The sequence below is a fragment of the Pseudomonas arsenicoxydans genome (assembly GCF_006438915.1).
GTDB lineage: Bacteria > Pseudomonadota > Gammaproteobacteria > Pseudomonadales > Pseudomonadaceae > Aquipseudomonas > Aquipseudomonas arsenicoxydans_A.
In genome coordinates, this window is record NZ_RCZE01000007.1 from 230,687 (window position 1) to 343,627 (window position 112,941).

Below are 112,941 nucleotides of genomic sequence, written 5' to 3' on the forward strand. Positions count from 1 at the left end.
AGGCCGGTGTCCTGGCCGAGACCGACTTTTTGCGCCAGGCGGAAAATCGTTTCGCCGCCGATATCGAACGCGACCTTACTCATGCCGACGTTACTGGAATTGATCAGAATCCCGGTCAGGTCGAGCACCGGGCCTTCGGTCTTGGATACGTCCTTGATGGTGTACTTGCCGATCTGCAAGGAGCCTGGGTACACCTCGACGGTGTCGCTCGGTTTCCAGCGGCCGGTCTCGATGGCGGCGCTCATCGAAATCGCTTTCATGGTCGAACCCGGTTCGAACACGTCGATCATCGCGCGGTTACGCATCATCGCCGGTTGCAGGTTGCGACGGTTGTTCGGGTTGTAGGTCGGCTGGTTGACCATGGCGAGGATCTCGCCGGTCTTCACGTCCATGATCACCAGGCTGCCGGCCTTGGCGCCGTTCTCGATGATCGCGTTTCGCAGTTCGCGGTTGGCCAGGTATTGCAGGCGCAGGTCAATGGACAACGCCAAGGGCTTGCCGGCCTTGGCGTTTTTGGTGACCTGGACATCCTTGATCAACCTTCCGCGCCGGTCCTTGATGACCTGACGCTTGCCGGCGACCCCGGCGAGCCATTCGTCGTAGGCCAGTTCGACCCCTTCACGACCGTGGTCATCGATGTCGGTAAATCCAACCATGTGCGCGGTGACTTCACCGGCCGGGTAGAAACGCCGGAACTCTTCAATGCCGTAGACGCCCGGTACTTTCAGGTCGAGCACCGACTGGCCCTGCTCGGGGGTCAGCCCGCGCACCAGGTAAATGAATTCTTTGTTGGCCTGGGCTTCGAGACGTTCAGCCAGGGCTTTAGGGTCCTGGCCCAGCGCGGCGGCGAGGGCCGGCCATTTTTCCTTGGCCGTTTGCATTTCCTTGGCGTTGGCCCACAGCGTGGTGACCGGTGTACTCACGGCCAACGGCTCGCCGTTACGGTCGGTGATCAGACCACGGTGAGCGGGAATCGGAATATGACGAACACTGCGCGCATCGCCCTGACCTTTAAGGAAGGCACGGTCGATGACTTGCAGGTCGATGATGCGCCAGGAGATCGCCGCAACCATGATGCCGAGAAGCCCCAGCACCACGCGAAAACGCCATGGGAACATTGCCCCTTCGAGTTTCATCATGGCGTCACCATCTGCACTTCAGCGGCGCCGGGAATGCGCATCTTCAGTTGTTCGGTGGCCAGCACTTCGATTCGGCTGTGGGCGGTCCAGGTGCTCTGTTCGAGAATCAGCCGGCCCCACTCGGCTTGCGCCTTGTCGCGCACGCTCAACTCGTTGTACAGCGAGTTCAACAGCTGACGGTTCCAGTGGGCGCTATACGACACGCCGATTGCCGAAACGAGCACGGCCAGAAACAGCAGCAGCATGAAAAAGCTTCCGCCGGGCAGTGGCTTGGCGAACAGCTTGCTCACCGCAGCTTCTCCGCGACGCGCATGACGGCGCTACGGGAACGTGGGTTGGCTTTGAGTTCGGCCTCGGAGGCGGACTGGGCTTTGCCATGGATTTTGATGATCGGTTCGAAAGCGACGTGACGCACCGGCAGATTGCGCGGCAAGTTGTCGGCTTCACCCTTTACAAGTTTGCGCATGAACAATTTGACGATGCGGTCTTCCAGCGAGTGGAAGCTGATAACGACCAGGCGGCCGCCGACTTGCAGGCAATCCAGCGCAGCTTCGAGGCCGGCCTCCAGATCGCCCAACTCGTTGTTGACGTGAATACGCAGGCCCTGGAACGCACGGGTCGCCGGGTTCTTGCCCTTTTCCCACGCCGGGTTGGCGACTTTGAGGACTTCGGCCAGATCACCAGTGCGTTCGAACGGCTTGATGTCGCGGCGCTCGGCCACCGCACGGGCCATACGACCGGAGAAGCGTTCTTCGCCGTACTCTTTGAACACACGCGCGATTTCTTCCACCGGCGCGGTGTTGACGAACTCGGCAGCGCTGATCCCGCGAGACGGGTCCATACGCATGTCCAGCGGGCCGTCATTGAGGAAACTGAAACCGCGCTCAGGGTCGTCGAGCTGCGGCGAAGACACGCCGAGGTCGAGCAAAACGCCGCTGACCTTGCCGGCCAGACCGCGGTCTGCGACTTCCGAACCGAGCTCGGCAAAGCTGCGCTGCACAACGACAAAGCGGCCGTCTTCGGCCGCTAGCGTCTGCCCGGTGGCAATTGCCTGAGGATCCTTGTCAAATCCGAGCAACCGGCCATCAGGCCCCAGCTGGCTCAAGATCAGCCGGCTGTGACCGCCGCGCCCGAACGTACCGTCCAGATAGCAGCCATCAGGACGTACGGCGAGAGCCTCGACGGCTTCGTCAAGCAGTACGGTGATGTGGTTAAAGCCGCTATCAATAGTCACAGGATCAAATCACGCAGTTCATCAGGCATGGCGCCCGGTTGTTGAATAGCAGCCAGGTCAGCGGCAGAAACCGCATCCCAGGCATCCTCGTCCCATAATTGGAACTTGTTCAGTTGGCCTACCAACATCGCGCGCTTATCCAACTTGGCATATTCACGAAGACGCGGCGGAACCAGAAAACGACCACTGCCATCGAGCTCGAGGTCGACGGCATTACCAATCAGTAAACGTTGCAGGCGGCGGTTCTCTTCGCGAAGCGAAGGCAGTGCGCGCAGTTTGGTTTCAATAATTTCCCACTCATCGAGGGGGTAAACGCACAAACATGGATCAACGGCATCGATTGTCACGATTAACTGACCGGAACTACGCGAAACGAGCTCGTCACGGTACCGGCTCGGCATGGCGAGACGGCCCTTTGCATCGAGACTGATAGCGTTAGCTCCGCGAAACACGTCAGCGTTTCTCCAAATTTTAGCGTTTTACGTTCAAAAAACCCACTTCATGCCACTTTCCGCCACTTGCGCACACTATAGGAATGCGGCCACCGCACCGTCAAGGCGCGGATTAAAGGAAAACCCTTACAGAACTGAGATTTAGGAGCGCAGGAGGAGGTGTTACGGGAATCTGACGTGTCATTCGTCTCAATAACTTGAATCAGCACAGATGGCTGCGTTCGAAAGTTAAAGTAGTTTGTTAAGAGTAAGATTTTTTTGGTATTACGAAAGTGCTTCTGCTGATGATTCTGAACGGAGGGAAATTGCCATCACTGGCGCCCTGCTCAACGATTCAAACAGGGAGGGGAAAAAGGTGGAGAGTCGATCTGTAAGCCGGGTTCTGTCTTGAACAGTCATTCGTCTACGATGGCCATCACTGGACATCTTTAGCAACCTACCCGGTCCCAGCGCGGGCCACGCCTTGGGACCCTATTTGGTCTTGCTCCAAGTGGGGTTTACCTAGCCACGAACTGTTGCCAGACGTGCGGTGCGCTCTTACCGCACCTTTTCACCCTTACCGGCGCCGAAGCGCTTAGGCGGTTATTTTCTGTGGCACTTTCCGTAGGCTCACGCCTCCCAGGCATTACCTGGCACTTCGCCCTATGGAGCCCGGACTTTCCTCCCCCCCCTAATTTTCATAGAGGGCAGCGACTGTCCGATCGACTCTCCGCCGCGAAGGTTAACGGCAGAGCGTCCGAAGAACAAGCGCTAAACGCCTTTGGCCCCTCCAGCACGTCGGGTTTTACTCGCCCTTTTGCTTATCCAGAGCGACCTGATACAGCACATTCTTGCGTTCGCCGGTGATTTGCGCCGCCAATGCCGCTGCACGCTTGAGCGGCATCTCCTCCAGCAACAGGTTAAGGATGCGCATCGCTTCGCTGCTGACCGCGTCTTCGGTCTCGGGCGCCGCCCAGCCAGCCACCAACACCACACACTCCCCGCGCTGCTGATTACTGTCCGACTCGACGAACTCGCGCAACTCGGCCAGCGGCAGGCCTTTAAGGGTTTCAAAGGTTTTAGTGATTTCCCGAGCCAGCAACGCCTGGCGCTCGCCACCGAATACCAGCTCCATGTCTTGCAGGCATTCAAGGATGCGGTGCGGCGCTTCGTAGAAAATCAGCGTGCGCGGCTCTTCCTTTACCAGCTCGAGACGCGCGCGGCGACCGACAGCCTTGGCCGGCAGGAAGCCCTCAAAAATGAACCGGTCGGATGGTAAACCCGCCGCCGACAGCGCCGCGATCAATGCGCAGGCTCCCGGCACCGGCACCACATTAATCCCCGCAGCACGGGCCTGACGCACCAAGTGATAACCGGGATCGGAAATCAACGGCGTGCCGGCATCGGAGATCAGCGCCACATCGTCGCCGGCCAGCAGACGCGTGATAAAGCGGCTACCTTCATCCCGTTCGTTGTGTTCGTGACAGGCCGCCAGCGGCGTAGGAATACCAAAATGTTGCATCAACCGCTGGGAGTGACGAGTGTCTTCGGCAGCAATCAACGCGACGTCGCGCAGGATCTTCAGCGCACGCGCACTGATGTCGTCCAGGTTGCCGATGGGCGTCGCCACCACATAAAGCGAGCCAGCAGCGGAATTCAAAGCACCTGGAGCAGTCAAAGCGCACACCTCATGATCGGTAAAAGGCGACATTGTAGCGCGTAGCGGCGCTTGCGATACGCTTGGCCCTTGCCGGGTTTTTCCGCCATTTGTGCAGTGCTGCAACATTTACACGAGCTAAATTGATCGATTCACGCCACTAACATCGCGCCCCGGCCAGTGCTTGGGTACAATTCCACGCTAATTTGATCGAGTATCAGGAACACTACATGATCGCTTGCCTGCGGCTGTTCACTGCCCTCTGCCTCGCTGCCCTGTTGGCGGCTTGCGCCAGCTCGCCCTCCTCCAGCCTTGGCGAACTTCCACGGACCCCGGATGCCAGCATCGAGCAACTGCTCGAGCAGGCGAATCAAAGCAAGGATCCGGAAAAAGCCGCCCTGTTGCGCCTGAGCGCAGCAGATGTGGCCTACCGCCAAGGGAATGCCGGCCAGTCCGCGCAAATCCTGCAGTTGGTTCCGGTCGAGCAACTCAAACCAGGCCCACAAGTCTTCGCCAGCACGCTGGCGGCGGAACTGGCGATGGTGCGCAACCAGCCCAAAGCGGCGCTGACTGCCTTGAGCCATCCGAGCCTGCAACATCTGAGTGAATTGCCCGTCGAGCAACAGGTTCGCACCGGCACTGTTCACGCTCGCGCCCTTGAAGCCGATGGCCAGACACTGGCCGCCGCACGGGAACGTATTTTCATCGCACCGATGCTGAGCGGTGAAGCAGCCAGCAAAAACCACGAAGCGATCTGGACCCTGATCGCCTCGTTGCCAACCGATCAGCTGCAACCCACCATTTCCGACGACCTCGGTGGCTGGATGGGCCTGGCGCTGGCCGTCAAATCGGCCGGTACGCTGGAACAACAGCAAGCGGCGATTGATAACTGGCGCGCGCAAAACCCTAAACACCCTGCCGCCGTTCATCTGCCGCAGGCACTGACCAACCTCAAGGAACTGGCCAGCCAGCCCCTGAGCAAGATCGCCCTGCTGCTGCCACAGGACGGCCCGCTGGCCTCGGTCGGCAAAGCGCTGCGTGAAGGCTTCATGGCGGCTCACTACCAGGCTCAACAAGCCGGGCAGAAGCCACCGGCCATCGAGTTCTATGACAGCTCGAAGCTGACGTCGATGGACGAGTTCTACCGCAAGGCCCAGGCCGATGGCGTGCAACTGGTGGTTGGCCCGCTGGAAAAGCCGCTGGTCAAACAGCTCAGCTCGCGTCCGCAATTGCCAATCACCACTTTGGCGCTGAACTACAGCGAAGGCGAACAAGGCCCGCCCCAACTGTTCCAGTTTGGCCTGGCCGCTGAAGACGAAGCCCGTGAAGTGTCTCGCCGCGCTCGCGCCGATGGCCTGCATCGCGCTGCGATCATGGTGCCGAAAGGCGAATGGGGCGATCGTGTACTTCGGGCATTCAGCCAGGACTGGCAAGCCAACGGTGGCACCATCGTCGCCACCGAACGCGTAGACCAACCGGTTCAACTGGCCCAGCAGATCGCTGACATGTTCCAGCTGCGCCAGAGTGAAGGCCGCGCAAAAAGCCTGCAAAGCACCGTCGGCTCGCAGGTCGCTGCCCAGCCTTCGCGTCGTCAGGACATCGAGTTCATCTTCCTGGCCGCGACTCCGCAACAGGCCCAGCAGATCAAACCGACCCTGAACTTCCAGTACGCAGGCGATGTGCCGGTTTACGCCACCTCCCACGTGTTCAGTGCCAGCGGCGACGTGAACCAGTACAACGACATGAACGGTATTCGCTTCTGTGAAACTCCATGGTTGCTGGACGCCAATGATCCACTGCGTAAACAGGTGACGGCGCAATGGCCACAAGCCGGCGGCAGCCTCGGTCGTCTCTACGCCATGGGCGTCGATGCCTACCGCCTGGCGCCACGCCTGGGGCAACTCAAGGCTTTGCCGGACAGCCGCATCGCCGGCCAGTCGGGCAGCCTGGGCATGACTCAGAACCAACGCGTCGTGCGCCAGTTGCCTTGGGCCCAGTTCGTCAACGGTCAGGTTCAACGCCTGCCGGACACCCCGAACTGATGCCTGACAGATCACGCCAGCAAAGCGGTCAAGATGCCGAGCGCCATGCGCTCGAACATCTTCAACAACACGGTCTGCGCCTGTTGGCGCAGAACTGGTTGTGTAAACGCGGCGAGCTTGATCTGGTCATGCTTGATGGCGATACAGTAGTATTCGTTGAAGTCCGCTACAGAAAAAACACCCAATGGGGTGGCGCGCTCGATAGCATCGATGAGCGCAAACGGCAGAAACTGATTTTCGCCGCACAGTATTTTCTTCAGCGCGAGTCGCGTTGGGCCAATTCCCCTTGCCGCTTCGACGTGGTTGCCATCGACAGCAAACTTGATCAGTTGAACTGGATTCAGAATGCCTTCGACAGCTGATCGCTTGCGCCCCGAACCGGACACCTACACCCAACACTTTTGCTCTTTGCTTTGCGGGCTGCACATTCATGTGCCGAGTAGCCGCGCTAATTAAGGTCACACAGATGGACATGCAATCCCGAATTCGCCAGCTTTTTCAGGCCAGTATCGACACCAAGCAAATGGCGATGGACGTACTTGCACCGCACATCGAGCAAGCCAGCCAAGTGATGGTCAACGCCCTGCTCAATGAGGGCAAAATGCTTTCTTGCGGCAACGGCGGTTCCGCCGGCGACGCCCAGCACTTTTCGTCGGAGCTGCTCAACCGCTTCGAGCGTGAACGCCCGAGCCTTCCAGCCATCGCGCTGACCACCGACAGCTCGACCATCACCTCGATTGCCAACGACTACAGCTACAACGAGATCTTCTCCAAACAGATCCGCGCCCTTGGCCAGCCAGGCGACGTATTGCTGGCAATTTCCACCAGCGGCAATTCGGCAAACATAATTCAGGCGATCCAGGCCGCACATGATCGCGAAATGATTGTCGTAGCATTGACCGGTCGCGATGGCGGCGGCATGGCGTCACTGCTATTGCCAGAGGACGTCGAGATTCGCGTACCGGCCAATGTCACCGCACGTATTCAGGAAGTCCACCTGCTGGCGATCCATTGCCTTTGCGATCTGATCGACAGCCAACTGTTCGGGAGTGAAGAATGACCCCTAATCGCCTAGGCCTGATGGCCTTGACCCTGTGCCTGATCGGCATCAGCGGCTGCACCTCGGTGGTTAACGCCAGCCGTGAAGCGCCGATTGAAGATGACCGTGGCACGCGCACCTTCGGCAGCAAGATCGACGACTCCCTGATCGATACCAAAGTCGGCGTGAACGTGGCCAAGGCCGACCCGGCCCTGGACAACGATTCGCACATTGTCGTCACCAGCTTCAACGGTGTGGTGCTGCTCGCCGGGCAGACGCCTCGCGAAGACCTCAAGGCCAAGGCCGAGCAGGCCGCTGCCGCTGTGCAACGGGTCAAAACCGTTCACAACGAATTGCAGATCCTGCCGCCCTCCTCGCTGCTGGCACGCCAGAACGACACCTGGCTGACCACCAAGATCAAGACCCAGATGCTCGCGGACGCCAACATCCCCGGCTCGCGCATCAAGGTGGTGACCGAGAACGGCATCGTCTATTTGCTGGGCCTGCTGACCAAGCAGGAAGCCACTCAGGCGACCAACCTGGTACAAGGCGTTTCCGGTGTGCAGAAGATTGTGAAGCTGTTTGAGTACATCGACTGACGCCCGCCCCTGTAGGAGCACAGCTTGGCGGCGATGGCGTCTTTGACATCGCCATCTTGTAGGAGCACAGCTTGTTGGCGATAGCGTTTTGATGATCGCCATCGCCGGCAAGCCGTGCTCCTACAGTAATAAAAAAGGCGATCCTCTCGGATCGCCTTTTTTATTACTTCACCACTTTCAAACTGGGTCGACCGCTGGGACGCGGCGGCTCGCTGTCGGGTGGCGGAATATCATCATCCGGCTCGATCTCTTCCTCGTCTTCCATAGGCGATTCCAGATCGAACACCATGCCCTGACCGTTCTCCCGGGCGTAAATCCCCAGGATCGATGCGATAGGCACGTACAGCGTGTGTGGCACACCACCAAAGCGCCCTTCGAAGCTGACCGCCTCATTGTCCATGTGCAAATGGCGCACGGCTTGTGGCGACACGTTCAAGACGATTTGTCCGTCACTGGCAAAACCCTGAGGCACCTGCACCGACGGATATTCCGAATTGACCAGCATGTGCGGGGTGCAATCGTTGTCCACAATCCACTCGTAGAGCGCGCGGACCAGATAAGGTCGACTGGAGTTCATAGCGGCTCCTTAAGCCTTAGCGCATATCGCGTTCGACACCAGACAAACTTGCCTGGAAAGCCTCACGCGCAAACGAGCGCTCCATATAATCAAGCAGCGGCTTGGCAGGCCGCGGCAGTTCAATACCCAAAATCGGCAAGCGCCAGAGTATTGGTAATAGGCAGCAGTCCACCAGACTTTGTTCCTCACTGAGGAAAAACGGCTTGTCGGCGAACAACGGCGACACGCCCGTCAGGCTCTCGCGCAACTCTTTACGAGCGACGACGCGGGCTGCTTCCTTGGTCTTCGAATCCAGAATCAGATCCACCAGGCCACACCAGTCGCGCTGAATACGATGAATCAGCAGACGGCTGTTTGCACGCGCCACAGGATAAACCGGCAGCAAGGGCGGGTGCGGGTAACGCTCATCCAGATATTCCATCACCACGGTCGACTCCCACAACGCCAGGTCACGATCGACCAGGGTAGGCAGGCTTCCGTAAGGGTTCACCTCAATCAGTTTAGGCGGCTGGCGACCAGCTTCCACGTAAATGATCTCGGCGCTGACACCCTTCTCTGCAAGTACGATACGCACTCGGTGGGAATAGTGGTCGGCGGGGTCGGAGTAACAGGCCAACCGATTGGTCACGCCCATGGCGGTCCTCCTCGCTTGTTGAAATTATCGAAAGCGGAAAAACGAGCGCGCCCAGAGGGCGCCTCCCGTAACGCCTGGATCACCCAGACTCGTTACACCTTCAGAGGCGCCCTTGGGCGCGCGCGATTAACAGCAACTGCTTGAATCTTTATCAGTGCACATCTTTCCAGTATTCGCGCTTGAGCAGATAAGCGAACACGAAGAAGAACGCCAGGTACAGCAAGACGTAAGTACCGATGCGCTGATGTTGCAACTTAACCGGGTTAGCCGAGTAAGCCAGGAAGGTTACCAGATTCTTGACCTTCTCATCGAACTGCTCTTCGGTCATGGCACCGGTTTTCGGCACGATGGTCATTTGATCACAGGCTTCGTGAGTCAAAGGCGTACCGGTCAGCGGGTCATATTGCTTCTTGCCGTCTTCGACGATCTGAACCTGCTTGCAACCGATAATCTGACGACCTTGCAGGCCCGCCAGGACGTTAGGCATACCGACGTTCGGGAAGACCTTGTTGTTCACACCCCATGGACGCGACGGATCTTCGTAGAACGACTTCAGGTAGCCGTAGAGCCAGTCAGTACCGCGAACACGAGCCACCAGCGTCAGGTCGGGCGGCGCCGCGCCGAACCAGGCCTTGGCGTCTGCCGGCTGCATGCCGATGCTCATGTGGTCGCCGATCTTGGCGCCGGTGAACACCAGGTTCGACAGCATCAGATCATGGGGAATGCCCAGGTCATCGGCGACGCGCTCATAGCGCTGGAACTTGGCGCTGTGGCAGCCCATGCAATAGTTGGCAAAGGTACGCGCGCCATCTTGCAAGGCCGCTTTGTCAGAAACGTCGATGTCGACCTTTTCCAGCTCAGGACCACCGTGTTCAGCCGCGAAGGACAGGACAGGCAAAGCAGCAAGAATCAGTGCAAAAAATAACTTTTTCATCAGCCAGTCACCCTTTCCGGAACCGGTTTGGTCTTCTCGAGCCTGGTGTAGAACGGCATCAGAATGAAGTAGGCGAAGTACAGGAAGGTACAGACCTGCGACAGCAACGTCCGCTCAGGGGTCGGAGCCAATACGCCCAGCACGCCCAGGATCACGAACGAGATGCAGAACACCCACAGCCAGATTCTGCTCATCCAGCCTTTGTAGCGCATCGACTTGACGGGGCTACGGTCCAGCCACGGCAGGACGAACAGCATGGCGATCGACGCACCCATGGCGATAACACCCATGAGCTTGTCCGGGATCGCCCGCAAAATTGCGTAGAACGGGGTGAAGTACCAGACCGGAGCGATGTGCTCTGGGGTTTTGAAGGCGTTCGCCACTTCGAAGTTCGGCTTCTCGAGGAAGTACCCGCCCATTTCAGGGAAGAAGAACACGATCGAGCAGAAGATGAACAGGAACACCACCACGCCGACGATATCTTTCACGGTGTAGTACGGGTGGAAGGCAATGCCGTCCAGCGGTACGCCGTTTTCGTCCTTGTGTTTCTTGATGTCCACACCGTCCGGGTTGTTCGAACCGACTTCGTGCAGCGCCAGAACGTGCAGCACCACCAGACCCAGGATAACGATCGGCAACGCAACAACGTGCAGGGCAAAGAAGCGGTTCAGGGTAATACCGGAAATCAGGTAGTCACCACGGATCCACTGAGTCAGATCGTTACCGATGACCGGGATCGCACCGAACAGCGAGATGATCACCTGGGCACCCCAGTAGGACATCTGGCCCCACGGCAGCAGGTAACCCATGAAGGCTTCAGCCATCAGCGCCAGGTAGATCAGCATACCGAAGACCCACACCAGCTCACGCGGCTTCTGGTACGAACCGTAGAGCAAGCCACGGAACATGTGCAGATAAACCACGATGAAGAACGCCGAAGCGCCGGTGGAGTGCAGCAGACGCAGGATCGAGCCGTACTCGACGTCGCGCATGATGTATTCGACGGAAGCAAACGCCTCTTCTGCCGACGGGGTGTAGCTCATGGTCAGCCAGACACCGGTGACGATCTGGTTGACCAGAACGAGCAGCGCCAGGGAACCAAAGAAATAGAAGAAGTTGAAGTTCTTCGGGGCGTAGTACTTGCTGAGATGGTCTTCCCACATTTTGGTCGCGGGAAAGCGCGCATCAACCCAATCCATGAACTTGCTCATCACGCTTTCTCCGTATCGACGCCAATGACAATGATCTCATCGGTCTCATAGGAATGCGGGGGAACTGGCAGGTTCAAAGGCGCAGGTTGCGACTTGTAGACGCGGCCAGCCAGATCGTAATGGGAGCCGTGGCAAGGGCAGAAATAACCACCCACCCATTTCGGACCAAGATCCGCGGGTGCCACTTCCGGACGGAAAGTAGGCGAACAACCCAAGTGCGTGCAAATGCCGATCAGCAGCAGAATTTCTGGCTTGATCGAACGCGTTTCGGGGTTTACATAGGCCGGTTGCGTCGATTGCTTGGAATCAGGATCGGCGAGATCGCCTTCGATCTTTTTTAGATTCCCCAGGATTTCCGGAGTACGGCGGACAATGAATACCGGCTGACCGCGCCACTCAGCAATCATCTGCTGGCCTGGCTCGATTTTACTGACATTCACTTTCACCGGTGCACCTGCGGCTTTCGCCTTGGCACTGGGAAACCATGACCCCACGAACGGGACCGCAGCCCCCACCGCTCCTGCAGCACCCACCACGGATGTGGCTGCTACCAAGAAGCGACGCCGGCCTGTATTCACGCCGTCATTGCTCATTCAGTCCTCTCCCATCAGCTTTTGTGGCCTGTTAAATCAGGCATCTACTAAGTAAATCTATGTACTTATAAAAATTTTGCCGAATGGTAATGAAAAGCCCCAATTCTGACAAGGTAATTACCCAAGGGCTCCACTGCCAAGCCTTGCAGTATAGGGGCTCTACGGCTGTGGCAAGTTGTCACAGCGCAATTCTTTGAGAAATCGCACGCATAAAAAAACGCCCAGCTCCGTGAGGAGGCTGGGCGTTCTTTTTTGAACGTGAAAGCGAATTAACGCTTCGAGTACTGCGGACGCTTACGCGCTTTACGCAGACCGACTTTCTTACGTTCAACTTCACGAGCATCGCGAGTCACGAAGCCAGCTTTGCGCAGAGCGCCACGCAGGGTTTCGTCGTACTGCATCAGTGCGCGAGTGATACCGTGGCGGATTGCGCCAGCTTGACCACTTACACCGCCACCGATAACGGTGACGTAGATGTCGAACTTTTCAACTGTCTCGGTCAATTCCAGCGGCTGGCGAACTACCATGCGGGCAGTTTCGCGACCGAAGAAATTTTCCAGGGTGCGGTTGTTGATCGAGATGTTACCAGTACCCGGACGCAGGAAAACGCGTGCGGTTGCGGTCTTGCGACGGCCAGTGCCGTAATTTTGAGTCGCCGACATAATGAACTATTCCGTTAAAACTTCAGTTCTTGGGGCTGCTGAGCAGTATGAGGGTGTACAGCGCCCGCATAGACTTTCAGCTTACGATACATGTCGCGACCCAGCGGGTTCTTAGGCAGCATGCCCTTGACCGCAGTCTCGATCACGCGCTCAGGGGCTTTAGCGATCAGCTTTTCGAAGTTGATCGACTTGATGCCGCCCGGGAAACCGGAGTGGGAGTAGTAGATCTTGTCGGTGGTTTTAGCACCAGTTACACGAATCTGCTCGGCATTGATAACGACGATGTAGTCGCCGGTGTCAACGTGAGGAGTGTACTCAGCTTTATGCTTGCCACGCAGACGGCTCGCGATTTCGGTGGCCAGACGACCCAGGGTCTGACCTGCAGCGTCGACGACAAACCAGTCGCGCTGTACTGTTTCCGGTTTAGCAGTAAAAGTTTTCATTCTTTATAGCCTCAGGGGCCGCCCTGTAAATTAGACGGCGGATCTTACTGAATAGTGCGTACTTTGACAAGTCAAAGGCAGCCGGATACAGACGCTTTCGGGGGCTCGGGTCGGCGCGTCCGTTCAACGGCAAGATTCTTCGGCGGCGGCGCATCACTTCCACTGCAGAAAGAGGTGCGCAATTATGCAGATTGCGAAAAATAATTCAACCTGCTTTTATGATTGTTTTGCCCAAGGAGTACCTGATGGACTATCGCCAGCTAGGCAGAACCAATCTGAATGTGAGCGCCATCTGCCTCGGAACCATGACCTGGGGCGAGCAAAACAGCGAGGCTGAAGCCTTCGCGCAGATTGAACGGGCCAAAAGTGCCGGGATCAATTTCATCGACACTGCAGAGATGTACCCGGTGCCGCCCAAGGCCGAAACCTACGCCACCACCGAGCGCTACATCGGCAATTACTTCAAAAGTCGCGGCGATCGCGCCGACTGGATCCTCGCCAGCAAGATCGCCGGCCCCGGCAACACCATCGACTACATCCGCGATAAAAACCTGCGCCACAACCGCCAGCACATCACCGAAGCCGTGGACGCGAGCCTGAAACGCCTGCAAACCGACTACATCGACCTCTATCAACTGCATTGGCCGGAACGCAGCACCAATTTCTTCGGCCAACTGGGCTACAAGCACAAGAGCGAAGCCAACCTCACGCCGCTGGAAGACACCCTCGAAGCACTCGACGAGCAGGTCAAGGCCGGCAAGATCCGCCACATCGGCCTGTCCAATGAAACGCCGTGGGGCACCATGCGCTTCCTCGCCCTGGCCGAAGCCCGTGGCTGGCCGCGTGCCGTATCGATCCAGAACCCGTACAACCTGCTCAACCGCAGCTTCGAAGTCGGCCTGGCAGAAATTGCCATTCGCGAACAATGCGGCTTGCTCGCTTATTCGCCGCTGGCGTTCGGTTTCCTGTCGGGCAAGTACGAAGGTGGCGCCCGCCCTCCAAAAGGCCGCCTGAGCCTCTACAGCCGCTTCAGCCGCTATTTCAACCCACAGTCGGAAGCAGCGTGCAGCCGTTACGTGGCACTGGCCCGTGAACACGGCCTGGACCCGGCGCAGATGGCGCTGGCATTCGTCACTCAGCAACCGTTCGTCACCAGCAACATCATTGGTGCGACGACGATGGAGCAGCTTGAAAGCAATTTAGCGAGCTTCGAGCTGAAGCTGTCGGATGAAGTGTTGGAGGGGATTGAGGCGATTCACAAGGATCACCCGAACCCTGCGCCTTGATCGATAGGTAAAAAGCCTTCGCGAGCAAGCCCGCTCCCACATTTAACCGAGTTCTTTTAGAGGAATGCGGTCGAATGTGGGAGCGGGCTTGCTCGCGAAGGCGTCAGTCCAGTCACTGCAAATCAAAGAGACCGCGCAATAATCTCCTTCATGATTTCATTGGTCCCCGCATAAATCCGCTGCACTCGCGCATCCGCCCACGCCCGGGCAATCGGGTATTCCCACATAAAGCCGTAGCCGCCATGCAACTGCACGCACTCGTCGAGCACCTTGCATTGCAGGTCCGTGCCCCAATACTTGGCCATCGCCGCCGTCGGCACGTCCAGCTTGCCTTGCAGATGCAACTCCAGACAGCGATCGACGAAGACCCGGCCAATCTGAATCTCGGTGGCCATCTCCGCCAGTTTGAAGCGCGTGTTCTGGAAGTCGGCAATCGCCTTGCCGAACGCCTTGCGCTCGCGGGTGTAGTCCAGCGTCCATTGCAACGCCGCTTCAGCCGATGCAAGTCCGCCGATGGCCACGGTGAGGCGCTCTTGCGGCAATTCCTGCATCAGGTAAGCGAAGCCCATCCCGGCCTGCCCCAACAGGTTTTCCTTGGGCACCCGAACGTCCTGGAAGAATAATTCCGACGTGTCCTGCGCCTTCATCCCGACCTTTTCCAGACGCTTGCCCTTGTCGAAACCGGGGGTATCGGCCTCCACCAGAAACAGACTCGTGCCCTTGGCACCGGCCTTGGGATCGGTCTTGGCCACGACAATCACCAGGTCCGCCAGAAAGCCGTTGGTGATGAAGGTTTTCGAACCATTGATGACGTACTCGTCGCCATCCAGCACCGCCGTGGTCTTCACCCCTTGCAGGTCGGAACCGGCCCCCGGCTCGGTCATGGCGATCGCTGTAACCATTTCGCCGGACACCAGTTTCGGCAGGTACTTGTGCTTTAAAGCCTCACTGCCGTAATGCAGGATGTAAGGCGCCACAATGTCCGAATGCAGGGAGAAACCGATCCCGGTCAGCCCCAGGCGCCCGACCTCTTCGATCACCACCGCGCTGTACAGAAAGTCCGCTCCCAACCCGCCGTATTCCTCCGGCAGATGCGAACACAACATCCCCGCCTCCCCTGCCTTGTTCCAGAGTTTGCGGTCGATATAGCCTTGTTTTTCCCACTGTGCATGGAACGGAACGGCCTCTTTTTCGAGGAACGTACGCACGCTGTCGCGGAAAAGTTCGTGCTCGGAACTGAACAAGGTTCTGGGGATCATGCGGCACCTGTCGTTATTGTTAGAGGAATGGCCCCGCAGAGACTAAGCCTCACATCCGACACAGGACACTGGACACATCAGACAAAAAATAAGACGATCCAGCCGTTTGATGACCACTTTCCCTTATAAAAATAAAGTTGAATTATGTCTAAGCAAGTCTCCACGCCCCTGCGGCGCGTCAGCATCCTGGCGATAGACCGGGTTTTCGCTTCCACTCTCCTGCAAGCCAAAGATTTCTTCCATCTGGCCAGCCTGCGCTATGGAAAACAGCTGGGCCAGGGCCTGACACCGGCGTTTGAAACCCGGCTGGTCAGCCCCGACGGCAAGCCGGTGAACAGCTTCAGCGATGTGATCATCCCGGTAGACGGCGGCCTGGAAAACGCCGACATCATCATTCTTCCTGCTTTCTGGGACGACTTCGAGACCCTTTACAAACGTTATCCACAGGTGCTGCCGTGGCTGCGCGAGCAACATGCCCGCGGTGCGGTGCTGTGCGGCGAAGCGACCGGGGTGTTCTGGCTTGCCGAGGCCGGTTTGCTCAATGGCAAGGAAGCGACCACGTATTGGCGCTTCTTCAACGCGTTCGCCGAGCGCTACCCGCAGGTTCAGCTCAATCAGGACAAACACCTGACCGACGCCGACAACCTGTATTGCGCCGGCGGTACCACGTCGGCCTGCGACCTCTACATCTACCTGATCGAGCGCTTCTGCGGCGCCAACGTATCGCAGGCCGTGGCGCGCGATATCCTTTACGAAGTCCAGCGCAGCTATTCCCCGGGACGGATCGGTTTTGGCGGCCAGAAGCTGCACCAGGACGTGATCATCCTGCAGATCCAGCATTGGCTCGAAGAGCACTTCGCCGACAAATTCCGCTTCGAAGACGTCGCCCGCGAACACGGCATGAGCATCCGCAACTTCATGCGCCGCTTCCAGACCGCGACCGGCGACAAGCCGCTGCATTACCTGCAACGCCTGCGCATCGAAACCGCCAAGGGCCTGCTGTCCGCTAGCCGCAAGAGCATCAAGACCATCAGCTATGAGGTCGGTTACGACGACGCGAGCTTCTTTGCGCGGCTGTTCCGCCAGCACACCGAGTTGTCGCCGAATCAGTATCGGCAGCAATTCCAGCAAGCCGCTTAAGGAAACGCGCCTCCTGAAGGAGCACCGCTTGCAGGCGATCAACGATGACACGGATGCCTGATGCACCGTGTCGATGCAGTCGCTCGCAAGCCGCTCCTACAAGTATCAACGGCTTTCGAGTATCTTTTTCCCACACCAAATCGGGAATACAGAACAGCGCAGAACTCCATTCTGCTCACATACACTGCCTCCGAAAAACGCCAACATCTTTCCCTGCCAATCACATCAGGGAAGATCAACAGTGACCATCGGATCAAGCTACAACTACCCGTCATTCGCCGCCAAGGCCGTTCGGGCAAAGCGTTCGACTGAAAACAAATGGGCGACCCGCTTTCCAAACCCACCCGATTTGTGCTTCGACTATCGAGCATTGGTTGAACAGGAAAACGGCATCGCCAAGGCAACTGACCCGCACCATAAAATTTGCATTATTGGCGCCGGCGTAACCGGACTGACGGCCGCCAGAGAACTGTATCGCTGCGGTTTTACCCAAATCACCCTCATAGAACAATCCAAGCGCATTGGCGGCAGACACCTGACCATTCCTGGAAGCCCGAACTCGTCGATGAGTCATACACCGTTTGAAATGGGGGCCATGCGCATGCCCTTCTTTAATCGGGCGGACGAGCCACCGACAGAGGGCCGGTCACTGATGGCTTACTACGCCAAGGCGTTCGACCTGGCGATTTCAGATTTTGCCAATCCCGGCAGCCAGTGGGTCACTTCGACCGGAATCTATCTGCGAGAGGGCAGCATGGGCGGCGGACCGACTCCGCAGATGCTGATCTGGAAAAATGAAGATGGCCAGACACCACCGCCCGGTGAAGAACTGCAAAAGGTTTATGCAAAGTGGAAGGTCTTTGCCGATCGCATGACCCGGCACGTTGCAGAGGTTTACGCCAGTCAGGCATGGGAAGTCATGTGGGCTGCAATCGTCGAAAAATACGAGAGCGTTTCGTTTCGCGATCTGGTCAGCATGCCCACCCTCCAAGCTTGGAATGAACGTTCACCGGGGGACTTTGGCGGAATGGGAATGTCCGCGGAGGAGTCCGCGATCTTCTATGCCATTGGCATCGGCGACGGTAGTTGGGGGGCCTTTTACGACGTCTGCTCCCTTTATCCCCTGCGCACTGCCATTTTTGGATTCAGCAGCCAGCTACAATTGATCCATGGTCGGGTCGACTCACTTGGCGACCCCCTGGATTCACCCTGTCTGAACGACGAAGCCGTTTTTGACTCAATGGGGCTAAGTTTCGACAGGCCCCGCTATATTGGACTCGCAGCACTGGATGAATGCCTGCTGTTCATGAAAACCGACGAAAGCGCAAAGTCCTTCTACGAACACTGCCGGGAAAGAAACAACGGTTTGCTCATGGACTCATCCGTTACAAAACTTAAAAAACTGACCAATCAGAAAACACGCGTCTACTACAACTCGAAACATAGCCAACCCGAGCAAATCCGGGAGCACTACGATGACTTTGATTCGGTCATCATGACCCTTCCCTCCTGGCTGATAGAAACTCGCATCAAGCTTGAGTACTTCACACCCCAGATGCTGCCGTTCGAGACGATCAATGCCTATAAAACCGCGCACTGGGAAACCAGTTGCAAAGTCTTCGCACCGTTAAAAAATCCTTTCTTTCAAAAAACAGCAAAATCCCGCAAGCCATCGTCACTGACAGTTTCATTCACGACGTCTACACCTATCGCTACAACGATAACTATAGTTATGACTGCATCCTTTTAAGTTACACATGGGAAGATGACGCCACCAAACTGGCCTCATTCACCGACAAGGAATTGGTGTACAGGTGCGCCAAAGAGCTGGACCGGATCCTCATGAATTCCGCCAATATCCGGGAGAAAATCTCTCCCTACATTAGCCTTGATCAAGCCGTGGTCCAGCGCTGGATGACCGATAAAAACGCATTGGGCTGTGCAAAATTATATCGACCCGGCACCTACTACGACGCCGTCAGCCTGATGAAGTACAACCGGGACTTCGCGCATGTCTCAGGTCTGTATTTTTCCGGGGAGTCATTTTCAGTCGATGCTGGCTGGACCGAGCCGTGCTTTCGGGGCGCTGTCGATGCGGTCATCCATATCTGCAACAAAACCGCAGCGGCCTTCCATGGCGGTTTTTCCATGAGCGACTATCCGCACTATAACGTCGGAACCTGATCACTTCCCTCTCAGGAGCCATGCACGCCGTGCATTGGCTCTGCCCCCCAAAAAACCAAGTGCCCCGCGCAGTCATCTTGGGAAACGGACTACACCCCAAACGGAAGTAGCTGACTTACGCGTTCTCGCCGATTCGACTCTCATAAGCACGCAATTAAACAGCGTGAATAACAATAATAAGAGGTCATCGAAATGAGCGAGCCAACAAGCCCTGTTCGTGTAGCAGTCGTGCAATTCGACCCACAAGTGGGAATGCAAAATCGGGAAGCAAATCTGCGTAAAAGCCTGGAATTAGCGTTGGAAGCGGCAAATGACGGTGCGAATCTCATCGTCCTGCCCGAGCTTTCAAGCACAGGTTACTTCTTTAAAACACGGCAGGATGCGTTCGAGCATTCGGAAGCTGTTCCCAGCGGGTCAAGTGTGCAGAGCTGGATGGACTTTGCCCGCCAGCACGAGGTTTATCTGGTCGCCGGTTTGACGGAACGCGACGGCATGCAGCTGTTCAACACTGGCGTTCTTGTTGGGCCTGACGGCTTCATCGGCAAATACCGAAAAGCACATTTATGGAATCTGGAAAAATTGTGGTTCACGCCGGGCGATCTGGGCTTCCCGGTTTTCGACACCCCAATCGGTCGCATAGGTTTGTTGATCTGCTGGGATATCTGGTTCCCGGAAGTACCGCGCATCTTGAGCCAGCAAGGCGCCGACATTATTTGCAGCCTGAACAATTGGGTCTGGACCCCGCCGCCCCTGTTCGATGACGCCGGAAAGTGCATGGCGTCGTACCTGACAATGACGGCGGCTCACGTCAACAATGTGTTTATTGCAGCGGCGAGCCGGATCGGCGAAGAGCGAGGTGCACGTTACCTGGGCTGCTCGCTGATCGCGGGCACCAACGGCTGGCCGATTGGCCAGGTGGCCTCAGCGGACAAGCAGGAAATCCTGTTTGCTGACATCGACCTGACCAGCTCGCGCAGCGCGCCCATCTGGAACAACCTGAACGATTTGCATCGCGATCGTCGAACCGATCTCTACGATCAAATGCTCGGTTACACCCAGCACCCTTGTCTGCCGCGCTGATAAGGGGGAATGACTGATGGAATCCACAAACGAAAAACCGCAAAACCGGCTTGCCGCCAAGTCGCGGCTGGATATAGCGATCATCTGGCTGATGCTCAGCACGACTCTGTTGATCGTCTGGCTCTCATTCACCTACCGGACATCCTGGTCAGCCCATTGGCCAGACTACAGTCACATGGTGTCGAGTCTCCCGGAGCCCAGTGCCTGGCTGCGTTGGGTCTTGGGAGACATCAGCGAGGTGGCGTTCTACAAACATGAGTTCGCTTCGATCGGGTTGCTTGCAGGCGCCTACCTGGCCTACTGGGCAAATCGAACGGAAAAAGCCTGGCAAGGTTTTACCATTTGCTACGGCAGCGGATTATGGCCGTGGCTCGTCACCAGCTCGTTGCTGGGCCTGTTGTTGAGCAACCTTCTGTGGGGCTGGACGGTCACGGCCACCAGTTGGCAACCCACATTTGCCGCCTTTGTTTCGTTGCCGGCGGCGATGGTGCTGATGTTTGGCGGCGGCTGGAAGGTCACAATCAATGGCGCAATCATGGGCGCCGTGTTCGTCACTCCGATGTGCTTGTTGATCGTCAATTACGTCTGCCTCCCCCTCGGATTGCCGGCGGTGATCGGCAATGTCACCGGCATGGCGGTCGCCAGCGTCGGCGCTTTTCTGCTCTGTCATTACCTGCCGAGCCTGGTGAAGTCCGACCCACCCAAGAAACCGTGCCCCCCTGTGCCCGTACCCGCAATTACCAAAACGCCCGATTATGGTGTCGTATGGAGCCTGCGCCGGGTGTTGGCCGACTTTTCGGAAGCGCCGTTCTTTGGCAATGAATGGGCCAGTCTCGGTTTGATAGCAGGCGCTTTGATGGCTTACACCTTGAACCCCACCAGCCCGGTGTATGGCACCGGCTTGCTGCCCCAACTGATCGCCGCGCAAGCGTTGACCTCGGCGTTAGGAGTCGTGATCTGGCGTCAGCAATGGATATTGCGCGGCTGGTATCCCACCTACGTACCGTTGGTGTCAGTCGTACCAGCGGCCGTTCTGACGTACGGCGGCAGCTGGCAGGTCATCGCCTCAAGCGCACTGCTGGGGGCATTGATTGCGCCACCACTGGCATGCGCGATTGCCAAGCGGTTGCCGGCCTACATGCACAGTTTCATCGGCAATGTACTGGCCATGGCTATCAGCACGTTGCTGATCATTCCGTTTATCGGACTGCTGGTAGCCAGCTGACGAACGTTGCGACGGGCTGTATCACGGACTCAAGTCCGGGTACAGCCACCTCTCATCACACGCTAATGAGGTATCACATGGCCCTGCCCAAACTGGCCATTGCAGCGCTCGGCGGCACCGTGAGCATGCAAGCCAAGAACGCCGGCGAAGGGGTAATCCCGACCGTCAGCGGTGAAACCCTGCTGGCCTCGGTGCCAGAGTTGGCGACCTTGGCACGGGTCACCGTAGAAACGCTCGGACTGTTGCCCAGTGCCTCACTGGATTTCGACTTTTTGCTGAGTGCCCTTTCCTGGGCGAATGTTCAAATCAGTCAAGGTGCGGTGGGTATTGTCATTACTCAAGGCACAGACACCCTCGAAGAAACAGCCACATTTTTCGACTATTTGTGGGACCACGACGAGCCGTTGGTCCTGACCGGCGCCATGCGTTCGGCAGCCCAGGCAGGGGCCGATGGTCCGGCAAATCTGCTGGATGCTTGCCGGGTTGCACTGGCTGAAAGCAGCCGTCAACGAGGCGTTCACGTAGTGATGAACGGACAGATTCATTCAGCGAACGCCGTCCGCAAAACCGATTCATTGGCTTTGCAGGCGTTTTCTTCCCCCATCGTTGGTCCTGTCGGCATGGTAATGGAAAACGCCGTCAACTTTCTGCGCCTGCCAGTCCGGCGCAGGGTCTTGCCGTTGCCCCAGCTGACCACACAGAAGATTGCCCTGCTGGAAGCGTCGCTTTGCGCCGATACCCTGTTAATCGAGAACATCCTCGAACTGGGTTACGACGGGCTGGTGATTGCGGGTTTCGGTGCAGGACACGTTGGCGCGAGCTGGGCGGATGTAATTGAAACCATCGCCAGAAAAATTCCTGTCATCGTTGCCACCCGGACAGGTTCCGGCTCCACGGCTCAATCAACCTACGGATTTATTGGCAGCGAGATGGACCTGATCAGTAAAGGTGCATCGATGGCTGGATTTCTCTGTCCACGCAAAGCCAGAATCTTGCTGTGGCTGCTCGTCGGCTGCCAGCGACAAGATGAACTGGCGCGTTTTCTCGTTCAAAACTGACAAAAAAAAACGCTTAAAAAAAGGCCTGCATTTGCAGGCCTTTTTAATTTGTCTGTCGCGTCCTGAATAAGGTTTACACCTGCTCCAGGACTAGACATCCGAAACGTTCGACTTTTTTGGAACGCTTATGGCTTATGCGCCCGGGACAGGAATTCGTGCGACTGCATCTCCAGCAGACGGCTGAGCGTGCGCTGGAACTCGAAGTTCAGGCGACCGCCGGTGTAGAGGTCTTTGAGCTCGACTTCGGCTGAAATGATCAGCTTGACGTTACGGTCGTAGAATTCGTCGACCATGTTGATAAAGCGCCGGGCGATGTCGTCAGTGGTGACGCTCATCTGCTCGACACCGCTGAGCAACACGGCGTGGAAGATCTTGCCCAGTTCGATGTAATCGTTCTGGCTGCGTGGGCCGTCGCACAGTTCGCGGAAGTCGAACCAAGCCACGTCATCACACGTACGTACCGCGCGGATGGCGCGATTCTCGATCATCAGCACGTCGTTTTCGACCGCGGCCGTGCATTCCGGCGTCAGTGCACGGAAGCTCTTGCGCAGGCTTTCCTGAGCGGCTTCGTCCAGCGGGAAATGGAACAACTCCGCTTGCTCAAGATGACGCAGACGATAATCGACGCCGCTGTCGACGTTGACGATGTCGGTGTTCTGCTTGATCAGCGCGATGGCCGGCAGGAAGCGCGCGCGTTGCAGACCGTCCTTGTACAGACCGTCCGGCACGATGTTCGAGGTCGCGACCAGGGTCACGCCGTTCTTGAACAGCTCTTCCATCAGCGTGCCGAGAATCATCGCGTCGGTGATGTCGGAGACGAAAAATTCATCGAAGCAAATCACGCGCGATTCGTCGGAAAAACGCTTGGCGATGAGGGTCAGCGGGTTCTTTTCGCCGCCGAGGGTCTTCATCTCTTCGTGCACGCGCTTCATGAAGCGGTGGAAGTGAGTCCGGGTTTTTTCCTTGAACGGCAGCGCTTCGAAGAAGGTGTCGACCAGGTAAGTCTTGCCGCGACCCACGCCGCCCCAGAAGTAAAGGCCTTTGACCGGCGCCTGCTCTTTCTTGCCAAACAGTTTGCCGAACAGGCCTGGCTTGCTTTGCGAGGCCGCGACCAGATCGTCGTACAGGCGCTGCAAATGGCGCACAGCAGTTTCCTGCGCGGCGTCGTGGAAGAACTCCGGGCGCTTCAGATCAGCTTGATATCGTTCTAGGGGCGTCATAATTCGTTAGCAAGGCAACAAAAACGGGCCGTCACTGTAGCGACGGCCCGGAGGAATGGCAATCGGCCCTTGGTCGGGTCGAGCCGCTGATTTATTCCTGAACCGGCGTCAACGCAACGCGCAGGGCGTCGATGGCGACGTCGCGCGCGGCGCTGTCGGTGAATGTCGGGCTGTCTGCCACGCACTCGCCTTCCAGCCAGACGCTGAAGCTCAGGTCTTCGCTGCGCACGTCCAGAGGCTGGCCCGCTTGCAGCTGCTTGGTCACTTGCCCGGCGGTTTTGCCGTCGGCGAAGTTGCGCGATAGCAGCAGTTGCTCGCCATCGGCCGCCAGCAGACGGAAGCGGAAACTGCCGTCGTCTTCACGGAAGCTGACAAAACGTGCGGCTTTCGCGGTTTTTTTCTTGGTGGTGGCGGCGACTTGAGTCTGCGCCACGAAAGAACGCAGGCCGACCGCTTCACGCAGTTCGTTGAGGAACGGCGTCGCGACTGCACGGGCCTTTTTGGCGCCCACTTGCAGCATGTCTTCCAGGTCTGCCGGGCGTTCGATCAACTGGTGATAACGCTCGCGCGACTCGCCCAGTTCGCTGTCCAGCAACTGGAACAGACGATTCTTCGCCTCGCCCCAACCCAGGCCCTGCAACAGTTCACTGCGGAATTCGTCGGACTGCGCCGGGGTGGCAAACGCCTGGAACAAGGTGAACAGGTGCGAATTGTCCGGATCCTTGGCTTCACCCGGCGCGCGCGAATCGGTGACGATCCGCGAAATCGCATCCTTCATCTCTTTGGCACTGCTGAACAACGGGATGGTGTTGTCGTAGCTCTTCGACATCTTGCGACCGTCGAGGCCTGGCAGCGTGGCAACGCTTTCTTCGATCAGCGCTTCAGGCATGGTGAAGAATTCTTTGCCCTGACCGAACAGGTGGTTGAAACGCTGGCCGATGTCGCGGGCCATTTCCACGTGCTGGATCTGGTCACGACCGACCGGCACTTTGTGCGCGTTGAACATCAGAATGTCCGCGGCCATCAGCACCGGGTAGCTGTACAAGCCCATGGTAATGCCCGCGTCCGGGTCTTCGCCGGTCTCGACGTTCTTGTCCACCGAAGCCTTGTAGGCGTGGGCGCGGTTGAGCAGGCCCTTGGCGGCGACGCAGGTCAGCAGCCAGGTCAGCTCGGGAATTTCCGGGATGTCGGACTGGCGATAGAACGTCACGCGGTCCACATCCAGGCCACCGGCCAGCCAGGTCGCAGCGATTTCCAGACGCGAGCGCTGGATGCGCAGCGGGTCATCGCATTTGATCAGGGCGTGGTAGTCGGCCAGGAAGTAGAACGAATCGGCATTGCTGTCACGGCTGGCGACGATCGCCGGGCGGATGGCGCCGGCGTAGTTGCCCAGGTGCGGCGTGCCGGTGGTGGTGATGCCGGTGAGGATACGGGTACGAGTCGTCATGGGTAATCGCTTGTCAGACTGCAATCAATTCGAAAGACGCGGCAGGATCAGATCCTTGAGATCGGTCAGCTTGCCATGAAAAAAGTGTCCGCATTCTGCCACTTTCAGCAGCTCATGGGGACGCTCAAGTTTTTCGGACCAGTCGTAGACGGCTTGCGGGTCGATCACTTCGTCGGTTTCCGGCTGGATCAGGGTCAGCTCGCCGTGTTGCGGCAGTTGATCCTGATCGCCCAGGCGCATGACGGCCGGTGCGACCATGAACAGATGTTTCAGCTGCTCGCCCTTCGCTTCCAGGCGTCCGCCGAGACTGGCGGCAACAAAACCGCCGAAGGAGAAACCGAACAGGGTCAGCGGCAAGTCTGGATGTTTGGCCAGCAGCCATTCGGCGGCGGCTTGAGCATCATCGACTTCGCCAGTGCCCATGTCGTGCGTGCCTTCGCTGGCGCCGACGCCACGGTAGTTGAAACGCAAAGTGATCAAACCGGCGTCGCGCGCGGTGCGCTGCAGGGTCGACACCACTTTGTTGAGCATGGTGCCGCCCTGCACCGGGTTCGGATGGCAGATCAGCGCAATGCCGCGTGGCTGCTCATTATCGAGGTAAAGGGCTTCCAGTTGACCCACCGGGCCATCAATCACTACAGGGGTTTCGCGCATAAGCAAGGAAGGAACTCCGTGACCTCGAATCGGGTCGACTCGTCTAGCAAATTGTCTGTGCCAATCTATTGCGAGTGAATCGCGGTATACAGCGCAGGTTCGAGCCGTTAACGTAAAGCAAAGCCGTTTATAGAGGAAGGACTCGTGGAACACTCGCTCTTAGTTTGGTTGTTACCGACTCTTGCCCTGGTTGTGGGTGTCGCCATTGGATTCCTGATCGCTCGCCTGGTGCCAAATGCCGCGCCGAGCAGCACGCAACGTCAGCTGGACGACATTCAGGAACGTTTCGACAGTTATCAGAATGAGGTGGTGACCCACTTCAACAGCACTGCCACCCTGGTCAAGAAGCTGACTCAGAGCTATCAGGAAGTGCAGGATCACCTCGCCGAGGGCGCCAACCGCCTGGCCCTGGACGAGCAGACTCGCCAACGCCTGCTGGCCTCGCTGCATGCCGATGCGGCAGCGGCCCCACGTGAACGCCTGACACCGCCGCGCAATCAGGAGCCGCCTCGCGACTACGCACCCAAATCCCCAAATGCGCCGGGCATGCTCGATGAGCATTACGGCCTGAAGAAGTAATCAGGTTTCGCGCAGTGCAAAAAGCCCTCGGACGGTGATTGTCCGGGGGCTTTTTTGTTGCTGATGTTTGGGTTGCCAGCACTGGCCCCATCGTCGGAACCGGCGGCACAAAAAAGCCCGCCCGATCTGTTGAGGATCGGGCGGGCTTTTTTTTTACGCCTGGGGTTCAGTCAGGTTAGTAAAGGTAAAACGGTTATTACTGAGGATACTGCTGACCCGGAATCGCTTTCAAGTTGACTTCAACGCGCCGGTTCTGTGCCCGACCATTGGCATCAGCGTTGCTGGCAATCGGGCTATCCGGGCCGGCACCGCGAGCCGAGAGGTTGGCACCGCTCACACCTTGCGACGTCAGGTAAGTCGCCACGCTCTGCGCACGACGCTGGGACAGGTCCATGTTGTGCTGGCGGCTGCCGGTGCTGTCGGTGTAGCCGACGATCTCGATCTGGTTCTGGTTGAACTCCTTGAGCGAGCCCGCCAGATTGTTCAACGGCTGATAGAAGCTTGGGGCGATGTTCGCCGAATCGGTGGCGAACGTGATGTTGCCCGGCATGATCAGCTTGATCTGATCGCCCTGGCGCTGCACTTCAACCCCGGTGTTGGCCATGCTGGCGCGCAGCTTTTTCTCTTGCTGGTCGGCGTAGTAACCGTAACCGGCGGCGGAAGCACCCACCACCGCGGCGCCGATGAGCGCGCCCTTGCCACGGTTATCGTGGTTGATCGCGGCGCCGGCCAGCGCACCCGCCAAGGCACCGAGACCGCCGTATTTAGCGGTTTTGCTCATGCCTTGAGAGCCGGTATCAGCCTGCCCCTGAGGCTGGCCATTGTAAGGATTGGGCGAAGCACAGCCAGACAGCAAGGCCACTGCGGTAGCGACAATAATCAAAGGACGCATGGTGAACATTAAGAGCTCCTACTTTTTGCATTCTGTGGTGCAACGGACTTAAGCATTGGACCTTTGCGGGCGTTGGATCGTCGCGCCGGGCAAAAATTCCCAGAGTTACAAATCAGGCTCGCACGAACGGGTTCTCGCGCATTTCATCGCCCAGACGCGTGTCCGGACCATGCCCGGTGACCACGGTTGCTTCTTCGTCGAGGGTATACAGTCGCTGCTTGATCGAACGCACGATGGTTGCCTGATCGCCACCCCATAAATCCGTGCGCCCCACCCCGCGCCGAAACAGCGTGTCACCGGCAATCAGCAGCTTAGCCTCTGAAAACCAGAAACTCATGGAACCTGGCGTATGCCCCGGCGTGTGGATCGCCACACCGCAACCGCAGGCCAGTTCCTCGTCATCGGCCAGCCAGCGATCCGGCGATGGCACCGGCGTGTAAGGCACACCGAACATCTGGCACTGCATCTCCAGGTTGTCCCAGAGAAACTGATCCTCTTTGTGCAAGTGCAAGGTCGCGCCGGTTTTCTCCTTGAGCTGACCAGAGGCCAGGAAGTGATCCAGGTGCGCATGGGTGTGAATGATGCTGACAACCTTCAGGCCCAGAGCGTCGAGTCGGGCCAGGATCAGTTCGTGATTGCCACCCGGATCGACGACGATGGCCTTTTTAGTGATTGGGTCGCCGATGATGGTGCAGTTGCACTGCAACGGGCCAACGGGGAAGGTTTCGCGAATGAGGCTCGGTTGTGGGGGCATCGGGTCACGCTCGGAAATCAGGGATGGGCAATTCTGGCACAAAACAGCAGCGGTCTTTGTGAAGGTAGGGTCAATCCTGCTATCCCAGCAGCCCGAACTCTTTCGCCCGGGCCACCGCTTGCGTGCGCCGCTCAACCCCAAGCTTGCTGTTGATGTGGCTGGCGTGGGTCTTGACCGTGTGCAGAGAGATGAACAGTTGATCGCTGATTTGCTGGTTCGAACAACCTTGGGCAATCAGGCGCAGTACCGACAGTTCACGGGCGCTGAGCTGTTCTGCTCCTGCACATGACTCCACAGTCGGGCGAACGGCCACGATCGGTAACTGTTCCGCAAGATTCAGCGAAAAAGCAGTTGGGGGACAGAGTTGAAGTTGCCCGCGCAGCCACTCCGGATGTTCAGCGAGCAGCCCGTCGAAGGGTTGCAAGACGCCGCCCGCCGCAGCTTCCAGCGCCTGAGCCAGCGCCTTGCGGGCCTCGGGTTCCCGCCCGCTGGTCAGCAACAAGGTTACTTTTTGAGTCAGTGCCATTGCACAGAGCAATTGCCGTCCGGTTTGCTGTCCATGTTCAAGCAACGCATTCAACCGGCCCTCGGCGAGCATCGGTTGCCCTTGAATGACTTCCAGCAAAGCCTGCTGTAACTCGATATGCAGCGGCAGCTGTGGATGAAATTCCGGCGGCGCTGCCGCGTGTTCGCCGTTGTAGGTCTGGCCCAGGCGCGCCAGCCAGGCTTCGGCCAGGTCGGTGCGCCCCTGGGCCAGCCAGAGTTCGCATTTAACCAGGGTGATCATCGCCAGATAGTAAATGGGTGGCACGTCCCAGATGTGCATCAGCCGCTCGGCTTCGGCCAGTTCGGCGAAGGCTTTGGCGAACTCGCCGCTGTTGCCCTCAAGCCGGGCGATCACGCAATGGCCGAGCAATACGCTGATATCGCGACAGGCCCGTGCTTCACACAAACCGGCTTGCAAGCGGGCCCGCGCGACCTGCGGTTGCAGGTGCATGGCCAGTAAGAAACCCTCATACATGGTCAGGCGGGCGCGTACGGCGTATAGCCGTTGCGGCGACAGCCCTTGCAGGCGTTGCAGGCCCTGACGGACTTCTTGCAACGCGCGAAGGATTTCCCCACGCGCCTGCAGCACACGGGCGCGGTCGTAATGGGCCAATGCTTCAAACAACGGATTACCGACCCGCTGCGCCAATTCCAGCGACTCACGGTTCAAATTGCGCGCACGCCACAAATCGCCGTCGGCGATGGCCAGGTTGGACAAGGTCGAGAGGCACATCAGCCGTTGCCCGTAGCGTTTGGCCGGCAGGCTCTGCAGCGCTTCAGTGCAATACACAAGCGTCAGCTCGCGATTGCCACGCCCCCGGGCGATGATGCCGCTCAGGGCCAGCCACTGCGCCAGCATCGACTTCTGCGCGGTGGCCGAAGGGGCTGGCAGGAAGCGGCTCAAATGAGCGGCCAGTTCCTCGGCGGCGTCCAGCTGACAGGCCAGTCCCAACGCCCAGCTGTAGAGCACGATCAACCTGGGGGTGCTGATCAGCAAACTGTCAGGCAGGTCCATTTTCCAGCGCAGTAACATGCCGACGTTCTGCTCGGCGAGCAGTTGTTCTTCGGAGAGGTTTTGCACCAGGTTCGCTGCAACGTCCAGATGCCCGGCGCGCAACGCCTGCTCCACCGCTTCGTCGAGCAGCCCCTGTGCATTGAACCAGCGACACGCGCGCAAATGCAGGCTGGCCGCAGGCACTATCGTCTGCGCGGTGGGCCGGGTGCGCAGCAAGTCGGAAAACAGATGGTGATAGCGATACCAGTGGCCGTGCTCGTCCAGCGGCACCAGGAACACTTGATGTGCCTGGAGGAAACGCAGGATTTCGCCACTGTCATGCGCTTCGCGAACCGCGTCGCAGAGCTCGCTGCAAAAACGTTCCTGTGGCGCGGTGTCGTAAAGGAACTGCTGCACGTCGGCCGGCAGGCAATCGATGACTTCTTCGAGCAGGTAATCGCGAATCAGCCCTTCCCCACCGTGCAGCGACTGCGGCAACGCACCGTCAGTGCCCGCCTCGGAGGCTGCCAGCAACCAGAATCGCAACCCCGCGACCCACCCTTCACTGCGTTGAATCAGACTTTCCAGCGCCTCGCCACGCAATGAACTGCTGTGGCGATCCAGCAACGTGAGGGCTTCATCGTGGGTCAGTCGAAGGTCCTGCTCATGCAGTTCGAGCAGTTGGCGCGACAGGCGCAAACGGGCCAGGTGCCAGTCCGGGCGCTGTCGACTGGTGACCATGACCAGCAAGCCATCGGGCAAATGATTGAGGAAAAACTGCAGGCAACGATCGAGTACCGGGCCTTGCGCAAGGTGGTAATCATCGAGCACCAGCAGCAACGGCGTACTCGTCGACAGGTGAACGGCCAACTCGTCCAGCAACCCGTCCAGCCATTCTTCGAAAGCGAACGGCTGATGGCGCTGACGCATTTTCAGCAGTCCCAGCGCCTGGCTGCCCAGTGTCGGAAAGTAATCCTGGAGCCCTTCGAGCAACCGTTCAAGGAAACGCCCCGGGTCGCTGTCTCGAGGACTCAACCCCAGCCACAGGCTTTGCCAATGAGGCGGCAAGCCCTGACAAAACTCCACCGCCAATGAACTCTTGCCGAACCCGGCGGGTGCGCTGACCAGCAACAGCCTGCCCCCGAGCCCGGTACTCAGGCGCTCGCACAGACGAGGCCGCAGCACATGGCCGTCGGGCAACGGGGGCCGAAAAAAGCGTCCGCCCAATGCGGCGACGGAAACGCTTGCGGGGCCCGGGGGTGGGGACAGATCAGTCATGGCCGGCTCTTGTTTGAATTGCGGATGGCGGCGTTGCAGATGTCCGCAGACTAGCGGTAAACGGATAGGGAATGAAGGTTATTGCTACAAATGGCTACAAAAAGTCTACAAGCAGAATCCGCGGGGCCCGCGATGCAGTTTTGCCTGGAGACCGAGTTGCCCCCTTCGCGAGCAAGCCCGCTCCCACATTCGATCGTATTCCTTCTGGAAGAACTCGGTTAAATGTGGGAGCGGGCTTGCTCGCGAAGGGGGCATAAAAGGCACCGAATATTCATTACCCAAATGCCAGACAAAAAAACGCCCCGAACCAGTCGGGGCGTTTTTCGAGGATGCGGCCTCTGTTCAGTACAGGTTAACGAACCCCGTCCTGACGCAGTGCGGCCGGTGTGAAGTCACTGGTGGTGGCGGTGAAGCCGAAGTCATACGCCTGCTTCTCTTCGTTCTTCATACCCAGCGCCAGGTAGCGACCCGATTGCAGGTCGTACAGGGTTTCCAGGGTGTACCACGGCACTTGAACGTTGTAGTAGTCCTGAGCATGGGCTTCTGCCACACGCCACAGCTGATTACGACCGTCGTAGTGATCGATCACCGCAGCCTGCCAGGTGTCTTCGTCGATGTAGAAGTCACGTTTGGCGTAGATGTGACGCTGACCTTCCTTCAGGGTTGCAACGATATGCCAGACCCGGCGCAGCTCGTAACGGGTCAGGTCCTGGTTGATGTGACCGGCCTTGATGATGTCGTCGTACTTGAGGTTCGGCGAATCGAGCTTGTAGCTGTCGGAGGCGATGTACATCTCTTTCTTGCCTTCGAGCTTCCAGTCGTAGCGATCCGGTGCACCGTTGAACATGTCCAGGTTGTCGGAGGTACGCAGGCCATCCGCGGCGGTACCCGGCCCGTCATAGGACACTTGTGGTGCACGGCGTACGCGACGCTGACCGGCGTTGTAGACCCACGCCGAACGCGGCTCTTTAACCTGGTCGAGGGTTTCGTGTACCAGCAGCACGCCACCAGCCAGACGTGCCGGCGCGGTCACTTTCTGCTTGAAGTAGAACAGGATGTTGCCCGGGTTTTTCGGGTCGTAATCCTTCATCTTGTCGCGGAACACGAACTGGTCCTGGAAGTACACCAGGCTGTACGAGCCGTTTGGCTGTGGCGTGGCCTGGGTCACCAGACGGGTCACGCTGCCACCGCGATAGCGGGTGATGTGGTTCCAGATGACTTCAATACCACTTTTCGGAATAGGGAACGGTACGGCGGTTTCAAAGTTTTCCAGGCCGTTGCCGCCGGACACGAGAGTCGTCGAGGTGGCGTTTTTCTTGATGGCGGCGAACACGTCATCCGGCACGGTAGAGCCGCGATGGGACGGGTAAACCGGCATTTTGAAGGTTTCCGGGTAGCGCTTGAACATCGCGTACTGGCCCGGGGCGAGTTTTTCCTTGTACTGATCAACGTTCTGCGCAGTGATGGTGAACAGCGGTTTTTCACTGGCGAACGGGTCAGACAGGAAACCCTTGCTGTCGACCGTGCCGGCGTTTTTCGGCAGTGGCTTCCAGGCTGGAATCGAACCGTCGGCGTTGCCCGCCATCTCGGCACCCATCGGCGTCAGGCTCTTGCCCAGTTTGTCGGCTTCGGCCGCAGGGACCGCCGCCATCACACCGGTTGCCAGCAGCGAAAGCCCCAGAACACCGGCGTGGAACAGACTTTTTGTCATTTTCATAGGTGTGTTCGTCCTCAAAAAACAGTGCTTAGAAGTTCACGCCGACGCTGAGCGCAACAAAGTCGCGATCATCTACGGTGGTGTACTTGCCGTCGAAGAAGTTGGTGTAGGCCAGGCTCGCGGTGTAGGTGTTCTGGTATTCGGCATCGACGCCCAGGCTCACTGCTTTACGACCTTCCTCGAAGTTGCCGCCAGGGCCTGGCGAATAACCTTCCACATCGTGGGACCAGGCCACGTTCGGCTTGAGGTTCACACCGGCGAATACGTCGTTGTATTCCCAGATCGCACGACCACGGTAGCCCCACGAAGTCGCCGTGGTGAAGCCATCGTTGTCGCAGTTGCGGCTGCGGTTGTTGGTGGCTGCACCCGGGCCGGCACCGTTGATGGTGCTGGTGTTGAGGGCAACACAGGTATCCAGCGCGCCCGAGGCGGGCAGACTACCTGGACCGTAGACCGGATCGCGACCATAACGAACGTCAGAGGTGCTTTCTAGGCCACCGACATGGGTCACGCCCACTTCGCCGACCAGCGTAAGACGGCTGGCGCCCATGACTTGATCGAAGAAGTGCGTCAGGGTGGTCTGGAACTGGGTGACCTCTTTGCGACGATAACCGTTCAGGTCAGTGCCCGGCGCGGCGGAGAGCAACGAAGCGTTGGTCAACGGATTGTTCGGATTGTTGTTGCCCAAAGGACGAATGCCCGCGAACAGAATGTCCGTGGAGTTCAACTGCACCGGTGCGTTCGGACGGTAGCTGATCTCACCGCTCCACGCCGTACCGGTAGGCAGGGTGGTGGAGAAACTCAAGCCGTACAGGCGAATGTCTTCAGGGTATTCGATGAAGTATTTCGAGTTACCCGCGACCAGCAGCGGCCCCAGGGCCTGGAACGGGCCTGGCAATGCCGCCACGCCGTTGTAGACCGACTGTGGCGCACCCGTGGCGCTGAAGATCGGCGCACGGCTGTGGTAGTTCATGAAGTAGGCACCGAACTCGGTGTCCAGCGGGTCGAACATGTACTTGAAGGACGCGCCCCACTGGCCGCTGTCGCGGGCATCACGGTCGCCGCCACGTTGAACCAGCACACCTTCCTCGTTGACGTTAACGCCGTTGGCGGCCAATGGGCCCAACGCGATGGCAGGAATCGTCGAGCGCTTGTTCAGCACGCGCAGGTTGTTGTCGCAACCGTCGGCGACGATGTCTGGCTGAGAGAAGAACGTGCCGCAGTTATCGACAACGGTCTGGTCCCACTCCAGCTGGTAGAACGCTTCGGCCGAGAGGTTTTCGGTCAGGCTCTGGGACACGTAAAACATGTTGACCGGGATCAGGCCTTCCTTGATCTCGGCACCCGGACGACGAAACGCGGACACGTCAATCGGGTTGATCGAGTTGATGCCGCCGCCGATGAATGTACTTTCACCCCAGCTCACAACCTGCTTGCCCAGACGCACGGAGCCCGGCTCATCGGCAACGGTGTAGTTGTGGTAGATGAAGGCGTCGAGGATTTGCCCGCCGGAGGACTTGGCGCCTTCTTTGCGGCCGTCGTTGCTGACGTTCTTGAATTCAAGGTCTTCGTTTTGCAGTGCGAAGTCGTACCAGTATTTGCCCCGGACAAACACGCCGGTATCGCCGTATTTCAATTCAAGGTCATGGATGCCCTTGAAGATCTTCGAGAACGCTTGCCCGCTCTTGAAGTTCAAGTGACCGTCATCGGAGGTCTGGGACAGGCCATGCCCGCCGTTGTTGACGCCGATCAGGTTCTTGTTCGGCTGTTGGGTCGAGACACTCATACCCAGGGACAGCGACGAGTCGAACTGACCTTCGATTTCACCAACGTTGAAATTGACGCCGAATGCAGGCCCGGCGAGCGAAGAGGCGAGACTGACCGCCAGGGGCAATTTCGCCCGGCGCCAGAACGTGTTTACTGATGTCATCGACGCTACTCCATGTGCATTATTGTTATGGCAGTGAGCACTTCTAAAAACGTTGTGGGTGACGGGGAGCCAAGGCGTCCCGAAGTCACTCCAAAATTGCATCGCCCCGTTTTGTGCGTTTGCTCCGTTCTTAAAAATCCTTGAGCGGACTATAGCCAGCAGGTAGTAGAGCTTGATCCCTCTAAAGTGTGATTTGCAGCTGCCGGCCACTCTGGAACAGTCCTTTCGCCAGGCCGACACCTGTCGGCACGGCAAGGATGGCTGAAAATTCGGATTTCACAAGCCAAGCGCTTGCTTGGTGGGGCTGGCGTGCCCTTTCGGGCACACCGCAAGACGCTTAAAGCGTCGAGAGGAAGGTGCTGTTGTTGGCTTGCCATTCAGTGATGTCGAGGCGGATGCGCTTCTTGTCGAGCTTGCCGACACTGGTCTTGGGAATTTCAGTAACAAGGGCAATCTGACTAGGAATGGCCCACTTGCTCAGGTGCCCCAACTCCACGAATGGCTTGAGGTGTTCCTTGAGTTCCCGGGCCCCGATCTCATGCCCTTCGCGGATCACCAGGAGCGCGAACGGGCGTTCGCCCCACTGCGGATCGGCGATGCCCACCACTGCTACTTCGCGTACCGCCACGTGGCGACTGATCAGGTCTTCGAGGTCCAGGGACGAGATCCACTCACCACCGGTCTTGATCACGTCCTTGATGCGGTCTCGAATATCGATCACGCCCATGGCGTCCAGCGTTGCCACGTCGCCGGTATGCAGCCAGCCCCCGGCCCAGAGCTCGGCGCCCTTCTGCGGTTCGTTGAAGTAACCCTCGGTGAGCCATGGCGCACGCAGTACGAGCTCGCCCTGGGTTTCGCCATCGGCGGGCAGGAAATTGCCGTCGGTGTCGACGATCGCCGCCTCCACCAAGGGCCCCGGCACGCCGGCCTTGATGCGATACGTGGTGCGTTCATCTTCGCTGCCGGCCATCAACTCATCGTTGAGGTGAGCACACGACACCAACGGCCCGGTTTCCGACATGCCGTAAGCCGCCGTCAACTGGATGCCCTTGCCCTTGGCCGCGTCGTACAGCGTGCGGTTCAGCGCACTGCCGCCGATGACGATTTTCCAGCCGCCGAAATCCGTGCCTTGCGCCGCCTTGGCGTTGAGGATCATTTGCAAAATGGTCGGTACGCAGTGGGAAAAGGTGACCTTCTCCTTGCGCCACAGCTCCACCAGGTATTCCGGGTCGTAACGGCCGGGATACACCTGCTTGAGCCCGAGCATGGTCGCCACATACGGCAAACCCCAGGCGTGCACATGGAACATCGGGGTGATCGGCATATACACGTCGCTGGTGCCCAGCAGGCGCACGCTGTCGATGGAGCCCATGATCGTCGACACACCCATGGTGTGCAGGACCAATTGCCGGTGGGTGAAATACACGCCTTTGGGATTACCGGTGGTACCGGTGGTGTAGAACGTGGTCGCGACGGAGTTTTCGTCGAAGTCCTGGAAGTCGTATTGCGCACTGGCTGCCGCCAGCAACTGCTCGTACTCGCCGATCAGGTTCGGCAGGTCGGCGGTTTTCTCTGGCAGGTCGGTCAGCAGCAGGGTCTTCTCGACCGTGGTCAGGTGCCCGGCAACCGCCTGGTAAAGCCCCACGAACTCGCTGTTGACCAGCACAAAACGGTCCTCGGCGTGGTTCATGGTGTAGAGGATCTGTTCCGGCGACAGGCGCACGTTGATGGTGTGAATCACCGCGCCGATCATCGGGATGGCGAACATGCATTCCAGGTAGCGATGGCTGTCCCAGTCCATCACCGCCACGGTATCCCCGGCCTTGACCCCGGCGGCCGTCAGCACGTTGGCCAGCCGCGCGACCCGTTCGATCAGGGTCGGATAGCTGTAGCGCAACTGGTCGCGGTAAATGATCTCGCGGGTTTTCTCGTAACGAGCGCCGGACATCAGCAGCCGCTTGATCAGCAGCGGATACTGGTAAGCGCCTTCGGCTGGGGGGATAACGCGAGTCTGCAACATATGAATCCCTTTTCTGGCTGCACGGTGTTGGCTGAATGAAAGCACTTTAGTGCCCTTCGATGTCAGCCAAATCAGCCAAAGGAATGATTTGCAGAGCCGTACAAATGCTAGCTTTGCGCCAGCATTTGCAGGATATCGAGGATCAATCCGCTATCAATGCATCTCGGTGAACGCGAGTTTCACGCCGATGGCGATCAGCACCACACCCATGGTGCGGTCGAACCAGTGGCCCATGCGGGCGAAACCGGCGCGCACACGCTGTTGGCTGAACAGCCGCGCCACCAGGCAAAACCACAGCGCCGTCGCCGCCGCGAGGTAAACCCCGTAACCGGCTTGTACCGCCAGCGGCGTGTGCGGGTTGATGACCACGGTGAACAACGAGAGGAAGAACAGCGTGGCTTTCGGGTTCAGGCCGTTGGTCACGAAACCGGAAGTGAACGCGCCACGGGCGGTGCGCTCGCCGACTTCCTTGTGCAGGTTGTCATCGACAGCCTTGGCCGGTTGCGCGCGCAGGGCCTTGTAGCCGATGTACAGCAGGTACGCGGCGGCAGCCCATTTCAGCGCATTGAACAGCACGATCGACTGGGACACGATCAGGCCGATGCCGAGCAGCGAATAGCCGACGTGGAGGAAAATGGCGGTGCCGACGCCGAGCGCCGTCCAGGTGCCGGCGCGCCGACCGTGGGTCACGCTTTCACGCACCACCACGGCAAAGTCCGGGCCGGGACTGGCCACGGCGAGCAAGTGAATCAGGGCAACGGTCAAGAACTCTGTCCAGTACATGGGGGCTCCTTTTGGGTATATCGGCCAATTGGTATTTTCAGCATTAACTTCACACCTGTGGCGAGGGGGCTTGCCCCCGTTGGGTCGCGAAGCGGCCCCATTCGGGACAGATACAACTTGTCGGGTGTATCGAGTGGCTGAATTTACGACTGCTGCGCAGCCGAACGGGGGCAAGCCCCCTCGCCACAGTGTTCCCTCACCACAGGTTTTGTGCCAATCCTGCCAGTGGGTAACCATTTGTTTCATCTGGTAGGCTCGGCAGATTACGCCTTCAGTTCAATGCACAAAAGGTACAGTTGATGACGAACTCTCGCCGCGCCGTTTTCCTCGACCACCCGTCCCTGGACCTCGGCGACCTCGATCTCGGCCCGCTGCGTGATTGCTTCGACGACTTGCAGCTGTTCGCCCAGACCACGCCGGAGCAAGTGATCGAACGCCTTAAAGGCACCACGGTGGCCATCAGCAACAAGATCCTGATCAACGCCGACGCCATCGCCGCCAGCCCCGACCTGAAGCTGATCCTGATCACCGCCACCGGCACCAACAACGTCGATCTCGCCGCCGCCCGCGCCCATGGCGTTACCGTTTGCAACTGCCAGGGTTACGGCACTCCGTCGGTGGCGCAGCACACAATCATGTTGCTGCTCAACCTCGCCACGCGCCTGGCCGACTATCAAAAAGCCGTGGGTGAAGGTCGCTGGCAACAGGCGAAACAGTTCTGCCTGCTGGATTACCCGATTGTCGAACTGCAAGGCAAAACCCTCGGCCTGCTCGGTCATGGGGAACTGGGTGGCGCGGTCGCACGGCTGGCCGAAGCATTCGGCATGCGCGTGTTGCTGGGGCAGATCCCGGGTCGCCCGGCCCGGCCGGATCGTTTGCCGCTGGATCAACTGTTGCCGCAGGTCGACGCCCTCACCCTGCACTGCCCACTCAATGAACACACCCGTCACTTCATCGGCGCCCGTGAACTGGCCTCGATGAAACCCGGCGCCTTCGTGGTCAATACCGCTCGCGGTGGTTTGATCGATGAGCAAGCGCTGGCCGATGCCTTGCGCAACGGTCATCTGGGCGGCGCGGCCACCGATGTGCTGAGCGTCGAGCCACCGACCGCCGGCAATCCTTTACTGGCGGCTGACATCCCGCGCTTGATCGTCACCCCGCACAACGCCTGGGGCAGTCGCGAAGCACGGCAACGAATCGTGGGACAGTTGACCGAAAATGCGCAGGCTTACTTCAGCGGTACAGCGCTGCGGGTCGTCAGTTGATAAACTGCCGCACTTTTTTTCAAGGAGCAGAGTATGGATCCGCGCAGTGAAGTACTGCTTCGTCAGCCCGAGTTGTTCCAGGGTTCGGTGTTGTTGGCCGGTTTGCCCGCCGACGATCTGCTGGGCCGACTGCCCGCTGCCCACGGTTGGTGCTGGCACGCCGGCGATCAGGCCGCGCTGGACGCCCGTTTCCCCGAGCGCAGCCATTTTGGCGTGAACGCCCCCGAGCGTGAGTTCGAGACGGCGGTGGTGTTTCTGCCCAAGTCCAAGGACCTGACCGATTACATCCTCAACGCCCTCGCCTCGCGCCTGGCTGGCCGTGAGCTGTATCTGGTGGGTGAAAAACGCAGCGGTATTGAAGGCGCAGCCAAACAACTGAACCCGTTCGGCAAGCCGCGCAAGCTCGACAGCGCCCGTCATTGCCAGCTCTGGCTGGTCACCGTGGCCAACGCACCTGAAGCCAAATCGCTGGAAAGCCTGGCGCAGACATACGAATTGCCGTTGGCCGAAGGGCCATTGAAGGTCATCAGCCTGCCGGGCGTGTTCAGCCACGGTCGGCTGGATCGCGGCAGCGCGCTGCTGTTGGAGCACCTGGACAAATTGCCGAGCGGCCACTTGCTGGACTTCGGTTGCGGCGCCGGCGTGTTGGGCGCCGCGGTGAAGCGTCGTTATCCGCACAATCAGGTGACGTTGCTCGATGTCGATGCGTTTGCCGCGGCCAGCAGTCGCCTGACCCTGGCCGCCAATGGTCTGGAAGCCGACGTGATTACCGGCGACGGCATCGACGCCGCACCGATGGGTTTGAGTGCGATTTTGAGCAACCCGCCGTTCCATGTCGGCGTCCACACCGACTACTTCGCTACGGAGAACTTGCTGCGAAAAGCAGCCAAACATCTGAAAAACGGTGGCGAACTACGCTTGGTCGCCAACAGCTTCCTGAAGTATCAACCGCTGATTGAAGAGCACCTCGGCGTGTGTGCAATCAAGGCCGAGGGACAGGGTTTCAGAATCTACCGGGCCAAACGCCACTGAGAAATAAGTGCTTGCCTAACGGATTTCGCCTAGGCAGAATCCGCTCCGTCCTAGGGGAGTAGTCTCCCACGAGCGCCATGCTCGTCCGGCATACGTCAACATACTTGGTCCTCAGACCATGGCGTATGCGACCCAAGCGTCCGCATCAAACGGATCGCAGGGTTTGACAAGACCTATGACACGAACACCTTACCCGGGGCGGGAAGGCTGTACGTGTCATAGCCGTGTCGACCCGCCCCTTAGGAAAAACCCTGATGATGCTGGATTCACTTCTCGTTCCTACCGCAATCGTTGCCTTGGCCGAAATCGGCGACAAGACGCAACTGCTCGCGCTCATTCTCGCTGCCCGCTTTCGCAAACCATGGCCGATCATCGCCGGCATCGTCGCCGCGACCCTGGCCAACCACGCAGCCGCCGGTGCGGTCGGTGCCTGGTTCGGCAGCTTCTTCTCGAATGCGACGCTGCACTGGATCCTGGCCGCCAGCTTCACCGCGACTGCGTTGTGGACCCTGGTGCCGGACAAGATGGACGACGACGTCAGCACCGCGCGCAAGTTTGGCCCCTTCCTGACCACGCTTATTGCATTCTTCCTGGCAGAAATGGGCGACAAAACCCAGGTCGCTACGGTGATGCTGGCGGCGCAATACCCGGATCTGTGGCTGGTCATCATCGGCACCACCGCCGGCATGCTGATTGCCAACGTACCGGTGGTACTGGCCGGCAACTTTGCGGCGGACAAACTGCCATTGACCCTGATCCGTCGACTGGCGGCGTCGGCGTTCTTCATCCTGGCGATTGTTGCGGTATACAAGGCGATGCAGAGCAGCGGCTGGGTTTAACCCGGTAGACCGCGTCATCGTTCTTCGCGAGCAAGCCCGCTCCCACAATTGATCTTCAGTGAACACAGCATTTGTGTACAAAAAAGAACCAATGTGGGAGCGGGCTTGCTCGCGAAGGCGTCAGCAGCTTCACTAAAGCTTCAGGATTTACGCGCGTTCTCGTACAACGGCATCACCTTCGGAATCGCCGCCTGCAATGCCGCGGTCCGGCTGCTGGAAGACGGGTGAGTGCTGAGAAACTCCGGTGGCGCCCCCTCATCAGCCTTGCTCATTTTTTCCCACAGGGTGATCGCCGCATTCGGGTTGTAACCCGCACGCGCCGCCAGTTCCAGGCCGATCAGGTCAGCTTCGTTTTCGTTGGTGCGACTGTTGGGCAAGGTCATCAACAGGTTCACGCCGTTATTCCCCACCTCGACAATCGCTGCCGGCGCTCCCGCCGCTATCGCCAGTTGCTGCGCGATACTCAATCCGTAGGATTTGGAAAGCGCCTCACGGCCGTGCTCGCGCAAGGCGTGGGCGATTTCATGCCCCATCACCGCGGCCAGTTCGTCGTCCGTCAGTTGCAGCTTATCGATCAGCCCGGTGTACACAATGATCTTGCCGCCAGGGCCGCAGTTGGCGTTGAGCTCATCGCTCTTGATCAGATTGACCTCCCACTGCCATTGCGCCGCATCCGGGCGAAATGTGGGCGCCTGGGCAATCAGCCGATCAGCAATTGCCTGAACGCGCGCGGCCTCGGTACTGGTCTTGTCGAGGATGTTTTTGCTGCTCGCATCCCCCACGGTCTGCTTGTAGTCCTGTGCGTAGGCTTGATTGACCTGTGCGCTCGATAACAATGTGGTCATGTGTTGCTGGCGAACAACGCCGACTTCACCTGCGCTGGTCGTGTTGACGGTCTCGCAGCCGCCCAGCAGCAAGGCTGCCCCCAACACGCACGCCACCAGAGACTTGTTCATCACGGCACTCCTATAAAGCCGTCACCCGACTCGGGACGACGGCTGCAGCAAAAAATTCATACAGCACTGACTGCCCTGCCGCACAAAGGTTCGGCACCTTTCTGATTGCGACACGGGCACGTCCAAAACAGTCATTTCTCCAGCCCCTGCTCATGGCTGCTCGCCCCCTTGCCGATACACCAGCGCAGACGTCCTCTTGCGTGCGGAGCACCCATGAAATTCAAGTCGATCCAGTTTTCCGTGGCTGCCCTCGCTGGCGCCATCGTTCTCAGCGTAGTCGCAGCGTTAGTGGTGTACGCGCTATTTTCCGGCGCACGAACGCAAGACATGGTCCAGCAACGGACCCAGGCACAATTCGAGCAAGTCATCGAACAGCGCCTGACCTCCCTGGCGCAAACCCAGGTCAGCCAGATTCAGCGTGAACTCGAAGCGCCCCTGCTGATTGCCGGTGGACTGGTGCGGGTCAACGCCCTGATCGGCACGCCGGGGCCCGATGGCCAGCCGCAGCTGAATGTGAGCCGCGAGCAGTTGATCAGCCTGATCAAGGAAACCGTGGTCAAGAACCCGAAGATCCTCGGCACTTACATTGGCTGGGAAAAGAACGCCCTCGACCACAACGATGCCGCCTATATCGACACCAAAGTGACCGGCATCGACACCAGCAACGGGCGCTTTCTGCCGTGGTGGTTCCGCAACGATGACGGCACCCTCGGCCTGGACAAACTGGTGGACGTCGACGACCAGAAAACCCTGTCCACCGGCGTGCGCGCCAGCGAGTACTACCTGTGCTCCAAGGAAACCAAAAAATCCTGCGTGATCGATCCGGCGCCCTACAAGGTCGGCGACAAAATCGTCATGCTCGCCTCCTTTATTGAACCGATCATGCTCAACGGCGCCTTCCAGGGCATCGTCGGCGCCGACCTGTCGGTGAACTTCATTCAGGAAATGCTCCTCGGCGCGAACCAGAAACTGTACAGCGGCGCAGGGGAAATGGCGTTGATCGGCGGTAACGGCCGGATCGTGGCCTACACCAAGGACCCGAGTAAATTTGGCGAGAAGGTCAGTGACATCCTCGACAGCCAGCAGATCGCCAACATGAGCAATCTCAAGCGTGGCGAAGTGACCTATACCGTCGACAAGGCCCACGACCGGATCGAGTTGTACCTGCCGTTCGGCATCGGCCAGACCGATGCGCGCTGGACCCTGATGCTGCAATTGCCGCTGAACGCGGTGATGGCCGACCTGCAAAAACTCCAGGGCGACCTCAACGCCCAGCGCAAATCCGACACCTTCGGCATGGCCATGGTCGGTTTGCTGATCGCCGGTATCGGCTTGCTGGTGATCTGGCTGGTGGGCCACGGTATCGCGCGCCCGCTCAAGCAAATGGTGGCGATGCTCGACGACATAGCCAAAGGTGAAGGCGACCTGACGCGCCGTCTCACCAGCGATCGTGCGGACGAACTGGGCTCGATTGCCAACGGCTTCAATACGTTCCTGGCCAAGTTGCAGGCGATGATCACCCAGGTCGTGACGTCGGTGCAGAGTGTCAGTGATTCGTCGGAACACACCGCCGACATCGCTATCCGCACCAACATCGGCGTGCAGAAGCAAATGGCCGAGATTGATCAGGTGGCCACGGCGGTGCATGAAATGACCGCCACCGCCCAGGACGTAGCGCGCAACGCGACCCAGGCCGCGCAAGCCGCCAGCCATGCCGACCAGGCGGCGGCGCAGGGCATGCAGATCGTGCGGGACACCTCGAATTCGATTGGCGTGCTGGCCGTGGAAATCGGCAAGGCTGTGGGTGTGGTGCAAACCCTGGCCAAGGACAGCGAAAACATCAACGCGATCCTCACGGCCATTCGCGGGATCGCCGAGCAGACTAACCTGCTGGCCTTGAACGCAGCCATCGAAGCGGCCCGCGCCGGCGAACAGGGCCGTGGTTTTGCGGTGGTGGCCGATGAAGTGCGCAACCTCGCGCAGAAAACCCAGAAAGCCACCGAAGAAATCCAGACCATGATCCAGCAACTGCAACAAGGCACCCGCGACGTGGTGCGGGTCATGGAGGACAGTCAGAATCGCACGGACGAAAGCGTGCAGCACGCGGCGAAAGCCGCCGAGGCGCTGGAGACCATTACTCAGGCAGTGTCGGTGATCAACGACATGAACACGCAGATCGCCAGCGCGGCCGAGGAACAGAGCGCGGTGGCGGACGACATCAACCGTAACGTGATCAACATTGGGCAAGTGGCCAATGAAGTGGCTGGCGGAGCGGATGAGTCGAGCGCGGCGAGTGCGGACCTGACCAAGCTGGCTGAACAGCAGCGGCGGTTGATCAATCAGTTCAAGGTTTGATCCGAAGGCCCCTTCGCGAGCAAGCCCGCTCCCACATTAAATCTCCGTGGTTCGCATATTTTGTAATCACTGGAGATCAAATGTGGGAGCGGGCTTGCTCGCGAAGGGGCCGGAACAGTCACCCCATCAATCAACCCGGGGTCAGACACTCCGGCGCATTCAGCTTCGGATCATTCACCAGGTTCGCCAGCACCCGCTCGCGCAATACCGCGGGTTCACTGGCAAGCAAGGCCTGCAAGGTATGCAACGGCGTCTCCGGATCGAGCCACGCCGCCTGCCCCGCTTCATCCAGAATCAACGGCCGACGCTGACTCGCCGCCGGCTGCGTGATCACCGCCGTGCTCAACCACACCTGTTCCTGCACCGGATACGCTTCCCAGATCGCGGCAAAAAACAGCGACGAGCCTTCCCCCGGCGTCAGCCAGTACGGGCGCTTGCGCGTGGTGCCGCGCCATTCATAGAAACCATTGGCCGGCAGCAGGCAACGGCGCTCGCGAAAGGCCTGGCGAAACATCGGTTGTTCGGCAACGGTTTCTGCCCGGGCATGGGCCGGAGTGCGGGACAGATCCGTCAGCCACGGTGGCGTCAGCCCCCAACGCGCCCGAGCCAGTTCACGCTGGCCGTCTGCACCGGCACGCAGCATCAACACCGAATCGTTGGGGGAAATATTCCACTGGGCCTGCTGATCGGCGGGGAAGCCAGGCAGGGCCGCGAAGGCGGGGTTCCAGCGAAACAGGGCATAACGTCCACACATGGGGCAACACGACTCTGAATAAAACGAACGTCAGCCTAACAGACCAGCGTGCCGGGAAAGCTGTCCGGTTCATCGCCGGGCAGCGGCAGCGCGGCATTGTACGCGGTGATCAGCTCGCGGGCGTATTCGGCCTGATCGTTATCCACCGACAATCCCAACAGGCCGAAGATCGGCAGTTCACCGGTGCCACCGAGCAAATCACGCCCCACCAGATGCGCTTCGACGCCCTCGCTGGCCAGCATGCTTTGCAGTAGCTCGCCTTCCATCAGATTTTCCGGCTCGTAGATTCGCTGCATCGGGTGCCCCTTTTATTCGTTTTCACTGAAAACTTCGAGGTGCCATTCCTCGCCATGAACCTGCAACACGAAGGTGATCGGCCGGCAACACACCTGGCAGTCTTCTATATAGGTCTGATCGCCCCCGGACAGGTCCACCGTCGTCTCGACCTCTTCACCACAATACGGACATTCGTAGCGCTCGGTTTCCAGCATCGCGGTCTCCCAGGTGACTTGTGCGTATAATCGCCGGTCTATTTGCAGGGCTATTTTTGTCTGGCTAATTTTTCAGACCGTGCCCTGCCGGTTTTTGATCAAAACCTTTACTTACCCTAGCCGTTTCTAACAAGAGAGCATGATGGGCGAATTCGATGCCATCCGACCTTACGACGACAGCGAAGTCCCAGCGGTACTGGACAGGTTGCTTGGCGACAAGGCGTTTCTAGATATCCTCACCCACTTCCGCTTCCCGCGTTTTGCCGGTGCTTTCGGCTGGATGCTTAAACCTCTTATAGCTCATCGGCTGCGCCGCGAGTTCGCTGGCGTGCATTCGGTGGCCACGTTGCAGGACAAGGTCGAGATGTATGTCGACCACACCATCGAGCGTGCCACAGACGGTGTCACCTACACCGGCGTCGAGCAGTTCAAGTCCGGCAGCGCCTACTTGTTCATCGCCAACCACCGCGACATCGTGATGGACCCGGCCTTCGTCAACTACGCCGTGTACCACGCCGGCCTGCCGACACCGCGCATCGCGATCGGCGACAACTTGCTGCAAAAGCCTTTTGTCAGCGACCTGATGCGCTTGAACAAGAGCTTCATCGTGCACCGTTCGATCACCGGTCGGCGCGAGAAGATGGCGGCCTATCAACTGTTGTCGGCCTACATCAACCATTCGATCCGCAATGATTGCGCCTCGATCTGGATCGCCCAGGCTGAAGGCCGGGCGAAAGACGGCGATGACCGCACCGAGTCGGCCATCCTCAAGATGTTCCACATGAGCCGCAAGGACGAGCCGTTCGGCGAAGTCATTCAGTCGCTGAACCTCACCCCGGTGTCGATCAGCTACGAATACGACCCGTGCGATCAGGCCAAGGCCCGCGAGTTGTTCATCCGCGCCACCACCGGCAGCTACAGCAAAGTGCCGGGCGAGGACGATGTGAGCATTGCCAAGGGCATCACCGGCTACAAGGGCCGGGTGCACGTGAACTTCGCCGCGCCGATCACCGAGCTGTTCGAAGACACCAAGCAATTGGCGATCGAGATGGACAAGCAAATTCTCGGGGGCTATCGCCTGTTCCCGGTGCATTACCTGGCCTACGCCCAATGGAAAGACGCCGACCCGCAATTGCAGGTGCCCAAAGCGTCTGAAGTGTTCGCGGCCGATGAACTGGCCAAGGCGCAGGAAGAATGGAACAAGCGCCTGGAGGGCTGCCCCGAGGAACATCGTCCGTTCCTGGTGCTGCAATATGCGACGCCGGTGCGCAATCAGTACCGGGTGAAGGCCGGGTTGCCGCTGTAAGGCTCAACGGCGCCTTGTGGTGAGGGGGCAAGCCCCCTCACCACAGCAAGCCCCCTTCACCACAGGTTGTGTGTCAGAGGTTCAGACCCGCGTGCTGATCCACGACACTAGCAACGCCAGCCCCAGGCAGGCGAAACCGAATCGATAGAAAAAGCGGTTCATGCGCAAGGTCGCCCAATCCAGGGTCGGTTCGACGTTGGGCTGGCTCTGGCGCTGGGACACGATACTGGCCATGGCGCGTTGTTCGCGGCGACGAGTGGCGTGCAGCAGCCAACTGCCGGGGAAGGCAAGCAGCAAGGCCAGCAGATTGACCAGTTTGGCGGGATGGGCGGTAAACTGCGTCATCAAATGCAGCGACATCACGGACCTCAAGAAAAACAGGTGTGGCAGGCGCCGAACCGACGACTGCGGCGCGGATTCTACCGAAAGCCTTCCCTCCTGCACCCGCTTTACGACAAATAACTGACCATTTGGCAGATTCCTGACCTGAGTCACAGCTTCGTCATCTGAATCCGTCAGTCTCGCGCCCCACGAAAACAGACACGGATATCGTCATGCTTCACGCTGAAAACCAGGATCGCCTGTACCTCATTGCCCAAAGTGAAGAACAACAAAACCTTGTGGGAAGCCTCGCCTTCAATGTTCAGGACCGTCACTGGCTGGTGTATTGCGCGCTGGGCGGACACCAACATGCGGATTTGCCAGAGACGGATTTGCTGACCGGGGTGAGTGTGCTGGACTTCTACTCCGAAGCCGCCTGAATAGGTCTGTGCAACACCGCTGAACAATGTGGGAGCGGGCTTGCTCGCGAAAGCGGCTTCACATTCAGCGTTTATGTTGACTGATACACCGCTTTCGCGAGCAAGCCCGCTCCCACATTTGATCGGAGTAAATCCGGTAGAAATCCGGGCATTAAAAAGCCCGGGGCCATTGCTGGTTCCGGGCTTTTTTGATTGCGTCGAACGTTTATTCGCCGAGAACCTGACCCACGGTCGGATCCTTGAACAGCCGCGTCAACGCATCGCTCAACACATCGCTGACCAGCTTGGTGTTGGTTTCCTGGTTCGGCGCCATGCCGAAACGCTGGTCCAGCGATGCGCCGTAACGGCCGCTGTAACGCCGATTGGCGTTCTGCACATCGGAGCGGAAGGTCGCGCCGATAGTCGCTTCGGTCACGTACATGCCTTCCTTGGGCGACTGATATTTCAGCTCGGTCAGGGTCACGGTGATTTGCGGCGCATTCGCAGCATTGTTGGTCGGGGTAAAGCCCAGCAACCGCACGGCCGCTTCGGACTGCGCCTGCAACTTCGGCAGAATCTGCGCGCCCTGCACGGTGATCGCGCTGGTTTCCGGATACAGGCCGCCGCGCGTGCCCAGGGTTGGCGACGGACGACCGTCCACCACACGCACCACCACTGGCTGGCCATGGCCGACCGGCGCCAGCTGAGCTGTCAGCTTGGGCTCGGGGTTCAGTTGTTGCGGGCTGTGGGCGCAGCCGACGAGGGTCAAACTGGTCACAGTGATCAAACCGAACAACAGGCGTTGCAACATGCGCTTCTCTCCAGAATCAGGCACAAACAGGCCCGCAGTATAGCGGTGGGCCACTGCGGCTAACCAGTGGCCTTCAATCAATACTGAAATGTCTGACAAACCCTTGGGAAAGCGGTTCCTGTCACACATCTGTCATCGCCCATACACGGGCACGTAACGGCTAGTAGGCAATCTTCACTGCAGTTCCCCCATCAGGTACTTCGCCATGCGCTACCTCATCTCTTTGTTCGCACCACGCCCGCTGCACCGTTGTTTTGCCCTGCTCGACAGCAATGGTCATTGCCAGGCGTTCAAGCAGTGCAGCCTCCAGCCGATGGGCGATAGCTGGGTCGAAATCGAAGAAATCCGCCTCAACTGGTTGCATCAGCCCCTGCCCCCTAGCGCCCGCGTTAGCACCCGCCAGCCACGCGCACGGGTGCAACATCTGTTGACCACCTGACCGAACGCCTAATAAAAGTCATTAAACACGTCCATTTCCCTGCGTTTCTTAGATACAATCTCCCCCCGATTATAAGGACGTCTCCTGATCGGGCCTCGCAGCATCGTCAATGCCCTGGTATTGACACCCCGCACCGCCCACAGAGAGCCGCCCACACAGATCGAGTGAAGCTGGCGCGCTTGCTGTTCCCTGAGCAAAAACCCCGCTTTTCGCGAATCTGCAGAGCTGTCATTACGCTCGGTCACTGAGCTGTTTGCCCGTTTTGCCGGTCATGTACCCCATGACGGCAATCCATCCGGGCACGGTGCCAGGCAGGGACAGCCCTTTTTTGAGGTTCACGTCTTCAAAAGAGCGTGAAAAAAACGGGTTTTCACAACTTCACAAGAGTGTGGCGAGCAAATGAATAGTTTTGCGTCTGAACATGCACCATTAGCGTCTGAAACAGCCCAACGACACAGGATCGAGCGTTCCTCGAATACCGGAGCCTGAAGCCTGTCCGCTACGGATTTGGTTGCACAAACGGATGTATCGACCATAAGTCGAATTGCCAGTCGCGCGCTCAAATGAGTTCATAACCCTCATTGACCCGGCCGGTAGCGTCCGTCGAAGTTGCAAAAAATTGCGAAGATTCGGACATGGCGATACTGACCATGAGTACCAGGGGCATCACTGACACGCCCCGGAACGCCTGGCAGCCATGCCGACAATTTGGTGCTGCAGATTTTGGAGACGCGTTAAATGGCGCATAACGAAGCAGTCGACGTAGTACTGGTTGGGGCCGGCATCATGAGTGCCACCCTGGCGGTATTGCTCAAAGAGCTCGACCCCGCGATCAAGCTGGAAGTCGTCGAGCTGATGGATTCCGGTGCTGCGGAGAGTTCCAACCCGTGGAACAACGCCGGTACCGGTCACGCCGGGCTGTGTGAGCTCAACTACACGCCCCAGGCGGCTGATGGCACCGTCGACATCAAGAAAGCCGTGCACATCAACACTCAGTTCGAGGTGTCGAAGCAGTTCTGGTCCTACCTGACCAAGAAAGGCACGTTTGGCTCCTGCAAGACATTCATCAGCCCGGTGCCGCACCTGAGCTTCGTGCAGGGTGACAGCGGCGTTTCCTTCCTCAAGGAACGCTTCAAGGTGCTGAGCAAGCACCATGCCTTCGCGGACATGGAATACACCGAAGACAAGGCCAAAATGGCCGACTGGATGCCGCTGATGATGCCGGGCCGTCCGGCCGACGAAGTCGTCGCGGCGACCCGCGTGATGAATGGCACAGACGTCAACTTCGGCGCACTGACCAATCAACTGCTCAAGCACCTGACCAGCGCGCCCGACGCACAGGTCAAGTACTGCAAGCGCGTGACCGGCCTGAAGCGCAACAAAGGCGGCTGGACCGTCAGCATCAAGGACGTCAACAGCGGTAACACCCGTGACGTCGACGCGAAATTCGTCTTCCTCGGCGCTGGCGGCGCGGCATTGCCGCTGTTGCAGGCCTCGGGCATCGAAGAAAGCAAAGGCTTCGGCGGCTTCCCGATCAGTGGCCAATGGCTGCGTTGCGACAACCCGGAAGTGGTCAAACACCACCAGGCCAAGGTGTACAGCCAGGCCGCCGTGGGTTCGCCACCGATGTCCGTGCCGCACCTGGACACCCGTGTCGTCGATGGCAGCAAGTCCTTGTTGTTCGGACCTTACGCCGGGTTCACCACCAAGTTCCTCAAGCACGGTTCCTTCATGGACCTGCCGTTGTCGGTTCGCGCCGGCAACATCGGCCCGATGCTCGCCGTGGCGAAAAACAACATGGACCTGACCAAGTACCTGGTCAGCGAAGTGATGCAATCGATGGAACAACGCCTGGAATCCCTGCGTCGCTTCTACCCTGAAGCGAAAGCTGAAGACTGGCGCCTGGAAGTGGCCGGCCAACGGGTTCAGATCATCAAGAAAGACCCGAAAAAGGGCGGCGTCCTGCAATTCGGTACCGAACTGGTCGCGGCCAAGGACGGTTCCCTTGCCGCCCTGCTCGGCGCTTCTCCAGGTGCCTCGGTAACGGTTTCGATCATGCTTGAGCTGATCGAAAAATGCTTCCCGAGCAAAGCGTCCGGTGAGTGGGCGGCCAAACTGGCTGAAATTTTCCCGGCCCGTGAAAAAGTCCTGGAAACCGATGCGGCGCTGTATCGCAAGATCAATGCGCACAACAACATCGCGCTGGAACTGGTTGAAGCCAGTAACGAGACCGAAAGCTACGCTTGATTCGGTCTCATAAAAAACGCCCCGTTCTCAGTGAGAGCGGGGCGTTTTTTTATGGCCGGTGATACGGATGATCCAAGATCTTCATCACTTGTGCCGGCCTCTTCGCGAGCAAGCCCGCTCCCACATTAGATCGGCGTACACAAATCAAATGTGGGAGCGGGCTTGCTCGCGAAGGGGCCAGCACAAACACCACAGATTCAGCGCAATAGGTTAACCACGGGCCTTGGCGATCAGCTCGATGTACTCGGCCGCATTGCGCTGATCCTTGATCACGGCGACGAAGTCATTACCGTGTTCATCCTTGCCGTCCAGGTCCAGGCCGGCCTCAACGAAGAACGTCAGAAAACGCTCGAAGTCATCGATACGCAGGCCACGATAGGCCTTGATCAGCTTGTGCAGCGACGGCGAAGTGGCGTCGACTGGCTCGAAATCGAGGAACAACTTGATCTGCTCGTCGCCGATCTCGTCACCAATCACTTGTTTCTTATCTTTACGCATTGCCGACTCCAGCTCGCAGACATTACACGGGGCGGGCAGTTTACCCCTCCCTTGACGCCTGGCTCAACGCGCGCGAGTGGCACCGGTGTGCAAATCAGCCCAGACATGGCCGTTGGCATAGCTGAGGAACTGGCAATACACCGTGTCATTGCGCAACAAGTCGATCACCACCCGGTATTGCGCCATCGGGTAAAACAGCGTCAGGGTTTTGCTTTTGTCGTCGTAGACCGGTTTTTTCAGGCTTTTGCTTTCGCCATCGAAGTTGACCAACACCTGATTGATGGTCGCGCCCTTGTTCAAGGATTTACCCTTGAGGCGGATCAGCACCGGTGACGTGACGGGAATCGGCTGCTGATTGGACTGGCGCTGACTGCCGACTACCACGGAATATTCGGTGACCTGCAGGAGTTGTTGCTGCTCGGGTTCTGCGTCGCGCAGGGTCAGGTCATCGGGTGGCAGAAACTGTGTGTGCATCGGCGCCGGGGCTGCCGCCAGTGGCAGGCTGAGGGTCAGCAACAGGGCGGCGCAGCTGCGGATCAAAAGGCTCATGACGGGCTCCGAAGGCGAGGCCTGGCACTTTATCACGGGCCTATGAAAATATTTCGGTGGCCACGATCCATTGTAGGAGTAAGCCTGCTCGCGATAGCGTCGGCACATCCAGCACAGATGTGTCCGTCAGACCGCTATCGCGAGCAGGCTTACTCCTACAGGGGGCGAATATCAATCGAACTGCGCGCGCATCCACGCTTGATACTCAGCCACACCCGGCTCGCCTTCCCGGGGCGCCCAGTGAGCCAGCTCACCCTCACCTACCGGACGGTAAGGACCGGCCTTACACTCGAACATCAGACTGTCGGCTTCCAGCACCACGACGCTGTGGAAAACGCCGCCTGGCAGGTCCACACCGACACAATCGCCGCCGGCCTGCAGGATTTGCTTTCTCACCACAGCACCGGACTCGTCGAAAATCAGCACCCCGAGCCGCCCTTTGAGGACCAGCAAGGTTTCAGCCTTGTTTTCGCCCAAATGGCGGTGCGGCGGGATGTAGGTGTTCGGCTGCAACCCCACGGCCATCCGATGACAGGCGTCTTCCATCTCATGGAAGTTGTGATGCTGACGCCCACGAGGGTTCGACGCCGCTTTCCCGGCCAATTCAGTGAACAAGGTTTGATCAAGAAAGCGCGGCGTAGTCATGGCTTACATGCCTTTAACAGCAAAGATCCCGTTGGCGTTACGCCAGTAGCCTTTGTAGTCCATGCCGTAACCGAAGATGTAACGGTCGATGCACGGCAGGCCGACGAAATCGGCTTTCAGGTCCGGGCGAGCCTTGCGGTCGTGGTCCTTGTCGATCAGCACGGCGGTGTGCACTTTGCGCGCGCCGGCGTGTTTGCAGAAATCGATGATCGCACCCAGGGTGTGACCTTCATCGAGGATGTCGTCGATGATCAGCACGTCACGGTCGATGAACGACACTTCCGGCTTGGCTTTCCAGAACAGGTCGCCGCCGCTGGTTTCATTGCGATAACGGGTGGCGTGCAGGTAGGACGCTTCCAGCGGGAAGTTCAGATAGGTCAACAGTTTGCCGGAGAAAATCAGACCGCCGTTCATCACACAGAACACCACCGGATTGCTTTCAGCCATCTGGTCGTTGATTTGTGCACCGACGCGGGCGATGGCCGCCTCGACTTCAGCTTCGGTGTACAGGCAGTCAGCCTCTCGCATGATTTGACGGATATGCTCGAGATCAGCGGACATGGCGCTCTCCAAGGGGGGTGGCGGACAGGAAAAGCGGGCAAAGGTACGCATCCCGCACGGCCAGATCAAGCGTTTGTGGACTAACGTACTGTATGTCTATAGGACAACACCCTCGGATAGATTAATCTAGGCCGGTTTTTTTGCCCGCCGCCGGAGCCTTTCCCATGCCCATCCTCGAGATCCGCCACCCGCTGATCCGTCATAAACTTGGCCTGATGCGCCGTGCAGACATCAGCACCAAGAATTTCCGTGAGCTCGCTCAGGAAGTCGGTGCCCTGCTGACCTATGAAGCCACCAAAGACTTGCCGCTGGAATCCTACGACATCGAAGGCTGGTGCGGCACCGTGTCGGTCGAGAAAATCGCCGGCAAGAAGATTACTGTAGTACCGATCCTGCGCGCCGGTATCGGCATGCTCGAAGGCGTGCTGAGCCTGATCCCGGGCGCCAAGGTCAGCGCCGTCGGCGTGGCCCGCAACGAACAAACGCTGCAAGCCCATACCTACCTGGAAAAACTGGTCCCGGAAATCAACGAGCGCCTGGCGATGATTATCGACCCAATGCTCGCCACCGGCAGTTCCATGGTCGCCACCATCGACCTGTTGAAAAAGGCCGGTTGCCGTGACATTCGCGCCATGGTCCTGGTAGCAGCGCCGGAAGGCATCGCCGCGGTAGAAAAGGCTCACCCGGACGTGACCATCTACACCGCGTCCATTGACGAAAAACTCAACGAACACGGTTACATCATCCCGGGCCTGGGCGATGCCGGTGACAAGATCTTCGGCACCAAGCAGAAGGACGCTTGAGCATGCAGCAAGAGTTCAACGATCCGCTCTGGCGCACGGTGCTGTCGGGTGCACAGATGCTGTTCGTGGCCTTCGGCGCCCTGGTGTTGATGCCGCTGATTACCGGCCTCGACCCGAACGTGGCGCTATTCACCGCGGGTCTGGGGACGATTCTGTTTCAGATCGTCACCGGGCGTCAGGTGCCGGTGTTCCTGGCGTCAAGCTTTGCCTTCATCACCCCGATCATTCTCGCCAAGGGCCAGTTCGGCCTCGCCGCGACCATGGGCGGCGTGATGGCGGCCGGTTTCGTCTACACCTTCCTCGGCCTGGCCGTGAAGATCAAAGGCACCGGGTTCATCGACCGCCTATTGCCACCGGTGGTGATTGGTCCGGTGATCATCTCCATCGGCCTGGCCATGGCGCCAATTGCCGCCAACATGGCGATGGGCAAGGCCGGCGACGGTACTGAACTGATTCATTACCAGACGGCGATGCTGATCTCGATGCCGGCGCTGCTGACTACCCTGATCGTCGCTGTGTTCGGCAAAGGCATTTTCCGCCTGGTGCCGATCATTTCCGGCGTGCTGGTCGGTTTTGCCATGGCCTTCTATTTCGGTGTCGTGGATACCGCGAAGATTGCCGCTGCCCCTTGGTTTGCCATTCCGCACTTCACCGCGCCGGAGTTCAACTGGCAGGCGATTCTGTTCATCGTTCCGGTCGCCCTGGCCCCGGCCATCGAGCACATCGGCGGCGTGATTGCCGTGGGCAGCGTGACCGGTCGCGATTACCTGAAGAAGCCCGGCCTGCACCGCACCCTGCTCGGTGACGGGATTGCCACCACCGCAGCCGGCCTGTTCGGCGGTCCACCCAACACCACCTACGCCGAAGTAACGGGCGCGGTGATGCTGACCAAGAACTACAACCCGAAAATCATGACCTGGGCGGCGATTTTCGCCATCAGCCTGGCGTTCATCGGCAAGTTCGGCGCGCTGCTGCAAAGCATTCCGGTGCCGGTGATGGGCGGGATTCTCTGCCTGTTGTTCGGTTCGATTGCGGCCGTGGGCATGAACACGCTGATTCGCCACAAGATCGATCTGGGCGAAGCACGCAATCTGGTGATTGTGTCGGTGACCCTGGTGTTCGGGATTGGCGGTGTGCTGGTCGGTACCGGAACTGGCCCGGACGACTTCGGCCTCAAAGGCATCGCGCTGTGCGCGGTGACGGCAATTGCGTTGAACCTGTTGCTGCCGGGGAATGACAGCTGGAAGCACAAGAAGGCGGATGAACCACTGTTGTAACAGGTGATCCCCTGTGGCGAGGGAGCTTGCTCCCGCTTGAGTGCGCAGCACTCACAAAATCTTCGTCGACTGCGAGAATTTGGGGCCGCTTCGCGACCCAGCGGGAGCAAGCTCCCTCGCCACAGGTTGTATCCCTACAACGCCAACGGCGCTCTTTCACACAGTGCACTCAACGCCCGCGCCCACTGCGGGTCATCGTTCAGGCACGGCACCAGTACCAACTCCTCCCCTCCCGCTTCGCGGAATTGTTCGAGCCCGCGATCACCGATCTCTTCCAGCGTCTCGATGCAATCAGCCACGAACGCCGGGCACATCACCAGAATCTTCTTCACGCCGCTCTTGGCCAGTTCATCGAGGCGCGCTTCAGTGTAGGGTTCGATCCACTTGGCCCGCCCCAGACGCGACTGAAACGACACCGACCATTTGCCGTCCGGCAAGCCCATGCGCTTGGCAAACTCCGACGCCGTGCGCAGGCATTGCGCGCGATAGCAGGTGGCTAATACCGCGGGCGTTGCGTTCTTGCAGCAATCCTCATTCTTGAAGCAATGCTTGCCCGTCGGATCGAGCTTGGTCAGGTGCCGCTCCGGCAAACCGTGGAAGCTCAGCAACAAGTGATCGTAATCCTGCTCCAGATAGGGTTTGGCCGAGGCAACCAATGCATCGAGGTATTCCGGCTGATCGTAAAACGGCTGGAGAATCGACAGCTGGATATCGAGTCCTTTCGCGCGCAGCACGCGCTTGGCTTCTTCGATCACCGTCGTGGTAGTGCTGTCGGCGAACTGTGGATAAAGCGGCGCCAGGGTGATTCTTTTGTGGCCCTGAGCGGCCAGTTGCAGCAGTTTCGTTTCAATCGACGGCTCGCCGTAACGCATCGCCAACTCGACCGGGCCGTGGGTCCACTGCGTCGTCATCGCCTGTTGCAGGCGCCGACTGAGCACCACCAGGGGCGAGCCCTCCTCCCACCAGATCGACTCGTAGGCGTGGGCTGACTGCTCCGGGCGTTTGATCAGGATCAGCGACACCAGCAAGCGTCGCACCGGCCATGGCAGGTCGATCACATACGGGTCCATCAGAAATTGATTGAGGTAGCTGCGCACATCCGCCACCGAGGTGGAGGCCGGTGAACCCAGATTAACCAGAAGCAATGCGTGATCGGTCATGCAACGTCCTATTTCAAAGGCGGCTGGACAGATCGTCCAGGGCCGCGCGCAAATCGGTGAACTGGAAAGTGAAACCCGCGTCCAGCGCGCGTACCGGCAGGGCCTTCTGGCCGCCCAGTAACAACAACGACAACTCGCCAAGCCCCACTTTCAACGCCAGGGCCGGCATCGGCATGAACGCCGGGCGGTGCAGCACACTGCCCAGCGTCTTGGCAAATTCGCGATTGCGCACCGGTTTGGGCGCGCAGGCATTATAGGGACCGCTGGCGTCTTTCTGATGCAGAAGAAAATCAATCAGGGCGATTTGATCGTTGATATGGATCCATGGCATCCACTGCCGACCACTGCCGATCGGCCCGCCCAGCCCCAGTTTGAACGGCAGCAACAGCCGCGACAAAAAGCCGCCCTCGGCCGACAACACCAACCCGGTACGAATCAGCACGACGCGAAGTCCCAAGGCTTCGGCACGCAGGGCGGTTTCCTCCCAGGCGACGCACAACTGGCTGGCAAAATCGTCTATGACCGGAGGCGAAGCCTCGGTCAGTTCTCGCTCCCCGCCATCGCCATACCAGCCCACCGCCGAACCGGACACCAACAGCGAAGGTTTTTGCTCGCGCTTTTCGAGCCACGCCAGCAGCGTTTCAGTCAGGGTGATACGGCTGCTCCAGAGCAACGCCTTGCGCTTGTGCGTCCAGGGTCGATCGGCAATCGGTGCGCCCGCCAGGTTGATAATCGCATCAAGCGGTGCCTGGTCGAGGTCCTCCAGCCGGGCAATTGCCCTCACTTGAGTGCCGCAGATTTTTGCAACTTTTTCAGGCTCGCGACTCCAGACCGTCAGGCCATGGCCCTGACTCAACCAGTGTCTGCAGAGCTGACGTCCTATCAAACCAGTACCGCCGGTCAGCAATATGTGCATGACTTCTTCCTCGCGTGGCGTTTAACCCTGATCACTAGTCTATTTTTATAAGCAGGGATCTTTGGTATCGGGCAGGCTCTGTGTTTAACCATAGGCCAAGCTGTCAGATCGAGAACGCTAAAAGTTATACCAAAAAACAATATTGTACAGGTTTGAACCACGGCGTAGTCTGTACAGAAAGGTAAACGAGGCCCCTATGACTGTACCTATCGCAATCATCGGCACCGGCATCGCCGGGCTCTCAGCCGCGCAAGCCCTGACAGATACAGGGCATGTCGTGCAACTTTTCGATAAAAGCCGCGGCAGTGGCGGACGCATGTCGAGCAAGCGCAGTGATGCAGGTGCTCTGGACATGGGGGCGCAATATTTCACTGCCCGCGACCGGCGCTTCGTCACCGAGGTCCAGCGTTGGCAAGCCAACGGCTGGGTCGCCGAATGGACGCCGCAGCTCTACACCTACCACGGCGGTCAGCTCAACCTGTCGCCGGACGAACAGACGCGCTGGGTCGGCACGCCACGCATGAGCGCCATCACCCGTGGCCTGCTCGGTGACCTGGAAGTGCAGTTCGCCTGCCGGATCACCGAGGTCTATCGCGGTGAAGAACACTGGCATCTGCAGGACGCCGAAGGTTTCACTCACGGTCCGTTCAGTCATGTGGTAATCGCCACGCCAGCGCCTCAAGCCACCGCATTGCTGGCCGCTGCCTCGAAGCTGGCAGGGGCCGCTGCCGGGGTAAAAATGGACCCGACCTGGGCCGTAGCCCTGGCATTCGAAACGCCGCTGGATACGCCCATGGAAGGTTGTTTCGTACAAGACAGTCCACTCGACTGGCTGGCCCGCAACCGCAGCAAACCAGGTCGCGACAACACCATGGATACGTGGGTGCTGCACGCGACCAGCGCCTGGAGCCGGCAACATATCGACCTGTCCAAGGAAGCGGTGATCGAGCAACTGCATGGCGCATTCGCCGAATTGCTGCACGATTCCATGCCCGCCCCGAGCTTCAGCCTCGCCCATCGCTGGCTCTATGCCCGCCCCGCCAGCAGCCATGAATGGGGCGCGCTCGCCGACGCCGACCTGGGCCTGTATGTGTGCGGCGACTGGTGCTTGTCCGGGCGTGTCGAAGGCGCCTGGCTGAGCGGTCAGGAAGCTGCTCGCCGATTGCATGAACATTTGCAGTGAACCGCATCAATCCGAGTAAATTGCTGCTGTCGAAGTGGACAGCAGCCCATCCGCTACACCGCGAAAAACACTTTCTGGTGACCGAGGTATTCCGCGACGAGGAGGGCACGGTGCTGGAAGTTGAGTTACAGGCGGTGCTGACCCAGCGCAGTGAACGCCTCGATTGGCGAACCCTCAAGAACAGCGACACCTGGCAATCGGGCTGGAAGTAGATCCACAAAAACTTATACAAACAATTTGACTTGTACACCTTTGAATCTATGATGAAGACTATGTTGTACAGAGACCAGATTCTGTACAAGTTTAGATTCGAGGTGCTTCGATGCGCAACCAGCCAGCGACCCGACCGAAAATCGCTATCAGCGCCTGCCTGATGGGCGCCGAGGTTCGCTATAACGGCGGGCACAAGGAATCACGCCTGTGCAGTCGCACCCTCTCTGACCACTTCGATTTTGTCCCGGTATGCCCGGAAGTTGCCATCGGCCTCGGCATTCCCCGAGAGCCAATCCGCTTGGTGGGCGACCCGCAACATCCGCAAGCAGTCGGCAGTGTTCACGCCGAGCTTAATGTCACCCGGCAGCTCACCGAGTACGGGCAGACAATGGCGGGTCAGTTGAGCGACATTTGCGGCTACATCTTTATGCAAAAGTCCCCTTCCTGTGGCCTGGAACGAGTGAAGGTTTACCTGGCCAACGGCGTACCGGCAGAAGGCGGCGGACGAGGCCTCTATGCCCAGGCGTTCTGTGCGCTGCACCCTGACCTGCCCGTAGAAGAAGACGGCCGACTCAACGACCCGGTGCTGCGGGAAAACTTCCTCACGCGCGTGTTTGCCTACAGTGCCTGGCAGCAATTGCTGCAAAAAGGCCTGACCCGCCGCGACCTTACCGAATTCCACTCGCGCTACAAATATCTGCTGATGGCGCACAACCCGGTGCAATACAAAGCCCTGGGCAGTTTGCTGGGCAATATGGGCCAGACCGATCCCAATGAACTCGGCCCGCGATATTTCAGCGAACTGATGGCGGCCTTGAAAAAATGCGCCACACGGCGCACCCATACCAACGTCCTGCAACACATCAGCGGCTACCTCAAGCAAGTCATCAGTCCTGAAGACAAACAGGAAATGCAACATGTCATCGGCCAGTACCGCCAAGGCATCGTGCCGCTGGTGGTGCCATTGACCCTGCTCAAGCACTACTTCCGTCAGCACCCGGATCCCTACATTGCGCAACAGGTTTACCTGCAACCGCACCCGGAAAACCTCAGTCTGCGAAACGCGATCTAATGAAAACCCAACTCGACACCAGCGCCAGCGAAGACCTCGGCGACGACTTTAAAAAGGCGCTGGACGACGGCTGGTTACCGATCCGCGAGGTGGCGCGCCAGACCGGTGTCAACGCCGTGACACTGCGCGCCTGGGAACGGCGCTATGGCCTGGTCGTGCCACATCGCACACCCAAGGGCCATCGGCTGTTCTCTGCCGAACACGTTCAACGCATCCTGACGATCCTCACGTGGCTCAACCGCGGTGTGGCCGTCAGCCAGGTCAAGCAGTTGCTGGACACGCCGCAAGCGTTTAGCGAACCCGTTGAAAACGATTGGCAGGTGTTGCGCCAGACGCTGCTGCACGCGGTGTCGCACCTGAACGAACGCACCCTCGATGACACCGTCAATCAAGCCATGGCGCTGTACCCACCGCGCACCTTATGCGAACTCTTGTTGATGCCGTTGCTGGCCGAACTGGACCAACGCTGGCAGGGCCAATTCGGTGCGCAGATGGAGCGGGCGTTCTTTTATTCCTGGTTGCGCAGCAAATTCGGCGCACGCATCTACCATAACAACCGTCAGCTGCGCGCCGCGCCCCTGCTGCTGATCAATCACTCGGATGTGCCACTGGAACCTCATTTGTGGCTCACCGCGTGGTTGATCAGCAGCGCCGATTGTCCGGTGGAGGTGTTCGACTGGCCTTTACCCGCCGGCGAGCTCGCGATGGCGGTCGATCACCTGCAAGCCCGCGGCGTACTGCTGTATTCCAGCAAAGCCATAAATCTTTCGCAGCTGCCGAAACTACTGAATGGAGTCAGTTGCCCAAAAATGATTGCCGGACCAACGGTATGCATCCACCACGCCGAGTTGTCCGTAAGAACGACTGAGATCGCTGATTTGTCCTTCGCCGAAGACCCGTTATCGGCGCATCAGGACCTGGTTCAGCGTGGGCTAATTTAATGAAACGTGCGGACTCCACCATGCAATTGATCTGGCTGCGCAGCGATTTGCGCGTACTCGACAACACCGCCCTCGCGGCCGCCACAGCGCGCGGCCCAACAGTGGCGGTGTATCTGCTGAGTCCGGAGCAGTGGCTGGAACACGATGATGCACCGTGCAAAGTGGATTTCTGGCTGCGCAATCTGAAGGAGTTGAGCCGCGCGTTGGCCAAACTGAACATCCCGTTGTTGATCCGCATGGCATCGCGCTGGGATGAGGCGCCGGCAGTGCTGCTCGACCTGTGCCAGCAGTTGAAGATCGACGCCGTGCACGTCAACGAGGAGTACGGCGTTCACGAGAGCAGTCGTGATACAGCGGTCGCCGAAACGCTGAAGGCCCAAGGCATCGGCTTCTATAGTTACCTCGATCAGTTGCTGTTCAAACCCGGCACCGTGCTGACCAGGACCAATACTTACTTTCAGGTCTTCAGTCAGTTCCGCAAGGTCTGCTACGACAGATTGCGTGGATCCCTGCCGAGCCTGATCGCTGCGCCTGCTATCCAGGCGCCGTTGGCAATCAGCAGCGACACCCTTCCATCAAACGTTGAAGGCTTCGAAACGCCGAGCGAAAGCCTGCGCACACTCTGGCCCGCCGGAGAAGCCGAAGCCCGACGCCGCCTCAACACGTTCGCCGACGCCCAGATCGACTACTACAAGGATGAACGCGACTTCCCGGCCAAGCCCGGCACCAGCCAGCTCTCGGCCTATCTCGCCGCCGGAGTGATTTCCCCGCGCCAATGCCTGCACGCCGCCCTGCAAACCAATCAGGGCGAGTTCGACAGCGGCAAGGTCGGTGCTGTCACCTGGATCAATGAATTGCTCTGGCGTGAGTTCTACAAACATATCCTGGTGGGTTACCCGCGGGTCTCGCGCCATCGCGCCTTCCGCCCGGAAACCGAGGCCCTGGCGTGGCGCAACGCACCGGAAGATCTGCTGGCCTGGCAAGAAGCCCGCACCGGCCTGCCGATCATCGACGCGGCCATGCGTCAATTGCTTGAGACCGGCTGGATGCACAACCGGCTGCGCATGGTGGTGGCGATGTTCCTGACCAAGAACCTGCTGATCGACTGGCGTGAAGGCGAGCGCTTTTTCATGCGGCACTTGATCGACGGCGACCTGGCGGCGAACAACGGGGGCTGGCAATGGAGCTCGTCCACCGGCACCGATTCGGCGCCCTACTTCCGGATTTTCAACCCGCAGAGCCAGTCGGAGAAATTCGACGCCGAAGGCCTGTTCATCAAACAATGGCTGCCAGAACTGGCCGGGCTCGATAAAAAGGAAGTTCACAACCCGGCCAACCTCGGCGGACTGTTCGGCGTGGCGGATTATCCATCGCCGATCGTCAATCTGAGTACGTCCCGACAACGGGCGCTGGCCGCGTTCAAGGATCTGCCATCGCGGCAGCAAGCAGGCGATTTCCATGAGTGATTTCCTGCGGCGTTTTGCACAGCAGTTTGCGACCTTGGACAAGGACAATCTGCAGTACCTCAATCAGCTCTACAGCCATGATGTGCACTTCACCGATCCGCTGCATGAAGTACAGGGTCTGGTGCAACTGCGCAGCTACTTCACCGAGCTCTATACCAATGTCAGCGATCTGCGTTTCGACTTTCACGGTTTCGACCAGATCCGTGAAGGCGAAGGCTATCTGCGCTGGGTCATGAGTTACCGCCACCCGCGCCTGGCCAACGGTCAATTGATACGCGTGGAAGGTTGCTCGCACCTGCTTTGGCGCGACAAGGTTTATCGGCATCGGGACTACTTCGATGCCGGCGCGCTGATTTACGAACATTTACCCGTACTGGGTCGGGCAATTGCCTGGCTGAAAAGGAGAATGGGATGAGCCTCGCCTCTCCACGGCGTTACTGGTTGACCGGCGCCAGCAGCGGTATTGGCGCTTCGCTGGCCGAAGAAATACTCAAGTCCGGCGCTCACGTGGCCGTCAGTTCACGCTCGACAGCCGTGCTGAAGGTTTTGTCTCAGCGCTACCCCGGACAAGTGCTGGTGGTGCCCGGTGACCTGACCAATAGCCAGCGGGTGCGTGAAATCGGTGAGCAGATTGCACAAGACTGGGGTTCGCTGGACACGGTTATTCTCAACGCAGGCACCTGCGAATACGTGGACGTCAAGCAATTTGATTCATCGATTGTCGAACACGTGGTGCGCACCAATCTGCTCGCCAGCGCCTACTGCATCGAGGCGGCGTTACCATTGCTGCGCAAAGGCACCGCGCCGCACCTGGTGACCGTCGCGAGCTCCGTTACGTACTTGCCACTGCCGCGCGCCGAAGCCTATGGCGCGTCGAAGGCGGGGCTACGTTACCTGTTTGAATCGCTGCGCATTGATCTCTCGCCGGAAGGCATCGAAGTCACTATCGTCAGCCCGGGCTTCGTCGAGACACCGCTGACGGCCAAGAATGATTTCCCGATGCCGCTCAGTTGGCCGGTGGGTAAAGCGGCCCGGCATATTTTCGCCAAACTCAAGAACCGGCCATTGGAAATCGCGTTTCCGGGCCTGTTCATGGCGGCGCTGTGGCCGCTGTCGAAAATGCCCAACGCGGTGCAACTGGCCATCGGCAAACGCATGGTACGCAGCCCTGCGCCGATCCAGGATCTACCGTGAATATCGCCATCATCGGCAGCGGTATCTCGGGGTTGACCTGCGCGTACCTGCTTAATCGCAGGCATGCGATCACCCTGTTCGAGGCCGGCGACCGGGCGGGTGGTCACACCCACACGGTCGACGTGTCGGTCGATGGCCAGCGCTATGCGGTAGACACCGGTTTCATCGTCTTCAACGACAGGACCTACCCGAATTTCATCCGCCTGCTCGGCCAGCTCGGGGTGGGTTTCAAACCGACTGAAATGAGTTTCTCGGTGACGGACCCGGACACCGGTCTTGAGTACAACGGCAATAACCTGAACAGCCTGTTCGCCCAACGCCGTAACCTGTTGTCGCCAGGATTCTGGGGCATGTTGCGCGACATTCTGCGCTTCAATAAAGAAGCCCAGCGCGACCTGGCGCAAGGTCACATCACCGCCGACACCACGCTGGACGATTACTTGAAGGCCGGCAACTACGGCGAGCGCTTTATCCTGCATTACATCGTGCCAATGGGGGCGGCGATCTGGTCGATGTCCATGGCGGACATGCTCGGTTTCCCATTGCAGTTTTTTGTGCGGTTTTTCAAGAATCACGGGCTGCTGTCCATCAGCAATCGCCCGCAATGGTGCGTGATTGAAGGCGGTTCCAATGCCTACGTGGGACCACTGACCGCCTCATTTCGCGAAAAGATTCGTCTCAACTGCCCAGTGACGCGCGTCGAGCGCGATGACGCAGGCGTGGTTATCCACAGTGCCGCTGGCAGCGAACGCTTCGATAAAGTCGTGTTCGCTTGCCACAGCGATCAGGCATTGAAACTGTTGGCCCGGCCGAGCGATGCCGAACGGTCGATCCTCGGTGCCCTGCCCTACGCCGATAACGAAGTGGTGCTGCACACTGACACGCGTTTGCTGCCGGTACGCAAACGGGCCTGGGCCAGCTGGAATTACCGCCTAGGGGGCTCCGGTCACACACTGGCCGCAGTCACCTACGACATGAACATCCTGCAAGGTTTGCAGAGCGATACCACGTTCTGCGTCAGCCTCAACCAAAGCGCTGGCATCAGCCCTGACAAGGTGCTCGGCACCTTCACCTACGCCCATCCGCAATACAGCCTGACCGCCGTCGTCGCGCAAGGTCGCTGGGATGAACTGGATGGCGCGCAACATAGCCATTTTTGCGGCGCTTATTGGGCCAACGGTTTCCATGAGGACGGCGTGGTCAGCGCCTTGCGAGTCGCCCGCTCCTTAGGAGAAGTTCTGTGAACAGCGCCCTTTACAGCGGCTGGATCGCCCACCGGCGGTTTGCCCCAAGGCACCACGAATTCCGCTATCGGGTCGGCCTGCTGTACCTGGACCTCGACGAGCAAGACACCGTGCTCAGGTTGTCGCCCCTGTGCGGCACCAGCCGTTTTGCGCCCTTCTCGTTTCGCGAAACGGACTACCTGAAAACCTTTACCGGCCAGGGCATGCGCCTGATCGACGCGGTCCGCCAGCAAGTGTGCGAAGCCATCGGCCATGCGCCGCAAGGTTCGATCTGCCTGCTGACTCAAGCGCGCAGTTGGGGCCTGGCGTTCAACCCGGTGAGTTTCTTCTACTGCCATGAAGCCGATGGGCAGTTGGCGGCGATCGTCTGCGAAGTCACCAACACGCCATGGCGAGAACGCTACCTCTATGTGCTGCCCGCGCGCTCGCCGGTGAACCTGCTCGATTTCCATCAGCACTTCGTCGTGGCCAAGGCGTTTCATGTGTCGCCGTTTTTGCCCCGGGATCTCGAATACCGGATGAGTTTCAGCCCTGTCGCCAACAAGCTCGGGGTACACATGGCGGACTGGCAGGGCGACCTGAAACTGTTCGATGCCACGCTCAACCTGCAGCGCGAAGCCCTCGACCGCAGCAGCCTGCACCGATACCTGCGGCAGTTTCCGTGGATGACTGCAAAAACCTGCCTGGCGATTTACTGGCAGGCCTTGCGCCTGTTGCTCAAACGCGCCCCGATCTTTGCTCATCGAGCTGCCGACGGCAGCTTTCGAACCGCCACAGTTCCCTCCAAGGATCGCCGTCATGAAGTCCTCTAGCATTTTGGCCAAAGCCACACTACCCGTCACCCACGGCTTGACCGGAGCGTTGCTGCGCCGTGGCGTGCTGCGGCAACTGGCGGCACTTAAACACGGGCAACTGGTGCTTATCGAGGGCAGCGAGCGGCATGTCTTCGGCACGGCCGGCAGTCACTTGATCGGGGAGATTCATATTCTCGACGCCGCAGCATGGGGCTGCGTGGCGAGCAACGGTTCGATCGGCGCGGGTGAAGCGTTCATCCACGGTTATTGGAGTTCGCCGAACCTGACCGCCGTCGTGCGCGTTTTCGTCAGCAACCTCGACGTACTGGATGCGCTGGAAGGCGGACTGGCGAAACTCGGCCGACCTTTCGTTCAAGGGCTGCACTGGCTCAATCGCAACACCCGCAAGGGCTCGCAGAAAAACATCGCAGCTCATTACGACCTGGGCAATGACCTGTTCGAGCAGTTTCTCGATCCGACCATGATGTATTCCGCGGCGCAATTCCTTAGCCCCGAAGACAGCCTCGAACAGGCGCAGTTGAACAAACTCGAACGGATCTGCCAGAAACTCGCCTTGAAACCCAGCGATCACCTGCTCGAAATCGGCACTGGCTGGGGCAGCATGGCGCTTTATGCGGCACAGCATTACGGCTGCCAGGTCACCACCACCACGCTGTCGAAAGAGCAGTTCGCCTTTACCGCTCAACGAATCGAAACCCTTGGCCTGCAAGGCCAGGTCACGCTGCTGCTCAAGGATTACCGCGACCTCACCGGCCAGTACGACAAACTGGTATCGATCGAGATGATCGAAGCGGTCGGTCATCGCTTCCTGCCGACGTACTTCAAGCAATGCGCACACTTGCTCAAGAGCAACGGCTTGATGCTGTTGCAGGCCATCACCATTCGCGAACAACGCTATGAACAGGCCAAGGGCAACGTCGACTTCATCCAGCGCTACATTTTCCCCGGCGGCGCCTTGCCCTGCGTACAGAAAATGCTCGAGATCGTCAGTCGCGACACCGACATGAACCTGCTGCACATGGAGGATTTTGGCTTGCACTACGCGCGAACCCTGCGCCTGTGGCATGAGAATTTTCGACGCGCTCAGGGTCGCTTGAGCGAGTTGGGCTACGACGACTATTTCCTGCGCCTGTGGGAGTTTTACCTGTGCTACTGCGAAGGCGGCTTTCTGGAGCGCACCATCGGCACGGCGCAATTGCTGTTGGCCAAACCCTCGGCTATTACCGCGCCGCTGTTGGGCCGTTTCGATGCTTGAACGCGTGGCCAATGCGCTGATGTTTCAGCTCGGCTGGTTTGCTTGCGTAGCTGGCGGCAACAGTTTGTGGTTGTTGGTGGCACTGACGGTTCTGGTGATTCATCTGCTGTGGATAAGTCGCTGGGCCGATGAAGGTCGATTGATCCTCAGCGTGGTGTTGCTGGGCACCACCGTCGACAGTTCATTGCGCTGGCTGGGCGTATTTGATTTCGCCGATGTCATGCCTTTGATTCCGCTTTGGCTGATGCTGTTGTGGGCGCTGCTGGCAACCACCTTGCGCCACTGCCTGGCGTGGACTGCCAATCCTTGGTGGCTGGGCAGTTTACTGGGCGCGGTCGGCGGGCCTCTGTCTTATTACGCTGGTGGAAAACTGGCGGGGGTGCAATTTCCTTACGGTCAATGGCCAACCTTGATCGGCATCGGACTGCTCTGGGCTGCCCTGTTTCCCACCCTTCATTTCATGGCCCAGCGGCTGGCGTCCGACGGCCAACACTGAGCGTCCGTCAGGCCTTTCACACAGCATCGACCCACTGCCTTACACTGCGCGCCATGAAAACCATTCCCCACACGCAAATCGCCGAGCCGGCCGTGGCGTGCTCGACCTGCGCGGCTTGCTGCTGTCAGCTTGAAGTGATGCTGATCACCGACACGGGCGTGCCTGAACGTTTTATCGATACCGACGATTGGGGCGGGGAGGTCATGCTGCGCCTGGACGACGGCTGGTGCGCTGCGCTGGATCGCAACAGCATGATGTGCACCATCTATGAAAAACGCCCGCTGATCTGCCGGGAATTCGAGATGGGCGCACCCGAATGCATCGAAGAGCGCCAGGGGATCAGCACGGCGTATCGCTGAGTCCGAAGTTACCGAAGATCTAATGTGGAAGCGGGCTTGCTCGCGAATGCGGTGTGTCAGTCAACAATTTAGCTGAATGACACACCGCATTCGCGAGCAAGCCCGCTCCCACATTGACCGTATTTACAACGGCATTGTGTAGTGCAGCGAGTAGCTTTCCACACCGTCGTTGTGACTGCTCATACCGGCATTGGAATAGTGCGTCGCACGAATCCCGACTTCATGCCCGCCAGTAAAGCGCAGGCCAAACCCGAATCGGTCTTCAAACTGGAAGGCCTGGCCAATATTGTTGTCTTCGACTTCAGTGTGGGAGAACACCGCCACCCCAATCCCCGCCTCGAGGTAAGGTTTGATCGACTGCCCGGCACATTCGTAAACGAACACCGGCGAGAACGACAGGCTGTTGTTGCTGGAGCTCTTGTCGCCATCCCAATAGGTATAGGCGCCACTCCAGTAACCGGTCAGGCGACCCACGTCGCTTTGCCACCAGCTCTGATCCCAATCGAATACCATGCCCAGTCGATAAGTCATGGTTGACTCGCTGGTCTGACCGACCCCGAACTCCACGCCTGCCGCCTGTGCGGTGAAACTTTGCCCCATCAAAGCGGCCGCAATCGCGGCCAAGCAGAATAGTCGCTTCACTAGAAACATCCTTTTCCGAACGATTTCAAATGGTTTTTTTGTTACGCAACGCTATAGAAGTCAACGCTAAATCAGAAGTTCACCCCAATAACTCGCACCGCCCCAACTTTTTTGTTAACGCTTGAAGCTTCTCACAACGCCGGACGTATTCCACAGTATCGGCAAGATATTTCTAAAATGAACCGGATCGGCACTCGTCCAGAACTCGGCAGCACGCGCCGGCCCGCCAGCGAGCAATTCACGCTCGGCCAACAGTCGCTGAAGTTGCCGCGCAACAGCCGCCCCCGTGTCGATCAGACTGATGTCATCCGGGATCATCTGCTTTAGCAGAGGCTTCAGGAAGGGATAATGCGTACAACCGAGAATCAGGGTGTCGCACCCGGCGCCGAGCAACGGTTCAACGTACCTGGCCAATAACTGGCGCAATGCCTCGCTGTGCAAATCACCGTTTTCAATCAGCTCGACCAGGCCGGGACAGGGCTGAGTGATGACGCGCACATCAGTAGCGAAACGGTCAAGCAACGCGGCGAACTTGGCACTCTGCAAGGTGCCGGTGGTGGCGAGCACGCCGACCACGCCGCTGCGGGTCGCGGCGGCGGCCGGTTTGACCGCCGGCTCCATGCCGACGATGGGCCACTGCGGGTAATCGCGACGCAAGTCGGCAACGCCCGCGACGGTCGCGGTGTTGCACGCCACCACCAGGGCTTTGGCGCCCTGCTGCTGGAAAAAATCGGCCATGACGCTGCAGCGCTGACGGATGAATTCCGGGGTTTTCTCGCCGTAGGGAATGTTCCCGCAATCGGCGACGTACAGCAGTGACTCATTGGGCAGCAATCGCTGGATCTCGGCCAGCACCGAGAGCCCACCGACGCCGGAGTCGAACACGCCAATCGGCGCTTCACGCATGTGTCGAACCACAGACGCTGCAGCCCGGATCACGCTTGACCCGCAATTCACGGAAGCGCGAGCCCAACGCATCGATCAACAACAGACGCCCCACCAGCGGCTCGCCGAAACCGACCAGCAGTTTCATGGCTTCAAGCGCCTGAAGGCTCCCCACCAACCCCACCAACGGCCCGATGACGCCGGCTTCACTGCATGTCAGTTCGGCTTCGCTGCCATGCCCATATAAGCAGTGGTAGCACGGACTTTCCGGCCGGCGCGGGTCGAACACCGACAATTGCCCTTCGAGGCGGATCGCCGCACCGCTGACCAAGGGCTTGCGGGCGGCGACACAGGCTGCATTGACCGCTTCGCGGGTGGAGAAATTGTCGGAGCAGTCCAGTACCAGATCCACCGCCGCAACCGCCGCCGCGAGGGAATCTTCGTCCAGCGCAGTGCGGAGGGCGATTAACTGGATCTCGGGATTGACGGCGGTCAAACGGCGAATCGCCGAATCAACTTTGCTCAGGCCGACGCTGTCGGTGTCGTGAATAATCTGGCGTTGCAGGTTGGTCAGGTCGACCGTGTCGAAGTCGGCGAGGTGCAGCTCACCCACGCCGGCTGCGGCCAGGTACAGCGCAACTGGCGAGCCGAGACCGCCAAGGCCGACGATCAACACGCGGCTTTCTTTCAATCGCAACTGGCCGTCGATGTCGACGTGCTGCAACAGAATCTGCCGACTGTAGCGCAATAATTCCTGATCATTCAGCACGGCAGGCGCCCCAGGCTGATTCGTTCGTGTCCACCCAGATCTATTCGGCTGTGGACGTTTTCAAAGCCGCGGGTCAGCAACAAATCGCGCACGGCACTGGCTTGATCGTAGCCGTGTTCGAGCATCAGCCAGCCACCCGCTTCCAGATAATCCGGCGCCTGGGCGACGATCAAGCGCAGATCGTCGAGCCCGTCGACACCAGCCACCAAGGCACTGGCCGGCTCGAAGCGCACATCGCCTTCCACCAGATGCGGATCGGAAGAAGGGATGTAAGGCGGGTTGCTGATGATCAGTTGAAAACGCTGACCTTCCAGCGCGCTGAACCAATGACTGCTCAGCACCGTGGCGTTATTGAGGTGCAAGCGTTGGCGGTTGCGCTCGGCCAGGGCCACGGCTTCCAGCACGCGATCGACCGCCGTGACCTTCCACGCCGGACGCTCGCTGGCCAGGGCCAGGGCGATCGCGCCGCTGCCGGTGCCGAGGTCGAGGACCTTGGCGGGTGTGGCCGGCAACAGTTCAAGCGCGGCTTCCACCAGCAATTCGGTGTCCGGTCGCGGGATCAGCGTGTGCGGCGCCACTTCCAGGTCCAGCTTCCAGAACCCTTGCTGCCCCAGTATGTAAGCCACCGGCTCACCGCCACGACGACGCTGCAAGTAGCTGGCAAACGTCAGCGCCGCTTCACTGGGAACGATGCGCTCCGGCCAGGTGTGGAGAAAACTGCGCGGCTTGCCCAATGCGGCAGCCAGCAACAACTCGGCATCCAGACGCGCGGTGGGCGAGTCAGGCAAGTCGGCGGCGCGCAACAAACTGGCAATGATCGTCATTTACTCACCTATCGCCGCCAATTGATCGGCCTGATATTCGGCCAGCAACGGCTCGATCACCGCGTCGACCCCGCCGGCGAGAATTTCGTCGAGCGAGTACAGCGTCAGGTTGACCCGGTGGTCGGTAACCCGGCCCTGGGCAAAGTTGTAGGTCCGAATCCGCTCCGAGCGATCACCGGAACCGACCAGCAACTTACGCTCGCTGGCGATGGCATTGGCCGCGGCGCTGGTCTGCTGATCGTTGAGTTTGGCCGACAGCCAGGACATCGCCCGGGCGCGGTTCTTGTGCTGGGAGCGTTCTTCCTGGCACTCCACGACAATACCGGACGGCAAGTGCGTGATGCGAATGGCAGAGTCAGTCTTGTTGACGTGCTGACCGCCGGCACCCGAGGATTTGTAGGTATCGATGCGCAAATCCGAAGGGTTGATCTCGATCGCTTCCTGCTCATCCGGCTCGGGCAACACCGCCACGGTGCAGGCTGAGGTGTGGATGCGGCCCTGGGATTCGGTGGCCGGGACCCGTTGCACACGGTGCGCGCCGGATTCGAACTTGAGCTTGCCGTAGACGTTGTCGCCTTCGACCCGGGCAATGACTTCTTTATAGCCACCGTGTTCGCCCTCGTTCTCCGAGAGGATTTCCACCCGCCAGCCGCGACGTTCGGCGTATCGCGAATACATGCGGAACAGGTCGCCGGAGAAAATCGCTGCCTCGTCGCCGCCGGTGCCGGCACGGATTTCGAGAAATACGTTGCGCCCGTCGTTCGGGTCTTTCGGCAGCAGCATGCGTTGCAGGCTGGCTTCGAGTTCGATCAGTTGCTCCTTGGCTTCGCGGACTTCTTCCACGGCCATTTCGCGCATGTCCGGGTCGCTGTCCTTGAGCAGTGCCTGGGCGCCTTCGAGGTCGCCTTGCACTTTGAGCAACTGTTTATAGGTGCCGACGATGGGCTCGACTTCCGCGTACTCCTTGGAGTAGGTGCGGAATTTGGTCTGATCGGAAATGACTTCGCCATCGCCAAGCAAGGCGGTCAATTCCTCGAAACGGTCCTGGAGGATGTCCAGCTTATTGAGCAGTGACGCTTTCATTGCGGTTTTTTATCCGAAAAGCTATCCGATGAGCCCTCATTCAGGGCAAAGAGTTCCTGGGCCATGGCCAGCGCATCGAGGCGGCCTTCGGCAGAGAGCTTTTTCAATTGCACGCTGGGTGCGTGCAACAGTTTGTTGGTCAGGCCACGCGCCAGTTGCACCAGCACGTCTTCGGGGCTGGTGCCGTTGGCCAGCAGGCGCTGAGCCTTCTGTAATTCTTCGTCGCGCATGCGCTCGCTTTGCTGACGATAAGCCTTGAGCACATCCACCGCCGCCAGTTCGCGCAGGCGCACCATGAAGTCTTCGGCGCCGACCGAGACCATCTCTTCGGCCGCTTGGGCTGCGCCCTGACGACTCTTGAGGTTCTCGGCAACCACTTCGTGGAGATCGTCGACGCTGTACAGGTAAACGTCGTCGAGTTCGCCGACTTCCGGCTCGATATCGCGCGGAACGGCGATATCGACCATGAAGATCGGCTTGTGCTTGCGCAGTTTCAGCGCGCTTTCCACCGCGCCTTTGCCAAGGATCGGCAACTGGCTGGCGGTGGAGCTGATGACGATGTCGCTGCGCACCAGTTCGGCCGGGATGTCCGAGAGCAACACGGCGTGGGCGCCGAACTGCTCGGCCAGAATGCTCGCGCGTTCCAGGGTGCGGTTGGCGACGACGATGCGTTTTACACCCAGCTCGTGCAGATGACGGGCGACCAGGGTGATGGTTTCGCCGGCGCCAATCAACAAGGCCTGGCTGCGCTGCAGGTCGCTGAAAATCTGCTTGGCCAGACTCACCGCGGCAAACGCCACGGATACCGGGTTCTCGCCGATGGCGGTGTCGGTGCGTACCTGTTTGGCCGCGTTGAACGTCGCCTGAAACAAACGCCCGAGTAATGGACCGATGGTCCCGGCCTCACGCGCCACGGCGTAAGCGGATTTCATCTGACCGAGGATCTGCGGTTCGCCCAACACCAGCGAATCGAGCCCGGAGGCGACCCGCATCATGTGACGAACTGCCGCATCATCTTCGTGCACATAACTGCTCGCACGCAGCTCTTCGAGGCTCAAATGGTGATAATCGGCCAGCCAGCGCAATACGATGTCCGCCGAAAGGTGATCCTGTTCTATATAGAGCTCACTGCGATTGCAGGTGGAGAGGATCGCAGCTTCGCGGCTGTCGGTGAGGCGGCAGAGCTGCTGCAAGGCCTCCACCAGCTGCTCAGGGGTAAAGGCCACGCGCTCGCGGACGTCTACTGACGCAGTCTTGTGGTTGATACCGAGTGCAAGGAAGGCCATTCAAGGTCGCTGATGGTGACGTGAAGCCGGCAATTGTCCTACTTCGCCACAGACAGAACAACTACCGCTGACTATTGTCCCAATGTCCTGCCTCTATAAAGGCCTCGATTGAGACTCGGTTATGTTTGGCCGAAGGCTTGTGTCATGATGATCCGACCGCAGGTTAGTCGTCCTTTTCCTATATGAATAGATCTTCCGCGTTGCTCCTCGCTTTTGTCTTCCTCAGCGGCTGCCAGGCCTTGGCACCCTCGTCGCCGGACGATACGTCGCCGGTTGGAGACAGCACTCCGGCTCCTGAAAAGCCCAAGGTTTACAGCTCATTCAGTGAAGAAACCGTCTTCAGCCTGTTGAGTGCCGAACTGGCTGGCCAACGCAATCGTTTCGACATTGCGCTGGACAACTACGTGACCCAGGCCGTCAACACCCAGGATCCGGGCATCTCCGAGCGGGCATTTCGCATTGCCGAGTACCTGGGCGCCGATCAGGCCGCCCTGGACACCGCGCTGATCTGGGCAAAAAACGCCCCGAACGACCTCGAAGCGCAACGCGCAGCGGCCGTGCAACTGGCGCGCGCCGGGCGTTATGACGACTCCATGGTCTACATGGAGAAAGTCCTGCAAGGCAAAGGCGACACGCATTTCGACTTCCTTGCCCTGTCCGCGGCCGATACCGACCAGGACACGCGCAACGGTTTGATGAAAAGTTTCGACCGTTTGTTGCAGCGTCACCCGAAAAACAGCCAGCTGATTTTTGGCAAGGCCCTGTTGATGCAACAGGACGGCGACGCCAAAGGTGCGCTGACCCTGCTGGAAGACAATCCACCAGACGACGGCGAAATCGCCCCGATCCTGCTGCGCGCGCGCCTGCTGCAAGTGCTCAACCGTGGCGACGAAGCCTTGCCGCTGCTGCAAAAAAGCATCAAAAAGTACCCGGACGACAAGCGCCTGCGCCTGACTTACGCGCGGATGCTGGTTGAGCAGGACCGCATAGCAGACGCCAAAGCCGAGTTTTCCAGCCTGGTGCAGCAATACCCGGAAGACGACGAGTTGCGTTATTCCCTGGCACTGGTCTGTCTGGAAGCCAAGGATTGGGACGAGGCCAAGAATCTGCTTGAGGACCTGATCGCACGCGAAAGCCACGCCGACTCCGCCCATTTGAACCTTGGCCGTATCGCCGAAGAACGCAACGACCCTCAAGGTGCGCTGATCGAGTACGCCAAAGTCGGACCAGGTAACGACTACCTGCCGGCCCAATTGCGTCAGACCGACATTCTGATCAACAACGGCAAGACCGCCGAAGCCCAACGCCGCCTGGCCGCGGAGCGCGACGAGCAGCCGGATTACGCGATTCAGTTGTACTTGATCGAAGCCGAAACCCTGTCCGCCAATAATCAGGGCGACAAGGCCTGGGCTGTCTTGCAGAAAGCCCTGCAGCAGTACCCGGACGATCTGAACCTGCTGTACACCCGCGCCATGCAGGCGGAAAAACGCAATGACCTGGCGCAGATGGAAAAAGACCTGCGCCTGATCATCAAGCGCGACCCGGACAACGCCATGGCACTCAATGCGCTCGGCTACACGCTATCCGACCGCACCACGCGCTATGCCGAAGCCAAGACCCTGATCGAACAGGCTCACCAGATCAATCCGGAAGACCCGGCAGTGCTCGACAGCCTCGGCTGGGTGAACTTCCGCTTGGGCAATCTCGATGAAGCCGAGCGCTACCTGCGCCAGGCACTGGAGCGCTTCCCCGATCAGGAAGTCGCCGCCCACTTGGGTGAAGTGTTGTGGGCCAATGGCAAACAGCGCGAAGCCAAACAAGTCTGGGGCAAATTCCTCAAGGAACAACCCGACAGCCCTACCCTGCGCGGCACCATCAAGCGCCTGACCGGATCAGAGACTCTTTAAGATTATGTTTTTGCGCCACGTTATCGTTTTCAGTTTTATCGCCCTGCTCGCCGGTTGCGCGGGCTTCGGCGCTCGCGAATCCGTCGAAGGTCATGGCAACCCGGCCCAATGGCGTGAACACAAACAGCAATTGACCGCCCTCGATGGCTGGCAGATCAACGGCAAGATCGGCATCCGCGCGCCCAAGGATTCGGGCAGCGGCACGTTGTTCTGGCTGCAACGTCAGGATTACTACGACATCCGCCTGTCCGGCCCGTTGGGTCGCGGCGCCGCGCGCCTGACCGGTCGACCTGGCAAGGTCTCGCTGGAAGTGGCCAATCAGGGGCGCTTTGACGCACCGAACCCGGAAGTCCTGCTGGAAGAACAACTGGGCTGGAAATTACCGGTGTCGAATCTGGCCTGGTGGGTCCGCGGGCTCCCGGCGCCAGACAGCAAAAGCAAGCTGACCCTGGATGCCGACAGCCGCCTGGCCAGTCTCGAACAGGACGGCTGGCAGGTCGAATACACCAGTTACACGCAACAAAACGGTTTCTGGCTGCCTGAAAAGATCAAGCTGCACGGCACCGACCTTGATGTCACGCTGGTGATCAAGGAATGGCAACCACGCAAGCTGGGGCAGTGAATATGAGCGCCACCCGCTTGACGTTGCCCTCCCCGGCCAAACTCAATCTGATGCTGCACATCCTCGGCCGCCGTGAAGACGGCTACCACGAGTTGCAGACGATTTTTCAGTTTCTCGATTACGGCGATGAAATCACCTTCGCCGTGCGCGACGACGGCGTGATCCGGTTGCACACCGAATTCGACGGCGTTCCCCACGACAGCAATCTGATCGTCAAGGCTGCGAGGCAACTTCAGGAGCAATCCGGTTGTGCGCTCGGCATCGATATCTGGATTGAAAAAGTCCTGCCCATGGGCGGCGGCATTGGCGGCGGCAGTTCCAATGCCGCGACCACATTGCTGGGCCTGAATCATCTCTGGCAACTGGGTTGGGACGAGGATCGACTGGCTGCGCTGGGCCTCAAGCTGGGCGCTGACGTTCCGGTTTTCGTGCGTGGCCACGCCGCTTTCGCCGAAGGCGTTGGGGAGAAACTGACCCCCGTAGACCCCGAAGAACCGTGGTATGTCGTGCTGGTACCGCAAGTATCTGTAAGTACAGCAGAAATTTTTTCCGATCCGCTGTTGACACGTAACTCTCCTCCCATTAAAGTGCGCCCCGTTCCCAAGGGAAACAGTCGTAATGACTGCTTGCCAGTAGTAGCAAGGCGTTATTCAGAGGTACGTAACGCATTGAATTTGTTAGGTAAATTTACCGAAGCAAAACTCACTGGCACTGGAAGTTGTGTGTTTGGGGGCTTCCCAAGCAAAGCTGAAGCTGATAAAGTCTCGGCCCTTCTTACAGAGACCCTTACAGGGTTTGTAGCGAAAGGGAGCAACGTTTCGATGTTGCATCGCAAGCTGCAAAGTCTGCTCTAAAAGAACCGATTACTGGGTAATCGTTGCAACAGATACAGGGGCGTCGCCAAGCGGTAAGGCAGCAGGTTTTGATCCTGCCATGCGTTGGTTCGAATCCAGCCGCCCCTGCCATTTTCCTATACTCATCCAGGTTACCCTCAGCCTTCAGGTACTGCGCGTGTCCAAGATGATGGTCTTTACGGGGAACGCCAACCCCGATCTGGCTCGACGTGTCGTACGTCAGCTGCATATCCCTCTCGGTGACATCTCTGTCGGTAAATTTTCCGACGGCGAAATTACAGCCGAGATCAATGAAAACGTCCGCGGTAAAGATGTCTTCATTATCCAGCCGACTTGCGCTCCGACCAACGATAACCTGATGGAACTGGTAGTGATGGCTGATGCCTTCCGCCGCTCCTCGGCTACTCGTATCACTGCTGTTATTCCTTACTTTGGTTATGCCCGTCAGGATCGCCGTCCGCGTTCCGCACGTGTGGCTATCAGCGCGAAAGTCGTTGCTGACATGCTTACCGTAGTCGGCATCGACCGTGTTCTCACGGTTGATCTGCATGCTGACCAAATCCAGGGTTTCTTCGATATTCCGGTAGATAACATCTACGGCTCCCCTGTATTGGTGGATGACATTGAAGATCAGCGCTTCGAAAACCTGATGATCGTGTCCCCGGACATTGGTGGCGTCGTGCGTGCACGTGCTGTTGCCAAATCCCTGGGCGTGGATCTCGGGATCATCGACAAACGCCGTGAGAAAGCCAATCACTCTGAAGTGATGCATATCATCGGTGATGTCGAAGGGCGTACCTGTATTCTGGTCGATGACATGGTCGATACCGCCGGTACTCTGTGCCACGCGGCAAAGGCTTTGAAAGAGCATGGCGCTGCCAAGGTTTTCGCCTACTGCACACACCCTGTGCTGTCCGGTCGGGCGATCGAAAACATCGAAAATTCCATGCTGGACGAACTGGTGGTGACTAACACCATCCCGTTGTCCGCTGCTGCACAAGCCTGCTCGCGTATCCGCCAACTGGATATCGCGCCGGTAGTTGCCGAGGCGGTCCGCCGCATCAGCAATGAAGAATCGATCAGCGCGATGTTCCGCTAAGGGCCCTGCCCTTCTCGAATGTCTCGTTGACGAAAAGCGCCCCGCCCCGGCATTCCTGTCGGGGCGGGGCTTTTTTGCCCATATCGCCTTTAGCGCTGGTCGCAAACGCTGGGGCGAATGTGGTTATTTTGGAGATACAACATGAACGATTTTACTCTGAATGCTGAAGTGCGTTCCGACCTGGGGAAAGGTGCGAGCCGCCGCCTGCGTCGTCTCGCAAGCCTGGTACCCGCTGTAGTTTACGGTGGCGAAAAAGCCCCTGAATCCATCAGCATGCTGGCTAAAGAAGTTGCCAAACTGCTCGAAAACGAAGCGGCTTACAGCCACATCATCGAGCTGAACGTTGGCGGCACCAAGCAAAACGTCATCATCAAGGCTCTGCAGCGTCACCCGGCCAAAGGCCACGTGTTGCACGCTGACTTCGTACGTGTAGTTGCCGGCCAAAAGCTGACCGCTATCGTTCCTGTGCACTTCATCAACGAAGCTGCTCCAGTGAAGAAAGGCGGCGAGATCTCGCACGTTGTTGCTGAAATCGAAGTGACCTGCCTGCCAAAAGACCTGCCTGAATTCATCGAAGTTGACCTGGCTAACGCCGAAGTCGGCTCGATCATTCACCTGTCCGACATCAGCGCTCCTAAAGGCGTTGAATTTGTTGCTCTGGCTCACGGTAACGACCTGGCTGTTGCCAACGTTCACGCTCCACGTGTTGCTCCAGAAGCTGCAGAAGGCGCTGCAGAGTAATTTCACTCTGTACGCCGGAGTGATTGGAACATCGCGGACTGGAACGTAGCGAGAAAGCGGGCGAGAACGCGGAGTTTACATAATGGTAAATGAGCAATTTTCGTCCACTTTCGCCGCACACATTGATTGCGGCGATGTTATCCACCACTCCAAGGAAGGGCCCCTATCGTGACTGCCATTAAACTGATCGTTGGCCTGGGAAATCCAGGCGCTGAATACGAACAGACCCGGCATAACGCAGGGGCCCTTTTTGTTGAGCGCATCGCGAACGCACAAGGGGTCAACCTTGTTGCCGATCGCAAATATTTTGGCCTGACCGGGCGCTATTCGCATCAGGGTCAGGATGTTCGTCTGCTGATTCCCACCACGTACATGAACCGTAGCGGCCAGGCCGTAGCAGCTCTGGCGGGTTTCTTCCGCATCAAGCCTGAAGAAATCCTCGTGGCGCACGACGAACTCGATCTGCCACCGGGCGTTGCCAAGCTCAAGCAGGGCGGCGGCCATGGCGGTCACAACGGGTTGCGCGACATCATTGCGCAACTGGGCAATCAGAATACCTTTTACCGCTTGCGGCTTGGCATTGGCCACCCGGGCGTTGCCAGTATGGTTTCAAATTTCGTCCTGGGTCGTGCGCCACGCGCCGAACAGGAAAAACTCGATGCCAGCATCGACTTTGCCCTCGGCGTGCTGCCGGATATCCTCGCCGGTGAATGGAACCGCGCGATGAAAAACCTGCACAGCCAGAAGGCCTGACTCTACTCCTCGGGGAAAACACCATGGGATTCAATTGCGGCATCGTCGGCCTGCCTAACGTCGGCAAGTCCACCCTGTTCAACGCCCTGACCAAATCCGGGATCGCGGCCGAAAACTTCCCCTTCTGCACCATCGAGCCGAACACCGGTATCGTGCCGATGCCGGATCCGCGTCTGGATGCCCTGGCAGCCATCGTCAATCCAAAGCGCATCCTGCCGACCACCATGGAATTCGTCGACATCGCAGGCCTGGTTGCCGGCGCTTCGAAAGGTGAAGGCCTGGGCAACAAGTTCCTCGCCAACATCCGTGAAACCGATGCCATCGCCCACGTGGTCCGCTGCTTCGAAGACGAGAACGTGATTCACGTCTCCAACAGCGTCGACCCGAAACGCGACATCGAGATCATCGACCTGGAACTGATCTTCGCCGACCTCGACAGCTGCGAAAAGCAACTGCAGAAAGTCGCTCGCAACGCCAAGGGTGGCGACAAGGACGCCGTAGTCCAGAAAGGCCTGCTGGAGCAACTGATCGCTCACTTCACCCTCGGCAAGCCTGCGCGCACGCTGATGAAAAACATGGGCGCTGACGACAAGGCAGTGATTCGTGGCTTCCACCTGCTGACCACCAAGCCGGTCATGTACATCGCCAACGTCGCTGAAGACGGTTTCGAGAACAACCCGCTGCTGGACATCGTCAAGGCCATCGCCGAAGAAGAAGGCGCCATGGTGGTTCCGGTCTGCAACAAGATCGAAGCCGAAATCGCCGAACTGGAAGACGGCGAAGAGAAAGACATGTTCCTCGAAGCCCTGGGCCTCGAAGAGCCTGGCCTTAACCGCGTGATCCGCGCTGGCTACGAGATGCTGCACCTGCAGACCTACTTCACCGCCGGTGTCGAAGAAGTCCGCGCCTGGACCGTCCGCGTCGGTGCCACCGCACCACAAGCCGCTGGCGTGATCCACACCGACTTCGAAAAAGGCTTCATCCGTGCCGAAGTGATCGCGTACGACGACTTCATCCAGTACAAGGGCGAAGCCGGCACCAAAGAAGCCGGCAAATGGCGTCTGGAAGGCAAGGATTACATCGTTAAAGACGGCGACGTGATGCACTTCCGTTTCAACGTGTAAGACACATGCCCAAAAAAAAGCCGCGTTTAGACGCGGCTTTTTTGTGCCTGAAATAAATCCCACTAACAACGCAGAACCAATGTGGGAGCGGGCTTGCTCGCGATGGCGGATTTTCAGTCGATATCGTTGTTGAATGTTAATCCGCTTTCGCGAGCAAGCCCGCTCCCACATTTGATTTGTGTTGGATCAGGCCTTTTTGGTTCTTGGCAGGAAGATCGCCAGCACACCCAGCAACGGCAAGAACGAGCACAGGAAGTACACGTATTCAATGCCGTGCACGTCCGCTAGATGCCCCAGCAACGCCGCGCCAATCCCGCCGAAACCAAACATCAAGCCGAAGAACACCCCGGCAATCATCCCGACATTGCCCGGCACCAATTCCTGCGCGTACACCACAATCGCGGAAAACGCCGACGCGAGAATGAAGCCGATGATCACGCTCAGGACGCTGGTCCAGAACAGGTCGACATGCGGCAGCAGCAACGTGAACGGCGCGACACCGAGGATCGAGAACCAGATCACCGCCTTACGCCCGATCTTGTCGCCGATCGGCCCACCGAAGAAGGTCCCCGCCGCGACCGCACCCAGAAACAGGAACAGGTGCAGCTGCGAACTGGCCACCGACAGGTCGAACTTCTCGATCAGGTAGAACGTGAAGTAACTGGTGAGGCTGGACATGTAGAAGTACTTGGAGAACACCAGCAACCCGAGCACCACCAGCGCACTGATCACCCTACCCTTCGACAAGCCATGAGTCGCCGCCTGGCCTTGCTTGAGTTTGAACAGGTTCAAGTGATTGGCGTACCAGCGGCTTATCCGGTAGAGCACGAACAGCGCGAACACGGCGAAAAGCCCGAACCAGGCCACATTGCCCTGACCGTAGGGAATGATGATCGCGGCCGCCAGCAACGGGCCGAACGCCGACCCGGCATTACCGCCGACCTGAAAGGTTGATTGCGCCAGACCAAATCGCCCGCCCGAAGCCAGTCGCGCCACGCGAGAGGCTTCCGGGTGAAAGGTCGACGAACCGATACCGATCAGCCCCGCCGCCAACAGAATCAACGGAAAAGTGCTAACCATCGACATCATCACAATGCCGATCAGCGTGCACACCGTCCCGGCGGGAAGCAGCCAGGGTTTTGGATGCCTGTCGGTGTAGTAACCGACCCACGGCTGCAACAGCGAAGCGGTCAGTTGGAAGGTCAGCGTGATCAATCCGACTTGGGTAAAGGTCAGGCCATAGTTGGCCTTGAGCATCGGATAAATCGACGGCAGCACCGACTGGATCAGGTCGTTGATGAGGTGCGCCAGCGCCACCGCGCCGATGATACGCATGACCAAGGGACTGCTTTGTGAAGTCGCGGGTGCCGGTGTCGCGCCGGTCTGAGCGTTGCTGATAGCCATGAGAGTTTCCATACAGCGGATGGGTGCACGCGGGCAGGTGCGTCAATGTGCCATTTTTCGGTGCGAGCGCGCCATCCCCTTAGCCAGCTAACGAACTAATCTTTCATCGCTCGATAGGTGATAGCGCAACGCCATGGTCTGAATCTTGCCTTGTTTAACACCTTCAACGCGGGCCTCTTACAAAGGGGACCGAGAATGGGAAGTTTCGCTACAGAGTCGGCCTACAGAGCTGGCGAGGGTGAACTTTCGAGGCCTTTTAAAAGGGCACGAGTCGCGGTCGCAACGACCTCGACGCACGCCGATGGTGCGTGGTGTCCAGAGGAGTCATGGGGCATGTCGTTTTTATCACCGGGGATCGGGTTGCTGGGGCGTTTTGGCTTCGCACGCAAATTTCAGCTGTTGTTCCTGCTGTTTATCCTGCCGCTGGCCGGCAGCCTGTTGATGATCGGTCAGGATTATCGCGCCAAACTCAGCCTCATCTCCGGCGAACGTGCCGGGGTTCGGCAACTGCTCGCTCTGGATGCTCTGGATAACTTGCTCGCTGCTCAGCGTGATCGCGCTGCTCGCTGGCGCGCCACCGAAACCAATCGCCAGCCGACGCCAGCGACCCTCGCCGCAATGGGCGCGTTTGATGCGGTGCAGCCTGCCGTCGCTCAAGCCACCTCAGACCTCGGCAACGCCCTGAAAATCGAAGGCGCCGAGGGCGAAACGCTGACCCGCTATCAAGCCCTGCAAACCGCTCTCAATGGCCTGGACTCGAAAAGCCTGAGCGGCGTCGGCTGGTGGCCGGACGGTTACGACCGTTTCACCAACGCCTTGAGCGCCTTGCAAGCACTGCGCGAACAGATCGCCATGGACAATCGCCTGACGCTCGCGCCATGGCTGGAAACCTATTTGCTGACGCAGATATCCACCCAGCACGCACCGGACCTGATCGAGCGGGTCGGCCGCCTGGCCGCCGTCGGCCAAGCGTCTGTGGTGTCGGGCCAGTTCACCCTGCAAAGCCGCCTGCAATTGCGCGACTTGCGCAGCCGCATCGGTGATGCCCGCGAGCAACTGGTAAAAACCGCCACGCTCCTGGAAGCGCGTCTGCCCAGCGCATTGCAAAGTTGGGCCGGGCAATACCATGACAACCTCAAACACCTCGACGCGAGTCTGAAAGTGCTGGATGACGGCGTGTTCGGCGGCAGCATCAGCCTCAAGCCGGAAGAATTCGAACGCAACCTCGACGCTCTGCTCACGGATCTTGCGGCCCTGCGCCAGCAATCGTTGATGTCGCTGGATCAGCGTCTGGATTACTACCACGACTCGGCGATACGCCAATTCATGCTGGTGGCAATGATCTTTGGTTGTCTGCTGCTGGCCGCGCTGTACCTGTTCATCTGCCTGCAAGCCTCGATCCGGCGTAGCGCCAGCGGCATCACGCTGCTGGCCGAAGCCTTGCGTGATGGCAATCTGAGCCTGCAAGCGCCCGTGCAGGGCCGTGACGAACTGGCGGCCATCAGCACCGCCCTGAACGTCGCCGTGGTGCAACTGCGCAACAGCTTGCAGGGGGTTGATCACGAAACCTTGCAGGTGAGCAACGCGGTGCGCACGCTCAACCATCACTCCAGCGGCGCCCTCGGCGAAGTCGAAGCGCAACAATTGCAAATCAGCCAGATCGCCGCAGCGGCCACGCAACTGGCGGCGACCTCTCAAGGGGTCGCCCAGAGTTGCGAGCAGGCCTCAGGCAGCGCTCAGCACACCCAGCGTATTGCCGCCGACAGCAGCCGAGACAGTCAGCGCACCACGGCGAGTATTCAGCAGCTCAATCAGCGCTTGAACGACACCGCCGCGGCACTGGGCCGGGTCAGCGAACAAGGACAACAGATTCAACTGGTGGTCGACACCATTCGCGGGGTCGCCGAGCAAACCAACCTGTTGGCGCTCAACGCGGCTATCGAAGCCGCTCGTGCCGGCGAACAAGGCCGCGGCTTTGCCGTGGTGGCTGATGAGGTGCGCAGCCTGTCGCAACGCACCCAGTCTTCTACCGCGCAAATTGCCGGCACGGTCGACAGCCTGCGCAACACCGTGAACGAGGCGGTCAACCTGATGGAAGCGGCGTGTAGCCAGGCACAAAGTGATGCCCAATCCGTCACCGGCCTGGGTGAACGCCTCGGGGAAATTGCCCTCGCGGTGCAAGGCGTGACCGACACCCTGGCGCACATCGCGACGGCGGTGGAAGAACAGGCCAGTACCGCCGATGAAGTCAGCGGCAACATTCAGCAGGTCGATCAGGCAGCGGTCAGGTTGCTGGAAGGCGCGCGAGCAGTGAACCTGGCGGCAGACACCTTGAGCCAGGGCAGCAAGGCCCTGAGCGCGAATACCGGGAGATTTCAGCTCAGTTGATGCCCTCCTCCGGCCCGATTTTTCGGGTCAGGAGGATAAGCAGTTGAAAGCGTAGAGAAATATTTTAGATTTACGCTTGACACATCATCGTTCCAAGCCAATAATGCGCGCCACTTGGCTACATAGCTCAGTTGGTTAGAGCATAGCATTCATAATGCTGGGGTCCGGGGTTCAAGTCCCTGTGTAGCCACCAAGTACCTGTTTACAGATGTCTCCATGAGTCTATAAACAACCTCAAGAAGCCCGCCTAGTGCGGGCTTTCTTGTTTCTGGCTGTATCTCCTTATCTACCCCTATACCTTCCCGCCGTGTATCCCGCTGTGTATCCTTGATGAAAAATCGAACCGAGGGGATACAAGCCCATGAAGCGCTCCGAAATCAAGCGCCGCCCACTGTCTGATACCGCCCTAGCGGGCTTGGAGCCCGACACCAAGGAATACCGGGAGCAGGATGGTAGCGGCCTGTATTTCCGTGTGAAGCCTGACGGCCAGAAGTCCTGGCAACTACGTTACAAGACGCCAGCAGGCAAGTGGAGTTGGTTGGGGTTAGGTGGTTATCCGGAGGTCGGTGGGGCGCTGGCCAGACAGAAGGCTTCCGAACTGCGCGCCGATGCGGCTGAGGGCAAGAATCCGATAGCAACCAAACAGGCCCGCCAAGCTGCCAATCTGGCGGCCAGCAATAGCACCTTTGAATCACTGGCGCGGGAATGGCATGCGTCTCGGCTCAACTCTTGGGATGCTGGCACCGCCAAACGAGTTATGGGCGCCTTGGAGCGTCATGTGTTCCCCAACTTCGGCAAGCGGCTGTACACCGGTATCCTGTCGATGGAGTGGATGGAGCTGTTACGGGGACTGGAGCAGCAAGGCATTCTTGAGCAAATGAGCCGAGTGCGAGCCTACTGCAAGGATGTGTACGATCTGGCCCGGGTGACGGGGCGAGCCGTGAACAACCCGCTTGAGGGTGTCCATAAATTCTTGGCCTCAGGTAAAGCTGAGAACTACGCCCATGTCAGCCTTGATGAGTTGCCTGCGCTGCTCCGGGCTATCCGCTCCTATCCACACGCCAAAGACGTACAACTTGGCTTACGTCTGCTGACCCTGATAGCTGTGCGCCCCAGCGAGCTGCGCGAAGCCCGCTGGGAAGAATTCGATCTAAACAAGAAGCTTTGGACGATCCCGGTAGAACGCAAGGGCCGCAAGAAAGGACTTGAACACCTGGTGCCACTCAGCCGTCAGGCCATTGAAATACTGGAAGAGCTGCGCAGCCTGACCGGCGCCTACCCACTGCTATTCCCCGGAAGAAGCGACCGCACCAAACCCCGTAGCGATACCGTGTTTCTGATGGCCTTGCGTCGCCTGGGCTATGAGGGTCGACAGACCGGCCATGGTTTTCGCCATATTGCCAGCACCATCCTGAACGAACACGAGTTTGATGCCGACCATGTCGAAGCCCAGCTCAGCCACAAGGCGCCAGGTGTACGCGGGATCTACAACAAAGCTCAGTACTTGGCACAACGCACAACGATGATGCAGTGGTACGCCGACTATCTGGACTCCCTTGAAAACGGCAATGTGATTCATGTCGAGTTCTCGAGGGCTGGCACATGACTCATACCCCATCAAAAAACCGTGTTCTTGGTGTTCTTGGTGTTCCTGAATCCCTGAAGCCCTTTAAATTCTTGGCTTTCAGCTCTAGAACACGAATTAAAAAAAGACGGAACACAATACACCGCCACGGTGAAAGGTGTTCTTCAAAACCGCCTCTTCTGCCTGCGGGCCAAGGCAATGGAAAAGTTGTGTCGAATCGCGGCGCAGGCGTTTCGCAGGGCTTCCGGGGCGAGGGGTGCTGTAATGGATGATGAATTTGAAGACATGGATGCCGTTTTTAAAGACGCGGTATCTGTTCGCAGTACACGCAGCTGGGTCCTGATTCCTGATGACGAGAATCCAAAGCGCATGCTTTGGCATTGGGTGCCATGGGCTGAGGATGATCTAGATAAGCTGTTTCGGCGAGTGAACGATGGGAACTCTTCCGAGGAGGATCACGAACTGTTTGACGCCTGCATGCTGGACAGATTCATTGGCAGGGTTGAAGCCGGAGAACCAGTTGAGCCCTGGATTCTCGCCAGCTTGGCTAAGTCCTTCACTCACGTGTTAATGGGGGCGCAATGGAATGATGAGATCCGGCTACCTGGTCGCCCCGTTCCACAGATCAGGAGTTGGCGCGAACAGCGGGATCTGGATATTTTCTTTGACGTGATGCATTGCGTAAGCGGGAAAGGGCTTGTGGTAACTAAGGCAATCGAAACGGTAGCTGAAAATCATGCTGTTTCTTACCAGGCCGCCAGAGCCGCCTACTACCGGTGGAAAGCACTTTCTAAAAACTGGCCAAAACCTTAGAAAGACCCATAACAACCTAATGTCTAAATTTCGTCCTGTCTCTCCCAAGTTACAGGACGCTCACCATGAACACCGTAATCCAGCGATTTGCCGAATCGCTCCAGCTCTGCCCCTCTGCTCTTCTTACACCTGCCCAAGTTGCTGCAGCACTGGGCGTCTCGCATCGAACGCTTGCAGCCTGGCGCAGCTCCCGCCATACAGGCCCAGCTTGGATGCGAATCGGTTCGCGAGTGCGCTATAGCAAAGTTGCAGTGCTGGCCTGGCTCAAAGATCGCTCTCAGAAAACGAGCGAGGCTTGACCATGACTGCAACGACAGAAGCCAAGTCAAACAAATCCAACGTGGTTCTGCTCGACCCGGCAACGACGCTCATTCGAATCCCAGAAGTCATGGCGATTGTAGGGTTGGCGCGGCCCACCATTTATAAGTTGATGCGCCAAGCTGACAGCGGCTTTCCGCTGCCTGTGAAGCTCAGTCACAGCAGTGCGCGTGGCGCCCCTGTTGCTTGGGTATTGGGTGAGGTTCAGGAATGGGTTCGAGGACGGATCGCAGCCCGTGGGCAGGTGGCAGCATGACCCCTTTGTTCCTGCCGCATACCGTTCTAGATGCAGTTGGAGCGCTTCTGCCTCCAGCGGTAGCCAAAGGCAAACATGATCTTTGCGCGCTGCGTGATCGTGCGATTGCAGAAGGCGCCCATGTTCTGCTGTTGGCTTGGCCGACACTGGAGTGGGTGTTACTGGCCGTTGAGGTCCCAGAGGGTGTGGTGATCGAGGATGCACAACAGCTCATCCCTAACTTGCTGGCCAACCCCGTCGCCATGGAGTACATGCGCTCAGAGTCCCGCAAAGGCCAGCACCTGAGCTGGTTGTCTCTGGCCCGCCCCGCCACCATTCAGCACTAACGAAAACGCCCCCGGCTGCAACCGGAGGCGTTAGAGGTAGATTCGTATGCCCGTTCAATCTATGCCGCATTGCGCAATCGCGCAAGCTCAGCTTGTTGCACTTCTCAAATCGAGAGGCTATGCTCTGGCTGTCGCTGCAAATTCAGCGACCGGGTTTGACGGCCCGAGCAACTTGGCGCACAGGCGCCCCATCCGACAGCAGGCGCTTTTTTTGTGCCCGCCGTTTCGTGTTATGGCGGCTGTGTGTGGGAGACCTTCGGGTCTGCCGGGTTCCAAGTTCCCGGTCCGTCAACCTGCGCACAGCTGCCACCCTAAATCGTTTGACGGCGATTCGTGGCAGCTCCATTTAAACTTGGAGTCCCGCCCCATGAAGCACGCCTGCGCCCTCAATCCGTCCAGCAACTCCAGTCGAGCCGCCGCACACCGCGCCATGGCTATGTCTGCCCTTCACGCAAACTCCAGCCTTTCTACTCGCCTCGCACGCTACAACCAGCACATGAACAAAGCCCGTGCCCTGGAAACCATCGGGGGTGCGCAATGAGCCCGGACAAATCCTCCGCAAAAACTGCGGGTGTTTCTGGCTTCGCACCGATGGATTCGGAGGGCACTCCGCTATTCAGTGTTGCCCCTGGTGTCTGTGTTGAGGATGCACTGGAGCACGCTTCATGCCTCATGAGCTGCATCAATCAGTTGACCTTGAGTGCCGCCACCGATGACAGCACTGGTAATGCGACCTGGTGCGCCCACTACATGGGGGAAATGGTAAAAGCGATCATTGATGATGTGGCTACCGGTCTATTTCGGTCGAGGGACCACACATGAGCCAGAATCAGAATCGAAGTCAAAACCGACCTAGCTTCGCCAGTGTGAAAACCGCCTCCCTGAAGGCCATTGACAGCGTTTTGGCGCATTGGCTACCTAACGGAAAACGTGAAGGCGGCGGTAAGGAATACACCGCCCCAAACCCAACTCGCGCCGACAAACACGCCGGATCGTTCAAGGTGAACTTGAGCAAGGGCACTTGGTCAGACTTCGCCACCGGCGACAAGGGTGGAGACCTGATTGACCTGGTGCGTTATCTGGATGGCGGTACAGACGTTGAGGCATGCAACAAGCTGGCTGACTTTCTCGGCGTAACCGTCGGCGCCTCCAGCAATGAAAAATCGCCTCCCAGCAAAACAGCCGCGTGGGTGCCCATACTTCCAATCCCAGACAGTGCCATGCGTAAGATTCCGGCTAAGCATCGCCAGCACGGGGCGCCATCGAGGGTATGGATCTATCGGGACGCCTCCAGCCAGCCACTGATGGCCCTCTACCGCTTCGACCTGGGCCTGGATGACAGTGGTACAGCACGCAAGGTGTTCGCGCCGCTGACCTGGTGCAAAGATACCAGCGGATCCAGTCAGTGGCGGTGGCAAGGTCTAAATGCGCCTCGGCCACTTTTGCGTCTAGATGAATTGGCGAAACGCTCTGCTGATCCTGTCGTTTTATGTGAAGGTGAAAAAGCCGCCGATGCTGCCGGAAAGCTGCTGCCTGGCTACGTCTCTACGTGCTGGCTCAACGGCACAAACTCTTGGCAAAAAGCGGATTTCCTTCCCTTGGCAGGCCGTGATGTATTGCTCTGGCCAGACAACGATAGTCCGGGCTTGCATTGCATGGTGGAGATCGAAAAACACCTGCTCAAAATCGGCGCAGGGTCAATACGGAGCGTTCCGGTAACCGCACTAAGCGATCAGCTTTCCGAAGGGGACGATGCGGCGGATTTTGAGTCCGCTGGATGGACCAGCGAGCGACTTGATGCGCTGATTGCAGGCTTGAGCCCCGCCAAAAAAGAGGCGAGCCCCGCCAAGCAAAAACCGGATTCGTCCCACCCAACCGGTTTTCGTGTAACCGCGGATGGCGTGTTCTACGCAAGTGAAGATGGCGAGGCGAGGCCCGTATGCTCGCGGCTTGAAATTCTTGCGCGTACACGTGACGAAAAAGGTCACAACTGGGGTTTGCTGGTGGAGTTCGATGACCCCGACGGTGACCGAAAGCGGTGGAACATCCCCGCTCGCAGCATGGCTGGTGACTTTGGCAAGGAAGTACTGGGGCCGCTTGTTGATATGGGGCTTCGGCTCGCAGGTAACCGCGCAGCTCGGAATTCACGCAATGACCTCCAAAGCTACTTGCAGGGATACGACAGTAAGGATCGAGCTCGATTGGTGACTCGGCTGGGCTGGCAAGGCAATGCGTATTTGCTGCCCGATCAGCAGGTGGGGGCAAGTCCGGAGCGGCTGCATTTTTACGATGCAGGGGCTCAACTTCCCCCTATCAGCCGATCCGGGTCACTCGATCAATGGCAACGCCATATCGGTGCGCTGTGCGTCGACAACCACCGCCTGACTTTTGTCGTGTGTGTTGCGTTCGCGGGTCCGCTGCTGCAGCTGCTGGGACAGGAGTCGGGGGGATTCCATCTGTACGGTGATAGCTCGGGCGGTAAGACTACGCACCTACAGGTAGCAGCCTCAGTTTACGGTGGCCAACGATTGGTGCGTTCCTGGCGATCAACTGATAACGCCTTGGAATCGATAGCGGCGGCGCACTCAGACGGTTTGTTGGTTTTGGATGAGATCGGAATGTGCGATCCGCGGATTATCGGGGAAACGGTCTATATGCTAGGTAATGGGGCCGGGAAAGCGCGCGCTAACGATCGTGGCCTGGTGGGTAGGCAGGTTCAAGAATGGAGGCTGCTATTTCTTTCTACCGGTGAAAAAACACTGGCTCAGCACATGTCTGAGGCCCATAAGGAACTGAAAGCGGGCATGGAGGTTCGTCTACTTGCTGTGCCCGCTGACGCTGGGAAAGGTATGGGTATGTTTGAGGCGCTCCATGGCTTCGCAGATGCTGCGGCGCTCTCTGATGCGTTGAAAGCGCGGGCAGGAAAGTACTACGGCGCCCCACTGTTGGAGTTCCTGAATAACCTCTGCGCGCCTGGTCAAATTGAAGGTTATCGCATCCTTCTGCGACGGACTGTGGAACGCTTTGTCACTGAGTCATTGCCGCCCAACCCCAGCGGGCAAGCACAGCGCGCCGCCGGCAGATTTGGCTTAGCGGCAGCAGCCGGCGAGCTTGCAACCGCCCTTGGCGTCACGGGGTGGCCGGATGGCACGGCCACTAAAGCAGCGGAGGTCTGCTTGGCAGCCTGGCTCGGCGAGCGTGGTGGGGCTGGAAACATGGAAGGTGACGCCATCATTTCGCGGCTGAGGGGAGTAATCGAGCGATATGGGGAGAGCCGATTCACCAGGTGGGACGCCATCGCGGCAAAAACAGACGATCACGCACCCCGAACTGCTGATCGTTTGGGGTTCAGGCGAACGATTGAACATGGTCTGGGTGATGAGACCTATACCTCCGTTACGTACTACTTCCTTGCGACAACTTGGCGAGACGACGTATTCAAAGGAATGAACGTAGTTGCCGTAAATAAAGAGTTGATAAAGCGAGGCGTACTTGAACCGGCAGGCGATGGAAAGGCTTCACAATCAATTTCACTGCCGGGAATGCCCAAGACAAGAGCATATATAGTTAATGCTTCGGCACTACTTGACTTGGATTCAGCCCGACAATCTATCGCTGCTTAAAATTAATAATTGCCGCTTGCATTTTCGGCGCACCGTAAGATAATGGCAGTGTAGAGCGTGTGACGCGCTTTACACCCGTTACAGTTGCGCGTGATGCGACCCTGAGCGGCAAATATCATATTTGTCACTTATGGACTTTTATATGCACACATTCCACTCTGCGCCACTTCATCTTAAGCTTCTAGACGCCAATCAAACCCGCACCGGTGAGTTCTCTGGATACGCCTCAACTTTTGGTGGCGATCCGGACTCGCAGGGGCATGTTATTGAGCCTGGCGCCTTCAACAAGAGCCTCACCCGCCATGCTGTTGAAGGGACAAAGCCAGCAATGTTGTGGCAGCACAATAGAAACCAACCCGTTGGTGTCTGGCTTTCCATGGTTGAAGATAGCCGAGGACTGCTTGTTTCCGGCAAGCTAACACTCGATGTTGCGATTGCAAAAGAGAGTTATGCTCTTATGAAGGATGGCGCTCTAGCAATGAGCATTGGCTTTTTTATGCTGGATGCCAAGCCGCTAGGTGCCGGTCTGAGCCTAGTAAAAGAAATAGATCTATTAGAAGTTAGCTTGGTGTCCTTACCAGCCAACAAGCGTGCAGTAATTACCGAGGTTAAATCCTTTAACCCAAACAACCCCAGAGAATTCGAAAGGCAAGTGCGCGACGCACTTGGACTTTCATCCCGCGAAGCCAAAAGGCTTATGTCGGGTGGCTGGCCTGCTCTTGTCCGAGATGAACAGAGTGATAACAGCCAAGAGCTTGCATTAATAGCAAGCAGACTTGAAGCAATCACAAAATCATTGAGGACAAATTAATGAGCAACGAAATTGTATTAAAGGCATTGGAAGATCATGCGAAGGCCATGGAAGGATTCCGCTCTGGAATTCAATCGGATATCAGCGGCATCCAAGAGCAAATGAAAAATCTGAGCCACGAAGTGGATAACAAGCTGGGGGTCCGCAAAAACCTCTCCGCTCTCGATGTTCTCGGTGGCGGGCGGGGTTCTATGACATTCGAAAATGTACTCACTGGCGATATCACTGATGAAGCCGGAAACTTGATCAAGCGGGGCACCATGGAACGCAGTACGACGAAAGGCTTTATTGGCGAATTCTCTGGTAGCGAGCAATTCAAGTCTCTGGCAAATGGTGCGCCGTCTACCGGTCGCGTCCAGGTCGAGGGGGTCACTCTTAAAGCACTGACGAACACCGGCCAGGGTGTAGCGGGTACAACTGGTTTTGATGTCCAGCCTCAGCGAGCTGAGGGGGTATATAACGATCCTCGCCGCCCGCTAACACTGTTGGATGTCATCCCTTCTTTGCCGGTCGACTCCAGCTCTTTCGAGTACATGCAGCTGCAAAACTACGTCAACACTGCTGCCTTCCAGACTGAAGAAGGTCAGCAAAAGGCTGAATCCAACTTTGAAATGACTCCCGAGACGGCGAACATCGCTACGGTAGCTCACTGGACAAAAGCGTCTGTCCAAGTTCTATCCGATGCTCCTGCCCTGGGCCAAAAGCTTATGAGCCTGCTGGAGTATGGTGTGCTGGCGAAGCTTGAAAGCGAGATCGTAGCGGGCCCAGGTGGCAAGGGACGTATTAAAGGGCTCGTAGAGCAAGGCATCGATTTCGTACCGTCCGGTGTGGCCGATCCTTCAACCCTCACGCCGACCGACCGTATTGGTGCGGCCGTGGTCAACTTGCAGGCGAATGGCTGGAAGCCTGGGCTCATCATTATGAACCCTGTGGATTGGCAGCTTATCTCCTCGCAAAAAGGCACGGACGGTCAGTACGTATTGGGTAGCCCGCGAGACCCGTCCCCATTGACGCTGTGGAACGTACCGGTGGTGCTTACCCCAAGCCTTGCTCGGAACATCTCCATCGTGATGGACCCGGCTCAAGCGGCCATCCTCGACCGCGAACAGCCTTCCCTGTTGGCAAGCCGTGAAGACGGGCAGAACTTCACGACCAACATGGTCACCTTGCTCGGTGAGCTGCGCGCCGGTCTTGCGGTATTCGCCCCAGGTGCAGTGTTGATCGTCGATGTGAATGGTGATCTTGGTGCAACTGTACCCTAACAGGCATAGCTAACCGTGTTGGAGCCCGCTCATGCAGCGGGCTTTTTAATGCCTGTTTAGAACACCGGCAGCTGTTAGATAACAGGTGTGTTCTTTATTGTGAGGAACGTGTTCCATCCCTCAAACCCTTGATTTTGTTGGCCTTCAGCGCGAAAGGAACACCGAGAACACGAAGAACACCGATATTTGGGGTGATATCTGTAGCGGCGCCAAAGGGAGGGGGGGTGAAAAACTTCACTGCCGATCTAATCTAGACCGCTCGCCCCCCTCTCTGCGCAAAGTCGGGAAAAATGGGATAGGGGGGGTATGGGCAGTAGAGATCACCTTGTATCCCCACGTGTATCCCTAACCGAAGTCAATGAATTTATACCTATATAAATCAGTACCTTAATAGACCGGTTCAAATGACTGTGTACCACCAAGTACTAAAAACGGCTTACCGAAAGGTAGGCCGTTTTTTTATGCCTCGAGAAAAGCACCCTGAACCTCATGGCTCCAGGGTGATCCGCCTCAGGTGCGAATCGTCGGCAATGCCGACAGCGCCCGCTCCCAAATCTGCCACGTGCGCAACCAGACCATGGCCTGCCAATCGTTGTCCGCCGGGTAGAATTGCTCCAGCAAATTCAGCTTGATTGCGCGCCCCACCGCGTCAGTCGGATCGCCATGCAGGTGCAGCCAGTGGTCATCGCGCAGATGACGATGCACGTCCGCCCCCGGGTACGTCCCGCACTCGATAACAAACGGCATCAACCGAACCTGAGGCAACGCATCGATCAGTGCCTGCGAGGTGTAGCCGGTCGCGGTTGCTGCCACACCGGTTTCGCTTAACGTGTCGGCACCGGTCAGCAGCGTGTACAGCCACGGCCCGTAAATGGCCTGCGCGTCGGGCAGCGCCGGATACGCCGTCTCGGTGATCGTCAGCAACATCGGATGACCGTACTCGCCGGCCCCCGTGTGCAAGTCGAAACACATGGCCACGTCGGCATGGGCGATGTGCTTTTGCAGGATGGCGTGCAACGTGCGGTTCGACCAACTCGGCGCCAGCCCACCGTAAAACAGACCATCGGGGTGACTGTGCTGGCCGCCCTCGACAATCGACATCACAGCCGGCCAGCCATGTTGGCGGATCTGCGCGTCGAGTAAGGCATCCGTGCGCTCACGCTCAGGACCTTGCAGCTCGGTGCAGGCGTAGATGTCATGCAGCGTGGCGTAAGCCTGATTGTCCGGCAACGCACGCTCGAAGTTCAGGTGATTGCGGTTCAGGTCGATATTGTCTTCGTTAACCCGCCGCAGCCAGGCAGTGCCCCAAGGATTAATCAGGTGAATGAACACCACGGCGACATCCGCCGGCAGTGAGCGCTTGCCCAACTCCTGCATCCATTTGATCTGGCAACCCGAACCGTAGAAACCTTCGACGCCATGGGTGCCACTCAGCGCGATCAGTAACCGCTTGGCGCCGGGATCACCCAGCACCGCCACGTCAGTGCTCAAGGGCTCGCCGAAAGGCCCTTTGAGCGAATGCGGGTATTCGGTCAGCGTCGCACCGGCCTCAGTGGCGGCCGCGAGGAACTGCTCTCGCTGAGTACGGTAACTTGGCTGGGTGGGAAACTCGGTCTGCATGTCTGCCTCTTGTTGATCTTCTGGCCCGTCGGTTGTCCTCGACCCTACAGAAAATCCGTCGGCTCATGAAGGACAAAAGCAGCTTTACTGTAGGCCCTGGTTTGCGCCATGCCGAGTCGGCCGATAAAGTCCCGGTAACTTTTCCCACGGACGGAGTGCCCCAACGTGTTCTCAGCCTTGCATTTAAGCCGCTATCGCCGCTCTGCCCTGTCGCTGATCGTCGCGACGCTGACCCTCACCGCCTGCAACGCGCCACCGACGTCGTCATTGCCTGTGGCACCCGAAAGCGCCACGGGCTATCGCACCGACCTGCAAACCCGGCACGCCTCCAGGCACATGGCGGCAGCGGCCAACCCGCTGGCGGCTGAAGCCGGCCGGGAGATGCTGCGTCAGGGGGGCTCGGCGATTGATGCCGCCATTGCGATGCAAGCGGTGCTGACGCTGGTCGAGCCGCAATCCTCAGGCATCGGCGGCGGCGCATTGATCGTGCTTTGGGATGGCAAGGCGGTGCGCACCTTCGACGGTCGCGAAACCGCACCGGCCGGCGCCACCGAGAAGCTTTTCCTACAGGCCGACGGTAAACCGATGGCATTCACCCCGGCGCAGATTGGCGGGCGCTCGGTGGGCACGCCGGGCGTATTGCGAGCGCTTGAGTTGGCGCACCGCAAACACGGTCGTCTGCCTTGGGCGAAGCTGTTCGAGCCAGCCATAAAACTCGCGGAGCAAGGCTTCGCCATCTCGCCGCGCCTTCATCTGTTGATCGCCTCGGATTCGTCCATGCGCAGCTCGCCGGACATGGTCGCCTACTTCCTGAATGCGGACGGCAGCCCGAAAGCCGCCGGTACGCTGCTGAAGAATCCGGCACTCGCCGCTGTGCTCAAACGCGTTGCCAAGGAAGGGCCTGACGCGTTGTACAAAGGCGCCATCGCGCAAGAGATCGTCACCAAGGTTCAGGGCCACGCCAACCCCGGCAGCCTGTCGCTGAACGATCTGCAAGACTATCAGGCCAAGGAACGCGCGCCGCTGTGCACCGATTACAAACGCTGGCAGGTGTGCGGAATGCCGCCGCCGTCATCGGGCGGAATCGCCGTGGCGCAGATCCTCGGCACCTTGCAGGCCCTGGAAACCCGCGATCCGCGTTTCGCTCTGGCACCGCTCAAACCAATCAAAACACAAAAACCCGCAGGCACCGAGCCCGCCCCGGAAGCCGTGCACTTGATCGCCGAAGCCGAACGCCTGGCTTATGCCGACCGCGCACAGTACGTGGCCGACGCTGACTTCGTGCCCGTGCCGGTCAAAGGGCTGGTAGACCCGACCTATCTGGCCAGCCGTGCCGTCCTGATCGGTGATCGCAGCATGGGCGTGGCCAAACCCGGCACCCCGCCGGGCATCAAGGTCGCCTACGCGCCGGACCGTTCGCCGCTGCGCATCTCCACCTCACAGGTGGTGGCGGTGGATGACCAGGGCGGCGCCGTTTCGATGACCACCACTATCGAGTCCGCCTTCGGCTCGCACGTGATGGTCCAGGGCTTCCTGCTCAATAACGAGATGACCGACTTCTCGTTCATCCCCGAAGAAAACGGGCAAAAAGTCGCCAACCGCGTCGAGCCCGGTAAACGCCCACGCTCCTCAATGGCGCCGACACTGATCTTCGACCGCCAGAGCGGCGAATTCCTCGCCACCCTCGGTTCCCCCGGCGGCTCGCAAATCATCGAGTACGTGGCAAAAACCACCATCGGCCTGCTCGACTGGAACCTCGACCCGCAAGCCGCCATCAACCTGCCCAACTTCGGCAGCCGCAATGGCCCGACAGAGCTGGAACAGGGGCAGTTCAGCGCGGAGCTGATCCAGGCGTTGAAGGACAAGGGACACAGCGTCAGCGAAATCGACATGACCAGCGGCACCCAGGCGATTGTGCGGGTGAAGGATGCGCAAGGGAATGCGTCATTGGCCGGAGGGGCCGATCCTCGGCGTGAGGGGGAAGCGTTGGGGGATTGATTCGTACGTGGGAATGAAAAAGGGCTTACCGGGAGGTAGGCCCTTTTTTACAGATATCGCATTCTGATCGGCTGTCTCGTGATGCCATTTCCTACACGCAAAGCAATCCTAACTCGATAGAGTGGAAGCTCATTTTTCCACACTGAAATATGTCGGCACTCACAAACAGTACGACGCAATCGACGCCGACACCGTCGAGATGGAGTAACCATGAATATTCATCCGATTCACACCGACGAGGACTACCGTGCGGCGCTGCAAAACGTGTCAGCACTGTTTGACAACGAACCAGAGCCTGGCACGCCTGAGGGTGATTATTTCGACATCATGATCACGCTTATCGAAGCTTATGAATCAAGAAATTTTCCGGTCGATTTACCTAATCCAATCGACGCCATCAAATTTCGTATGGAGCAGTCCGGCTTGTCTGCCTCAGACCTTGCGCCCGCTATTGGCAGGACAAACCGGGTCTATGAAGTACTCAATGGCAAACGCGCCCTGACGCTTCCAATGATCTGGAAATTGCATGAGTTGTTCGGGATCCCGGCTGAGAGTCTGATCAAGCCAGTGAAGCAGGCTTGATCAGTCCTCATCCCACTTCTGAAATCAGGCCGGCACACCCAAAATAATATGCGACGCCTTGATCACCGCCGTCGCACTCACGCCCGGCGCCAGTCCCAGTTCCGCAACCGCTTCACGGGTAACGATCGAATAGACTTCGCTGCCGCCATCCAGCTTGATCACCACTTCGGCGTTCACCGCGCCATCAGTGACGCTGGTGACCTTGCCTTCCAGGCAATTACGCGCCGAAAGGCGGATGTCGCTGGACTCGGTCATCAGCATGACCCACGGTGCCTTCACCAGTGCGACCGCTTCCTTGCCGACCGCCAGGCCCAGGCTTTTCACGCTCTCCATGGTGACCACGGCGACCAGCTCGTTGCCGCCGGAGAGTTTCAGCGTATGACGCAACGACGCGCTTACAGGGCCACGCTTTAATCCCATCGCAAACATGCAGCCTAGCGCGTGATTTTCAGCGCCTGTCGCGCCTTGTGTTTCTCCAACGCCAGATCGATCAACCGGCTGACCAGCTCGCTGTAGGTCATGCCGGTGGCCTGCCAGAGTTTGGGGTACATGCTGATCCGGGTGAAACCGGGCAGCGAATTGATCTCATTGATCAGCACTTCGCCGTTGTCGGTGAGAAACATATCGACCCGCGCCAGCCCGGAGCAGCCGAGCACCTGGAATGCCTCGACGGCCAATGCCCGAATGCGTTCGCTGGACTCGACACTGATGTTAGCCGGCACTACAACCTGCGCCGCCTGGGCGTCGATGTATTTGCTGTCGTATGAATAGAAACCGCTACTCACCACGATTTCGCCACAACCGCTGGCGATGGCGTCTTCGTTGCCGAGCACGGCGCATTCGATCTCACGGCCACTGACGGCGGATTCGATCAGCACTTTTTCGTCGAAACCCAGGGCCAGCTCCACGGCCGCCTGGTACTCGGCTTCGTCATTGACCTTGCTCACGCCCACGGATGAGCCCTGGTTCGCCGGTTTGACGAACAGCGGCAGGCCGAGTTTGCCCTGCACTTCGGCGAATCCGGTACGCGCTGACGTGACGCGGTTCAGGGTGACGAACGGCGTCACCGCCAACCCGGCGTCGCGCAGCAAGCGTTTACTGATGTCCTTGTCCATGCACACCGCCGAACCGAGCACGTCGGAGCCGACAAAGGGCAGGTCGGCCATGCGCAACAGGCCTTGCAGGCAACCGTCTTCACCCAGGGTGCCGTGGACAATCGGGAAGATCACATCGACGTGCCCAAGCAGTTCCTGACCGGTGGTTTCCACCAATTGCTGACTGACTTTGCCCGGCACCACGGCCAGTTCACGATTGGACTGGTTGAGGGCGATCAGGGCCGGGTTTTCCTGATTGAGCAGGAAGTTCGAAGGGTCGTTGAGGTGCCAGTGGCCTTGCTTGTCGATGCCGATCAGCACTGGCTCGAAGCGCGCGCGGTCCAGCGCATCGACAATGTTCTTCGCCGATTGCAGCGACACTTCGTGCTCCGCCGAACGACCACCAAAAATAATCCCTACCCGCAATTTGCTCATTCAAAACACCTCAACGATTGGCCACGCGCCGAACAGCAGAGAGAACCTTGCAACATTCGCCCACGGTTTTCCACCCGTCCAAAGGGTTTAATCGGCGAGCAGACAGCCCGTCGGTCACTGGGGTAACGTGTTCTTCATTACGTTCAAGACACCCACACCATGGCCAAGCAAACGCCTCCCATCGACTGGTTCCACCGCGCGCCCGACGTGGGCGGCCTGCAACGTTTCGAAGCGTTTTTTGCAGGCCATGGCTACGACCTTCATCGTCACGACACCTACGCCATCGGTCGAACCCTGGCCGGCGTGCAGAGTTTTCAGTACCGCGGCGGATGGCGCCACAGCCTGCCGGGCGGGACGCTGGTGTTGCATCCGGACGAAGTCCACGATGGCGAGGCCGGCACCGAGGCCGGGTTCAAATACCGGATGATGTACATCGAACCGGCACTGATCCAGCAGATGCTCGGCGGGCAACCACTGCCTTTCATCAAGACCGGATTGTCGACCGACCCTCGCCTGTTCGCCGCCACCGACGTGCTGTTGCGCAGCCTGGATTGCCCCCTCGATCCTTTGGAGGAACAGGACGCGCTGTACGATCTGGCGCAGGCTCTGAGCAGCGTTTCGGGAACAACTTCCGCCCGCTACCAGAGCTTCGACTACGTGGCTGCGGAGCGTGCGCGGGAGTTCATTCACAGCGCACTGGATCGCACCGTGACACTGGAGGAACTGGCGCATCACAGCGGTCGTGATCGCTGGAGCCTGTCACGGGACTTTCGCCTGTTGTTCGGCACCAGCCCTTATCGATACCTGACCATGCGGCGCCTGGACCTGGTGCGCTCGCTGTTGATCCAGGGCCAGTCGCTGGTCAGCGCCGCGTTGATTGCCGGCTTCACCGATCAAAGCCACATGACCCGCCAATTCAGCAAAACCTACGGTCTGTCGCCCGCCCGCTGGATGAAAATGCACCGTCGCTGAGCCACGCACAATCGTACAAGAAGCAGACCTGAGCGCTGGTTATCGTGGGTTCACGGTCAACCACGGGAGACGCTTCATGTCCGCTTACAAAAGCCTGAACTTTGCTGAAAAAATCGCCCACATCGACGCACACTGGGCGCCTCGGGTCATCGCCGAAATGAACGACTACCAGTTCAAAGTGGTGAAGTTGTTGGGGGATTTCATCTGGCATGACCATCTGGAAACCGATGAAACCTTCATCGTGCTCGAAGGCCAGTTACGCCTCGAGTTTCGTGACGGTTTCGTGTTGGTCAACGCAGGCGAAATGGTCGTGGTGCCCAAAGGGGTCGAGCACAAACCATCCGCCGAGCAGGAAGTGAAGCTGCTGCTGATCGAACCCAAAGGCGTACTGAACACCGGCAGTGAAGGCGGTGAACGCACGGCGGTCAATGACGTGTGGGTGTGAGGCGTTACGCCAGTGTCTTGCCGTCCACCGGGTCGCCAATCATCAGGAAATGCCCGCCCGCGACATGGTGCAAGGTGCGCAAGGCGTCATGCCCTTCGAAGTGCCAACGGCCGTCGCTGAAGACCCGATCATCCGCCTGGGCGGCAATCACTTCGGCCAGGAACAGGTCGTATTGCTGATGATTGGTGGGCTCTGGCAGCAGTCGACATTCCAGCCACGCCACGCAGCCCTCGAGCATAGGAGCATCGATCAGCTCACCGCTGAACGTTTGCAAACCATAAGCCTGGAACTTGTCCTGGCCTTGGCCCTGGGTCAATTCCAGGCCTGACGTCGAGCCAACGGTCTGGGTGATATCCGCCTGAGCGACGCAGGGCACGTTCAGGACGAAGGTGCCCGAGGCTTCGAGCAGTTGCCGGGTCCAGGTGGACTTGTCCAGCACCAGGGCAATTTTCGGCGGCTCGAAATCCAGCGGCATGGCCCAGGCAGCGGCCATGATATTGCGCTGGCCATCATGGGCGGCGCTCACCAGTACGGTCGGCCCGTGATTGAGCAGGCGATAAGCCTTGGACAAAGGAACCGGGCGGCGGTGGGAAACGCTCATGGTGTCTGCTCCAGGGAAAAGAGCCGATTGTAGCTATTTCCACCGCGATGGCGGGCATCAAGTCGCCAGTTGATTGGCAAACTGACCGACCGCGTTCACCACTTTCTGCGCACCGTCCTGAATCTCGACGATCACCGTGCCGGCTTCCGCCGCCAGCGCCAGGCCTTGTTCTGCCTGAAGCTTGCCGTCGGTCATCAGGGCCACGGCATTGCGCGCCATTTCCTGGTTCTGACGCACGACACCGACGATCTCATCGGTGGCCTGGCTGGTGCGAGAGGCCAACTGCCGGACCTCGTCCGCGACCACAGCAAAGCCCCTGCCCTGTTCGCCTGCACGAGCCGCTTCGATGGCCGCGTTGAGCGCCAGCAAGTTGGTCTGCTCAGCGATGCCGCTGATGGTTTTGACGATGGTGCCAATCACCAGCGATTGCTCGTTCAAGGCCTCGATGCCATCGCCAGCCGTCTGCATATGCTTGGCCAGGTCGCGCATCACGTCCACCGCCTGAGTCACCACGGCCGTACCGCGCTGGGCGCTTTGGTCGGTTTGCTGAGAAGTGCTGTAGGCAATGTTGGCCGCTTCGGAAACGGCGTTTTCCTGATTGACCTGATCGGTGATCACGGTGGCGAACTTCACCACTTTGTAGAGCTTGTTGTTAGCGTCGACCACCGGGTTGTAGGACGCTTCCAGCCAGACCCTACGACCATGGCTGTCGACGCGTTTGAAACGGCCGGCGACAAATTCACCGGCATTCAGGCGTCGCCAGAAATTCTGATACTCGGCGCTGCTGGCCTCCTGCGGTTCACAGAACGTACGGTGATGTTTGCCCTTGATCTGCGCGAGGCTGTAACCCATGCCGCTGAGGAAACGGTCGTTGGCCGTCAGCACATTGCCATCGAGGTCGAACTCGATCACCGCCGTCGAACGCACCAGCGCGCCGATCAGGTTTTCGTGCTCACGGGACGCTTCGATGGTGCGGGTCAGGTCGCTGGAGTAAATCGAGAAGTGTTTGATTCGCCCGTCCGCCGAGCGCACCGGCTGCACAATCGAACGCAACCATGCTTCCTTGCCATTACCACGCAGCAAACGCACGGCGCCGGCGAAATGCTCGCCACGGGTCAGCGCGTTCTGGAAGCGGCGGTGGAATTCGTCGGATTTGACATGGACCGGGACGATCTCGTCGATGTTCCGGCCCACCAGGTCACCGCTCTTGTAGAACATTTCACCCAGGAAGTTCTGGTTGGCCGATTGAATCCGGCCATCGGGTTCAAGGGTCAGGACCAGCATCTCGCTTTCCAGACTGTCCTTCACTTGCTGAAGGCTGGAGAGTTCTTCGCGAAGAGCCGACAGCTCCTGCTTCAAGCGTTTGTTGAACATGGGAAAGCACCGATGGACTGGGAGAGAAAGCGACATTCAGCCTAGCCATCGGCGGTACGAAACTTTTCTGAAGCGTGTTTCAGGGTTGTCCTACAAAAATAGTTGCCGTATCAACCGGCGATTACATTGCGCCAGCGGTCGCGCAATGGCCGGCTCTGGGCAGGCGTGCGCCAAAGTACGCCGCGCTGCCCACACCCACCGCGCCCATGACCGCACAGAAGATCACGCAGATCCACGGGCTCCACGGCATCAGACCAATCAACAACAGCGGTGTGATGCTTGCCCACGCGGCATAGGCAATGTTGTAGGTGAAGGAAATCCCCGAGACGCGAACCCGCGCCGGGAACAGGCTGACCATTACCGACGGCACGGCGCCGACCACGCCGCAGCTCAGTCCGGCAATTGCGTAGGCCAAGCCGATCCAATTGCCCCCGGTGATCAGGCAGCCGTAAAGCACGCCAATCCCCATCGGCAGCAGCAGGCTATAGAGCATGACCGTGCGCCAGCCGCCGATACGGTCGACCAGCAACCCGGCGAGCACGCAGCCGATGTTCAGGAACACGATGCCCAACGCACTCAGGGCGAAGGTGTGGCTGGCAGTCATGCCGAAGGTTTTCTGCATCATGGTCGGGGTGATGACGACAAACACGACCACCGCCGAGGTCAGCACACAGGTGAGGATCATCGCCGGCAACATCGCCAGACGATGCTCACGCAGGACCGTGCGCAGCGGCAGTTCGACGGCGGCATCGCGCTGGGCCTGCATCGCCATGAACACCGGGGTTTCACTGAGCCAGCGACGCAACCAGACGCCGATCACCCCGAACACACCGCCCAGGAGGAACGGATAACGCCAGGCGAAATCCAGAATCTCCGCCGGGGTGAACGCTTGCGCGAGAAAGGTCGCCGTCAGCGCGCCAATCAGGTAGCCAAAGGTCAGCCCGGCTTGCAGGAACCCGAGGGCATACCCGCGATGCCCGGCCGGCGCGTGTTCGGCGACGAACACCCAGGCGCTCGGCACTTCACCGCCCACCGCCGCGCCTTGCAGGACACGTAACGCCAACAGCAGCAGCGGTGCCCAATAGCCGATCTGCGCGTAGGTCGGCATGATCCCGATCAGCAGGCACGGCAGCGCCATCATCAGGATGCTCAAGCTGAAGACTTTCTTGCGCCCCAGCCGATCGGCGAAATGCGCCATCAGAATCCCGCCCAATGGGCGCGCCAGATAACCGGTGACGAAAATCCCGAAGCTTTGCAGCAGGCGCAGCCATTCGGGCATTTCCGGTGGGAAGAACAGTTGGCTGAGGGTCAGGGCGAAGAACACGAAAATGATGAAATCGTAGATTTCCAGCGCGCCGCCAAGGGCCGCAAGGCCGAGGGTCTTGTAATCCGAGCGGGTAAAAGGCGTCGGGCGCGAAGGGGTGTTGGCAGTCATGAAAAGAACTCTGCAGCCGGTAAAAACCAAGGCGCCCATGGTCTACGCAAACGCGTCCATGGACAAGCCGTTAGACCATAGTCCTGTTTTGGTAAAACTTCGTCACAAAACACGACAGGTTGATTTACTGTTGGCGTCTGTCCAGACGGGCCTTTGCAGCCCGAAAGACCACAACAAACATAAAAATTCGAGGTACACCCGTGGCCGCTGCTATCGAAGATACCCGCTCCGCCCGCTTTGCCCTGCGCTGCTCAAGTTTTGCCGAACGCTGGTTCCCCGACTCCTGGGTATTTGCCGCGTTGGCGGTGATCATCGTTGCCGTCGCCACCCTGTTCATGGGCGCCAAACCGACTGACGCCGCCATGGCGTTCGGCGACGGGTTCTGGAGCCTGATCCCGTTCACCATGCAAATGGCGTTCGTGGTCATCGGTGGCTACGTCGTCGCCGCCTCGCCACCCGCCGTGAAACTCATCGATCGCCTGGCCCGGATCCCGAAAAACGGTCGCTCGGCCGTGGCGTGGGTCGCCTTGATTTCCATGGTCGCCTCACTGCTGAACTGGGGCTTGTCGCTGGTGTTTGGCGGTTTGCTGGTGCGCGCCCTCGCCCGCCGCGTCGATCTGAAAATGGATTACCGTGCCGCCGGTGCAGCGGCTTATCTGGGGCTAGGCGCGGTGTGGGCCCTGGGCCTGTCGTCGTCGGCCGCCCAGTTGCAAGCCAACCCGGCCAGCCTGCCGCCGTCGATCCTGTCGATCACCGGGGTCATTCCGTTCACCCAAACGATCTTTCTGTGGCAGTCCGGCGTGATGCTGCTGGCGCTGATCGTGGTCTCGCTGATCATCGCCTACGCCACCGCGCCAGGCCCTAACACCGCCCGTGACGCCAAAGCCTGCGGCATCGACCCAAGCTTCAATCTGCCGCCATTGGCCCCGCGCACCCGCCCTGGCGAATGGCTGGAACACAGCCCTCTGCTGACCCTTTTGCTGGTGGCACTCGCGGCGGGCTGGCTGTTCCACGAGTTTTCGACCAAACCGGCGATTAGCGCCATTTCCGGGCTGAACACCTACAACTTCCTGTTCCTGATGCTCGGCGCATTGCTGCACTGGCGTCCCCGCAGCTTCCTCGATGCCGTGGCCCGCGCAGTCCCGACCACCACGGGCGTGCTGATCCAGTTCCCGCTGTACGGCTCGATCGCTGCGCTGATGACCACAGTCAAAGGCACTGACGCTCAGACCCTCGCGCACCACATCTCGACCTTCTTCGTCAGCATCGCCACCCACGATACTTATGCGCTGCTGATGGGCGTGTACTCGGCGATTCTCGGTTTCTTCATCCCTTCCGGCGGCGGCAAGTGGATCATTGAAGCGCCGTACGTCATGCAAGTCGCCACCGACCTGAACTACCACCTGGGCTGGGCCGTACAGATTTACAACGCAGCCGAAGCGCTGCCGAACCTGATCAACCCGTTCTACATGCTGCCGCTGCTGGGCGTGCTCGGGCTGAAGGCGCGGGACTTGATCGGGTTCTCGTTCGTGCAATTGCTGGTGCACACACCGCTGGTGCTGTTTCTGCTGTGGGCGCTGGGGACGACGTTGACGTATACGGCGCCGGTGATGCCTTAACCCCCGATCCATCAAACACCATAAAACAACTGTAGGAGCGAGCCTGCTCGCGATAGCGGTAGTCCATCCAGCATTGATGTGACTGCCAAACCGCTATCGCGAGCAGGCTCACTCCTACAAGAGCTTTGCTGCACTCAAGACCGTAACCCTTCTGTCACATCCCGCTGCTAGCGTCCGCCGAAACATATTGCAACAAACTCAGCTAAACGGGACGTGGCATGACTGACGATAAAGACATCATCGACTCTCCTTCTCCCGACGCAGATGCGCCCACCGATACCAGCCGCCGGCGCTTTCTGGGTGGCGTTGCGGTGCTGGGTGTCGGCGCAACGTTGAGTGCTTGCGGCAATCAGGGCGATGAGCCGGGCAAACCGGTCGAACAGCCATTGTCCCCGGCGGAAATCGACAAAGCCCTGCACGACCAGGTGAAAACCGTGGTGGTGATCTACGCCGAGAACCGCAGTTTCAACAATCTGTTCGGCGATTTCCCTGGCGTCGAAAAACCACTGTCATCCCTCCAGCCTGGCGAGTATCAACAGCGTGATCGCGATGGCAGTCTGTTGCAGACGCTGCCACCAGTGTGGGGCGGGGTTTTGCAGATCGGCCCGCAAACCCTGGATGGCGTAACGTACCCCAGTGAAACCCAGTTTCAGGAGCAACTGCCCAACGCACCGTTTGCGCTCAAAGGCCCGAACGCTGAAGACCTGCCGTTTGGCTTGGTTACCCGCGATTTGTGGCACGTGTTCTATCAAAACCAGATGCAGATCAACGGTGGCAAGAATGATGGTTTTGTCGCCTGGTCTGACTCCGGTGGCCTGACCATGGGCCATTACGCGCAGAGTCGTTATTCCCTGCGTTTGTGGGACGTCGCCCAGGAGTTTGTCCTCTGCGATAACTTTTTCCAGGGCGCATTTGGTGGTTCGTTTCTCAATCACCAATACCTGATTAGCGCCACCGCGCCGTTTTATCCGGACGCCGTCAACTCAGTGGCCAAGGCGCAGATCGCCGTGCTGCAAAGCGACGATCCGACGGACCCACGGCTCAAGCCTTTGGACAAATCCCCGGCCAGCGCCATGACCGGTCCACCGCAATTCGGCCCCAGCGCATTGACCCCTGATGGCTACGGCGTCAACACGCTCGCGCCGCCTTACTGGCCGACATGGATTCGCGACCCGGACCGCCCGGCCTACGCCAAACCGGACCTGCCGAACGTGCTGGTCCCGCAGACCCACGAACACATCGGTAACAAGCTCTCGAAGAAGAACATCGACTGGGCCTGGTACGCCGGCGCCTGGCAGGCGACGCTGGATCAGTTCAAGGACTCCGGTGGCATCCCGAAAATCCCCAACTTCCAGTATCACCACCAGCCGTTCAACTACTTCAAACAACTGGGGCCGGAGAACCCGGTCGAACGCAACAAGCGTCTGCGCGACGCCGGCGTGGGCGATGAATCGAGCAGCAACAAATTCTTCGCCGATGCCGAGGCCGGCCAGTTGCCCGCCGTGAGCTTCTACAAACCCCAGGGCAACCTGAATATGCACGCCGGTTACGCCGATGTGGCGTCCGGCGATCGGCACATCGTGCGCGCGCTGAAAGTGCTGCGCGACAGCCCGCAATGGAAAAACATGGTGATTGTGGTCACGGTCGATGAAAACGGTGGCTGGTGGGATCACGTCGCACCGCCCAAAGGCGATCGCTGGGGGCCGGGATCGCGAGTCCCGGCGCTAGTGGTGTCGCCCTTCGCGCGCAAAGGCACGGTGGATCACACGGTCTATGACACAGCGTCGATTCTGCGTTTGATCACTCGGGTGTTCGGACTGGAGAAGCTCGATGGGCTCAAGCAGCGGGACGATGGGATGATTGCTCGCGGGCAGAAGCCAATGGGTGACTTGACCAATGCGCTGAGATTCAACGCCTGAGGGCTTAAACACTGCGTGTCGTCCGCTATGAGTACCGGGACTTTTCCTACGTATTGACTCGGTTGCGCCTGACATGAAACCCGGTCAGTTCCTATCTCCAAGCTGTAAATCGCTGAGTAAACTTCGTCAGTTCAAAAACTTCCACATTAAAAACTGCACTGACCAAGGATGAACAAGCACATGTCTTTAATATCGAAAACGCTGGAAGAGATGATCAATGAAATTTACCAGGACGGTAGGGTTTCAGTCGTTGAATACAAAAAACTGCGTGATGACGCCGACCGCCGGATGGATGCTGTCGTCCGTGAGTTCGGTCAGCACAACAATCTGACCGCCCTACAAAAAGCGATGGATGTAGTGATGCAATTAACCCAAACCTCCATCATTGATGCCAAAAAAGCCAAACTGACCGATACCGGAGAGGCCATCGTCAGGGATGCCGTACTTGCGCAAGTCGAATACTTGCGTGCTGGCACTCATCTGGCATTGAAGTTGTTGTAACACTTCTGCTTTCTTCCAGCTTGAAAGACCTATCCCGGGCCGGGTCCCCTGTCCGGGAGTTCCGGTAAAAACACAACTCAGGTCCCGCGCAAAAAAGCCCGGCGTGCCCATTGTTCTGTGTAACGGCGCTGATCCAGTATGTGTGCACCCAATCAATGGGACCACGCTGAAAAGGATCTGAGCATGCTGAAACTCACAGGACTAGCCTTCGCGGCCCTCACCCTGAGTGCCACGGCCCACGCCGATGTCGATCTGAAACTGGGCAGCACCGAACGCGTTACCCGGCTCTTTGCCTACCCCAACAACTGCAACGTGATCTGCTTTCGTCCCTGGACGCTTGAGCAGACTGTCGAGCACTACCTGACCCAAAGTGTGCAACGCGACGGCTACAGCGCTGCGAAAGTGCGAGTAAAGACCGATAACCATCAGCTCTACGCCGACATCAGTGGTGTACCAAAGGGTTACGAAAAACCACTGGCCGCACTGCTCGATGCCGGCGATCTGGCCTACACCGGCGCCAAAAAACTCAACGCCGACAGCAAATGGGCCTACAACTGGTACTTGTTCCTGCCGTTGGGCATGGCCCTGGAAAACCGCAAGAGTGTCGAATTGCTGCACTTCCCGCCGGACTACTCCCTGACCCAGGCCCAGGATTACCTGCGCTCCGCGACCACGGATCGCTGGGCCACGCTGCTGACGGATAACGGCATCCCCGCCGAGCAGACGCCGGGCTATCAGACCATCATCGACATCGCGCCCATTGCCGCACCGGCCAGCGCCGGCAAGGATCTGGAGGGTGTCTACGGCTACTTCAAGGACTATCAGACCACCATGGTCAAGGAAGTCAGCCAGAACACCAAAGGCGCGGCGCTGCCGATGGTCGCCTTCGGCGCGCCGGTGCGTTACTGGATCAAGCAGCAGTATGGTGTGACCGTCGATGTATTAGGCCTGGCCACGATCAGCCCGAAGACAGGCCTGAACGTGCCGGTATTGGGCTCGAACCATCCGAGTTACATCTGGTACGCCGCCAACCCGGACAGCTACACCGGCGACGATGCTCAAGCGACAGCTGATGCGGCGGGCCTGACAGTCATGGGCCAGGATTTGAGCGCCGCGTGCTGGCAGGCCGGCATGGGCAGCAAACCGGGCAGCGACCCTGCTGCCCAGCTGAAAAGCTGCACACAAACCTGGCAAGTGACGCAGAAAGAAAAAACCTGCGAGTTGTTCTACACCTCGATCCGCAACCTGACCCCGGAACAAGCCGCGGCCAAGTGCGCGACAACGCCGATCAAGGCCCAGCTCCAACAGCTGAAAGCCCCGGCGCCCGCAACAGCGATTCCGGCACCTGCGCTGTAATCACCTTGCGCGTCAGTCAAGGCTGACGCGCAAAAGCGCACATCGCCCCTGTCAGTTTTGACAGTAGACCCATCGTTTCATATGCGAGATCTTGAGGTATACCTGTGTTGCAGGGCTGACAGGCTCGTCAGTTTGGGAAGTCGCAACGCACTGCCGACAAGGATCGTTATGAAATCTCATCCCGTGCACCAAACTTCAGAACACCCGCCGGATGGCGTTTATCCGTTTCAAGAGCTGCCAGTCAGCCTTGGATTTCCATCGCTGGCCGATTTCGAAATCATCTCCAACGCCGATGGCTCAGCGGTAGCCGTCGCAGCGCTGCGCGAATTTCCACGGATTAGCCGAATCTGCCGGGTGTCGGGTGTCGGGGCATTTACTGCCTTATCGCACTCGACACACGCGGCAACTGGCGTCCGGGATTCACGTCTTTGACCCGCGCTTTAGCGGCCTGTTGCGGCATTCCTGCGACCCCAACGTGTTTTTCGACATGAGCGAACTGTGGTTGTGGGCGCTGAAAGACATCAAAAAAGGCGACAGCCTGACGATGGATTTCGCCGCAACTGAAGACAAACTGCTGCGCCAGTTCGCCTGCCAGTGCGCGTTGCCGGAGTGCCGAGGCTGGATCACCGGTTACGATGAACCGCCAAACGCCGACGGCCAGTTGTTTTATCACCACTTGCGTCGGCGCGGTCTTTGCTAAACGGCTTAATTCTTCTCGACAGGACGCAGACGGTATTGCGGCGGCAGTTGCTCAAATCCGCTGATGGTCGTGTTCAGGCTTTTCCAGCGACCGTCCTTGATCCCGTAGATGCAGCCATGGATCGACAGCGGCTGCCCACGATGCCAGGCGTTTTGCACGATGCTGGTGTGGCCGACGTTTGCCACTTGCTGGATCACGTTGAGCTCGCACAGACGATCGACCTGTTCTTCTTCAGTCGCCAGTTCGGCCAGCTCTTCGCGCTTTTCGTAATAGAGGTCACGAATCGAGCGCAACCAGCCGTCGATCAGGCCCAACTGACGATCCTGCATTGAAGCGCGCACGCCACCGCAGCCGTAGTGGCCGGTAACCAGGATGTGTTTGACCTTGAGCACGTCCACCGCGTACTGAATTACCGACAGGCAGTTGAGGTCGGTGTGCAGCACCACGTTAGCCACGTTGCGGTGCACGAACAGGTCGCCCGGCAACATCCCGACGATCTCGTTGGCCGGCACGCGCGCGTCGGAACAACCAATCCACAAGTATTCCGGCGTCTGTTGGCGGGCCAGCTTGGAGAAGAAGTCCGGATCTTCCTGTTTGATCGCTTCAGCCCAGCGTTCGTTGTTATCAATCAGATCTTGTAATTCGTTCATGCTGTAAAGCCTCAAGAATGATGCGCTGGTTTGACAAACAACCACCCGTCGGGGTCACGCGCTTGATGCAAGTTAAGCCGGTGGAATTCTCAGGAGCCCAGTGGGTCCACCCTAGTAAGGCCCACAGTATGAGGAATTGCCATGACTGAATCACGACGTCCGTACGATGCGGCGCAACCTGAGCCGATCGACGACAACGAAGACCGCATGGGCTCGATGCATGAGCTGGATTTCGATGAGGAAGAACCCAGCGCCAAAATCGGTGACGAACTGCCGGAAACCGAACGCGAACGGCTAATGCCTCGCGAGCGCGTGCGTGAAGCCGGTATGACGGGGGCTTCGACCGATGATCACGAGTCTACCGATGATGACATGAGCCCGGAAACGTTGATCCACGAGGATGGTGCGCGGGATGCTCATGAAGCGGGTGACGGTGATCAGGCGGATTGGGATTTGAGCATTGTCGATGAGGATGCCATTGGCGGGGGGAATGGGCTGGATGAGGCGGAGATGGCGCGGCGGGATCCGCTGGATAAGGATCGGTGATTTGTAGCGCCTGTTAAGCCGCCTTCGCGAGCAAGTCGAATCGTCGCACCGCCGCTCCCACATTTAATCGCGTTCTTCATATAGAACTCGGTCGAATGTGGGAGCGGGCTTGCTCGCGAAGCTTTTAAAAAGGATCAGTCGACGAGGGTGCAGGCCATGACCACAGCATCTTCCCGACCACCAACGGCCGGATAATAATCCCGACGCCGGCCAATTTCGTTAAACCCGTACCGTTCATACAAGCGAAACGCCGATCGATTACTGTCGCGCACTTCGAGAAAACACTCCCGCGCCTCAGCCTTGTAGGCAATCGACATCAAATGCTCCAGCAGCGTCAAACCCAGGCCACGGCCCTGATTTTCCGGTTTGACGGTGATATTGAGCAGATGTGCCTCATCCAGGATGATCTGCACCACGCCATGCCCGACCTGCTGCTGTCCTTCGAACATAAGCCAGATCTGGTACTTGCCCAGCCCGTCGAGAAAAATGCCGCGGGTCCAGGGATGGCTGTAGGCCGCGTATTCGATTTTCAGTACAGCGTCCAGGTCCGCCTCGGTCATCGGGCGGAACGATACAGCGTCACTCATTTGATTCTTTCCAGCGCGCCATCAGCCGACGCATGGCTTGCCATACATCAGCCTTACGCTGTGGCTCTTCCATTAATAATTCCAGACCCGGCAGGGCCCAGACCGAGCCCAGGCCTTCGACCTGGAGTTCACGGTTGAACGATTCGGCGTTGGCCTCACCGGCAAAACGCACCGCCGGCAGGCCGATCAGCCACACGCAGACGCAGGGCGCGTCTTCGATGCGCGCCGAGAGAAAGCCCTGCACGAAGTCGCGCGCCGCTTCCGGGCCTTGATCCATGGTGCCGCGAGCCAGTAGCGGCCAGCGTACCGGCTCGCCGACGATCTGCGGGCTGTCCGGCAGACCGGCGGCGCGCAGCATGTCTTTGAGCAATAGATAGGCGGGATCGCGAGTCTGGAACGTTTCGCCTGTGGGTAACTCCACCAGCAGCAGGCACCGACCGGCGCGCAGCAATTGCAGGGCGAAGCGCGGTGGCGGCACTTGCACAACCTTGGCGACGACCGGCGCTACCTCTTCTTCGACCTTGGCGTTGGTGCGCGTACTGGCCAACGATGGACGCGGCACCTCGATTTTCACCCGTTCTGCCGGTTTGACCAGCGGTTCCACGGGCGAATCCGCCACAGGCGCGGGCGCAACCGGAGCCATCGGCGCGACGACCAACGGCTCAGGCATCTCCAGCAGCTCGGGGCGCGAAGGCGCGGCAAAGGGCAATTCTGTGCGCGGCAGCCAGTTGACCACCTGCATGGCGGTCAAATAAGCGCGGCGACGGGACTCGATAAGCAAAGGTCGGCCACTTGTGGATAACTAAAGTGCGGTGATTCTACCGCCCTTCGCTCAAGATCGCCCGCGCTTGATCGATAGACTTCTCCGATAGAAAAAACGACTGCCTGTCCCGAGAGTGAATCGACACGCCCGCGATGCAGTACAATCGCGGCTTTTAATCGCCAACCAGCCGGCCATTCCGATGATCGAACCCAAGCGCGTCTTGCGCGCCCTCGCTGAACACTGGGCACTTCTGGAGCCACTGTGCGAGCACTTCGACCAAGGCACCTTGAGCCTCAACGAACTGCGTTCACAGTTGGCCGCCCAGCAACTCGACAGTACGCCGCAGGACATCACCAGCCTGCTGGACGTGTGGATCCGCCTCGACATTCTGGTGCCCGTGGCGAAAAGCCCGAACCGGTTCGAGCTCAATGCGCAGATCCACGACTTCCTCGCCTACCTGCGCCGTGAGCACCGATTGGGCCTGTGCCTGGAAATCGAAGCCTATTTGCGCCACCTCGAACGTCTGGCCGGTTACATTCAGGACGCGTTCGATATTCGTGATGGCCATGATCTGGCGCGCCAATTGCGCTTGCTCGACATGCGCGTGCGCGATGTATTGAAGAAACTCGATAACGACGAACAGGCACTGGTGGCCGTGGCCGAACGCGCGAAAACCAGCGATCGGCAGATTCCTTTGCGTCAGCGTTACGCTGAAGTACTGGCGACCTGGGACGAATACGTCGAGCCGATGATTGACCTGGTGAACGCCGACGGCGCCTTCGAACAAGGCGTGCGCAAGGTCGAAACCGTGCTGCTGAAGATGCTCAGCGAGCAACAGCGCCTTGGCCATCTGGTCGACGACGACATGCTGCTGCGCACCCACGCCCGTATCCTCGAAATGCAGACCAGCGCGCAATTGACCCTGCGTCATGCCCGCGAACTGCTGCTGCCATTGCGTGAAGAAGCCCGTCGCCACAATGCCGTGACCCGTGGAGCGGCGCTGGCCCTGTCGGCCATTCGTCGCAAAGGCATCGACGCCGTCCCGCAAGCTGCGATGCCGATGTTCACCCGCCCGCAAAGCACCTTCCTCGGCAGCGCCAGTCAGGTTGAAGCCTATGTGTATGCGCTGGCCCGTTTCGAGCCGAAACCGGCGCGTTTCCCCAAGGCTCACAAGACCCAGAAAGGCGAAGCCCCGCGCGCGCCACGTACCGTTCGCGAAATGCTCGAACGCTGCGAAGACGCCCTG

111 protein-coding genes, 2 tRNA genes, 1 other RNA gene, 3 pseudogenes and 1 riboswitch (2 of these 118 only partly in view) are annotated in these 112,941 nt (G+C 58.8%); of the genes and pseudogenes, 64 read left to right on the top strand and 53 right to left on the bottom strand.

Annotated elements, in window-relative coordinates; all coding sequences use genetic code 11:
- From EAH78_RS16825 to rsmI, 6 genes are all read right to left on the bottom strand, one after another.
- A protein-coding gene (locus EAH78_RS16825; RefSeq protein ID WP_193560087.1) for a peptidoglycan D,D-transpeptidase FtsI family protein crosses the window boundary here: on the bottom strand, positions 1-1,136 show its 5' portion. The gene continues 604 nt to the left of window position 1, outside the view; the window shows 1,136 of its 1,740 coding nt (coding positions 1-1,136); its start codon is at positions 1,134-1,136; the stop codon falls past the left edge of the window.
- Positions 1,136-1,429 carry a cell division protein FtsL gene (ftsL, locus tag EAH78_RS16830; protein WP_123435077.1) on the bottom strand — a complete coding sequence of 98 codons (294 nt, stop codon included), beginning with the start codon at positions 1,427-1,429 and terminating at the stop codon, positions 1,136-1,138. Before ftsL ends, EAH78_RS16825 begins: the two co-directional genes overlap by 1 nt.
- Complete coding sequence (gene rsmH / locus EAH78_RS16835) at positions 1,426-2,373, bottom strand: 16S rRNA (cytosine(1402)-N(4))-methyltransferase RsmH (protein ID WP_170219128.1); 948 nt, start codon at positions 2,371-2,373, stop codon at positions 1,426-1,428. Before rsmH ends, ftsL begins: the two co-directional genes overlap by 4 nt.
- Entirely contained in the window at positions 2,370-2,825 is a 456-nt protein-coding gene (gene mraZ / locus EAH78_RS16840; protein WP_008147486.1) for a division/cell wall cluster transcriptional repressor MraZ, read from the bottom strand. Before mraZ ends, rsmH begins: the two co-directional genes overlap by 4 nt.
- Positions 2,826-3,180: 355 nt before the next feature.
- Positions 3,181-3,534: RNase P RNA component class A (gene rnpB / locus EAH78_RS16845), an RNA gene on the bottom strand.
- Positions 3,535-3,609: 75 nt separating this feature from the next.
- Complete coding sequence (gene rsmI, locus EAH78_RS16850; protein ID WP_170219129.1) at positions 3,610-4,515, bottom strand: 16S rRNA (cytidine(1402)-2'-O)-methyltransferase; 906 nt, start codon at positions 4,513-4,515, stop codon at positions 3,610-3,612.
- 176 nt (positions 4,516-4,691) lie between these two features.
- Between rsmI and EAH78_RS16855 the strand changes: the two genes are divergently transcribed.
- From EAH78_RS16855 to EAH78_RS16870, 4 genes are all read left to right on the top strand, one after another.
- Positions 4,692-6,503 carry a penicillin-binding protein activator gene (locus EAH78_RS16855; protein ID WP_140668501.1) on the top strand — a complete coding sequence of 604 codons (1,812 nt, stop codon included), beginning with the start codon at positions 4,692-4,694 and terminating at the stop codon, positions 6,501-6,503.
- Positions 6,503-6,865 (top strand): YraN family protein, encoded by a 363-nt coding sequence (locus tag EAH78_RS16860; RefSeq protein ID WP_140668502.1) that lies wholly within the window; start codon positions 6,503-6,505, stop codon positions 6,863-6,865. Before EAH78_RS16855 ends, EAH78_RS16860 begins: the two co-directional genes overlap by 1 nt.
- Positions 6,866-6,969: 104 nt before the next feature.
- Positions 6,970-7,563: a phosphoheptose isomerase gene (locus EAH78_RS16865; protein ID WP_008025961.1), complete on the top strand. Its 594-nt coding sequence runs from the start codon at positions 6,970-6,972 to the stop codon at positions 7,561-7,563.
- Positions 7,560-8,141: a BON domain-containing protein gene (locus tag EAH78_RS16870; RefSeq protein WP_140668503.1), complete on the top strand. Its 582-nt coding sequence runs from the start codon at positions 7,560-7,562 to the stop codon at positions 8,139-8,141. Before EAH78_RS16865 ends, EAH78_RS16870 begins: the two co-directional genes overlap by 4 nt.
- A gap of 163 nt (positions 8,142-8,304) precedes the next feature.
- Here EAH78_RS16870 and EAH78_RS16875 read toward each other — a convergent pair whose 3' ends face one another.
- The 7 genes from EAH78_RS16875 to rplM form a co-directional block, all read right to left on the bottom strand.
- On the bottom strand, positions 8,305-8,718 hold the full coding sequence (locus EAH78_RS16875) for a ClpXP protease specificity-enhancing factor (RefSeq protein WP_007943725.1): 414 nt from the start codon (positions 8,716-8,718) through the stop codon (positions 8,305-8,307).
- Between the two features lie 16 nt (positions 8,719-8,734).
- Positions 8,735-9,352, bottom strand: a complete 618-nt coding sequence (locus tag EAH78_RS16880) for a glutathione S-transferase N-terminal domain-containing protein (protein WP_027922678.1) — start codon at positions 9,350-9,352, stop codon at positions 8,735-8,737.
- Between the two features lie 151 nt (positions 9,353-9,503).
- Positions 9,504-10,286 carry a cytochrome c1 gene (locus EAH78_RS16885; protein WP_140668504.1) on the bottom strand — a complete coding sequence of 261 codons (783 nt, stop codon included), beginning with the start codon at positions 10,284-10,286 and terminating at the stop codon, positions 9,504-9,506.
- The gene (locus EAH78_RS16890; RefSeq protein ID WP_123435082.1) at positions 10,286-11,497 is read right to left on the bottom strand and encodes a cytochrome b; all 1,212 of its coding nucleotides are present in this window, start codon (positions 11,495-11,497) and stop codon (positions 10,286-10,288) included. Before EAH78_RS16890 ends, EAH78_RS16885 begins: the two co-directional genes overlap by 1 nt.
- Positions 11,497-12,090: a ubiquinol-cytochrome c reductase iron-sulfur subunit gene (gene petA, locus EAH78_RS16895; RefSeq protein ID WP_140668505.1), complete on the bottom strand. Its 594-nt coding sequence runs from the start codon at positions 12,088-12,090 to the stop codon at positions 11,497-11,499. The genes EAH78_RS16890 and petA overlap by 1 nt, the downstream gene beginning before the upstream one ends.
- A gap of 269 nt (positions 12,091-12,359) precedes the next feature.
- A complete protein-coding gene (gene rpsI / locus EAH78_RS16900; protein WP_003216038.1) occupies positions 12,360-12,752 on the bottom strand; it encodes a 30S ribosomal protein S9 in 393 nt (130 codons plus the stop codon).
- A 14-nt stretch (positions 12,753-12,766) separates the two neighbouring features.
- Positions 12,767-13,195: a 50S ribosomal protein L13 gene (gene rplM / locus EAH78_RS16905; protein WP_007905295.1), complete on the bottom strand. Its 429-nt coding sequence runs from the start codon at positions 13,193-13,195 to the stop codon at positions 12,767-12,769.
- Between the two features lie 245 nt (positions 13,196-13,440).
- On the opposite strand from rplM, the gene EAH78_RS16910 reads away from it, so the two are divergent.
- A complete protein-coding gene (locus EAH78_RS16910) occupies positions 13,441-14,481 on the top strand; it encodes an NADP(H)-dependent aldo-keto reductase (RefSeq protein WP_140668506.1) in 1,041 nt (346 codons plus the stop codon).
- A 122-nt stretch (positions 14,482-14,603) separates the two neighbouring features.
- Here EAH78_RS16910 and EAH78_RS16915 read toward each other — a convergent pair whose 3' ends face one another.
- Positions 14,604-15,740 carry an acyl-CoA dehydrogenase family protein gene (locus EAH78_RS16915; RefSeq protein WP_123435085.1) on the bottom strand — a complete coding sequence of 379 codons (1,137 nt, stop codon included), beginning with the start codon at positions 15,738-15,740 and terminating at the stop codon, positions 14,604-14,606.
- 243 nt (positions 15,741-15,983) lie between these two features.
- Here EAH78_RS16915 and EAH78_RS16920 point away from each other — a divergent pair, with 243 nt between their 5' ends.
- The 5 genes and pseudogenes from EAH78_RS16920 (at position 15,984) to EAH78_RS16940 (ending at position 22,427) form a co-directional block, all read left to right on the top strand.
- Positions 15,984-16,880, top strand: a complete 897-nt coding sequence (locus EAH78_RS16920) for a GlxA family transcriptional regulator (RefSeq protein WP_193560088.1) — start codon at positions 15,984-15,986, stop codon at positions 16,878-16,880.
- Between the two features lie 241 nt (positions 16,881-17,121).
- Positions 17,122-19,064: pseudogene (locus EAH78_RS16925) on the top strand (flavin monoamine oxidase family protein).
- A 192-nt stretch (positions 19,065-19,256) separates the two neighbouring features.
- Positions 19,257-20,144, top strand: a complete 888-nt coding sequence (locus EAH78_RS16930) for a nitrilase family protein (protein WP_140668508.1) — start codon at positions 19,257-19,259, stop codon at positions 20,142-20,144.
- 16 nt (positions 20,145-20,160) lie between these two features.
- Positions 20,161-21,369 (top strand): hypothetical protein, encoded by a 1,209-nt coding sequence (locus tag EAH78_RS16935; RefSeq protein ID WP_140668509.1) that lies wholly within the window; start codon positions 20,161-20,163, stop codon positions 21,367-21,369.
- Positions 21,370-21,446: 77 nt separating this feature from the next.
- Complete coding sequence (locus EAH78_RS16940) at positions 21,447-22,427, top strand: asparaginase (protein ID WP_140668510.1); 981 nt, start codon at positions 21,447-21,449, stop codon at positions 22,425-22,427.
- A 125-nt stretch (positions 22,428-22,552) separates the two neighbouring features.
- Here EAH78_RS16940 and zapE read toward each other — a convergent pair whose 3' ends face one another.
- From zapE to EAH78_RS16955, 3 genes are all read right to left on the bottom strand, one after another.
- Positions 22,553-23,647 carry a cell division protein ZapE gene (gene zapE / locus EAH78_RS16945; RefSeq protein WP_140668511.1) on the bottom strand — a complete coding sequence of 365 codons (1,095 nt, stop codon included), beginning with the start codon at positions 23,645-23,647 and terminating at the stop codon, positions 22,553-22,555.
- A gap of 91 nt (positions 23,648-23,738) precedes the next feature.
- Complete coding sequence (locus EAH78_RS16950) at positions 23,739-25,094, bottom strand: tryptophan--tRNA ligase (RefSeq protein WP_140668512.1); 1,356 nt, start codon at positions 25,092-25,094, stop codon at positions 23,739-23,741.
- Positions 25,095-25,118: 24 nt separating this feature from the next.
- Positions 25,119-25,748, bottom strand: a complete 630-nt coding sequence (locus EAH78_RS16955; protein WP_140668513.1) for an alpha/beta hydrolase — start codon at positions 25,746-25,748, stop codon at positions 25,119-25,121.
- A gap of 144 nt (positions 25,749-25,892) precedes the next feature.
- Between EAH78_RS16955 and EAH78_RS16960 the strand changes: the two genes are divergently transcribed.
- Entirely contained in the window at positions 25,893-26,327 is a 435-nt protein-coding gene (locus EAH78_RS16960; protein ID WP_140668514.1) for a YhcB family protein, read from the top strand.
- 196 nt (positions 26,328-26,523) lie between these two features.
- Here EAH78_RS16960 and EAH78_RS16965 read toward each other — a convergent pair whose 3' ends face one another.
- From EAH78_RS16965 to EAH78_RS16995, 7 genes are all read right to left on the bottom strand, one after another.
- Positions 26,524-27,228, bottom strand: a complete 705-nt coding sequence (locus EAH78_RS16965) for an OmpA family protein (RefSeq protein ID WP_140668515.1) — start codon at positions 27,226-27,228, stop codon at positions 26,524-26,526.
- Between the two features lie 103 nt (positions 27,229-27,331).
- Positions 27,332-27,973: an MBL fold metallo-hydrolase gene (locus EAH78_RS16970; RefSeq protein WP_140668516.1), complete on the bottom strand. Its 642-nt coding sequence runs from the start codon at positions 27,971-27,973 to the stop codon at positions 27,332-27,334.
- Positions 27,974-28,052: 79 nt separating this feature from the next.
- A complete protein-coding gene (locus tag EAH78_RS16975) occupies positions 28,053-30,791 on the bottom strand; it encodes a LuxR C-terminal-related transcriptional regulator (RefSeq protein WP_140668517.1) in 2,739 nt (912 codons plus the stop codon).
- A 352-nt stretch (positions 30,792-31,143) separates the two neighbouring features.
- Positions 31,144-32,508 (bottom strand): DUF1329 domain-containing protein, encoded by a 1,365-nt coding sequence (locus EAH78_RS16980; protein ID WP_140668518.1) that lies wholly within the window; start codon positions 32,506-32,508, stop codon positions 31,144-31,146.
- 28 nt (positions 32,509-32,536) lie between these two features.
- Entirely contained in the window at positions 32,537-34,438 is a 1,902-nt protein-coding gene (locus EAH78_RS16985; protein ID WP_140668519.1) for a DUF1302 domain-containing protein, read from the bottom strand.
- 337 nt (positions 34,439-34,775) lie between these two features.
- Complete coding sequence (locus tag EAH78_RS16990; RefSeq protein ID WP_140668520.1) at positions 34,776-36,458, bottom strand: fatty acid--CoA ligase; 1,683 nt, start codon at positions 36,456-36,458, stop codon at positions 34,776-34,778.
- A 153-nt stretch (positions 36,459-36,611) separates the two neighbouring features.
- Positions 36,612-37,241, bottom strand: coding sequence for a LysE family translocator (locus EAH78_RS16995; RefSeq protein ID WP_140668521.1), 630 nt, complete (start codon positions 37,239-37,241; stop codon positions 36,612-36,614).
- Between the two features lie 299 nt (positions 37,242-37,540).
- Here EAH78_RS16995 and EAH78_RS17000 point away from each other — a divergent pair, with 299 nt between their 5' ends.
- The 3 genes from EAH78_RS17000 (at position 37,541) to EAH78_RS17010 (ending at position 40,377) form a co-directional block, all read left to right on the top strand.
- Positions 37,541-38,506, top strand: coding sequence for a 2-hydroxyacid dehydrogenase (locus EAH78_RS17000; protein WP_140668522.1), 966 nt, complete (start codon positions 37,541-37,543; stop codon positions 38,504-38,506).
- Between the two features lie 33 nt (positions 38,507-38,539).
- Positions 38,540-39,538 carry a class I SAM-dependent methyltransferase gene (locus EAH78_RS17005; RefSeq protein ID WP_140668523.1) on the top strand — a complete coding sequence of 333 codons (999 nt, stop codon included), beginning with the start codon at positions 38,540-38,542 and terminating at the stop codon, positions 39,536-39,538.
- A 40-nt stretch (positions 39,539-39,578) separates the two neighbouring features.
- Positions 39,579-39,703: riboswitch (yybP-ykoY riboswitch) on the top strand.
- A 92-nt stretch (positions 39,704-39,795) separates the two neighbouring features.
- Positions 39,796-40,377 (top strand): TMEM165/GDT1 family protein, encoded by a 582-nt coding sequence (locus EAH78_RS17010; RefSeq protein ID WP_027925988.1) that lies wholly within the window; start codon positions 39,796-39,798, stop codon positions 40,375-40,377.
- Positions 40,378-40,517: 140 nt separating this feature from the next.
- Here EAH78_RS17010 and EAH78_RS17015 read toward each other — a convergent pair whose 3' ends face one another.
- Positions 40,518-41,333 carry a M48 family metallopeptidase gene (locus tag EAH78_RS17015; RefSeq protein WP_140668524.1) on the bottom strand — a complete coding sequence of 272 codons (816 nt, stop codon included), beginning with the start codon at positions 41,331-41,333 and terminating at the stop codon, positions 40,518-40,520.
- A gap of 213 nt (positions 41,334-41,546) precedes the next feature.
- On the opposite strand from EAH78_RS17015, the gene EAH78_RS17020 reads away from it, so the two are divergent.
- Positions 41,547-43,688 carry a methyl-accepting chemotaxis protein gene (locus EAH78_RS17020; RefSeq protein WP_140668525.1) on the top strand — a complete coding sequence of 714 codons (2,142 nt, stop codon included), beginning with the start codon at positions 41,547-41,549 and terminating at the stop codon, positions 43,686-43,688.
- 130 nt (positions 43,689-43,818) lie between these two features.
- Here EAH78_RS17020 and EAH78_RS17025 read toward each other — a convergent pair whose 3' ends face one another.
- Genes EAH78_RS17025 through EAH78_RS17035 form a run of 3 tightly spaced genes read right to left on the bottom strand, consistent with a single transcriptional unit; the run spans position 43,819 to position 44,933 of the window.
- Positions 43,819-44,442 (bottom strand): SOS response-associated peptidase, encoded by a 624-nt coding sequence (locus tag EAH78_RS17025; protein WP_140668526.1) that lies wholly within the window; start codon positions 44,440-44,442, stop codon positions 43,819-43,821.
- A gap of 35 nt (positions 44,443-44,477) precedes the next feature.
- A complete protein-coding gene (locus EAH78_RS17030) occupies positions 44,478-44,738 on the bottom strand; it encodes a putative signal transducing protein (protein WP_140668527.1) in 261 nt (86 codons plus the stop codon).
- A gap of 12 nt (positions 44,739-44,750) precedes the next feature.
- Entirely contained in the window at positions 44,751-44,933 is a 183-nt protein-coding gene (locus EAH78_RS17035; protein WP_140668528.1) for a CPXCG motif-containing cysteine-rich protein, read from the bottom strand.
- A gap of 142 nt (positions 44,934-45,075) precedes the next feature.
- Between EAH78_RS17035 and EAH78_RS17040 the strand changes: the two genes are divergently transcribed.
- Positions 45,076-46,239, top strand: coding sequence for a 1-acyl-sn-glycerol-3-phosphate acyltransferase (locus EAH78_RS17040; RefSeq protein WP_193560084.1), 1,164 nt, complete (start codon positions 45,076-45,078; stop codon positions 46,237-46,239).
- A gap of 81 nt (positions 46,240-46,320) precedes the next feature.
- Here the strand turns inward: EAH78_RS17040 and EAH78_RS17045 are convergent, their stop codons facing one another.
- Complete coding sequence (locus EAH78_RS17045; protein WP_140668530.1) at positions 46,321-46,599, bottom strand: hypothetical protein; 279 nt, start codon at positions 46,597-46,599, stop codon at positions 46,321-46,323.
- A 194-nt stretch (positions 46,600-46,793) separates the two neighbouring features.
- Between EAH78_RS17045 and EAH78_RS17050 the strand changes: the two genes are divergently transcribed.
- Positions 46,794-47,000: a hypothetical protein gene (locus EAH78_RS17050; RefSeq protein ID WP_140668531.1), complete on the top strand. Its 207-nt coding sequence runs from the start codon at positions 46,794-46,796 to the stop codon at positions 46,998-47,000.
- Between the two features lie 205 nt (positions 47,001-47,205).
- Here the strand turns inward: EAH78_RS17050 and EAH78_RS17055 are convergent, their stop codons facing one another.
- Positions 47,206-47,790: a YajG family lipoprotein gene (locus tag EAH78_RS17055; RefSeq protein ID WP_140668532.1), complete on the bottom strand. Its 585-nt coding sequence runs from the start codon at positions 47,788-47,790 to the stop codon at positions 47,206-47,208.
- A 205-nt stretch (positions 47,791-47,995) separates the two neighbouring features.
- Between EAH78_RS17055 and EAH78_RS17060 the strand changes: the two genes are divergently transcribed.
- Together EAH78_RS17060 and mqo are read left to right on the top strand one after the other, a co-directional pair.
- Complete coding sequence (locus tag EAH78_RS17060) at positions 47,996-48,229, top strand: hypothetical protein (RefSeq protein WP_027925979.1); 234 nt, start codon at positions 47,996-47,998, stop codon at positions 48,227-48,229.
- Between the two features lie 738 nt (positions 48,230-48,967).
- On the top strand, positions 48,968-50,476 hold the full coding sequence (gene mqo / locus EAH78_RS17065; RefSeq protein WP_140668533.1) for a malate dehydrogenase (quinone): 1,509 nt from the start codon (positions 48,968-48,970) through the stop codon (positions 50,474-50,476).
- 210 nt (positions 50,477-50,686) lie between these two features.
- Here the strand turns inward: mqo and EAH78_RS17070 are convergent, their stop codons facing one another.
- From EAH78_RS17070 to EAH78_RS17085, 4 genes are all read right to left on the bottom strand, one after another.
- On the bottom strand, positions 50,687-50,974 hold the full coding sequence (locus EAH78_RS17070; RefSeq protein WP_140668534.1) for a PA4642 family protein: 288 nt from the start codon (positions 50,972-50,974) through the stop codon (positions 50,687-50,689).
- 63 nt (positions 50,975-51,037) lie between these two features.
- Positions 51,038-51,523: a hypothetical protein gene (locus EAH78_RS17075; protein WP_140668535.1), complete on the bottom strand. Its 486-nt coding sequence runs from the start codon at positions 51,521-51,523 to the stop codon at positions 51,038-51,040.
- Between the two features lie 171 nt (positions 51,524-51,694).
- Entirely contained in the window at positions 51,695-52,168 is a 474-nt protein-coding gene (locus tag EAH78_RS17080) for a WbuC family cupin fold metalloprotein (RefSeq protein WP_140668536.1), read from the bottom strand.
- Positions 52,169-52,171: 3 nt separating this feature from the next.
- Positions 52,172-52,729, bottom strand: a complete 558-nt coding sequence (locus tag EAH78_RS17085) for a hypoxanthine-guanine phosphoribosyltransferase (protein ID WP_123435109.1) — start codon at positions 52,727-52,729, stop codon at positions 52,172-52,174.
- A gap of 164 nt (positions 52,730-52,893) precedes the next feature.
- On the opposite strand from EAH78_RS17085, the gene upp reads away from it, so the two are divergent.
- The gene (upp, locus tag EAH78_RS17090; RefSeq protein ID WP_008025893.1) at positions 52,894-53,532 is read left to right on the top strand and encodes a uracil phosphoribosyltransferase; all 639 of its coding nucleotides are present in this window, start codon (positions 52,894-52,896) and stop codon (positions 53,530-53,532) included.
- Between the two features lie 2 nt (positions 53,533-53,534).
- A complete protein-coding gene (locus EAH78_RS17095; RefSeq protein ID WP_140668537.1) occupies positions 53,535-54,809 on the top strand; it encodes a uracil-xanthine permease family protein in 1,275 nt (424 codons plus the stop codon).
- A 134-nt stretch (positions 54,810-54,943) separates the two neighbouring features.
- Here EAH78_RS17095 and hemH read toward each other — a convergent pair whose 3' ends face one another.
- Positions 54,944-55,969 carry a ferrochelatase gene (gene hemH / locus EAH78_RS17100; RefSeq protein ID WP_140668538.1) on the bottom strand — a complete coding sequence of 342 codons (1,026 nt, stop codon included), beginning with the start codon at positions 55,967-55,969 and terminating at the stop codon, positions 54,944-54,946.
- Between the two features lie 13 nt (positions 55,970-55,982).
- On the bottom strand, positions 55,983-56,885 hold the full coding sequence (locus EAH78_RS17105; protein WP_140668539.1) for a TIGR01777 family oxidoreductase: 903 nt from the start codon (positions 56,883-56,885) through the stop codon (positions 55,983-55,985).
- A 196-nt stretch (positions 56,886-57,081) separates the two neighbouring features.
- On the opposite strand from EAH78_RS17105, the gene EAH78_RS17110 reads away from it, so the two are divergent.
- The 12 genes from EAH78_RS17110 (at position 57,082) to EAH78_RS17165 (ending at position 67,123) form a co-directional block, all read left to right on the top strand.
- On the top strand, positions 57,082-58,068 hold the full coding sequence (locus EAH78_RS17110) for an NAD(P)/FAD-dependent oxidoreductase (protein ID WP_140668540.1): 987 nt from the start codon (positions 57,082-57,084) through the stop codon (positions 58,066-58,068).
- Positions 58,065-58,280, top strand: coding sequence for a TIGR02450 family Trp-rich protein (locus EAH78_RS17115; protein WP_140668541.1), 216 nt, complete (start codon positions 58,065-58,067; stop codon positions 58,278-58,280). Before EAH78_RS17110 ends, EAH78_RS17115 begins: the two co-directional genes overlap by 4 nt.
- A 110-nt stretch (positions 58,281-58,390) precedes the next feature.
- Positions 58,391-59,353, top strand: coding sequence for a YbgA family protein (locus tag EAH78_RS17120; RefSeq protein ID WP_140668542.1), 963 nt, complete (start codon positions 58,391-58,393; stop codon positions 59,351-59,353).
- Positions 59,353-60,294: a MerR family transcriptional regulator gene (locus EAH78_RS17125; RefSeq protein ID WP_140668543.1), complete on the top strand. Its 942-nt coding sequence runs from the start codon at positions 59,353-59,355 to the stop codon at positions 60,292-60,294. Before EAH78_RS17120 ends, EAH78_RS17125 begins: the two co-directional genes overlap by 1 nt.
- 20 nt (positions 60,295-60,314) lie before the next feature.
- A complete protein-coding gene (phrB, locus tag EAH78_RS17130) occupies positions 60,315-61,760 on the top strand; it encodes a deoxyribodipyrimidine photo-lyase (RefSeq protein ID WP_140668544.1) in 1,446 nt (481 codons plus the stop codon).
- On the top strand, positions 61,753-62,175 hold the full coding sequence (locus EAH78_RS17135) for a nuclear transport factor 2 family protein (protein ID WP_140668545.1): 423 nt from the start codon (positions 61,753-61,755) through the stop codon (positions 62,173-62,175). Before phrB ends, EAH78_RS17135 begins: the two co-directional genes overlap by 8 nt.
- Entirely contained in the window at positions 62,172-62,954 is a 783-nt protein-coding gene (locus tag EAH78_RS17140; RefSeq protein ID WP_140668546.1) for an SDR family NAD(P)-dependent oxidoreductase, read from the top strand. The genes EAH78_RS17135 and EAH78_RS17140 overlap by 4 nt, the downstream gene beginning before the upstream one ends.
- The gene (locus EAH78_RS17145) at positions 62,951-64,198 is read left to right on the top strand and encodes an NAD(P)/FAD-dependent oxidoreductase (RefSeq protein WP_140668547.1); all 1,248 of its coding nucleotides are present in this window, start codon (positions 62,951-62,953) and stop codon (positions 64,196-64,198) included. Before EAH78_RS17140 ends, EAH78_RS17145 begins: the two co-directional genes overlap by 4 nt.
- Positions 64,195-65,010, top strand: a complete 816-nt coding sequence (locus EAH78_RS17150; protein ID WP_140668548.1) for a DUF1365 domain-containing protein — start codon at positions 64,195-64,197, stop codon at positions 65,008-65,010. The genes EAH78_RS17145 and EAH78_RS17150 overlap by 4 nt, the downstream gene beginning before the upstream one ends.
- Positions 64,997-66,268, top strand: coding sequence for an SAM-dependent methyltransferase (locus EAH78_RS17155; protein ID WP_140668549.1), 1,272 nt, complete (start codon positions 64,997-64,999; stop codon positions 66,266-66,268). The genes EAH78_RS17150 and EAH78_RS17155 overlap by 14 nt, the downstream gene beginning before the upstream one ends.
- Positions 66,261-66,764: a DUF2878 domain-containing protein gene (locus tag EAH78_RS17160; protein WP_140668550.1), complete on the top strand. Its 504-nt coding sequence runs from the start codon at positions 66,261-66,263 to the stop codon at positions 66,762-66,764. The genes EAH78_RS17155 and EAH78_RS17160 overlap by 8 nt, the downstream gene beginning before the upstream one ends.
- Positions 66,765-66,817: 53 nt before the next feature.
- The gene (locus EAH78_RS17165; RefSeq protein ID WP_140668551.1) at positions 66,818-67,123 is read left to right on the top strand and encodes a YkgJ family cysteine cluster protein; all 306 of its coding nucleotides are present in this window, start codon (positions 66,818-66,820) and stop codon (positions 67,121-67,123) included.
- 123 nt (positions 67,124-67,246) lie between these two features.
- Here EAH78_RS17165 and EAH78_RS17175 read toward each other — a convergent pair whose 3' ends face one another.
- The 6 genes from EAH78_RS17175 to hemA all read right to left on the bottom strand — a co-directional run bounded on the left by EAH78_RS17175 (position 67,247) and on the right by hemA (position 72,612).
- Entirely contained in the window at positions 67,247-67,765 is a 519-nt protein-coding gene (locus EAH78_RS17175) for an acyloxyacyl hydrolase (protein ID WP_140668552.1), read from the bottom strand.
- A 114-nt stretch (positions 67,766-67,879) separates the two neighbouring features.
- Positions 67,880-68,671: a glutamate racemase gene (murI, locus tag EAH78_RS17180; RefSeq protein ID WP_140668553.1), complete on the bottom strand. Its 792-nt coding sequence runs from the start codon at positions 68,669-68,671 to the stop codon at positions 67,880-67,882.
- Positions 68,664-69,419 (bottom strand): molybdopterin-synthase adenylyltransferase MoeB, encoded by a 756-nt coding sequence (locus EAH78_RS17185; RefSeq protein ID WP_140668554.1) that lies wholly within the window; start codon positions 69,417-69,419, stop codon positions 68,664-68,666. The genes murI and EAH78_RS17185 overlap by 8 nt, the downstream gene beginning before the upstream one ends.
- Complete coding sequence (gene prmC, locus EAH78_RS17190; protein WP_140668555.1) at positions 69,413-70,243, bottom strand: peptide chain release factor N(5)-glutamine methyltransferase; 831 nt, start codon at positions 70,241-70,243, stop codon at positions 69,413-69,415. Before prmC ends, EAH78_RS17185 begins: the two co-directional genes overlap by 7 nt.
- Positions 70,244-71,326 carry a peptide chain release factor 1 gene (prfA, locus tag EAH78_RS17195; RefSeq protein ID WP_140668556.1) on the bottom strand — a complete coding sequence of 361 codons (1,083 nt, stop codon included), beginning with the start codon at positions 71,324-71,326 and terminating at the stop codon, positions 70,244-70,246.
- Positions 71,323-72,612 (bottom strand): glutamyl-tRNA reductase, encoded by a 1,290-nt coding sequence (hemA, locus tag EAH78_RS17200; RefSeq protein ID WP_140668557.1) that lies wholly within the window; start codon positions 72,610-72,612, stop codon positions 71,323-71,325. Before hemA ends, prfA begins: the two co-directional genes overlap by 4 nt.
- Positions 72,613-72,794: 182 nt before the next feature.
- Here hemA and EAH78_RS17205 point away from each other — a divergent pair, with 182 nt between their 5' ends.
- From EAH78_RS17205 to ychF, 8 genes are all read left to right on the top strand, one after another.
- A complete protein-coding gene (locus EAH78_RS17205) occupies positions 72,795-74,519 on the top strand; it encodes a tetratricopeptide repeat protein (RefSeq protein WP_140668558.1) in 1,725 nt (574 codons plus the stop codon).
- Between the two features lie 4 nt (positions 74,520-74,523).
- A complete protein-coding gene (gene lolB / locus EAH78_RS17210) occupies positions 74,524-75,141 on the top strand; it encodes a lipoprotein insertase outer membrane protein LolB (protein ID WP_140668559.1) in 618 nt (205 codons plus the stop codon).
- 2 nt (positions 75,142-75,143) lie between these two features.
- Positions 75,144-75,995, top strand: coding sequence for a 4-(cytidine 5'-diphospho)-2-C-methyl-D-erythritol kinase (ispE, locus tag EAH78_RS17215; protein ID WP_140668601.1), 852 nt, complete (start codon positions 75,144-75,146; stop codon positions 75,993-75,995).
- Positions 75,996-76,031: 36 nt separating this feature from the next.
- A tRNA-Gln gene (locus EAH78_RS17220) sits at positions 76,032-76,106 on the top strand.
- A 46-nt stretch (positions 76,107-76,152) separates the two neighbouring features.
- Positions 76,153-77,094 (top strand): ribose-phosphate pyrophosphokinase, encoded by a 942-nt coding sequence (locus tag EAH78_RS17225; protein WP_003208392.1) that lies wholly within the window; start codon positions 76,153-76,155, stop codon positions 77,092-77,094.
- A gap of 141 nt (positions 77,095-77,235) precedes the next feature.
- Entirely contained in the window at positions 77,236-77,835 is a 600-nt protein-coding gene (locus EAH78_RS17230) for a 50S ribosomal protein L25/general stress protein Ctc (RefSeq protein ID WP_140668560.1), read from the top strand.
- 168 nt (positions 77,836-78,003) lie between these two features.
- A complete protein-coding gene (pth, locus tag EAH78_RS17235) occupies positions 78,004-78,588 on the top strand; it encodes an aminoacyl-tRNA hydrolase (RefSeq protein WP_008037207.1) in 585 nt (194 codons plus the stop codon).
- Positions 78,589-78,611: 23 nt separating this feature from the next.
- Entirely contained in the window at positions 78,612-79,712 is a 1,101-nt protein-coding gene (gene ychF / locus EAH78_RS17240) for a redox-regulated ATPase YchF (protein ID WP_007942650.1), read from the top strand.
- A 186-nt stretch (positions 79,713-79,898) separates the two neighbouring features.
- On the opposite strand, the gene EAH78_RS17250 is transcribed toward ychF, so the two are convergent.
- Positions 79,899-81,116 (bottom strand): MFS transporter, encoded by a 1,218-nt coding sequence (locus EAH78_RS17250; protein WP_140668561.1) that lies wholly within the window; start codon positions 81,114-81,116, stop codon positions 79,899-79,901.
- 333 nt (positions 81,117-81,449) lie between these two features.
- On the opposite strand from EAH78_RS17250, the gene EAH78_RS17255 reads away from it, so the two are divergent.
- The 12 genes from EAH78_RS17255 to EAH78_RS17305 all read left to right on the top strand — a co-directional run bounded on the left by EAH78_RS17255 (position 81,450) and on the right by EAH78_RS17305 (position 92,498).
- Positions 81,450-83,504: a methyl-accepting chemotaxis protein gene (locus EAH78_RS17255; protein WP_140668562.1), complete on the top strand. Its 2,055-nt coding sequence runs from the start codon at positions 81,450-81,452 to the stop codon at positions 83,502-83,504.
- A 116-nt stretch (positions 83,505-83,620) separates the two neighbouring features.
- Positions 83,621-83,697 (top strand) — tRNA-Met (locus EAH78_RS17260).
- A 168-nt stretch (positions 83,698-83,865) separates the two neighbouring features.
- Positions 83,866-85,110 (top strand): tyrosine-type recombinase/integrase, encoded by a 1,245-nt coding sequence (locus EAH78_RS17265; RefSeq protein WP_140668563.1) that lies wholly within the window; start codon positions 83,866-83,868, stop codon positions 85,108-85,110.
- 243 nt (positions 85,111-85,353) lie between these two features.
- Complete coding sequence (locus EAH78_RS17270; protein ID WP_140668564.1) at positions 85,354-85,902, top strand: hypothetical protein; 549 nt, start codon at positions 85,354-85,356, stop codon at positions 85,900-85,902.
- 65 nt (positions 85,903-85,967) lie between these two features.
- Entirely contained in the window at positions 85,968-86,201 is a 234-nt protein-coding gene (locus EAH78_RS17275) for a helix-turn-helix transcriptional regulator (RefSeq protein ID WP_140668565.1), read from the top strand.
- Positions 86,202-86,203: 2 nt separating this feature from the next.
- The gene (locus EAH78_RS17280) at positions 86,204-86,476 is read left to right on the top strand and encodes a helix-turn-helix transcriptional regulator (protein WP_140668602.1); all 273 of its coding nucleotides are present in this window, start codon (positions 86,204-86,206) and stop codon (positions 86,474-86,476) included.
- Complete coding sequence (locus EAH78_RS17285; protein ID WP_140668566.1) at positions 86,473-86,802, top strand: hypothetical protein; 330 nt, start codon at positions 86,473-86,475, stop codon at positions 86,800-86,802. Before EAH78_RS17280 ends, EAH78_RS17285 begins: the two co-directional genes overlap by 4 nt.
- Before the next feature lie 367 nt (positions 86,803-87,169).
- A complete protein-coding gene (locus EAH78_RS32325; protein ID WP_170219130.1) occupies positions 87,170-87,343 on the top strand; it encodes a hypothetical protein in 174 nt (57 codons plus the stop codon).
- Positions 87,340-87,624, top strand: coding sequence for a DUF3077 domain-containing protein (locus EAH78_RS17290; RefSeq protein WP_140668567.1), 285 nt, complete (start codon positions 87,340-87,342; stop codon positions 87,622-87,624). The genes EAH78_RS32325 and EAH78_RS17290 overlap by 4 nt, the downstream gene beginning before the upstream one ends.
- Positions 87,621-90,425 carry a DUF927 domain-containing protein gene (locus EAH78_RS17295; protein WP_140668568.1) on the top strand — a complete coding sequence of 935 codons (2,805 nt, stop codon included), beginning with the start codon at positions 87,621-87,623 and terminating at the stop codon, positions 90,423-90,425. Before EAH78_RS17290 ends, EAH78_RS17295 begins: the two co-directional genes overlap by 4 nt.
- Positions 90,426-90,567: 142 nt before the next feature.
- Positions 90,568-91,236 (top strand): HK97 family phage prohead protease, encoded by a 669-nt coding sequence (locus EAH78_RS17300; RefSeq protein WP_140668569.1) that lies wholly within the window; start codon positions 90,568-90,570, stop codon positions 91,234-91,236.
- Positions 91,236-92,498, top strand: a complete 1,263-nt coding sequence (locus EAH78_RS17305; RefSeq protein ID WP_140668570.1) for a phage major capsid protein — start codon at positions 91,236-91,238, stop codon at positions 92,496-92,498. Before EAH78_RS17300 ends, EAH78_RS17305 begins: the two co-directional genes overlap by 1 nt.
- A 510-nt stretch (positions 92,499-93,008) precedes the next feature.
- Here the strand turns inward: EAH78_RS17305 and EAH78_RS17310 are convergent.
- Positions 93,009-94,118, bottom strand: coding sequence for a DUF2817 domain-containing protein (locus EAH78_RS17310; RefSeq protein WP_140668571.1), 1,110 nt, complete (start codon positions 94,116-94,118; stop codon positions 93,009-93,011).
- Between the two features lie 165 nt (positions 94,119-94,283).
- Here EAH78_RS17310 and ggt point away from each other — a divergent pair, with 165 nt between their 5' ends.
- Both ggt and EAH78_RS17320 read left to right on the top strand, forming a co-directional pair.
- Positions 94,284-96,116, top strand: coding sequence for a gamma-glutamyltransferase (gene ggt / locus EAH78_RS17315; RefSeq protein WP_140668572.1), 1,833 nt, complete (start codon positions 94,284-94,286; stop codon positions 96,114-96,116).
- A 210-nt stretch (positions 96,117-96,326) separates the two neighbouring features.
- Positions 96,327-96,698: a helix-turn-helix domain-containing protein gene (locus EAH78_RS17320; protein ID WP_140668573.1), complete on the top strand. Its 372-nt coding sequence runs from the start codon at positions 96,327-96,329 to the stop codon at positions 96,696-96,698.
- A gap of 24 nt (positions 96,699-96,722) precedes the next feature.
- On the opposite strand, the gene EAH78_RS17325 is transcribed toward EAH78_RS17320, so the two are convergent.
- Positions 96,723-97,127 carry a TOBE domain-containing protein gene (locus EAH78_RS17325; RefSeq protein WP_140668574.1) on the bottom strand — a complete coding sequence of 135 codons (405 nt, stop codon included), beginning with the start codon at positions 97,125-97,127 and terminating at the stop codon, positions 96,723-96,725.
- 5 nt (positions 97,128-97,132) lie between these two features.
- A complete protein-coding gene (gene ddlA, locus EAH78_RS17330) occupies positions 97,133-98,227 on the bottom strand; it encodes a D-alanine--D-alanine ligase (RefSeq protein ID WP_140668575.1) in 1,095 nt (364 codons plus the stop codon).
- A gap of 159 nt (positions 98,228-98,386) precedes the next feature.
- Between ddlA and EAH78_RS17335 the strand changes: the two genes are divergently transcribed.
- Both EAH78_RS17335 and EAH78_RS17340 read left to right on the top strand, forming a co-directional pair.
- A complete protein-coding gene (locus tag EAH78_RS17335; protein ID WP_140668576.1) occupies positions 98,387-99,199 on the top strand; it encodes an AraC family transcriptional regulator in 813 nt (270 codons plus the stop codon).
- 76 nt (positions 99,200-99,275) lie between these two features.
- The gene (locus EAH78_RS17340) at positions 99,276-99,644 is read left to right on the top strand and encodes a cupin domain-containing protein (RefSeq protein WP_140668577.1); all 369 of its coding nucleotides are present in this window, start codon (positions 99,276-99,278) and stop codon (positions 99,642-99,644) included.
- A gap of 4 nt (positions 99,645-99,648) precedes the next feature.
- On the opposite strand, the gene EAH78_RS17345 is transcribed toward EAH78_RS17340, so the two are convergent.
- The 4 genes and pseudogenes from EAH78_RS17345 to EAH78_RS17355 all read right to left on the bottom strand — a co-directional run bounded on the left by EAH78_RS17345 (position 99,649) and on the right by EAH78_RS17355 (position 103,054).
- A complete protein-coding gene (locus EAH78_RS17345) occupies positions 99,649-100,245 on the bottom strand; it encodes a flavin reductase family protein (RefSeq protein ID WP_140668578.1) in 597 nt (198 codons plus the stop codon).
- Between the two features lie 57 nt (positions 100,246-100,302).
- Positions 100,303-100,911, bottom strand: coding sequence for a methyl-accepting chemotaxis protein (locus EAH78_RS33375; RefSeq protein ID WP_240051890.1), 609 nt, complete (start codon positions 100,909-100,911; stop codon positions 100,303-100,305).
- A pseudogene (locus EAH78_RS33380) lies at positions 100,891-101,655 on the bottom strand (PAS domain-containing protein); the annotation flags it as partial. The pseudogene EAH78_RS33380 and the gene EAH78_RS33375, both read right to left, overlap by 21 nt.
- Positions 101,656-101,740: 85 nt before the next feature.
- Complete coding sequence (locus EAH78_RS17355) at positions 101,741-103,054, bottom strand: MFS transporter (RefSeq protein WP_140668580.1); 1,314 nt, start codon at positions 103,052-103,054, stop codon at positions 101,741-101,743.
- 200 nt (positions 103,055-103,254) lie between these two features.
- Between EAH78_RS17355 and EAH78_RS17360 the strand changes: the two genes are divergently transcribed.
- The 5 genes and pseudogenes from EAH78_RS17360 to EAH78_RS17380 all read left to right on the top strand — a co-directional run bounded on the left by EAH78_RS17360 (position 103,255) and on the right by EAH78_RS17380 (position 109,149).
- Positions 103,255-104,673: a short-chain fatty acid transporter gene (locus tag EAH78_RS17360; protein ID WP_140668581.1), complete on the top strand. Its 1,419-nt coding sequence runs from the start codon at positions 103,255-103,257 to the stop codon at positions 104,671-104,673.
- A 218-nt stretch (positions 104,674-104,891) separates the two neighbouring features.
- Positions 104,892-106,592: an acid phosphatase gene (locus EAH78_RS17365; RefSeq protein ID WP_140668582.1), complete on the top strand. Its 1,701-nt coding sequence runs from the start codon at positions 104,892-104,894 to the stop codon at positions 106,590-106,592.
- A gap of 180 nt (positions 106,593-106,772) precedes the next feature.
- Positions 106,773-107,093, top strand: coding sequence for a hypothetical protein (locus EAH78_RS17370; RefSeq protein ID WP_140668583.1), 321 nt, complete (start codon positions 106,773-106,775; stop codon positions 107,091-107,093).
- A 183-nt stretch (positions 107,094-107,276) separates the two neighbouring features.
- Positions 107,277-108,449, top strand: coding sequence for a hypothetical protein (locus EAH78_RS17375; RefSeq protein WP_140668584.1), 1,173 nt, complete (start codon positions 107,277-107,279; stop codon positions 108,447-108,449).
- Positions 108,450-108,617: 168 nt separating this feature from the next.
- Positions 108,618-109,149 (top strand): annotated as a pseudogene (locus tag EAH78_RS17380) (SET domain-containing protein-lysine N-methyltransferase).
- A 5-nt stretch (positions 109,150-109,154) separates the two neighbouring features.
- On the opposite strand, the gene can reads toward EAH78_RS17380, so the two are convergent.
- A complete protein-coding gene (gene can, locus EAH78_RS17385) occupies positions 109,155-109,799 on the bottom strand; it encodes a carbonate dehydratase (protein WP_140668585.1) in 645 nt (214 codons plus the stop codon).
- A 141-nt stretch (positions 109,800-109,940) separates the two neighbouring features.
- Here can and EAH78_RS17390 point away from each other — a divergent pair, with 141 nt between their 5' ends.
- Positions 109,941-110,345, top strand: a complete 405-nt coding sequence (locus EAH78_RS17390; RefSeq protein WP_140668586.1) for a serine kinase/phosphatase — start codon at positions 109,941-109,943, stop codon at positions 110,343-110,345.
- Between the two features lie 134 nt (positions 110,346-110,479).
- Here the strand turns inward: EAH78_RS17390 and rimI are convergent, their stop codons facing one another.
- Positions 110,480-110,932 (bottom strand): ribosomal protein S18-alanine N-acetyltransferase, encoded by a 453-nt coding sequence (gene rimI, locus EAH78_RS17395; protein ID WP_046030107.1) that lies wholly within the window; start codon positions 110,930-110,932, stop codon positions 110,480-110,482.
- Positions 110,925-111,674, bottom strand: coding sequence for an energy transducer TonB (locus EAH78_RS17400; protein ID WP_140668603.1), 750 nt, complete (start codon positions 111,672-111,674; stop codon positions 110,925-110,927). Before EAH78_RS17400 ends, rimI begins: the two co-directional genes overlap by 8 nt.
- A gap of 220 nt (positions 111,675-111,894) precedes the next feature.
- Between EAH78_RS17400 and mksB the strand changes: the two genes are divergently transcribed.
- Positions 111,895-112,941, top strand: partial view of an Mks condensin complex protein MksB gene (gene mksB / locus EAH78_RS17405; protein ID WP_170219131.1) — the 5' portion only. Its footprint extends 231 nt past the window's final position; only the first 1,047 of its 1,278 coding nucleotides appear in the window; the start codon lies at positions 111,895-111,897; its stop codon lies off the right edge, out of view.

What these genes read in the sequence shown, in the direction of transcription:
- rsmI (WP_170219129.1), bottom strand. Translation starts at nt 4,515, where the DNA reads ATGTCGCCTTTTACCGATCATGAGGTGTGCGCTTTGACTGCTCCAGGT.
- EAH78_RS16855 (WP_140668501.1), top strand. Translation starts at nt 4,692, where the DNA reads ATGATCGCTTGCCTGCGGCTGTTCACTGCCCTCTGCCTCGCTGCCCTG.
- EAH78_RS16860 (WP_140668502.1), top strand. Translation starts at nt 6,503, where the DNA reads ATGCCTGACAGATCACGCCAGCAAAGCGGTCAAGATGCCGAGCGCCAT.
- EAH78_RS16865 (WP_008025961.1), top strand. Translation starts at nt 6,970, where the DNA reads ATGGACATGCAATCCCGAATTCGCCAGCTTTTTCAGGCCAGTATCGAC.
- EAH78_RS16870 (WP_140668503.1), top strand. Translation starts at nt 7,560, where the DNA reads ATGACCCCTAATCGCCTAGGCCTGATGGCCTTGACCCTGTGCCTGATC.
- EAH78_RS16875 (WP_007943725.1), bottom strand. Translation starts at nt 8,718, where the DNA reads ATGAACTCCAGTCGACCTTATCTGGTCCGCGCGCTCTACGAGTGGATT.
- EAH78_RS16880 (WP_027922678.1), bottom strand. Translation starts at nt 9,352, where the DNA reads ATGGGCGTGACCAATCGGTTGGCCTGTTACTCCGACCCCGCCGACCAC.
- EAH78_RS16885 (WP_140668504.1), bottom strand. Translation starts at nt 10,286, where the DNA reads ATGAAAAAGTTATTTTTTGCACTGATTCTTGCTGCTTTGCCTGTCCTG.
- EAH78_RS16890 (WP_123435082.1), bottom strand. Translation starts at nt 11,497, where the DNA reads ATGAGCAAGTTCATGGATTGGGTTGATGCGCGCTTTCCCGCGACCAAA.
- petA (WP_140668505.1), bottom strand. Translation starts at nt 12,090, where the DNA reads ATGAGCAATGACGGCGTGAATACAGGCCGGCGTCGCTTCTTGGTAGCA.
- rpsI (WP_003216038.1), bottom strand. Translation starts at nt 12,752, where the DNA reads ATGTCGGCGACTCAAAATTACGGCACTGGCCGTCGCAAGACCGCAACC.
- rplM (WP_007905295.1), bottom strand. Translation starts at nt 13,195, where the DNA reads ATGAAAACTTTTACTGCTAAACCGGAAACAGTACAGCGCGACTGGTTT.
- EAH78_RS16910 (WP_140668506.1), top strand. Translation starts at nt 13,441, where the DNA reads ATGGACTATCGCCAGCTAGGCAGAACCAATCTGAATGTGAGCGCCATC.
- EAH78_RS16915 (WP_123435085.1), bottom strand. Translation starts at nt 15,740, where the DNA reads ATGATCCCCAGAACCTTGTTCAGTTCCGAGCACGAACTTTTCCGCGAC.
- EAH78_RS16930 (WP_140668508.1), top strand. Translation starts at nt 19,257, where the DNA reads ATGAGCGAGCCAACAAGCCCTGTTCGTGTAGCAGTCGTGCAATTCGAC.
- EAH78_RS16935 (WP_140668509.1), top strand. Translation starts at nt 20,161, where the DNA reads ATGGAATCCACAAACGAAAAACCGCAAAACCGGCTTGCCGCCAAGTCG.
- EAH78_RS16940 (WP_140668510.1), top strand. Translation starts at nt 21,447, where the DNA reads ATGGCCCTGCCCAAACTGGCCATTGCAGCGCTCGGCGGCACCGTGAGC.
- zapE (WP_140668511.1), bottom strand. Translation starts at nt 23,647, where the DNA reads ATGACGCCCCTAGAACGATATCAAGCTGATCTGAAGCGCCCGGAGTTC.
- EAH78_RS16950 (WP_140668512.1), bottom strand. Translation starts at nt 25,094, where the DNA reads ATGACGACTCGTACCCGTATCCTCACCGGCATCACCACCACCGGCACG.
- EAH78_RS16955 (WP_140668513.1), bottom strand. Translation starts at nt 25,748, where the DNA reads ATGCGCGAAACCCCTGTAGTGATTGATGGCCCGGTGGGTCAACTGGAA.
- EAH78_RS16965 (WP_140668515.1), bottom strand. Translation starts at nt 27,228, where the DNA reads ATGTTCACCATGCGTCCTTTGATTATTGTCGCTACCGCAGTGGCCTTG.
- EAH78_RS16970 (WP_140668516.1), bottom strand. Translation starts at nt 27,973, where the DNA reads ATGCCCCCACAACCGAGCCTCATTCGCGAAACCTTCCCCGTTGGCCCG.
- EAH78_RS16975 (WP_140668517.1), bottom strand. Translation starts at nt 30,791, where the DNA reads ATGACTGATCTGTCCCCACCCCCGGGCCCCGCAAGCGTTTCCGTCGCC.
- EAH78_RS16980 (WP_140668518.1), bottom strand. Translation starts at nt 32,508, where the DNA reads ATGAAAATGACAAAAAGTCTGTTCCACGCCGGTGTTCTGGGGCTTTCG.
- EAH78_RS16985 (WP_140668519.1), bottom strand. Translation starts at nt 34,438, where the DNA reads ATGACATCAGTAAACACGTTCTGGCGCCGGGCGAAATTGCCCCTGGCG.
- EAH78_RS16990 (WP_140668520.1), bottom strand. Translation starts at nt 36,458, where the DNA reads ATGTTGCAGACTCGCGTTATCCCCCCAGCCGAAGGCGCTTACCAGTAT.
- EAH78_RS16995 (WP_140668521.1), bottom strand. Translation starts at nt 37,241, where the DNA reads ATGTACTGGACAGAGTTCTTGACCGTTGCCCTGATTCACTTGCTCGCC.
- EAH78_RS17000 (WP_140668522.1), top strand. Translation starts at nt 37,541, where the DNA reads ATGACGAACTCTCGCCGCGCCGTTTTCCTCGACCACCCGTCCCTGGAC.
- EAH78_RS17005 (WP_140668523.1), top strand. Translation starts at nt 38,540, where the DNA reads ATGGATCCGCGCAGTGAAGTACTGCTTCGTCAGCCCGAGTTGTTCCAG.
- EAH78_RS17010 (WP_027925988.1), top strand. Translation starts at nt 39,796, where the DNA reads ATGCTGGATTCACTTCTCGTTCCTACCGCAATCGTTGCCTTGGCCGAA.
- EAH78_RS17015 (WP_140668524.1), bottom strand. Translation starts at nt 41,333, where the DNA reads ATGAACAAGTCTCTGGTGGCGTGCGTGTTGGGGGCAGCCTTGCTGCTG.
- EAH78_RS17020 (WP_140668525.1), top strand. Translation starts at nt 41,547, where the DNA reads ATGAAATTCAAGTCGATCCAGTTTTCCGTGGCTGCCCTCGCTGGCGCC.
- EAH78_RS17025 (WP_140668526.1), bottom strand. Translation starts at nt 44,442, where the DNA reads ATGTGTGGACGTTATGCCCTGTTTCGCTGGAACCCCGCCTTCGCGGCC.
- EAH78_RS17030 (WP_140668527.1), bottom strand. Translation starts at nt 44,738, where the DNA reads ATGCAGCGAATCTACGAGCCGGAAAATCTGATGGAAGGCGAGCTACTG.
- EAH78_RS17035 (WP_140668528.1), bottom strand. Translation starts at nt 44,933, where the DNA reads ATGCTGGAAACCGAGCGCTACGAATGTCCGTATTGTGGTGAAGAGGTC.
- EAH78_RS17040 (WP_193560084.1), top strand. Translation starts at nt 45,076, where the DNA reads ATGGGCGAATTCGATGCCATCCGACCTTACGACGACAGCGAAGTCCCA.
- EAH78_RS17045 (WP_140668530.1), bottom strand. Translation starts at nt 46,599, where the DNA reads ATGTCGCTGCATTTGATGACGCAGTTTACCGCCCATCCCGCCAAACTG.
- EAH78_RS17050 (WP_140668531.1), top strand. Translation starts at nt 46,794, where the DNA reads ATGCTTCACGCTGAAAACCAGGATCGCCTGTACCTCATTGCCCAAAGT.
- EAH78_RS17055 (WP_140668532.1), bottom strand. Translation starts at nt 47,790, where the DNA reads ATGTTGCAACGCCTGTTGTTCGGTTTGATCACTGTGACCAGTTTGACC.
- EAH78_RS17060 (WP_027925979.1), top strand. Translation starts at nt 47,996, where the DNA reads ATGCGCTACCTCATCTCTTTGTTCGCACCACGCCCGCTGCACCGTTGT.
- mqo (WP_140668533.1), top strand. Translation starts at nt 48,968, where the DNA reads ATGGCGCATAACGAAGCAGTCGACGTAGTACTGGTTGGGGCCGGCATC.
- EAH78_RS17070 (WP_140668534.1), bottom strand. Translation starts at nt 50,974, where the DNA reads ATGCGTAAAGATAAGAAACAAGTGATTGGTGACGAGATCGGCGACGAG.
- EAH78_RS17075 (WP_140668535.1), bottom strand. Translation starts at nt 51,523, where the DNA reads ATGAGCCTTTTGATCCGCAGCTGCGCCGCCCTGTTGCTGACCCTCAGC.
- EAH78_RS17080 (WP_140668536.1), bottom strand. Translation starts at nt 52,168, where the DNA reads ATGACTACGCCGCGCTTTCTTGATCAAACCTTGTTCACTGAATTGGCC.
- EAH78_RS17085 (WP_123435109.1), bottom strand. Translation starts at nt 52,729, where the DNA reads ATGTCCGCTGATCTCGAGCATATCCGTCAAATCATGCGAGAGGCTGAC.
- upp (WP_008025893.1), top strand. Translation starts at nt 52,894, where the DNA reads ATGCCCATCCTCGAGATCCGCCACCCGCTGATCCGTCATAAACTTGGC.
- EAH78_RS17095 (WP_140668537.1), top strand. Translation starts at nt 53,535, where the DNA reads ATGCAGCAAGAGTTCAACGATCCGCTCTGGCGCACGGTGCTGTCGGGT.
- hemH (WP_140668538.1), bottom strand. Translation starts at nt 55,969, where the DNA reads ATGACCGATCACGCATTGCTTCTGGTTAATCTGGGTTCACCGGCCTCC.
- EAH78_RS17105 (WP_140668539.1), bottom strand. Translation starts at nt 56,885, where the DNA reads ATGCACATATTGCTGACCGGCGGTACTGGTTTGATAGGACGTCAGCTC.
- EAH78_RS17110 (WP_140668540.1), top strand. Translation starts at nt 57,082, where the DNA reads ATGACTGTACCTATCGCAATCATCGGCACCGGCATCGCCGGGCTCTCA.
- EAH78_RS17120 (WP_140668542.1), top strand. Translation starts at nt 58,391, where the DNA reads ATGCGCAACCAGCCAGCGACCCGACCGAAAATCGCTATCAGCGCCTGC.
- EAH78_RS17125 (WP_140668543.1), top strand. Translation starts at nt 59,353, where the DNA reads ATGAAAACCCAACTCGACACCAGCGCCAGCGAAGACCTCGGCGACGAC.
- phrB (WP_140668544.1), top strand. Translation starts at nt 60,315, where the DNA reads ATGCAATTGATCTGGCTGCGCAGCGATTTGCGCGTACTCGACAACACC.
- EAH78_RS17135 (WP_140668545.1), top strand. Translation starts at nt 61,753, where the DNA reads ATGAGTGATTTCCTGCGGCGTTTTGCACAGCAGTTTGCGACCTTGGAC.
- EAH78_RS17140 (WP_140668546.1), top strand. Translation starts at nt 62,172, where the DNA reads ATGAGCCTCGCCTCTCCACGGCGTTACTGGTTGACCGGCGCCAGCAGC.
- EAH78_RS17155 (WP_140668549.1), top strand. Translation starts at nt 64,997, where the DNA reads ATGAAGTCCTCTAGCATTTTGGCCAAAGCCACACTACCCGTCACCCAC.
- EAH78_RS17160 (WP_140668550.1), top strand. Translation starts at nt 66,261, where the DNA reads ATGCTTGAACGCGTGGCCAATGCGCTGATGTTTCAGCTCGGCTGGTTT.
- EAH78_RS17165 (WP_140668551.1), top strand. Translation starts at nt 66,818, where the DNA reads ATGAAAACCATTCCCCACACGCAAATCGCCGAGCCGGCCGTGGCGTGC.
- murI (WP_140668553.1), bottom strand. Translation starts at nt 68,671, where the DNA reads ATGCGTGAAGCGCCGATTGGCGTGTTCGACTCCGGCGTCGGTGGGCTC.
- prmC (WP_140668555.1), bottom strand. Translation starts at nt 70,243, where the DNA reads ATGACGATCATTGCCAGTTTGTTGCGCGCCGCCGACTTGCCTGACTCG.
- prfA (WP_140668556.1), bottom strand. Translation starts at nt 71,326, where the DNA reads ATGAAAGCGTCACTGCTCAATAAGCTGGACATCCTCCAGGACCGTTTC.
- hemA (WP_140668557.1), bottom strand. Translation starts at nt 72,612, where the DNA reads ATGGCCTTCCTTGCACTCGGTATCAACCACAAGACTGCGTCAGTAGAC.
- EAH78_RS17205 (WP_140668558.1), top strand. Translation starts at nt 72,795, where the DNA reads ATGAATAGATCTTCCGCGTTGCTCCTCGCTTTTGTCTTCCTCAGCGGC.
- lolB (WP_140668559.1), top strand. Translation starts at nt 74,524, where the DNA reads ATGTTTTTGCGCCACGTTATCGTTTTCAGTTTTATCGCCCTGCTCGCC.
- ispE (WP_140668601.1), top strand. Translation starts at nt 75,144, where the DNA reads ATGAGCGCCACCCGCTTGACGTTGCCCTCCCCGGCCAAACTCAATCTG.
- EAH78_RS17230 (WP_140668560.1), top strand. Translation starts at nt 77,236, where the DNA reads ATGAACGATTTTACTCTGAATGCTGAAGTGCGTTCCGACCTGGGGAAA.
- ychF (WP_007942650.1), top strand. Translation starts at nt 78,612, where the DNA reads ATGGGATTCAATTGCGGCATCGTCGGCCTGCCTAACGTCGGCAAGTCC.
- EAH78_RS17250 (WP_140668561.1), bottom strand. Translation starts at nt 81,116, where the DNA reads ATGGCTATCAGCAACGCTCAGACCGGCGCGACACCGGCACCCGCGACT.
- EAH78_RS17255 (WP_140668562.1), top strand. Translation starts at nt 81,450, where the DNA reads ATGTCGTTTTTATCACCGGGGATCGGGTTGCTGGGGCGTTTTGGCTTC.
- EAH78_RS17265 (WP_140668563.1), top strand. Translation starts at nt 83,866, where the DNA reads ATGAAGCGCTCCGAAATCAAGCGCCGCCCACTGTCTGATACCGCCCTA.
- EAH78_RS17270 (WP_140668564.1), top strand. Translation starts at nt 85,354, where the DNA reads ATGGATGATGAATTTGAAGACATGGATGCCGTTTTTAAAGACGCGGTA.
- EAH78_RS17275 (WP_140668565.1), top strand. Translation starts at nt 85,968, where the DNA reads ATGAACACCGTAATCCAGCGATTTGCCGAATCGCTCCAGCTCTGCCCC.
- EAH78_RS17280 (WP_140668602.1), top strand. Translation starts at nt 86,204, where the DNA reads ATGACTGCAACGACAGAAGCCAAGTCAAACAAATCCAACGTGGTTCTG.
- EAH78_RS17285 (WP_140668566.1), top strand. Translation starts at nt 86,473, where the DNA reads ATGACCCCTTTGTTCCTGCCGCATACCGTTCTAGATGCAGTTGGAGCG.
- EAH78_RS32325 (WP_170219130.1), top strand. Translation starts at nt 87,170, where the DNA reads ATGAAGCACGCCTGCGCCCTCAATCCGTCCAGCAACTCCAGTCGAGCC.
- EAH78_RS17290 (WP_140668567.1), top strand. Translation starts at nt 87,340, where the DNA reads ATGAGCCCGGACAAATCCTCCGCAAAAACTGCGGGTGTTTCTGGCTTC.
- EAH78_RS17295 (WP_140668568.1), top strand. Translation starts at nt 87,621, where the DNA reads ATGAGCCAGAATCAGAATCGAAGTCAAAACCGACCTAGCTTCGCCAGT.
- EAH78_RS17300 (WP_140668569.1), top strand. Translation starts at nt 90,568, where the DNA reads ATGCACACATTCCACTCTGCGCCACTTCATCTTAAGCTTCTAGACGCC.
- EAH78_RS17305 (WP_140668570.1), top strand. Translation starts at nt 91,236, where the DNA reads ATGAGCAACGAAATTGTATTAAAGGCATTGGAAGATCATGCGAAGGCC.
- EAH78_RS17310 (WP_140668571.1), bottom strand. Translation starts at nt 94,118, where the DNA reads ATGCAGACCGAGTTTCCCACCCAGCCAAGTTACCGTACTCAGCGAGAG.
- EAH78_RS17320 (WP_140668573.1), top strand. Translation starts at nt 96,327, where the DNA reads ATGAATATTCATCCGATTCACACCGACGAGGACTACCGTGCGGCGCTG.
- EAH78_RS17325 (WP_140668574.1), bottom strand. Translation starts at nt 97,127, where the DNA reads ATGTTTGCGATGGGATTAAAGCGTGGCCCTGTAAGCGCGTCGTTGCGT.
- ddlA (WP_140668575.1), bottom strand. Translation starts at nt 98,227, where the DNA reads ATGAGCAAATTGCGGGTAGGGATTATTTTTGGTGGTCGTTCGGCGGAG.
- EAH78_RS17335 (WP_140668576.1), top strand. Translation starts at nt 98,387, where the DNA reads ATGGCCAAGCAAACGCCTCCCATCGACTGGTTCCACCGCGCGCCCGAC.
- EAH78_RS17340 (WP_140668577.1), top strand. Translation starts at nt 99,276, where the DNA reads ATGTCCGCTTACAAAAGCCTGAACTTTGCTGAAAAAATCGCCCACATC.
- EAH78_RS17345 (WP_140668578.1), bottom strand. Translation starts at nt 100,245, where the DNA reads ATGAGCGTTTCCCACCGCCGCCCGGTTCCTTTGTCCAAGGCTTATCGC.
- EAH78_RS17355 (WP_140668580.1), bottom strand. Translation starts at nt 103,054, where the DNA reads ATGACTGCCAACACCCCTTCGCGCCCGACGCCTTTTACCCGCTCGGAT.
- EAH78_RS17365 (WP_140668582.1), top strand. Translation starts at nt 104,892, where the DNA reads ATGACTGACGATAAAGACATCATCGACTCTCCTTCTCCCGACGCAGAT.
- EAH78_RS17370 (WP_140668583.1), top strand. Translation starts at nt 106,773, where the DNA reads ATGTCTTTAATATCGAAAACGCTGGAAGAGATGATCAATGAAATTTAC.
- EAH78_RS17375 (WP_140668584.1), top strand. Translation starts at nt 107,277, where the DNA reads ATGCTGAAACTCACAGGACTAGCCTTCGCGGCCCTCACCCTGAGTGCC.
- can (WP_140668585.1), bottom strand. Translation starts at nt 109,799, where the DNA reads ATGAACGAATTACAAGATCTGATTGATAACAACGAACGCTGGGCTGAA.
- EAH78_RS17390 (WP_140668586.1), top strand. Translation starts at nt 109,941, where the DNA reads ATGACTGAATCACGACGTCCGTACGATGCGGCGCAACCTGAGCCGATC.
- rimI (WP_046030107.1), bottom strand. Translation starts at nt 110,932, where the DNA reads ATGAGTGACGCTGTATCGTTCCGCCCGATGACCGAGGCGGACCTGGAC.
- EAH78_RS17400 (WP_140668603.1), bottom strand. Translation starts at nt 111,674, where the DNA reads ATGCAGGTGGTCAACTGGCTGCCGCGCACAGAATTGCCCTTTGCCGCG.